Origin of the sequence: Pseudomonas triticifolii (genome assembly GCF_014358015.1) — a bacterium.
GTDB classification, from domain to species: domain Bacteria; phylum Pseudomonadota; class Gammaproteobacteria; order Pseudomonadales; family Pseudomonadaceae; genus Aquipseudomonas; species Aquipseudomonas triticifolii.
The window spans coordinates 690,089-804,294 of record NZ_JACONV010000001.1 but is presented as its reverse complement, the minus strand read 5'-3'; the positions used below and the strand labels follow the sequence as shown (position 1 = coordinate 804,294).

Genomic DNA, 114,206 nt, shown 5'->3' with positions numbered 1-114,206 from the left:
GCAGCCGCGTATTGATGATCGGCTCCGAATACGTCTATCCCTACGAAACCAATCGCCTGATGAGCGACCTGCTGTACGAGCGTGGCGGCCAGAAACTGGGTGAGTATTACCTGCCGCTTAAAAACGCCCGTCCCGAGGATTTCGCCAAACTGATGGTCAAGGCGCGGGAGCTGAAACCCTCGTTCATTTTCTCCACAGTGGTCGGTGAAACCATGGCCCATCTGTACCAGGCCTACGCCGATGCAGGCTTGGATCCGGCGGTCATGCCGATTGCCAGCGTGACCACCAGTGAAACCGACATACAGCAGATGGGTGTGCACCTGGGCACCGGACACATCTCGGCGGCCAGCTACTTCCAGTCAATCGACACGCCGCTCAATCGCCAGTGCATTGCCGAGTACCGGGAACGGTTCGGCCAGCATCAAGTGACCGATCGCTGCTGGGAAGCGGCGTATTTTCAAGTGCACCTGCTGGCCAAGGCCATCAGCCGTGCAGGCAGCACCGACGTAGACGCTGTGCTGCAGACCATGCGTGGTCTGGAGTTCGACGCACCTCAAGGACGAGTGAGAATCGATGAAAACAACCACCACACCTACCTGTACTCACGGATCGGACGCGCCAACGCCGACGGTCAGTTCGACATTCTTTACGAGAGCCAGAAGGCGCTCAAACCCGACCCCTACGCCATTGCGCCCGATTTCAGTGGCTGGTCCGGTCTGGCCGGGAGGCGTCCATGACTCTGCGAGCTGCGAAGAAACGCCTGCGCAACGACAGCGCAGTCGGCATCAAGGATCTGCGTGATATCAGCGTGCTGGTGATGCACCCGGATGACGAAGACGGTCGTAACCTGATCGCGCAATTGCAGCGCATCGGTTGCCAGGTGCGCGTGCAATGGCCGATCCCCGAACGCCTGCACAGTGAGGCCGATGTGATTGTGCTGGCGGTGTCGCCGGAAAGCCTGGCGACCAACACGCCCTGGCTGTTGCACAGCGCGACCCCACCGATCATCCCGGTGATCGCCTACGAAAACCCGATCATCGTTGAGGCGCTGGTGCAGCTAAACGCCTGCTCGGTGATTCCCTCACCGGTGCGATCCTTCGGGTTACTCACGGCCCTGACCATCACCCTGAGCCAGGCACGCAAGACCCGCGAACGTGAGAAACACGTCAAGCGCCTCGAAGGGCGCATGGCGGTCATGCGCACCGTGCAGCAGGCAAAAATCATTCTGATGGAAACCAAAGGGCTGTCGGAAATCGACGCTTACAACGCACTGCGTGATCAGGCCATGAGCAAGCGTGAACCAGTGGAGAAAATCGCCGAGGCCCTGGTCAAGGCGCACGAATTGTTTCAACAAGCCTGTTCCTGATTATCTCTGGAGTATCAGGTCCACCCCTGATCCTCTTCTGCGCGGACGTTTGCCATACGCCATTGACCGGCAGGTATGGAGCACCGCGTGGCGACCGGCATGGACAACGGCGTCCTCCGGAACGAGCTTGAGCCCTTGCACTCGGCACGGGCGGCTCCTACCGTCATCTGGAGAACATCATGTCCGTAAAACGCCCTGAAAAAGCCGACTTTCTGCTTGCTGCCCAAGACCATGGTTACGACCTGTCCGACAGCCAGATGCAGGCGTACCTGAACCTCGCCGATGAAACCCTGAACGCGTACGAAACCATCGACACCCTGTACGCCGCCCACGTTGCCCAGCCGACACCGCTGCGCGAGCACAGCAAGCCCTTGGAGAGCGAAAACCTGCACGCTGCCTGGTATGTGAAAACCCATATTGCCGGTGCTGCCGAGGGACCGCTGAAGGGCAAAACGGTGGTCATAAAAGATAACGTTTCGGTCGCAGGTGTGCCCATGGCCAACGGCTCGTTGAGCCTTGAAGGTTACGTGCCGTCCGAAGACGCCACGGTGGTCAAGCGCTTGCTGGCGGCCGGTGCGACGGTGGTCGGCAAATCCGTGTGCGAAGACCTGTGCTTCTCTGGTGCCAGCTTCACCGCCGCCAGCGGTGCTGTGAAGAACCCCTGGGACATGACCCGCAACGCGGGCGGTTCGTCCAGCGGCAGCGCCGTGCTGGTGTCGTTGGGCGAGGTCGACATGGCCATCGGTGGCGATCAGGGCGGGTCGATCCGCATGCCGTCGGCCTGGAGCGGCATCGTCGGCCACAAACCGACTTACAGCCTGGTGCCGTACACCGGAGCCTTTCCCATCGAACGCACCATCGACCACGTCGGCCCGATGGCCAACACGGTGCGTGACTGCGCGCTCATGCTGGACGTGATCGCCGGTGCCGACGGCCTGGATTCGCGCCAGAAAAATCCGCCAGCGGTCCATTGCCTCGCCACCCTGGATCAAGGCGTTGCCGGTTTGAAAATCGGCTTGCTGCGTGAAGGTTTTGCGATTCCCGGTATGTCCGAGCCGCAGGTGGATGCGTTGGTCAAAGCTGCCGTCGCCCAGCTGGAAGGCCTCGGTGCCATCGTCGGCGAAGCGAGCGCGCCCTGGCATTCAGGCGTGGCGCTGGATATGTGGAGCGTGATCGCCACCGACGGCGCTGCTTATCAGATGCTGCAAGGCAACGGCTACGGCATGAACGTGGATGGCTACTACGATCCGGACATCATGAGTTACTACGGCGCCAAACGCCGCGAACACGCCAACTCGCTGTCCCACAGCGTGCGTGCTGTGGCGCTGACCGGTCACTACAGCCTGAGGAACCTGCATGGAGCCAGTTACGCCAAGGCCCGCATGCTGGTGCCAGAACTCACGCGCCAATACGACGAGGCCTTCAAGTCATTCGACGTGCTGGTCATGCCGACCATGCCCTTCGTGGCTACGCCACTGACCACGCCAGACGCGTCCGTCGAGGAGTATGTGCACAGCGCCCTCAACATGCTTGCCAACACGGCACCGTTCGACCTCACCGGACACCCGGCGACGTCCATTCCTGCCGGGCTTGCCGAGGGGCTGCCTGTGGCGATGATGATCGTCGCGCCACGCTTTCAGGACGCGCTGGCGCTGCGTGTAGCGCAGGCTTACGAACAGATCAGGGGGGAGTTTCCCAAGCCGCCGCGTGCTTGAACGCATGCTTGAAACCGCTACGCGTCAGCCAAACGCCCGGATACGTCCGGGCGTTTCATACCAGGGGCCTCAGGCCGACAGGTAGTCGTCCACGGATTTGACCGTGGCGTAGCCGAACTCGAACGCGGCCATCATCGCCGCATGCACGTGAGCCGCAGGCACTCTCACGCCGTTGTAGGTCAGGTCCAGCGTCGCGCAGGCGTCATGCAGCACCGTCACCGGGTAACCCATATCCGCCGCCGCGCGCACCACGGCGTCGATGCACATGTGGCTCATTGCGCCGATCACCACGACTTCCTCGACACCAAACGTTTCCAGCTGCTGCTTGAGCCCGGTTTCCCGGAACGCGTTGATATGCTTTTTGACGATAACCGGCTCTTCGCCCTGCGGAGCAACCACTGTCTGGATCTCGGCCCCGTTTGAGCCCTTGCTGAAGATCCCGGCACCGTCAGCATCGGACTCATGGCGAACGTGGAAAACCGGAACGTCGTGACTTCTGGCGTGAGCGATCACCCGGACAGCATTGGCGACCGCCGCTTCAATGCCGGTCAACGGCAGTTTGCCGGTGGGCAAGTATTCGTTTTGCAGGTCGATGACGATAATGCCTTGCTTCATGAGCTGTCTCCAATCAGATGATGAACCGGACATTGGTTTACCAAGGACTCCATTGTTGCCAAACGCAGGACCCTTCAACAGTGGCCTGAATGACATAATCCGATAGAATCGGGCCAATCCAGCTTCAATCAGAGAGAGCCCCATGCCTTCCATGCGCGTTGCTGTTCTGGCCTTTGACGGCGTCAGCCTGTTTCACCTGTCCGTGCCCGGTATCGTGCTCGGCAGCGTCGAGTCCGCAGCGGGCGAGCCTGCCTACGAGGTCAGCTACTGCGCCGAGGTGCCGGGAATGGTGAGCTGCGATCAGGGCATAGGCATTGCCGTCACGCATGGGCTGGAGATGATCGAGTGCGCCGACGTCATCATCATTCCGGCCTGGGGCGATGACCTTGAACCTGCTTCTACATCGCTCGTGAAGGCGCTCCAACAGGCCAGTGCTCAAGGTAAATTGATTGTGGGGTTGTGCCTGGGCTCTTTCGCGCTGGGGGACGCTGGCCTGCTTGACGGCAGGGAAGCCACCACACACTGGGTGGCCCGCGAGGTATTTGCTCAGCGCTTTCCCAAGGCACGTTTTCGACCCGATGTGCTGTACGTCAGCGCGGACAACATCATGACCTCTGCCGGAACCATGGCTGCCGTCGATTGCTGCCTGCACCTGATACGTGAGCGTCACGGTGCCGATGCTGCAAACCGCACGGCGAGACTGCTCGTGACGCCCCCGCACAGGCTGGGTGGTCAGGCGCAGTACGTTGAAAACCCGGTCCCCCAATTGGCGACCGAAACCCATCTGTCCGACGTGTTGGCCTGGGCGCGCCTGAATCTGGGCAACGATCTGTCGCTGGATGTTCTGGCGCAAAAGTCGCGAATGAGCAGACGCACGTTCACGCGTCGCTTCAAGGAAGCGACCGGCAGTACGGTCTCCAACTGGCTGAACGCCGAGCGTGTGGCCAGAGCGCAGCAGTTACTGGAAACCACTGATCTGCCGATTGAGTGCATCGCAGATCAGTCAGGCTTTGGAACGCCGCTGTCGTTGCGACAACAGTTCAGCGCGCAGTTGGGTACCTCGCCCTCGGATTATCGACGGATGTTTTTTCGGGAGAAGGGTTCGGCGAACGTGAAGAAAGCGAGCAGTCAGTCGTAACCGTTCACTGTTGCGTTCAGTGATGACTAGCCGTTTTCGGCACACATTACCCAAACCCGACGCCACCGGAATGAAACTTGCCTCCCGTCACCCTTGTGACCTTGAAACGTACTAAGGACAAGGCCGATGAATAACAATAATGTGGCGATACAGGCTGCACCTCACCTGCAGCATTTCCAGACCTGTGACATCGACGAGCACAGCCGCAATCTGGGCGGCTGGCAGGTTCGGTATGATCAATTGACGCCCGGGGGCTTTGAGGGCGAACTGACGGAATTTCGTTCCGATTGGCTGCAACTGGTGCGCGACCGCTCTAATCAGGCCCTCACGAAGAGTGGCATGGCCTGGAAGGGCGCTATCATTTTCGCCTTGCCGTTGAGTGCGGCGGGGCCCGCGTTTTGCGCCGGGCATACGCTTCAAGCGCCGAGCATGATTGTGGCCCATGGCGAACATCTGCCAGAACTGAGCACGCCGCCGCAGCTGGACGCGATGGGTGTGGCGATCGAGGAGGGCGTTTTGGCACATGCGCTGGAACGTCAGGGCAGTCGTTTCGAAATTACCGATCTTCCCACCTGTTACCGTCTTGTCGGCTCGACGGTGCAGAAGAGGTTCGCTGCACTGTTCGATACGCTGTTGACCGGTGAGCAGGCGTGCATGGATAAACTTGAGCACGATTCGATCCGGCGCGGCATTCGTGATGCAGTGATGTTGCAGGTGCTCGAGCTGGTCGCACCTGATCAGGCGCCGCCTCTTAATCCCACGGCACGCAAAAGGATGGTTGATCGGGCGCGTGACTACGTGCTGGCGCATCTGGACGAGCCGCTGTCGATCCTGGATGTGTGCAATCACATCGGCACCAGCCGTCGCAAGCTTCAGTACTGTTTCCAGGAAACGCTGGGCATCAACCCGGTGGCCTACCTGCGCACCCAGCGACTCAACGCGGTCAGGCGCGAATTGCGCGAAAGCAGCCGGATCGAACACGTTCAGGTGGTGGCCGCGCGCTGGGGGTTCTGGCACTTGAGCCGGTTTTCCCGCGACTACCGGAGATTGTTCGGCGAAACGCCGTCGCAAACGTTGCAACGTACGCATCTTTGCTGAAAACGGATAACGACGTGACGTCGTAGCTCAATAGCATGCCCCCACCACCTTCGCGGTCAGGGGCATGCGATGAGTCATAACAATAATTACAAGATCAGACGTTTTACCTGCTTGACGCTCGGCTTGATGGGCCTTTGGGGCACTGTTCAGGCCACCGAAAACGGCGCACCGACCACCTCCTTTGGCGTCTACGACTTCGGCGCGGGCATCTCGCCTCCGTCTACCCCCGTGGGCACGCTAGGCATGCGGGTCGCGTTTTACTCAACCAATGTGCAGAGAGACCGCCAGGGCCATTCGCTGGACAACCGTTTTTCCCTGGACGTCTTGTCCATTGGCGTTGGGTACTTTCGTATGACCGATTACCGGATGCTGGGCGCGCGTTTTGGCTACGGCGTGGCGGTGCCTTTCTTTCAGATGGATGCTTCGTTTCGGGTTCAGACGCCGTCCGGTCCGCTGGACCTGAAAGCGGATCCGTTCAGGATGGCTGATATCTCGGTGTCACCGTTGATTCTTCAGTGGGATCTTTCTCCCCACCTGTTTGTGAACGCGCGCTTGCAGATTCAGGCACCTACTGGCGACTACGATAAGAATCGCCCGATCTCTCCGGGTTTGAACCACTGGACGGTTTCGCCCGCCTTCAACGCGACCTATATCACCGACAGCGGTTTTGAAGTGTCCAGCAGCTTTCAGACTGACTTCAACACGCGTAACCCTGCGACCGATTACCGGAGCGGCGTCGAGTACCGGCACGAATTTGCTGTAGGGCAGCATGCAGGCCCTTTCACGCTGGGCCTGGGCGGGTTCTATTACCGGCAGTTCTCCGATGACGACGCGCCCGGGCTGGAAAGCGGCAATCGGGCCCGGGTGGTCGCAGCGGGTCCTGCGATCAGTTACTTCAAACCCGGCATGCCCGCGGCGTGGTTTCACGTTTACAAGGAGTTTGGTGCGCGTAACCGCTCAGAGGGTTACACCGCGGCGTTACGCGTGGGCCACAGTTTCTAGAGGGATTGCCAAGAGTTTTTCAGCCTCAATCCCAACCATAAGGAACCTTCGCATGAAAGACATTCAGACGTTGTTGAACGACGAGGACGGTACCGGTCTGGCCGAGTGGGTGAGGCGGGGTGAGGTTCAGCCCATCGATTTGCTGGAAGGTGTGATCCAGCGCATCGAGCAGGTCGAGCCGCAGCTCAACGCCCTGGCCGAGCGGTTATATGACTCGGCGCGCGTTGCAGCTCGGGATATGAAAAAGGGCGACGGCGTTTTCGCGGGCGTGCCCACGCTCATCAAGGACCTTTTTTCGCCGGTCAACGGCGCTGTCATGAGCAATGGCTCGCTGTCGATGGGCGAGTTTCGCGCCACGTTTGACTCGGAGGGTGTCAGTCGTTTAAGGCGCGCCGGTTGCGTGTTTGCCGGGACCACGACTGCACCGGAGTTCGGCACGTCCTATTCCACCGAGTCCACGCGTTTCGGCGCGACCTGTAACCCGTGGAACCTCGAGCACAGTGCTGGCGGTTCCAGTGGCGGTGCTGCGGCACTTGTCGCAGCGCGGGTGGTGCCCTTTGCCCATGGCAACGACGGCGGCGGCTCGTTAAGGGTGCCTGCGTCGTGCTGTGGCGTGTTCGGTTTCAAGCCCAGTCGGGGCCTGATGCCTTCTGGTCCGATGGTGGGCGAGGGCTGGGCGGGCATGAGCACCGCACACGCGATCACCCTGTCGGTGCGCGACAGCGCCGCCTTACTGGATGCCACGGCGGGTGCGGACCTGGGTGCGCCCTACGCGGCGCCTGTTCAGGCCACCTCCTATGTCAGCGCTGTGCAGCGTGACCCCAAACCCCTGCGCATTGCGTTGGTCGAACAGTCAGGCACCTGGCCAACCTCGGTCGAGAGTCTTGCCGCCGTGAGCGAGGCGGCGCAGTTGTGCGACTCCCTGGGGCATCGGGTCGAGCGGGTCAGTCTGCCTGTGGTGTTGCCCGAGTTTCTGGACCATGTGTTCACCATCATCGGTGCCAACACACGCAACCATGTCGACCTGCTGGGACGTATGAGAGGCTTCGATGTTCAGGAGGCTGAACTGGAGGCGCGCACACGCATTATCCTGCGCGACAAAGGCAACGTCAGTGGCGCGCAGTACACTGCCGCCGTCGAATGGATTCATGCCTTGGGTCGGCAGCTGGCGATATTCATGCAGGATTACGATGTGATTCTGTCGCCGGTGCTGACACGTGAGCCGGTGCGCATTGGCGAACTTGTGGTTGCAGATGTCAGCATGAGCCTGGATGAAATGATCGAACGTTCTCACAGGTATTCGCCTTTTGCGGCGTTGTTCAATGCCAGCGGGCAACCGGCGATGTCGGTGCCGCTCTCCTGGGGGGCAACAGGCTTGCCCATGGGCGCGCATTTTGCCGGACGGTTCGGCGAAGAAAGCCTGCTGCTGGCGCTCGCCGCGCAACTGGAGCGCGCACAGCCCTGGCGTGGACGTGTGCCGTTGGTCAACGCGCTTTTTGGATAACAGCGCGGTGCCTTGCGCGACAAAGGACATCGAAGCGGAAGGTTTCGCGCCTCAACGCCCGTGAGTGTTGCGCTCACGGCGCTGCCGGTTGAAGCAGCGGATTCAACAGGCAGCCGCCTGACTGAAACTTGGAACGTGCAGCGGTATCAGCGAACCTGTCTGTTGATGAGCGCAGGGCATGGTCCACAGCATCAGTCCGGTTGGTAGCAGGATAAAAAATAATCCGCACGCTCATGATCCGACCTGTGCAACCGCGCGTATGCAGAGGTTGGTTTTTTTCAGGTACTGATCTTGTCACGCTCGGGAGGCACATGGATCCGCGTCTGGCAGGCCTTTCTTTCCTGCTCACCCTTACCTGGGCCGCAACCGTAGGCCTGGTCATGTGGTTGTTTTCCTGATTTACGTTGTCGCAATCTTTGGATCTTCGGTAGTGGCGAACCAATGGCACTTCGAGCAGTCTGTATAAATTGTTCAAGGCTTGATGCTTGGCCAGGTCTTTGAACACTGCGCGACGGCCCTATCGGGCAAATTGATAAATACGATTACCGGATTGGCCCTGCAGGCAGCAAGGTCTTACGCATCGGGGAACGTTCTGCAGGGTTGAGCAAACGCCGATGTGTCATCACTATTTCCACTGCTGTTTTACCTTCAGAGCACCACTCCATGTTGACCACCATTGAAAGCACCCCTAATGAAATAACCGAGGTGCAGCTGGACCTGCGCTCGCTGATGACGGCCATCGACCGGTCGCAGGCGATGATCGAGTTCGATCTCGAAGGCAATATTCTGCACGCCAACACCAATTTTCTGGACTGCGTCGGATATCGTCTCGATGAGATACAAGGGCGGCACCATCGCATTTTCTGCACCCCCGACCATGCTTCCAGCCTTGAATATGCAACGTTCTGGAAAAAGCTGGGCGGGGGCGCTTTCGACGAAGGCCAGTACAAGCGATTGGGCAAGGGCGGCAAGGAAATCTGGCTGCAGGCCACCTACAATCCGGTGCTCGACGAACAGGGCAATCCGTTCAAGGTCGTGAAGTTCGCGACCGACGTTACTCACCAGCGCAAGACCAATGCCGAATACGAAGGCAAGGTGGCCGCCATCGAGCGCTCTCAGGCGGTGATCGAGTTCGATCTGAACGGCCGGGTACTCAACGCCAACGAAAACTTTTTGTCGATTCTGGGTTATCGCCTGGACGAAGTGCAGGGCCAGCACCACAGAATGTTTTGTGATGACGAGTACCTCAACAGCCCGGCCTATCGTGCGTTCTGGGCCAAGCTTGAGCGTGGCGAATACGACTCGGGCGAATACAAACGTGTCGGAAAAAACGGCCGCGAGCTGTGGATCAGCGCCACCTACAACCCCATCCTTGACCCGGATGGCCGTCCTTATAAGGTCGTCAAGTTCGCCAATGACGTGACTGAAAGTCGCGCACGCCAAGCCGAACAGGCCGGCAAGGTGACCGCTATCGAGCGGTCTCAGGCCGTGATCGAATTCGACCTGACCGGCAAGGTGCTGACCGCCAACCGCAATTTCTTGAACGTGTTCGGTTATGACCTCGAGGAGATCGTCGGCGAGCATCACCGCATGTTCTGTTCCGAGGAATTCATCGCCAGCCATGCCTATCGCGAATTGTGGGACAAGCTGGGTCGTGGCGAGTACGACGCCAGTGAATACAAACGCAAGCGCAAGGATGGCAAGGAAATCTGGATTCAGGCCACCTACAACCCGATCTTTGATGCTCAGGGCAAGGCATACAAAATCGTCAAGTTCGCCCTGGACGTGACCGAGGCCAAAGAAAGCAGTGTCGAGGATAAGGGTAAGGTCACGGCGATCGACCGTGCCCAGGCGGTGATCGAGTTCGATATGGCCGGTAACATCCTCACCGCCAACCCCAACTTCCTGAAAGCGATGGGTTACGGCATGCAGGAACTCAAGGGTCAGCATCACCGCATTTTCTGTGAAGAAGAATACGTGCGCAGCACGACCTATCGCGAGTTCTGGCACGGCCTGGGGCAGGGCGAGTTCTTCTCCGGGCGTTTCATGCGCATGAGCAAATATGGCCAGCGCATCTGGATTCAGGCCACCTATAACCCGATCTTCGACCACGAAGGTAAGCCTTTCAAGGTCGTCAAGTTTGCCATCGACATCACCCGTCAGGTCGAAATCGAGCAGGCCATCGAGGCCAAGACCGTGGCGATGGGTGAGTCGGTCAAGTCGCTGATGAACGCCATCGCCTACGTGGCACAAAGCACCGACACCGCCACCGAGCTGGCCAGACTCACGCGTGATCAGGCCAGCCGTGGTTCGCATACGCTGGGTAAAGCGTCCGAAGCCATGGGCATGATTGCCAAGTCCGCCGAAGGCATTCAGGACATCGTTCAGGTCATCAGCGAGATCGCCAGCCAGACCAACATGCTGGCGTTCAACGCGGCCATTGAAGCAGCACGTGCCGGCGAGCATGGTCTGGGCTTTTCGGTTGTGGCCGATGAGGTGCGCAAGCTGGCTGAAAAATCGTCGCGGGCCACCAAGGAAATCAACAAGCTGATTCTGGAAACGGTCAGCCGGATCGAGTCGGGTAACGAGATTTCCCTCAGCGCAGGCGAAGCGTTCGAGCACATCGTCGAAGGTGTCATGCAGACCACTCAGGCGATTGACGGGATTAACACCGCCACCGAGAAACAGCGTGTGTCTGCCCAGGAAGTCGAGGCACTGATCGTCGAATTGCACAAAGCCAATGCCAATGGCAGCACCGAGACGCTGGACAGGATGTCTCTCGGACAACCTGCATGAGCGGCATGAACGCTTATGGTGTGGTGCAGATCAACGGCACCTATCTGGCTGTCGTCGCGGACGCGCTGATGGAGGCCGTGCACTGGCCGACTGATCTGCAACCGCATCCGCTCACGCAGGGTGCGTTGCTGGGCGTGTTCACGTTGCGTGGCAAACCCTTACCGTTGGTGGATCTGCGCGGTCAGCTTGCCAGCGGTGCCGACCATTCGGCACCCACGGCGCTGGTTGCCATCCTCAAGTTCGGCGGCGGGTTTCTGGGGCTTGCGATCGATGCGGTGTGCGACATCCTTAAGGCGAGTGACTCGCAGTTCTGCTCGATAGGGCCTGGAGGCACCGGCACCGGATTGTTGCCGGAGTTGCTGTTGGGCAGCGAAGAGTCACGCATGATCTACAAGCTCGACCTGCAGGTGCTGGCCAACCTGCCGGGCGTGATGTTCGCGGCTGATCAGCACGCGCAGTTGCTCAAGGAGCAAGCGCAGGCGGCCAAGCGGCGTCTGCTGCATTACCTGGTGTTCGAATGCGACGGTCGCCATTTCTGCATTGATGCCAGCGTAGTCACCGAACTGGTGGACGGGCCTGAGATCAGTGCGTCGGATTTTGGCAGTGACTGTTGCTTTGGCGTGACCTCGGTGCGCGGCACGAAGGTTCCGGCGCTCAACCTCTCTGAAGTGCTGGGGCTGGATCATAAGCGGCAACCTTCAAAGCCCCAACTGTTGCTCCTGACCACACCGGAGGGACGGGTATGCGGGTTCGGTTACGACCGCATGGTTGCGATCCACCGGCAGGACCCGGACAGTCTGTTGGCAGTGCCTGGCTATGGGTTACCTCATCCGCAGTTGTTTGCTGGCGTGATGAACCTGCAGGAGGGTGAGCAAGCCTTGCTGCTCAATCACCCGGCGTTGCTGCAACGGCCTGAGGTCAGCAGCTATACCAAGGTCTATCAGCACGACGTGCAGCCGGCGCAAGCTTCGCATGATGTGACCAAGGCCATGCTGCGACATGCCTGCCTGCTGTTCGATGCACCTACCCGTTTCGTGGCACCGTTAAGTCAGATTGTCGAAATCCTTGCCGTGCCTCGGCAACTGATCGGCATGGCTCAGCCATCCACTCATCTGCTGGGGCAGTTCAACCTGCGCGGTGAGCAGGTGCCGTTGATCTGCCTGAGCAGCCTGCTTGGGGAAACGCCTGCGGAGCCGACTGAAGCCTCCCGCGTGTTGATTGTGCGCGGCGAGCGTCTCTGCTTTGGTTTTACGGTGAGTCGTGTCGACGCTATCGATGCGTTCAATCAGTTTGATCCGGCAATGCTGGATCAGGGCTGGCAGAACACGCTGGGCAGGGATATTTCGGTCAACGACCGGGCGCGCTCACTGGTCAGTGTCGGCAGTTCTGAACGCACCTTGCGTCTGACGCTGCTGGATCTGCAGGGCGTCGCCAGGCAGTTGGAGCGCAGCGTCGATCAGCGTGCAGTGGCCTGATGTGTGGTGAATCAATCTGAACCGAATGCGGCACACGTGGCCTTATATGAACAGCCACGAGTGGAGCATCTGACGATGACCGAGAAGAAAGACGAAAAGAAACCGGAACCTCGCGACGACGTGCCTGCGCACTCGACGCCTGAGGAAAAGGAACGCCTCAAGGATTTCAACAAGGATGGCATTCCGCCCGGAGCCTGCTGAAACCGGTCTTCACCCAAGCGCCCGGCCTGTCATCACAGGTCGGGCGTTTGGCATTCACAGGTGTGTGATGATCATTTTCCGGCGGCGAAATCGTGCAGGACACTGCCTTCCATTCGATAGCGCACCCACTCGTCCTGAGGCGCTGCGCCGATGGCTTCATAGAACTTGATGGCCGGTTCGTTCCAGTCCAGCACGCTCCACTCCAGGCGGCCACAGTCGTTGGCCACCGCTTCGCGCGCGATGTGGCGCAACAGTGCGCGCCCGGCACCGACGCTGCGGTGTTCTGGCGTGATGTAGAGGTCTTCCAGGTACACGCCGTTGCGCCCCAGCCAGGTGGAATAGCTATAGAAATACACCGCGTAACCGATGGGCTTATCGTCGTACAGGCACATCAATGCCTTGGCGGGCGCGTCGTCGGCAAACAGGGAACGCTGAATGTCCTCTGCGCTGGCCTTGACCTCATGACCGGCACGCTCATAGATCGCAAGTTCGGTGATAAAGGCCAGAATCTGATCGGCGTCGGCAGCAGTGGCGGGACGAATGTCGAGGGACACAAAGACTCTCCTTGGATGATGGACGCGGCATGATAGCCGTAGGGTCCTGCAATCCGGTAGTCAGGCGTCACGCAACAGGTCGTTGGCGTTGAGCAATTGCCAGGCGATATGCGGGTTTGCTTCCAGTGCCCGCCGAATGGCTGCTGGAATGGACTGGCGAGTCTTGCGGCATACCCCGGCCTTTTGCTCGACGGCAATATGGATACCGCGCATGGTTCGAACCTCGTTGAAGCCAGGCATGACCTCTACACGCACGCCCAGTTGTTCGGCGATCTTGTGCAGGACGTGCTCCAGATCGCTCAGGCTGGTGATGGCTTCCAGCCGTTCGAGCAGGCGCTTTTCCTGATCCCGGGTCAGCAGCAGAATCCGCCGGTCTGCATCGGGCGCGTCCAACTGGTCCCGCTCACAATCGCAGACGCCAGGTGGACAAGGGTTTCGTGTGGGTGGCGATGCATTCATGGCACCCAGCATAGCCATTGCGTGAGGCGTCTGACCATAGGTGTTTCAGGTCATTTATCGGGGTGCTCACACTATTTTTCTTCAGCGGGTCATAGGGTGTTTGAGGGTAGGGGGCTGGGTCTGGGCGGCAATCCTGCGATAAATGCGGCCGGCGATTTTTCTGATACATCGCGCGAGCCTTATCGCCGGCAAGCCGCCTCCCACAATTCTGTGTTTGCTACGAGACAGCGCAGCCCTGAAAAGGCGGCGGTCTCTCAGTAGGAATTGCATTCGGCCAGCGGCTCGCTCGTTGCGTGGGAATGCCCTTCAGGACGCTCAGCGTCCGTCCGGGATTCTGCGCAAGTTGCCAGCCCTGATGTAACGTGTGCAACGATCGATCAGATCAGTGCGGCCACTTCATCTCGCCCTTGATCACTTTGGCACTCATCTCCAGCGAGCTCGGCTCGGCCAGTTGCGGCCAGGTTTTTTGCATGGCGTCGATCAGCGCAGCGGAGTCCTTGGCCTTGGTGGCGTTCTCGTCGAAGGACTTGAGGTAGTCGGCGGTGAACGTCACGGCTTTGGTGCCTTCGGGCACCTGACCCAGGTAATGGCCCGGGATCACCGTCGTCGGTTTCAGCGCCTGGATGCCCTCAAGTGTCGCCAGCCAGTCCCTGCGGGATTTCGGCGTCTGCGTGTCGGCGATCCAGACATGAATGCCACTGGACACCACGACACCCCCGACAACAGTCTTGAGCGATGGAATCCACACGTAGCTACGCTCTGGCGTCGGGCCTTCCAGGCCTTTGATCTGCAGCGGCTGGCCTTCCAGCGTCAGATGATCACCCTTCAAGACTTCAGGCAGCACCAGTCTGGCAGGGGCATTGTCTTTGAGGATCGGCCCCCAGTACGCCAGCTTGCCCTGCATCGAGGCCTTGATGGCTTTGACGGTCGGCGCGCTGGCGACGATCTTCGCGTCAGGGAACGCGGCCTGAATCACGTCAAGGCCAAAATAGTAGTCCGGGTCGCTGTGGCTGATGTAGACGGTGGTGAGCTTCTTGCCACTGGCCTTGATCTTCTGCACCAGCGCTTGAGCGTCGTTGCGCTGGAACTGAGCGTCGATCAGCACGGCGTCGTGCTGGCCCGTGATCACTTCGGAAGAAACCGGGAAGATAGCGTTTTCAGCCGGGTTGTAGACGTCGATCTTCAGTGGGTCGGCGGCCTGTGCGGCCAGCGGAAAGAGTGTGGCGAAGGAGAGGGCCAGCAGGGAACTGCGCAACATGGGAATGACCTTTTCAAGTAGCAGAACAGAAGTGTCTTTATCTTAAGTTGCTTGAAGTGAAACAAAAGCCTCATTATTGGCAACTATCAGTTGCTTTAATCGGACGAATCATGGATCGCATCATGGCGGCGCGGGTTTTCATAGCCATCAACGAGCGAGGCAGCCTGATCGCGGCGGCTGAATCGCTGGATATGTCTCGGGCGATGGTCACGCGTTATCTGGCACAGATGGAAACCTGGGCGGGCGCGCGTTTGCTGCATCGAACGACCCGCAAACTCGGTCTGACGGCGCCCGGCCAGGTGACGCTGGCACGCTGTCAGCAACTGCTGGAACTGGCCGACGCCATGCCGCTGGCGGCCGACACGCAAGTGGACGAACCGCGTGGCATGTTGCGCATCGCCTGTTCCCAGTCGCTGGGGCAGACCGTATTGGCACCGGCGGTAACGGCCTATTTGCAACGCTATCCCGGCACCTCGGTGGATCTGCTGCTTGGCAATCAGGCCGTGGATCTTGTCAGCGAGCGTATCGATCTGGCGATTCGGATCACCAATCAACTGGACCCCAATCTCATCGCCCGGCCGTTGGGAATGTGCGAGTCGATCATGTGTGCATCGCCCGCTTATCTGGCTGCGCATGGCACACCGTCCCGGCCGCAGGAGTTGAGCAGCCACAACTGCCTGACCTATTCGTACTTCGGCAAAAGCCTCTGGGAATTTGTCATCGCGCAACAGCCGTTGAGTGTGCCGGTGGGTGGCAATCTCAGCGCCAATGATTCGGTGGTCTTGCTGGAAGCCGCAGTGGCCGGGGCGGGCATTACCCTGCAACCGGCGTATTCAGCCGCGCCATTGCTGGCCAATGGGAAGCTTGTCGCCCTGATGCCCGATTACTCGCCTCGCTCACTGGGCATGCACGGGATCTACACGTCGCGTCATCATCAGTCAGCGACGCTGCGCACCATGCTGGACTTTCTGGCGCAATGGTTTGGCGGGGAGGTTTTGTTGCGCAGGTAGGTCAGCAAGGCCTTTTACTGTGGGGATGTCTGTGTCCGTGCTGCCTTGGGACAAAAACTGGGCAGAGGGAGGCGTTGCCTCGGCAGGTCACGCGGTCGTGGGAGCGGACTTGTCCGCGAATGCCACGTTTCACACGCCACATCTCGACGGGATGTACCGGCCTCCACGCGGGCAGGCTGACCACGACGTTGCGCGTCACAGAGGGTATGGAGTGCGGATTCAGTGAGCCGAGTGCCTGGCTCAGGTCACCTTTGCGCCCTTACGGCGCCCTACTTTGAGGGACCAAAGTAGGCAAAGTCCCAAGCTCCGGTTCCGGCCCCGGCTTCGCCGGGGTTCCTTCGTCCTGACACTGATTCGGGGGTCGCCGCAAATGGGCCATCCATGGCCCAGTGCGGCTCAATCGGCATCCCTGCCGATTGCCCCCCGAATCAGCGCCAGAACTCAGCCTTCACCCGCGTCGCGATCAGCGGTGTCTCCACTGACGCGTAAAAAAGCGTGTCAGTGCTGCTGCGTTATTTGGAAAGTCAGAAGACTCACTTGAGCACGCCTGACTGGATAACGATGAAACCCGTGGGAGCGGACTTGTCCGCGAATGCAGTAGCCAAGCCACTGCATTTTTCCGGATGTACATGAAAAAACGCGCTCCCTCAGCAGGTCACGCGTTGGCCTTGGGATCGCGTTCTTCCAGAAACCCCAGCCATCAAGTCTTGAACTTGCGCACCAGTGCATCCAGCTCGTTGGACAGCGACGCCAGGCTGCTGGAGTCGGCGCGGGCCGAGTCCGACAGGTGTGCGATCAGTTGCGCATCGCCATGGATCTGGCTGATGTGCCGGTTGATGTCTTCGGCCACTTGGTGCTGCTCTTCGGCGGCCGTCGCGATCTGGGTGTTCATGTCGCGGATCACGTCCACCGATTCGCGAATCTGCCCGAAGCTGCTGCGTGCCTGACCGATCTTGGTGACGGAATCCTGGGACACGTCCAGGCTTGCGTTCATCTGTTGCGCCACTGATTTGGTGCGTTTGGCCAGATTGCCCAGCAAGCCATCGATCTCGGCGGTGGAGTCGGCCGTACGTTTGGCCAGCGCCCGGACTTCATCCGCCACCACGGCAAACCCGCGACCCTGCTCGCCGGCTCGCGCGGCTTCAATGGCGGCGTTGAGCGCCAGCAGGTTGGTCTGTTCGGCAATCGAGCGAATGGTGGCCAGAATCGACTGAATATCGACGCTGTCCTTCTCCAGTTGGGTGACGTCCTTGGCCGAGCGGGCGATTTCCTCACTCAACTGATCCACACTACGGACCGCATCGTCGATCTGGCGCTGGCCTTCACGGGCCTGCTGTTGGCCGCTGTCGGCCGAGTCCGCCGCCTGGCTGCAGGAACGGGCGACTTCGTTGGAGGTTGCGACCATTTCATGGAACGCCGTGGACACCATGTCCACCGCTTCGCGCTGACGGTCCGCTGCTTCGGCCATGTCATTGGAGACACGGGTGGAGCTTTGAGACGCCTCGAGAATCTTGTGTGCGGCCTGGCCGATGTGCTGGATCAGGCTGCGAATCGCGGTCAGAAACTTGTTGAACCAGCCCGCCAGTTGTGCGGTTTCATCGTTTCCGCGCACGGTCAGATCGTGGGTCAGGTCGCCTTCGCCTTCCGCGATACCTTCAAGACCGGTCGATACGCTGTGAATCGGACGCACGATGACGCTGGCGAACCTCGCACCGACGATGGCGAACACCAGCGCCAGTACGGCGGCGATGACACCGATCAGCCAGGTCAGGCGTGTGGCAGAGGCCATCACTTCTTCCTGCTTGATCAGGCCGATGAAGTTCCAGCCCAGTTGCTCGGACGGATAGACGTTGGCCATATAGCGCTCGCCATTGAGCGTGACTTCGACCAGACCATTGCTGGTCTTGGCCAGCTCGGCAAACCCTTCGCCCTGTTCACCCAGCTTCTTGAAGTTGTGTTCCGGTTGTTTAGGATCGACCAGTACGTTGCCGTTCTTTTCCATCAGGATCAGATAGCCGCTATCGCCGAGCTTGATCTGCTTGACGATGTTGGTCAGCTGCTTGAGCGACACATCGATGTTGACCACGCCGCCGGGGTTGCCGAGCTTGTTGGGAATCGCGCGAATGGTGCTGACCAGCACCGCATCGTCGGCGGCCCAGTAGTAGGCGTCGCTGCGCACGGTCTTGCCGACATTGGCCATCGCCGTCTTGTACCAGGGGCGAACACGCGGATCGTAGTTGCTCATCCTCGGGTCTTCCGGCGTCATGACATAACTGCCATTGATCAGGCCGTAGGACACGTAGGAGTAAGCCGGGTGCGCCTTGGCGATGCTGGCGAAGAATTCGGTCGCCTGCCTGTCGTTTTCCGACTGAGGCGTCGCCGCCGCGCCCATATAGTTTCTGAAATCGTCACCTGCGCCCGCAACCAGCGGATGCGCCGCAATGTAATTGACGTTTTGGGTGATGCCGTCGAAAAACAGCTGCATGGCGTTGTCGACCTGACGAATTTCGCGTGCGCTGCTGTTCACGAAGTCATTGGTCGCCTCATCGCGCAGGTTGACGACGACAACTGTCGCCACCACCAGAATAGGCAGGCACGCAATGACTGCAAATGCCCAGGTCAATTTCTGTTTGATGTTCATGTGAGCTCCGGAGTGTCCATTACTGCCGTGTGTTGGGCGCTGCATTTAGGCATGCAGTCTGTCGAACCAAGTCATCACCTGGAGCGCTGTCTTATGGTCTTCCACCAGAACGTCGGCATCGGAATGAGATCCTTTAGCGCTGATGGCGCGATCAGAAATTTCTGTCGTTTCTGGATCACGGCCTATAACCAAGGTCATTGCTGATGCGTTCGCTGCAGGCCAGCAACAGGTCCTGAAATCGTGCTCGCGCATCCTCAGGGTCCATAATGGCATCCGGACCTGACAGATTGATGGCTGCGATGACGTTTCCGGCGTGGTCCTTGATGGATGTGGCGATGGCTGTTGAATAATCCGAGCGGTGCAGCACCCAGCCGCGCTCACGGTCCTGCTCGATCATTGCCTGAAGCTCAGGCAGTGTGCGAGGCGCCGGGGCAGGGTAGTCGTCCAGCCGCAGGTGCTGATACAGACTGCCCAGCCCGGCGGCGTCCAGCGCGGTCAGTAACATGCGGCCCATCGCCGTGCAGTGGCAGGCGATACGGGTGCCGACGGGCACGTTCACCGAAAGACGCTGCGCAGCGAAGGCCCGGTAGAGGTACAGGCTGTCGGTCTGCTCGCGAATGCTCAGGTGGCAGGACAGTGAAGACTGATCGCGAAGCCGGTTCAGATGCGGCATCGCCACTTCGACGATGTCGCGGCTGGCCAGGTAGCTGAAGCCATCACTGATCACCCGCGCACCCAACTCGTACTGGGTGCCGTTCTTGTTCAGGTAACCCGTGGCGGTCAGAGTGAACAGAATCCGGTACACGGCCGAACTGCTGACCCCCAGGCGCTCGGCGATTTCGTGAATTCCGAGTGAGCGGGTCCGGGCTGAAAACATGCCCAGCACGCTCAACCCGCGTGCCAGGGCGGGGACGATGTAGTCGGTGTCTTTTTCAGTCGTGTCAGTCATGGATAGCTTCACACTGGCTCATGTTCGTTTTAGTCCCCGCCGGACGAAACACAGAATGTGTGGGCGGCGGATTCAGCCAGCCACCCTTGTTTTGTGGTCCTCTTTTCGAGCTCGTTGTGCAGCGACGAACACAGCGCGTCACAACGATTTCAAACACTCACCCCATCAAACTCCGTCATCGCATCCAGCAGCGCATCCTTGAAGTACGCCTGTGACGCCCGATCAAACAGGATCTGGAAACACGGCACCGATTGCGCGCCGAGGTTGATCACAATCACATTGATACGCGCTGCCGAGGTCTGAGCCACCGCGCCCGGCGGGAACGCGTGTACGCGAAGGTCCACGCCGCACAGTTTTGCCATGACCTCGCTGATGCACACGCCGCTCAGTTGCAGCCAGGCGTGGCTGTCCTGGCGTGGCAGCAGGTAGTTGGCAGCGTGGTCCAGCTCCCAGCGGGCTTCCTCGTCGGCGATTCGCTGGCCTTGATCCTGCGGGCTGCCCAGCAGCAGGTATTCGGTCTGTGACAGGCGCGCAACGTGGCTGCCGTTTACCTGAGTCACGGCCCGATTGGGCGCGTCGGGCAGGGTGAAGCCACGTGCGGTCAGGTAACCGGCGCTGTCTGCGCCGCGAAAACCGACACGAGGCAGGTCAGTCATGTCCTCAAGCGTACACAATGGCATCGGGTCGAGTCCGACAGCGCGTTCTGCAATAAGAAGGGTCATGGTTCAGAGCTCCTGGCGCTGATTTTCAGGGTCGAAGAAGGGCAGTTTCACAACGGTGGCCTGGACCACCACGCCGTCTTCAACGCGGATCGGAATCTGCTGGCCGGGCGTGCTCTGGTCGAACGCGGCGTAGGCCAGACCAATGATTTTGCCCAGTGTCTGCGAATACTCGCAGGAGGTGACGTTGCCGCTGATGTCCGGCCCTTTGAGCACCAGATGGCCTTCGAGCGGCAGCGGGCTGGCCTTGGGCAGCGTGAAACCCACCAGTTTGCGTTTCTGTGGCTGGGCTTCGAGGATGTCCACCGAGCGGCGGCCGACGAAGAAGGGTTTGGTGCGGCTGACCGCCCAGCCCATGTCGATCTCGGCCGGGTGAGTCATGCCATCGGTGTCTTGACTGATGATCACGTGGCCTTTTTCCAGGCGCAGCAAACGCTGGGTTTCGACGCCGAACGGGCGTATGTCGAACGCACGGCCCGCTTCGATCAACGCGTCCCATAGTGTGAGCCCATGCCGCGCCGGCACGTGGATTTCGTAACCCAGTTCACCGACAAAACCGACCCGCAGCAGACGTGCTTTGATGCCCGCGACCGTGCCTTGACGTACCCCCAGATAAGGAAAACCTTCAGGTGACAAATCCAGATCGCCGCATACCTGTTCCAACACTTTGCGCGAGTCGGGCCCGGCCACGTTGACCGCGCAGATCGCCGCCGTGACGTTGGTGATGTCCACGTTGAGGCGCCACTGGGCGTTCCACTTGAGCATCTGTTGATAGATGCGATCCACGCCGCTGGTGGTGGCGGTCACGTAGAAATGCTGTTCGGCAAAGCGCGCGCACACGCCATCGTCGATCACCACCCCCTGTTCGTTGGTCATCAGGGCGTAACGCGAACGACCGATCGGCTGCTTGAGAAACGCGAAGGTGTACAGACGGTTGAGCAGCTCGGCGGCGTCAGGCCCACGGATGTCCAGCCCGCCCAGCGTCGACACGTCGATGATCCCGACCTTGCCACGTACATGCGCCGCTTCTTCCTGCATGCACACATCACGTTGCGACGGCTTGCCGTAGAACGCCGGGCGTTGCCAGATACCGGCGGGCATCATTTTCGCACCCGCTTCAAGGTGTCGGCGATGCATGGGAGTCTGCCGATACGGGTCGAAGGCGCGGCCTGCAACGTGGGCCAGCTTTTCGGCCTCGAACGGCGGACGCGCCGTGGTCACGCCGGTTTCGCTGATGCTGCGCTGGGTCGAGGCGGCGACCAGGCGTGCCGTCGGCAGGGCTGAGTGGCGACCCTGAGAAGGGCCCATGCCGACCGTGGAGTAACGCTTGACCAGTTGAATATCGCGGTAGCCGATCCGGGTGGCGTTGACGATATCGCGCACTTGCAGGTCTTCATCGAAATCGACGAAGTCCTTGCCCTTGGGGTGCGGAAAGATCGGCCAGGCAAAATTGACACGCGCTTCGCTGCGCAGCGGTTGCAGGGTGCCGCTGAAGGCCAGCCCCAGCGCTGTGACCACGTCGGCGGCGGCGCGAGTCGCGTCGGCCAGCACATTGTCCAGTGCATGGCAGCCGTTGACGGAACCGGCGATGCTCAGGTTCTGCGGCAGGCCACTCAAGGCAAACTCGGCCTGGGTGTCGTCGTAGTCGAGTTTGCCGCCTGCCTGACACAGCAATTGGTAGGCAGGCATGTAACCGCCGGACATGCACAACACGTCGCACTCGACCGTCAGACCGCTGCTCGCCACCTGTCCCTGTCCGGTAATCTTGCGCAGGTCCGCGCCGCTGACGTGGCGCATGCCTTTTTCGTGCAGCGCTTCGAACACCGTCGTGCTCATGTGACAGGTGATGCCGCGTTGTTCGACGGCATTGTGCAACGCCCGGTCGGACGCGTGGGTGCGCATGTCGACAACGGCGGCGACCTCCACGCCCTGATCGTGCAGGTCAAGCGCCGCAAGGTAGCCATCGTCGTTGCCGGTCAGTACCACCGCGCGCTTGCCGGGTTTGACCGCGTAAAGCTTCATCAGACGCTGCACGGCGCTGGTGAGCATTACGCCGGGCAGGTCGTTGTTGCGAAAGATCACCGGCTGGTCGAACGAGCCGCTGCACACCAGGCACTGCGTGGCACGCACCTTGTACAGGCGCTTGCCCTGAATCACCGGCAGGTAATTGTCGGTGAACCAGGCGTTGCAGGTCGCTTGCTTGAGCACGCGGATGTTGGCGTGACCCTCCACGGCCTCGACCAGATCACGGCGGACCTGTTCGGCACGCAGGCCTTCGAGGTCGAAGCGGGCGTAAGTCAGCGAACCGCCGAGGATCGATTGTTGTTCGATCAGCAGCACCCGGGCACCAGCGTTGGCAGCGATCAGTGCAGCCTGCAGGCCAGCAGGCCCTGCGCCAACGATGGCCAGATCCGTGAACAGGTAGGCCTTGTCGTAATACTCCGGCTGGAATTTCAGGTCGAGCACACCCAGACCGGCTTTCTTGCGAATGATCGGCTCCCAGACTTTCCACATGCCCTTGGGCTTGTAAAACGAGCGGTAATAGAAGCCGACCGGCATGAATCTGGAAAACTTGCCCAGGTACGCGTCCTTGTCGTTATCCAGCGAGCCGTTGAAGTTCTGTCCGCTGGCTTGAAGGCCTTGTTGCAGCGCGAAGGTGTCGGCCAGCACATTGGGTTCGTGGGGCAACTGGATCAGGCTGTTGGCGTCTTGCCCTGCCATCGTCAGTGGGCCGCGTGGACGGTGATACTTGAACGAGCGCGAGAGCAGAAAACGACCGTTGGCCAGCAGTGCACTGGCTATGCTGTCGCCTTGCAGGCCCTGATAGGTCTTGCCGTCGAAACTGAACGTGAGTGGCTGGTTGCGATCGATCAGCAAACCCATGGGCGCGGGCAGGCGGGCGGGGGTGTTCATCCTGCGATCTCCTTGGAAGGCATGGGGGCGAAGTCGACGCGGGCGGTGAAGACCTCGCGTGGGTCGAAGGTGCGGATGATCTGGTCGCTGCCGGTGTGGCGCTCGGCCAGAAACCAGTAGCTGGACGGGTTGTGCATCCACCATTCACGCACCACGCCCAGTGTGTCTTCGCTGTTGAACACGTAGTCGGCCCACTCGGCGTCGCTGCAGGTCTGCGGGTCCGGCATGTGCTTGAACTCGCCGCCGTAGGTGAACTCGCTGATATTGCGCGGCCCGTTAAGCGGGCAGGTCATGATTTTCATGTAATGCTCCTTACCGATAACGGGTCAGTGGCTGGCTGCAGTTGCGCCCATTTCGTTGACTTGCTGGAAGGTCGAAAAACGTTCAAGGGCGAAAGGCTTGATCAGTTCCGGAACCTTGCCGCCGCTGGCGACCAGTTCGGCCATGGTCTTGCCGCAAATGGGCGTCGCTTTGAAACCCCAGGTGCCCCAGCCTGCGTCCAGGTAATAATTCTTCACCGGCGAAAGGCCCATGATCGGGCTGTAGTCCGGTGTCATGTCGGTGATCCCGGCCCACTGGCGCATCAGCTTGGCGTTGGCCAGAAACGGAAACATCTCGATGGCGTGGGCCAGCAGGCTTTCCTTCAGGTCCAGCGTGGAGCGGGTGTTGAACAGCGGGTACGGATCCGAGCCGCCACCGAAGACCACCTCGCCACGGCTGGTCTGTTGCACGTAGCAATGCAGCGCAGAAGAGCTGACCAACGGATCGAGGAACGGCTTGAACGGCTGGGTGACCATCGCCTGCAGCGGGAAGGTCTGGATGGGCGAGCGAATGCCAGCCTTTTTCATCATCTGCGAACTCATGCCGGCGACCGCCTGCACGGCGCAGCCGCACTGGATGGTGCCGCGATTGGTCTTTACCGCGGTGATGGTGCCGTTCTCGATCACCAGTTCCTGAACTTCAGTGAGCTGATGGATCTCCACGCCGCGCTTGGCCGCCTGTTTGGCATAGCCCCAGGCAACGGCGTCATGCCGGGCTGTACCGCCGTCGATGTGCCACAGACCAGCGAGCACCGGCAGATGGCCGGGATCAAGGTTGAGGCTGGGCACCAGCTCACGAATCTGCTGGCGGTCGATCATCTCGGTGCGCCCGCCAAAGTGTTTGTTGACCTCGGCACGCTGTCGGAACGAACGCACCGTCGCGTCGGTGTGCGCCAGGGTCAACTGGCCACGCTCGGAATACATGATGTTGAAATCGAATTCGTTGGACAGGCCCTGAAACATCTTCACCGACTCGGCGTAGAACCGGACGCCTTCGCTGGTCAGGTAGTTGGAGCGGATCACGGCGGTGTTGCGCGCCGTGTTGCCGCCGCCCAGATAACCTTTTTCCAGCACCGCAATGTTGGTGATGCCATGGTATCTAGACAGATAGTAGGCAGTAGCGAGGCCATGACCGCCGCCGCCAATGATCACCACGTCGTAGGCCTTCTTCAGTTCCTTGGGCGCGGGCAGGTCCACGTCCACCGGGTATTCCGGGCTGAGCCCGTATTTCAGTAGATTGAAAGGCATACGGCCTCCGATTGGCTGCGTTGCGCCTGGGACTGCTGACGGGCAGCGGTCACGGTGTTTTTCATGAGAAAAGCGATGGTCATCGGGCCGACGCCGCCTGGCACCGGTGTGATGGCCGAGGCCACGTTGCGAGCGCTGTCCAAATCCACGTCGCCCACCAGTCGGCTGCGCCCCTGATCCTGAATCCGGTTAATGCCGACATCGATCACCACAGCGCCGGGCTTGAGCCAGCTGGCGTCGATCATGCGCGGCCGGCCGACGGCAGCGACCACGATGTCCGCCAGTTGGCACAAGGCTTTGGCGTCCTGGCTGCGCGAGTGCAGTACTGTTACCGAGCAATGAGCCTGAAGGAGGAGGGCGGCCATCGGTTTGCCGACGATGTTGGAGCGACCGATCACCACCGCATGTTTACCTGTCAGGTCGCCGCAGGTTTCCTGTAACAGGTACATGCAGCCGCTCGGTGTGCAGGGCGTCAGCACATCGCGACCCTGGCTGAGGCCGCCGACGTTTTCACTGTGAAAACCATCGACATCCTTGGCGGGGTCGATGGCCTGTAAGGCGCTGGTTTCTTCTATATGAGCCGGCAAGGGCAATTGCAGCAGAATGCCGTTCACGCCCGGGTCGGCATTGAGTCCGGCAATCACTGCCAGCAAACGAGCCTGCGAGCTGTCGGCAGGCAAGCGGTGCTCCAGCGAGCGGATCCCCACTTCCTCGGCGCGCAGCATCTTGTTGCGCACGTAGACTTCGCTGGCCGGGTCGTCGCCCACCAGAATGACTGCCAGTGCCGGGGAGATACCTTCAGCCTTTAGGCGTTGCACCTCGTCGCGTACCTGTTGCAGCACCTTGCTGGCTGCGGTCTTGCCATCAATGAGTCGGGCATGGTTCATCGGAAAATCACCGTTCGGTCAGTGTTGAGGAACACCCGATGTTCCAGGTGATATTTCACGGCGCGCGACAGAGCGATGGTCTCGGTGTTGCGGCCCGCTGCGACCAGGTCGTCCGGCAGGTAAACGTGATCGACGCGCTGCACTTCCTGCTCGATGATCGGGCCTTCATCCAGGTCGCTGGTGACGTAATGGGCAGTGGCGCCGATCAGCTTTACGCCCCGTTCGTACGCTTGGTGATACGGCTTGGCGCCCTTGAAGCCGGGCAAAAACGAGTGGTGAATATTGATCGCCCGGCCCGAGAGCTGGCGGCACAGATCATCCGACAGAATCTGCATGTAGCGCGCCAGCACCACCAGCTCGGTGCCGGTCTCGTCGACCACTTTCATCAGTGCCGCTTCCTGTTCGGCCTTGGTGTCCTTGGTTACGGGCAGGTAGATGAAACGAATCCCTTCACGCTCGGCCATCGGCCGCAGGTCCAGGTGGTTGGACACGATGGCGGTGATGGTCATGTCCATCTCGCCCTTGTGGTAGCGATAGAGCAGGTCTGTCAGGCAATGATCGAACTTGCTGACCATCAACAGCACCCGCATCGGCTGGCGCGTATCGTGCAGCTCCCACTGCATGGCGAAATCGCTGGCCACGGCATCGAATCCGGCCTTGAGCTGCTGAATGTCGCCTGTGTGCCCATCATTGAAGCGAAACACCGCACGCATAAAAAACGTGCCGCTGAACTCGTCGTCAAACTGCGCCATTTCACCGATGTAGCACTGGTTGCCCGCCAGGTATGAAGTGACCGCCGCTACAATGCCGGAGGTCGCCGGGCAACTGATCTTCAGAATGAAATGGTTCTTCTCGTGTTGCATGGTCAGTCCTCTGGAAGGTGGCTGCAGCTCGATGGGGCAACATATTCAGGGATGAAAACTGTTTTGATAGATGAATAAAAATTCCTATCAGGAATTAAATATTCGTGAAGGCTGTTTTATAGGCGAAAGGAAATGCAGCGTCCAGAGGTTTCTGGAAACTTTATTGATTGAGGGGAATATTTCCGTGTGGGCTCTAGGTGATCGTGTTCACGCTCTGCTTCGGAACTCGGCCCTGGACGCTCAGCGTCTCATTCGGGTCTGCCCCGGCAGGTATTCAGTGCGTAGACACGGACGCAGATCGTCCTGTGAGGCGGTCCCAGGCAGGCGCGTGGGACCTATCGGATGGATGTGACGGGCAGAGCTTACTCCCCCGGCGCCCCATAGTTCATGATCGACAGCAAGCGGATCGGCACCTGCACCAATTGCTCCGGCCCATGGGGAATGTCGCCGTCGAAGGTCAGGCTGTCGCCCGCCTGCATGGGGTAAAGCTGATTTCCGTGGCGGTAGATCAACTCGCCTTCCAGCAGATGCAAAAACTCGGTGCCTGGGTGGGAGAAGGTCGGAAACTCTTCACTGGCATCGTCCATCGTCACCATGTATGCCTCGAAACTTTTCTTCGGCCCTCGGGTGTGATTCAGCAAGTGATATGTATGGCCTTTCTCGGTGCCGCGCCTGACCACTTCCAGCCCTTCGTCGGCCTTGACCAGCAGCGCGCTACCGCCTTGTTGGTCGTACTGGCTGAACAGTTTGGACATGGGCATGCCCAGCACGTCACACAGTCGGCTGAGATTATCCAGGCTGGTCGAGACCTGGGCGTTCTCGATCTTGCTGAGCATGCCCTGGCTGATCCCGGCAATCCGCGCTACGTCGGCCAGTTTCAGCTCCTGCGCCTGACGCTGACGTTTGATCTGAATGCCCAGGTATTGCTCAAGCTTCAGCTTGGGAGGCGTTTCATTCGGCTTGTTCATAGAGTCTGTCATCAGGTTTGCACGGTTTCCGCTCGTTAATTTTTATTTCGCACTGGGAATGTGCATGTCAGCCAAATAATCAGCAGATTATTCCCGGAGAGAAAACGAGTTTCCCATATAAACAGCAGAATTTCCCCTCCCTGACGGATTCAACGCCTGGCATACCAAACTGGCAAGCGCTTTGCATTCCTAAAGAGAAATTAACTTTCCTTTGCGGAATATAGTAAGCGGACAGTTAAACAACGATTCCTACCTGAAACGTTTTGCCCATGCCAGGAGACAAGTCTCATGTTGCCACCCGAAACACAGCGTCTGATCGAACAGCACGGCATCAAGTACGTGCTGGCTCAGTTCGTGGACATTCATGGCTCGTCGAAGACCAAATCAGTGCCGGTCACGGGGCTGGAAATGGTTGCCGAAGACGGTGCCGGTTTCGCCGGGTTTGCCATTTGCGGTATGGGCATGGAGCCACATGGTCCCGACTTCATGGCCAAGGGCGATCTGTCTTCGCTGACGCCGGTGCCTTGGCAGCCCGGTTACGGTCGGGTGGTGTGCATTGGGCATGTGGACGGCAAGCCTTGGCCTTATGACAGCCGTTTCGTGCTGCAGCAACAGGTCGAACGCCTGACCCAGCGCGGCTGGACTCTTAACACCGGCCTTGAACCCGAGTTCAGTCTGTTCAAGCGCGATGCCGCGGGCAGCCTGCAAATGGTCGATGCCAGTGACAACCTCGACAAGCCTTGCTACGACTACAAAGGCCTGTCGCGCTCCCGTGAATTTCTCGAACGCCTGACCGAAGCGCTGCAGCCAGTCGGTTTCGACATCTACCAGATCGATCACGAAGACGCCAACGGCCAGTTCGAGATCAACTACACCTACAGCGACGCGATGGAGTCGGCGGATCGCTTTACCTTCTTCCGCATGGCAGCAGGCGAGATCGCCAACGACATGGGCATGATCTGCTCGTTCATGCCCAAACCCGATCCCAAGCGCGCTGGCAACGGCATGCACTTTCACCTGTCGATCGGCAGCGCCAGCAACAAGAATCTGTTCCACGACGCCAGCGACCCCAGCGGTATGGGGCTGTCAAAGATGGCCTATCACTTCGCTGCCGGCTTGTTGGCGCATGGTCCTGCGCTCTGCGCGTTCGCCGCGCCCACAGTCAACTCCTACAAAAGGCTGGTGGTTGGCAATTCGTTGTCAGGCGCGACCTGGGCGCCAGCGTTCATCGCCTTTGGTGCCAACAACCGTTCAGCGATGGTGCGGGTCCCTTATGGCCGTCTGGAATTCCGTCTGCCGGACGCCGGTTGCAACCCGTATCTGGTCAGCGCCGCGATCATCGCCGCAGGCCTGGACGGAATCGACCGCCAGCTGGAAATCGACCACGTCTGCAACGAGAACCTCTACAAGCTGAGCCTTGAAGAGATCGCCGCCCGTGGCATCAAGACCTTGCCGCAATCGCTCAAGGAAGCCTGCGACGCGCTGGAATCCGATCCGTTGTTCGCCGAAGTGCTCGGTAACGAGATCGTCGGCGAGTTCGTGCGCCTCAAGCGCATGGAATGGGTGGAATACAGCCGCCATGTCAGCGATTGGGAAGTGAAGCGCTACATCGAATTCTTCTGATCCAGCGGATCGTCACGCAACCGTTTTTGACGTCTTGCCGCTGGGCGGGACGTCTCTGCCCAGGAGTTGAGTCATGTGTGGAATCGTAGGGCTTTACCTGAAAAATCCGGCGCTGGAATCGCAGCTCGGCCAGTTGTTCGAACCGATGCTCGAAGCCATGACCGATCGCGGTCCTGACAGCGCCGGGTTCGCCATTTACGGCGATGAAGTGGCCGATGGCTGGATCAAGCTGACCTTGCAGGCAACCACTGAGGCGTACGACTTCAAGGCGCTGATTGCCGAGATTGAAAGCACGCTGAACCTGCCACTGGACTGGTTTCAGAACGCCAGCGCGGTGGTCCTCAAGATTCAGGCCGAAGAAGCACCGGTGCGTGCCTTGTTGGCGCAACTCGCGCCGACCGTGCGCATCATGAGCGCCGGACAAAGCATCGAGATCCTCAAGGGCATGGGTCTGCCAAGGGAGATTTCCCAACGCTTCGGGCTCAGTTCGATGAAGGGCAGTCACATCATCGGCCACACCCGCATGGCCACCGAAAGCGCCGTGACCATGGAAGGCAGCCATCCGTTTTCCACCGGGGCTGATCTGTGTCTGGTTCACAACGGCTCGCTGTCCAATCACTTCCGTCTGCGTCAGAACCTGCGCCGCGAAGGCATTCATTTCGAAACAGACAACGACACTGAAGTGGCCGCCGGTTACCTGGCCTGGCGTCTGCAACAGGGCGACAGCCTCAAGCAGGCGCTCGATAAATCCCTGGAGGACCTCGACGGTTTCTTCACCTTTGCCATCGGCACCCGCAATGGTTTTGCGGTGATTCGCGATCCGATTGCCTGCAAACCGGCGATCCTCGCCGAGACCGACGATTACGTCGCCATGGCCTCGGAGTATCAGGCGCTGTCCAGCCTGCCGGGGATCGAGAACGCCAGGGTCTGGGAACCTGTCCCGGCCACCATGTACATCTGGGAACGCGAGTCGGCCTAAGGAGCACGCATATGAAAACCATCGATCTGTCCAACGCCACTGTGCGTGACCTCAATCAGGCCCTGCACGATCAGGTGAAAGCACTGGAAGACCGCGAGTGGGTGGTGACTCACCCTGACGGCGCTCATAACCTGGCGGTCGGCGTCAATGAAGCCATTTCCATCGATATTCAGGGCCATGCGGGCTACTACTGCGCGGGCATGAACCAGAAAGCCTCAATCACCGTGCATGGCAATGTCGGCGTCGGCTGCGCGGAAAACATGATGTCCGGCGCGGTTCGGGTAAAAGGCAGCGCCTCTCAGGCGGCGGGTGCCACGGCCCACGGCGGACTGCTGGTGATCGAAGGCGACGCCGGTGCCCGCTGCGGGATCTCCATGAAAGGCATCGACATTGTGGTCGGCGGCAGCATTGGCCACATGAGTTGCTTCATGGGCCAGGCCGGACGACTGGTGGTCTGTGGCGACGCAGGCGATGCGCTGGGCGACTCGCTCTATGAAACCCGGATCTATGTCAAAGGCACCGTCGAGTCGCTGGGCTCGGACTGCATTGCCAAGGAGATGCGCGAAGAGCACCTGCAGGAATTGCAGGAACTGCTCAACCGCGCAGGCTTCAACGAGAGGGCGACGGATTTCAAACGTTATGGCTCGGCCCGTCAGCTGTACAACTTCAAAGTCGACAACGCCTCCGCGTACTGATCCAGGAGCAAGACCATGAGCGATTCCACCTCTCCCAAAGCCCCGGTCCTGCGCGAGTCGGCCACGTTTGATCGCCTGACCATTCAGGAAATCCAGCGCGCCGCCGAAACCGGCATCTATGATATTCGCGGCGGCGGCACCAAGCGCAAACTGCCGCACTTCGATGACCTGCTGTTGCTGGGTGCCAGCGTATCCCGATATCCGTTGGAAGGTTATCGCGAGAAGTGCGGCACCGACGTGGTGCTCGGCAACCGTTTCGCCAAGAAGCCGCTGTACCTGAAAATTCCGGTGACGATTGCGGGCATGAGCTTCGGTGCGTTGTCGGCCAACGCGAAGGAAGCCCTTGGTCGCGGCGCAACCATCGCTGGCACCAGCACCACCACCGGTGATGGCGGCATGACGCCCGAAGAACGCGGCCAGTCCCAGCACCTGGTCTATCAGTACCTGCCGTCGCGCTACGGCATGAACCCGGATGACCTGCGCAAGGCCGACGCCATCGAAATCGTGCTGGGGCAGGGCGCCAAGCCAGGTGGCGGCGGCATGCTGCTGGGCATGAAAGTCACCGAGCGAGTCGCGGGCATGCGCACTTTGCCGGTGGGCGTCGATCAACGCTCGGCGTGTCGGCATCCCGACTGGACCGGCCCGGACGATCTGGCGATCAAGATTGCCGAGATTCGTGAAATCACGGACTGGGAAAAGCCGATCTACGTAAAGATCGGGGCCAGCCGTCCGTACTACGACGTCAAGCTGGCGGTGAAGGCAGGTGCCGACGTGATCGTGCTCGACGGCATGCAGGGCGGTACTGCGGCGACTCAGGAAGTGTTCATCGAACACGTGGGTATCCCGATCCTGCCCGCCATTCCGCAAGCGGTTCAGGCGCTGCAAGAGATGGGCATGCACCGCAAGGTGCAGTTGATTGTCTCCGGTGGCATTCGTAATGGTGCCGACGTGGCCAAGGCCATGGCGCTGGGGGCCGATGCGGTGGCGATTGGCACAGCGGCGCTGATCGCGCTGGGCGACAACCATCCGCGTCTGGATGAAGAATTGAAGAAGATCGGTTCGGCAGCGGGCTTCTACGACGACTGGCAGAACGGTCGCGACCCGGCAGGCATCACCACACAAGACCCGGAGCTGTCCAAACGCCTCGACCCGGTGGAGGGCGGTCGTCGTCTGGCCAACTACCTGCGTGTGCTGGTGCTGGAAGCCCAGACCATGGCCCGCGCCTGCGGCAAGTCGCACCTGCATAACCTTGATCCTGAAGACCTGGTCGCGCTGACCGTTGAATCCGCAGCCATGGCCCGCGTGCCACTGGCGGGCACCTCGTGGATTCCAGGGGCTGGCAGCGGGTATTGACCGGCTGATGATCGCGTCCATCTGAATGCGTACCCGTGGGAGGCGGCTTGCCGGCGATGGCGTCAGTTCAGTCACAGACAGGTCGCTTAAGCGAGCGCGTCGCCTGCAAGCCGCCCCCCACAGCCCGTTGGTTGCAGCAAGATATGACGCTCTGCTTGGCCTCTGCGCTGCGCATTCAAGACCGCGCGCGGAGCGGGAGGAACGAGTGGTGAGTCACTCATAAGAGGCCACAAAGGCCCGTTGTTCCAGATACATACCTTTGTTTGCTGCCCGGCACTTTCCATTCATTTGCGGGAGCTTTGAACATGGTCAATCGTCTACTCGGCAAACCCCTTTTGGCATCACTTGCACTTGGCATATTTGCCCCGCTGGCACAGGCGGCAGAAACCCCCGTCCTCAATACCGGCAGCACCGCCTGGATGATCACCGCCGCGGTACTGGTGCTGTTCATGTGCCTTCCGGGTCTGGCGTTGTTCTACGGCGGGTTGGTGCGCGCCAAGAACATGCTGTCACTGTTCACCCAGTGTTTCGGCATCGCTGGAGTGGTGGGCGTGCTGTGGGTGATGTACGGCTACAGCATGGTGGTGGATACCAGCAACATGGTCGAAGGCCAGGTGACCTTCAACAGTTTCGTGGGCGGTCTGAGCCGTGCGTTTCTGGCGGGCATGACGCCAGACAGTCTCGTCGGCGATATCCCGGAAGGCGTGTTCGTGACCTTCCAGATGACCTTCGCCATCATCACACCGGCGCTGATTGCCGGTGCCTTCGCAGAGCGCATGAAATTCTCGGCCGCGCTGCTGTTCATGGCGCTGTGGTTCACCTTTGTCTATGCGCCAGTGGCGCACATGGTCTGGGGCGGGGCGGGGGCGCTGATGCATAACTGGGGCGTACTGGATTTCGCAGGCGGCACTGCCGTACATATCAATGCAGGCGTCGCGGCGTTGGCGGCCTGTCTGGTGTTGGGCAAGCGCAAGGGTTATCAGAACGCACCGATGCCCGCCCACAACCTGAGCCTGACCATGGCTGGCGCAGCCATGCTCTGGGTCGGCTGGTTCGGTTTCAATATTGGCTCCGGCGGTGGCCTGAGCGGCACGTCCGGCATCGTCATGCTCAACACCCAGGTGGGTGCCTGCGCCGGGATTCTCGGCTGGATGTTCACCGAGTGGTTCAAGGTCGGCAAACCAAGTGCGTTGGGTCTGGCCAGCGGCGCGTTGGCAGGTCTGGTGGGGATCACGCCTGCATGCGCTTATGTTGGCGTTGGTGGCGCACTGGCGATTGGCGTTTTGTGCGGGGTGTTTTGCTATCTGAGCGTCACGGTATTGAAGAAACGTCTGGGCTATGACGACAGCCTCGACGTGTTCGGCCTGCACGGCATCGGCGGCATGATCGGTGCGGTTCTGACCGGGGTGTTTTGCGTGCCTTCAATGGGTGGCCTGGTGCCGGACGTGAGCATGGGTGCGCAGGTTATTGCGCAGATCAAAGGCGTGTTGTTCACCACGGTCTATTGCTTCGGGGTCAGTTGGGTGATCCTCAAGGTGGTCAAGGCGCTCGTTGGCTTGCGAGCCCACGAGACGGTCGAAGAGCGGGGCTTGATCTGTCCGAGCACAACGAGCGCGCTTATAACCATTGAGGTGATGTACGTTGGTGGTGGGAGGCCCACCACTTCTTCGATTTAGCGCTGTCACGCAGCAAGCACCGGACTGTGGGAGGTGGCTTGCCGGCGATCTGCCGGGAACCGGCAGCAAAACCTGCGCAAGTGGTGCGTCAGATGCATTCAAAGGGCTGCTGCGCAGCCCATCGCTGCCGTCGTAACCTTCGAGAGCTCCCACGCCCTCCGGGCAGAAGCAGATTCAGCGCTTCGTCAACAGTCCGGTGTCTGCTGCGAGACAGCGCCGTATCGGCGAGACTTTACCGAAACGCTGGCACCACGTGCTTGATGAACAGTTCCAGCGACTTCTTCTTTTCGGCGTGCGGCAGGCTGTTGTCGCACCAGAAGCTGAACTCGTCGACACCCAGTTCCTGGTAATACTTGATGCGCGGGATGATCTCTTCCGGGGTGCCGATCATCGCAGTCTTGTGCAGGCTGTCGAGGGTGAATTCCGGGCGTTCGGCGAACTTCTCTTCAGGGCTCGGCGCCAGGAAACCGTTGACCGGCGTCTGCTTGTTACCAAACCAGGCATCGAAGGTGCGATAGAACTTCGAGATGGCTCTGGCACCGACTTTCCAGCCTTCAGGATCATCCTCGGCATGGACATGGGTGTGACGCAGTACCATCAATTGCGGGCGCGGCACGCCCGGGTTGTTGGCCAGTGCGGTCTCGAATTTGTTCTTCAGGTCCACAACTTCCTCGTCGCCCTTCATCAGCGGTGTGACCATCACGTTACAGCCGTTGGCCACCGCGAAGTTGTGTGAGTCCGGGTCGCGGGCGGCAATCCACATCGGCGGGGTGTTGATGGGCTTGGGCACACAGGTAGACGTGGGGAATTTCCAGATATCGCCGTCGTGGGCATAGTCGCCTTGCCATAGCGCGCGCACCACCGGAACCATCTCCCGCAGCGCCTTGCCCCCTTCGGACGCAGGCATGCCGCCTGCCATGCGGTCGAACTCGACCTGATAGGCGCCGCGTGCCAGGCCCACTTCCATGCGCCCGTTACTGATGACGTCCAGCAACGCACATTCGCCAGCGACCCGCAGGGGATGCCAGAACGGCGCGATGATGGTGCCTGCGCCCAAGTGAATGGTGTCGGTTCTGGCCGCCAGATACGCCAGCAATGGCATGGGGCTTGGCGAGATGGTGTATTCCATCGCGTGATGCTCGCCGATCCAGACTGTGCTGAAACCGCCTTTTTCGGCCATCAGCGTCAGTTCGGTCAGGTCTTCGAAGAGCTGGCGGTGACTGACAGTTTCGTCCCAGCGTTCCATGTGCACGAACAGCGAAAATTTCATGACGCTTACCTCGATCGGACCAGGGTGCGTAGGTGGCAGCACCCGTATTTTCAAATGTGTGGGAAGAACCAGTGCACGTCAGATGAGAGCGGGCAGGGTGCTCATCTTGCCTCGGCAGTACACCATCGGGTCGACGGGCTCTTGGGGCTGAATCAGGTTCTTGATCGCGCCGACCATGATCGCGTGATCACCGCCCTCGTACTCGCGCCACAATTCGCACTCGATGATTGCCGTGGCGTTGTTCAGCAGGGGATTGCCCAACTCGCTCAATGTCCACTCGATGCCTTGCGCCTTGAGCTTGCCTTTGCGGGCGAACGCGTAGGCTTCTTCCTGCTGGCCGCCGGAGAGCAGGTGAATGGCGAAGCGTTTGCTTTTGATCAGCGTGGCGTACGAGTCGGAGCTGTAGTTGGGGCAGAACAGGACCAGCGGCGGGTCCATGGACAGGGAGCTGAACGCGCTGGCAGTCAGGCCGACAACTTCGCCATTCTCATCCAGCGTGGTGATAACGGTGACACCCGATGGAAAGGAGCCCATGACGTTCTTGTAGTCAGTTGCGTCGATCATTTGCTACCTCTGCTCGGTGTGCCGACAGCGACAATTATTGTCTGTCTGATGGTATACCGTAATATTCGCGGTGCAAGTGTTTTTTGTCGATCAGACGCGCAGACAGCTACGCAGCGCTTCCTGTGAAGCGCTGCGTTGGATTGTTCTGTCGAAGGTGGGTATGACGCTCAGCAGAGATGGGTTTTCAACCTGAGTGGACGTGTTCACGAAGACTGACTTTCGGACAAATCACTTTGCCTGAATGTACCGCCCCTTCATGGACGAGTCCGCCACTGACTGATGAGGGGGGAGCCGCTTAACTGCAGGCTTCGGTCTGAATGTATTCGGAGGTAGAGTCGCGAATCACCGGGCCCATGCCGCTGACGGCGTTAGCGCTTCCCATGATCTCCAGCGTTGCGCCGGTGCCCACCAGGTTGACCGTATGGTTGGTGCAGTTATAGACGCGTTTGGAGTAGATCACGCCCAACAGGCTCTCGCGGCGGGTCACCACTACCCGATTTGTCGGAGCGCCGCTCTTCTCCACAAGCTCGTGCTGCCCGGTGGGGTCGTGTGGAACCACAATATGTTTACCATCGGCACCGTGTTTACCATCGGCGTGTGCGGACACGGCGGGGATCATGAACAACAAAAACCAGGCATGAAATTTCATCGGTGCTCCTGCAGATGAACAAGGCTTCATTGGATCCAAACGTACGTCGATGCACGCCGCTTGGATAGCCCGTGACCATGCCTTCTGTCGGGTTTGCAGCGGGTTCCTGACGGGTGGTAATCCATGCTCGCCGTCTGTCGTCAACACGCGTTTTTTAGTGGGCAGAATTGTTTTTCTGCCGATGTATTGGCGTGATTATGCCGATGTCTTTCTTGACATCAGGCAAATGCCTGAGTCACCAGCGCAGCGACCACCACATAGCGCAAGCCCTTGGCCAGCGTGACGATCAGCACAAAGCGCCAAAGCGGTTCTCGCAGGGCGCCTGCGATCACTGTCAGCGGATCACCGATGATGGGTATCCAGCTCAGCAGCAGCGACCAGTAGCCGTACTTCAGGTAAAAGCCCTGAGCTTTTTCCAGCTGCGCTTCGCTGGCCGGAAACCAGCGTTTGTGGCGAAAGCGCAGGATGGAGCGGCCGAGGAGCCAGTTGAGGACAGAGCCCAGTACGTTGCCGACTGTTGCGACCCACAGCAGTACCGCGGCCGGATAGGCTTTGCTGATCAGCATTGCGGCCAGCACGGTTTCCGATTGCATGGGCAGCAGCGTCGCTGCACCCAATGCCGCCATGAACAGACCGAAGTAGCTTGAGAGTTCGAACATCGACAGATGCCTTGTGCATGCGGGACCTTCGTGAGTGAAGGCGCCGCATTGTGTTGCAGGTGGCAGGCTCCCACAAGAACACGCACTGTTTCCTGCACAACACCGGTTCGACACCTTGGCGGTCCGTCGACAGCGACTCGTCTCACCCAGGCTGATTAACTTATTGATATTTAATGAAATAACAGGCTGGCACGGTTGCTGCTCCGTCACTGTGCATCAAGCCCGCTCGATTCTTGCGCTCGGGACCCTGAAGCCGGAGGAGTAACGATATGAGTCAAACCCCTATCAAATTTGCGTACTGGGTACCCAACGTCAGCGGTGGCCTGGTGGTGAGCACGATCGAACAGCGCACCAGCTGGACCATCGACTACAACAGAAAACTGGCGCAGATTGCCGAGAAATCAGGCTTTGAATACGCATTGACGCAGATTCGCTTCACGGCCGGTTACGGGGCCGAATACCAGCACGAGTCAGTCGCGTTCAGTCATGCGCTGCTGGCCGCCACCGATAAGCTCAAAGTCATCGCCGCGATTCTGCCAGGGCCCTGGACGCCTTCCGTGGCGGCCAAACAACTGGCGACCATCGATCAGCTCACTGCCGGACGCGTGGCAGTCAACATTGTCAGTGGCTGGTTCAAGGGCGAGTTCACCGCCATCGGTGAGCCCTGGCTTGAGCACGACGAGCGTTATCGCCGTTCGGAGGAGTTCATCCGCGCGCTCAAAGGTATCTGGACCACAGATAATTTTACGTTCAAAGGCGATTTCTATCGGTTTCACGACTACACCCTCAAGCCCAAGCCAATCCAGCGTCCGCACCCGGAAATCTTCCAGGGCGGCAGTTCCAGAGCGGCAAGGGACATGGCGGCCCGCGTGTCAGACTGGTATTTCACCAACGGCAATACCGTGGAAGGCATCAAGGCTCAGGTCGATGACATCCGTGCCAAGGCCGCCGCCAACGGGCATTCGGTGAAGATCGGTGTCAACGCGTTCATCATTGCCAGGGACACGGAGGAGGAGGCACACGCCGTGTTGGCCGAAATCGTCGACAAGGCCGACCCGGAAGCGGTCAATGCCTTTGGTGATGCGGCGAAACAGGCTGGCAAGGCGAGCCCGGAGGGCGAGGGCAACTGGGCCAAGTCCACCTTTCAGGACCTGGTGCAATATAACGATGGCTTCAAGACCAACCTGATCGGCACGCCTGCGCAGATCGCCCAGCGCATCGTGCAGCTCAAGGCCGTCGGCGTTGATCTGGTGTTGTCCGCATTCCTGCACTTCCAGGAAGAAGTCGCCTATTTCGGCGAGCATGTACTGCCTTTGGTTCGTGAGCTGGAAGCCGCTTCCGCGCACGCCGCTGTGCAAAGCCCCGCAGTAGCCTGATCCGTTCAAGCACCCTCGCTACATACCCGCCCCATTGCCGTGAGCCATCGCGCTCACGGCCCTTCGAAAAAAAATCCTGAACATGTGATCCAATGTGCGCACTTGTGCGTATGTTGCCCCCTGTTTGCTGCTCGATTGGACTGCTCGATTGGACTTGGTCATTCGCCAGGTGCAGCGTCGGGCGTCGAAGCTCACGACCATTGATGCCGATACAGGAATATCGATGTATCTGAACATTCATGCCCAGGTATCGTGCGAATCCGTTGCGCGAGCTCTCATTCGTTACGGAGGCAGGCTTTGAAACGCGATCTCAGGCTTGCCTCATGGCTGATTTGTACAACCTGTACCTGTGTTGTGCTGCTCATGGTCTGGCAAACCTGGACTGCGCGCCAGAAAACCTTTGAAAACATCCGGACCAACAGCGCAAACCTGGCGAGCGCGCTAAGCACCTACACCGACGGTATTTTCAAACAGAGCGAGGTCATGCTGCTCGGCTTGACCGAGCGCGTTGAAAAGGACGGCACGGGGCCTGCGCAGATCGAACGCCTGAGGTCGGTCATTGCACGTGCAATGGGAACGCTACCGCAGATCAGCAGTGTGTCGCTTTATGACGCCGACGGTAACTGCATCTTTTCGACCAATGGGAACGCCATTGGTATCAACAGCGCACAGCGCGAATATTTCCAGCATCACGCCGATAGCACCAGTCGTGCCACCTTCGTCGGGCCTACGATTCGCAGTCGCGCGACGGGCGAGTGGGTCATCTCGGTCAGCCGGCGCATTGATAATCGGGACTCAAGCTTCGCGGGTCTGATCGTCGCGACTATCGGTATCGATCATCTGCTTAAATTCTATTCCAACATTCAGATTGGAGACTCAGGTGTCATCAGCCTGACCACATCGAAAGGGCAGGTGCACGTGCGCTATCCCTATCGCGAAGGAGACGTCGGCCGCGACTTGTCCTCGACACCTATCTTCAACCTGTACCCTGACCAGCGATCCGGAACCACCGAGTTCGTTTCCCGGCTGGACGGGGTGCCTCGTTTCTACGCTTTTCAGCGCAGCGATGCCTACCCGCTGGTGACGGTGGTCGCGCTGGGTCAGCAGGAGGCCATGCACGCCTGGATGGTGCAGGCCAAACAGTCGCTGTTACTGGTGCTGGTGCTGCTCGTGCTGGTAGTCGGTCTTGGTGTTCGCCTGATCGTCCATATTCACAGCCGCATTCGTGTTGAAGACGAATTGCGTGTTTCCCAGGCGACCCTGATCGAACTCAACCAGCATCTTCAACTCATTGCATCCGAAGACAAGTTGACCGGGCTTGCCAACCGCAGGCGCTTCGATCAGTTCATCGAGATCGAATTCAAACGTGCCCGACGCGAGCGCAACATGCTGTCGTTGATCCTGCTCGACGCGGACCATTTCAAGCGCTACAACGACCACTTTGGCCATTTGGCCGGGGATGAGTGCCTGGTTGCGATCAGCCGGCTCGTCGAGCAGTGCATTCGTCGTCCGGGCGACATTGCCGCCCGCTATGGTGGCGAGGAGATCGCTGTGGTGCTGCCCAATACCGATGAAGCCAGCGCCCGTCGGGTGGCTGAAGGCATTCTGGAAAAACTGCAAGACAGCCGAATCGAACACCCGGCGAGCCCTTTCGGGATCGTGACCGTCAGCCTGGGGGTGGCGACATTTTTCGGCACCGATCGGCAACTGGACCCGCGCGGGCTGATCCAGCTGGCCGACCGCGCGCTCTATGCCGCCAAGTCGCAGGGGCGTAATCGAGTCTGCGTGGCTTCTGAAGTTTTCACTGATACGGTGCCCGCGTGGACGCAGGCGCAACACCTTGCAGCGGACGCAGCGGCGACGGATCACTCGCCAGACGCGCAGAACTGAATTGAACGGTTAGGCGGCCTGCGCCGTTTTGTCGCACCCGCTGTGCAGCCCATGACAGCGCGGCTCGCCCGTCTGCACGTTTTTTGTAACAGCATTCGCGGTGTTCGCCAGCAGCCTTGAGTGGTAAATTCGCCACCATGAATTTCGTCCGAACTCACCGCTCGCTTATCGCCTGGATGCTGTACGGCTTCGTCCTGTTCAATGGCGTGGCGTGTGGATTCGGCCACGGACAAATGCTGTCGGTGCTTTCGTCGGCATCGGCATCGGCATCGGCAAACGACATCTGCGGTGATGGCGGCGCTTCATCACCTGCAATGGACAAAAGTACCCACGCACAGGTCATGCAACTGGCCGCCTTCGATTGCGCCTTTGCCGGCAAGCTGACCCTTGCGCTGCTGTTCTTCATCGGTCTGGGCTGGCTGTCGCGCATTCTCAATATCCGGTTGCGCATCCCGCAAGGGTTGATTCGCCAGGCCCCTCGTCACGCCTCGCCCGGCTGCATCGCGCAGGCACCTTGAGCCTGCGCGCCTATGCTCATCGGTTGTGACAAGGCATAGCGGCACGCCTGCCTTGTCTGTTTACGGGAACGGTTGCTGGATTAATGCCGGCGGCCGCGCCTTATCCTTCAAAGGACGTAATACATGATGCAGAATTTCACCCGCCGCGAAGTGGTCTCGGGCCTCTCGCTGCTCAGCCTTGGCCTGCTGGCCGGTTGTGGCAACTCCAATGCTCTGCCATTCAAGCATGGCAAGGACATGAGCAACGAAATCGTCGGCCGCAATTTCAGGCTCAAGGACTCGAAGGGCGAGGTCAAGACACTGTCGAGCTTTCGCGGCCTGATGCCGATGGTCTTTTTCGGCTTCACCCAATGCCCGGCTGTTTGCCCCACAGCGCTGGCCCGTGCGGCGCAAATCAGAAAGCTGATGGGCGAGGATGGCAAGACCTTTCAGGTGGTGTTCATCACCCTGGACCCGGAGCGCGATACGCCAGAGGTTATCGACGCGTATGTAAAAGCCTTCGATCCGACCTTCGTCGCGCTGTCCGGCACGCTTGAAGAAACCGCTGCCACGGCGAAAGAGTTCGGTGTGTTCTTCGAAAAGGTCCCGCTCGGCGATACCTATACGATCTCCCACACGGCCACCAGTTATGTCTACGACACCCGTGGCGTGCTGCGCCTGGGGCTTTCACACAAGCTGACTGCCCAGCAATGCACCGAAGATTTGCTCACTTTGATGGAAGTATGTTGATGAATACGCTGATTCGTAACGCCGTAAAACCCATGCTGTTGGCCGTTTCGTTGCTGGGCCTGAGCGCTCAGGCGTTTGCCCAGACGCAGGTCGATGATGCCTGGGTGCGCGCCACCGTGCCGGGACAACCTGCCACCGGCGCCTTCATGCGTATCACCAGCAGCGAGGACAGCAAGCTGGTCGATGTCGCTTCGCCGGTCGCCAAAACCGTTCAGATCCATCAGATGAGCATGAAAAACGACGTGATGAACATGCAGCAAGTGCCTTCGATCGACCTGCCAGCGGGCAAGTCAGTGGTGCTGGACGCCAACGGCTATCACGTCATGTTCATGGGGCTCGCGGCGCAGGTCAAAGAAGGCGATCAAGTGCCGTTGACCCTGACGGTGGAAAACGCCAAGGGTGTGAAGGAGTCGATCAAGGTAACGGCAGTGGCCAGATCCCTGACAACCAATGAACACAGTGGCCATGGCGACCACAGCGGTCACTGACAACTACCGGCTGAGCGGCCATCTCAGCCTGACCGTCCAGGTGTAAGGTAAGCGGGCATCACGACTATTTTCTCTTTTTACCGGAGGTGAATATGAGTGCTCCCATGCTTTCCAAAACCCAGATCAATGGCTATCAGCTGATCTGCGTCAACCGTGGACCCTGGACGGTCTGCACACCCAAAGACCGACTCGCTTCATTCAATACCCGGCAGGAAGCCCTGGCCTATGCCGCTTCCCTGCCTGTTCGTGAATGGGGCAAGTCGCGTCCGTCCTGATGGCTAAGGTCTGTGTTGCATACACGCCCTAAAAGCCTGTTTTTGCAGGCGCGCCAGGCCGCAACTAACGATTAGGCGGTATCGACTGATATCGCGTTGTCCTTCATCGCCAGCCATTCGCTTTCCACGCTTTGGCGGCTGTCGCGAGACAGCGTAGCGTCGAGCACGCGCCTGGGGTTCAACAGCCTTGCAGGGGCTTGGCATCCTGGAAGAAGTCGTCTTGCCACGATACGGGTTTGTTCTTGTTTGCGCCGACGCGGTACAGGAGTTCGGCCAACCGGTAGGTGTTCCTGGGCGTGATGGTGAACTGGAATTCGGGCTGGTCGATGAGCTATTCGTCGAGAAGAAAATCTTTCCGCATGCCGTCAAGGTCGCCGAGCTGGTTGATCGGCAGGCGTTTGCGAAGGATCGCGATATCACGTCGCGATGATGCGAGGCGCCTTGGGTTGGTGTAGTGTGCGCACCCAAAACAAGGGGCGCACACATGCAAGACCTGCTGAACGAAATCCTCGATGAAGTTAGACCCTTGCTCGGTCAGGGCAAAGTCGCCGACTACATTCCGGCGCTCGGTGAGGTAAGACCCGATCAATTGGGCATCGCGGTGTACGGCAATGACGGTCAGATGTTCAGCGCCGGGGATGCCGAGACACGGTTTTCGATCCAGAGCATTTCCAAGGTCTTCAGCCTGGTGCAGGCCATCGGGCATTCCGGTGAGGACATCTGGCAGCGCCTCGGCCACGAGCCTTCAGGTCAGCCGTTCAACTCACTGGTGCAGCTGGAGTTCGAGCGGGGCAGGCCGCGCAACCCGTTCATCAATGCCGGTGCGCTGGTGATCTGCGACATCAATCAGGCGCGCTTCGCCGCGCCGTCGTTGTCGATGCGCGACTTTGTGCGGCGCCTGTGTGGCAACCCTTCGATCACCTCTGATTCCAAAGTGGCTGAATCCGAATATCAGCACCGTTCGCGCAACGCCGCAGCGGCGTACCTCATGAAGTCGTTCGACAACTTCCACGGTGATGTGGAAGACGTGCTGCGCAGTTACTTCCATCATTGCGCCCTGAGCATGAGCTGCATCGACCTGGCCCGTGCTTTCGGCTTTCTGGCCAATCAGGGTTTCTGCACCCACAGTGGCGAGCAGATTCTCAGCGCGCGGCAGGCCACTCAATTGAACTCGATCATGGCCACCAGTGGCCTGTATGACGAGGCGGGCAACTTTGCCTACCGTGTTGGTCTGCCGGGCAAGAGCGGCGTGGGCGGCGGCATCGTCGCGGTCGTGCCAGAGCGGTTTTCGGTCTGCGTCTGGTCCCCGGAGTTGAACGCGGCAGGCAATTCGCTTGTCGGTATGGCTGCACTGGAAAAACTCAGTGCGAGGATCGACTGGTCAGTGTTTTAACCTTGAACACTGATGCCCACCTCTGAAGCATCGCCAGCGGAGTCATGGATTGAAACGACGTTTGTTCAAGTCGCTCACGATGAGCGTCGCGCTGATGTTACTGGCCGCGTGCGGCACTCAGCGCCCCCAGGAACCGGAGCTGACGCCCGAGCAGGCGCGGGCACGTATTCTGCGCCTGATGCCGGCCACGGTCAGTGATCGCCAGGCGTGGGCCACGGATATCCATGCAGCCTTCGCCGCGCAGAAAATCCCCCTCACCACCGAAAACGTGTGTTCCGTGCTGGCTGTGACCGAGCAGGAGTCTACCTACTCGGTTGATCCGGCAGTGCCGAACATGGGCCGCATCGCGCGCGCCGAGATCGACCGCCGTGCGGCGCGGCTGCACATTCCCAATGCCTTGATCGCGACCGCACTGCGCGTCCGCTCGCCGGATGGAAAAACCTACGGCAAGCGCCTCGATGCCGCCCGCACAGAGAAGGAACTGAGCGCGATCTTCGATGACTTCATCGGTATGGTGCCGTTGGGTCAGGCGCTGTTCGGCACCTTCAATCCGGTCAAGACCGGTGGTCCGATGCAGGTCAGCATCGCCTTCGCGGAAAAGCGTGCCGAGGACTATCCCTACACGGTTGATGGCTCGATCCGACGCGAGGTCTTCACCCGACGGGGCGGCATGTACTTCGGCATTGCGCACCTGTTGGGTTACCCGGTGAGTTATGACAAATCGCTGTATCGCTTCGCCGACTTCAACGCTGGCTGGTACGCAAGCCGCAATGCGGCCTTTCAGGCTGCCGTCAGTCAGGCGACCGGAATCGACCTGGCGCTGGATGGCGACCTGATTCGCTTCGACTCCACCTCGCCGGGTTCCACCGAGTTGGCCGTTCGGACCCTGGGTGATCGTCTGGGCATGAACAAATCGCAGATATGGAGCCAGCTCAAGCAGGGCGACACGTTCGAGTTCGAAGACACCGCGCTGTACCGCAAGGTCTTCGCGATGGCCGACCGGGCGGCGGGCAAGCCACTGCCTCGCGCGATTTTGCCGGGCATCACGCTGAAGAGCCCGAAGATCACTCGCAAACTGACCACCGCCTGGTTCGCCGAGCGTGTGGATGACCGGCGTGAGCGTTGCGTGCAGCGTGCTCCGGCGGGGCTGTGACACTGAGCGCTCAGGACGCTCTTTGTCTGACTCAACTGCGTATCCGCTTCACCGTCATTTCATCCAGCTCGCCATCGAAAAAGGTGTTCAGCACCGCCTGGAAAATCGTCCGGTCGGGCGCTGCGAGCGTGAACAGGGTCATGCTCGACTGCAGCTTCATGTCGTCCGGTGAACTGAATATTTGCCGAGCCGTACGCGCTACCTGGGGGGCGATGAGCCGGGCGCACTGTTCAAGGCGGGATCCGAGCAGTGGGTGTTGCAGGTAGGCCCGGGCTTCATCAAGGCTGCTGATGGCGTAGCGTTGGGCCATGTCGCTGCGGCCCAGTCCACGGATTTGCGGGAACACGAACCACATCCAGTGGCTGCGTTTCTTCCCGGCTTCAAGCTCCGCCAGTACGTGTGCGAACATGGGTTGCTGAGCATCAACAAAGCGTTGCAGGTTGTGAGCATCGTTCATGATGGGCCTCCTGTTTTTTAGCGAGCCAGCGTCTGCGGCCGTATGATGGCCGACCTTTGCGGGGTTGGTTCCGTATCCAGAGTTCTTTTACGTATGCCGGTTTTCAAGCGTTTTTTGTCTTTCATGCAGCAGGCCTTGCGCGCGATGCAACTGGTCTGGACCACCTCCCGGTGGCTGTCACTGGGGTTGATCCTCGCCACACTGGTGGCTGGCCTGTTGCCTGCGCTGGCCGCCTGGCTGGGCCAGCGCATTGTGGATGCCGTGGTCAGTGCCATGCAATTGCATGCCAGCACCGGAGAGGCTCCCCTTTGGCCGGTGCTGCGCTACGTGCTTTACGAGGCGGGCGTGCTGGCATTACTCGCCGCTGCCCAGCGCGGCCTGTCGGTGCAGCAGGCATTGTTGCGCGTATTGCTGGGGCAAAAGGTCAACACCTTGATTCTGGAGAAGGCGCAGACCCTGTCGTTGATGCAGTTCGAAGACTCGGAGTTCTACGACAAACTGGTACGCGTTCGTCGCGAAGCCTCGACACGGCCGCTGGCGCTGGTCACCAAGTCGCTGGGTCTGCTGCAGAACCTCATCTCGCTGATCAGCTTTGCTGTGCTGCTGGTGCATTTCTCGCCTTGGGCGCTGGCGATCCTGGTGCTGGGCGCGTTGCCAGTGTTCTTTGCCGAGGCGCACTTTTCCGGCGATGCATTCCGGCTGTTCACCCGCCGCGCCCCGGAAACCCGGCGGCAGAATTACATCGAAACGCTGCTTTCCCATGAGGGCTATATCAAAGAGGTCAAGCTGTTCGGCTTTGCGCCGCTGCTGCTCAAACGCTATCGCGAGACCTTCGAACGGCTTTACGCCGAAGACCGCCGCCTGACCGTGCGCCGCGACGGCTGGGGATTTCTGCTGGGTTTGCTGGGCACTGCGGCGTTCTATCTGGCTTACGCGTGGGTAGTCGTCGATGCCGTGCACGGCCGCATCACGCTCGGCCAGATGACCATGTACCTGGTGCTGTTCAAGCAGGGTCAGGCAGCCGTGAGCAGCAGCCTTAGCGCGATCAGTGGCCTGTACGAGGATGGCCTCTACCTGTCGGACCTTTATGTCTACCTGGCCCAGCCGGTCATCGTGCCGACCGGAAGCCTGGCTCACGGCGCACTGCCAGGTGACGGCCTGCGTTTCGAAGACGTGAGCTTCACCTATCCCGGCACCAGCCGTCCGGCGCTGGAACACATCGACCTGCACCTGGCACCGGGCCGCAGCGTCGCACTGGTCGGCGAGAACGGTTCGGGGAAGACCACCCTGATCAAGCTGCTGACCCGGCTCTACAGGCCCGATCATGGCCGCATCCTGCTCGACGGCAGTGATCTTCAGGAATGGGACGAAGAGGCGTTGCGTACCCGAATCGGCGTGATCTTTCAGGATTTCATTCGCTACCAGTTTCTGGTCGGCGAAAACCTCGGAGTTGGCGACACTGAAGCGTTTCATGACGAAGCACGCTGGCGCGAAGCCGCCGCTCAGGGCATGGCCGCGCCATTCATCGAGCAGCTCGACAAGGGTTATGAAACACAACTGGGACGCTGGTTCGCGGGTGGCCAGGAGCTGTCCGGCGGCCAATGGCAAAAGATCGCGCTGTCGCGTGCCTACATGCGCCGTGACGCCGACATCCTGATTCTCGACGAGCCGACTGCCGCGCTGGATGCGGGGGCGGAAGCGGCAGTGTTCGACCATTTTCGCGAGTACGCCAAAGGCCGCATGACGCTGCTGATTTCCCATCGTTTTTCCAGCGTGCGCAATGCCGAACACATTGTGGTGCTGGAGCATGGGCGGGTGCTCGAACGTGGCAGTCACGACAGCCTGATCGAGGCGGGAGGGCGCTACGCCGCGCTTTTCGACCTCCAGGCTCAGGGTTATCGCTAGATGAAAACTGTCATCAAAAGCAACAAAAGTCCTTGCAGTGCGTCACCTGTCGGCGTTTTATAGGGTTCGTTTTTTATGGCGCCCCTGTGCGCTTTCCTATCTACCGGATGGAGTGATCAATGCAATTTCGTTCATTGGGCAAGACTGATCTGTCGGTCAGCGCCATCACGCTGGGCACCATGACCTGGGGCGAGCAGAACACGCAGGACGAGGCCTTCGAGCAGATTCGTATGGCCAAAGAGGCCGGGGTCAATTTCCTCGACACCGCGGAGATGTACCCGGTGCCGCCGCGTGGCGAAACCTATACCAAGACCGAAAGCATCATTGGCGAATACTTCAAGAAGTACGGCGATCGCAGTGACTGGGTACTGGCCAGCAAGGTCGTAGGTCCCGGCCGCATGGAACACATCCGCGATGGCAATCCACGTCTGGATCGCCACAACATCACCACCGCGCTGGATGCTAGCCTCAAGCGCCTTAACACCGACTATCTGGACCTGTACCAACTGCACTGGCCGGATCGCAAGACCAACTTCTTCGGTGTTTTGGGCTACACCCACGACCCTGACGACGTTGCCGTGGAAATCGAAGAAACGCTTTCGGTGCTGGGCGATCTGGTCAAGGCGGGCAAGATTCGTCATTTCGGCCTGTCCAACGAAACGCCGTGGGGCACCCAGCGCTTCCTGCATCTGGCCGAAAAGCTGGACCTGCCGCGGGCTGTGTCGATCCAGAACCCGTACAACCTGCTCAATCGCACCTTCGAAGTCGGCCTGGCGGAAATCGCCATTCGCGAGCAGATCGGTCTGTTGGCCTACTCGCCGCTGGCGTTCGGTGTGCTGGCTGGCAAATACCTGAACGGCGCACGTCCGGCGGATGGTCGCCTGACCCTGTTTGAACGCTTCCAGCGTTACAACAACCCGCAAGCCGTCAGCGCTACGGCCCGCTACGTGGCGCTGGCCCGTGAGCACGGTCTTGACCCTTCGCAGATGGCGCTGGCGTATGTCACCAGCCGGCCTTTCGTGACCAGCAACATCATTGGCGCTACCAGGCTGGATCAACTCGCGGTCAACCTGGCGAGCATTGATGTCACGCTGTCGGACGAAGTGATTGCCGGCATCGAAGCCATCCATATTTCGCAACCTAACCCGGCGCCGTAAGCCGAACGCCACTGAACTAACTTTCAGCCTCGCGAGTCAGCATCTAACGCATGCTCTAGCAGACTTCGAGGCTGAAATCCGATGCACATCTCTCTCAAGCAACAAGTCGCACTCGTGACCGGCGCCAGTTCCGGTCTTGGCGCCGCAGCAGCGCGCGCGCTGGCAGACGCCGGCGCGGCGGTGGTCATCAATTACCATTCCAAGGCGGAACCGGCCGAGAAACTGGCGGACGAGATTCGTGCGGCGGGTGGACAAGCCGTCGCCATCGGTGCTGATGTGTCCAAGGAAGACGAAGTCGAACGGATGTTCGCCCAGACCATCGAGCAGTTCGGGGCGCTGGACATTTTGTTCGCCAACTCGGGCCTGCAAAAGGATGCCGCGTTCGTCGACATGAGTCTTGAGGACTGGAACACGGTGATCAACGTCAACCTCACCGGCCAGTTCCTGTGCGCGCGCGCGGCCGTGCGCCAGTTCATCCGCCAGGGCATGCGTGACCACGTGTCACGGGCGATGGGCAAGATCATTCACATGAGTTCGGTGCACCAGGTCATTCCATGGGCCGGACATGTCAATTACGCGGCCTCCAAGGGGGGCGTCGACCTGCTCATGCGCAGCATTGCGCAGGAAGTGGGCGAGCAGAAAATTCGCGTCAACAGCGTTGCACCCGGCGCGATTCGTACGCCGATCAATGCCGATGCCAGGCAAGGCGATGCTGAAAGCAAGATGCTCGAACTCATCCCCTATGGCCGCATCGGTGAACCCGAAGACGTTGCCAACGCAGTGGTCTGGCTGGCGTCTGATGCCTCGGATTACGTCCACGGCACGACCCTGTTCATCGACGGAGGGATGACCCTTTATCCGGAGTTTCGTGGCAATGGCTGATTTCCCGGAAGAAGCACAGAACCCGATCGAGAACCACGGCATCATCGGCGACATGCGCAGTGCCGCCCTGATTGCCGATACCGGCAGCATCGATTTTTGTTGCTGGCCGGACTTCGACAGCCCGTCAATCTTTACCGCGTTGCTGGACACCACCGACGCAGGAATTTTCCAATTGGCGCCGGATTTGCCTGACGCGCGTCGATTGCAGATCTACCTGCCGGACACCAACGTGCTGCAGACCCGCTGGATATCGGAAGAGGCGGTCGTGGAGGTCACGGACCTGATGCCCATTGGCGAAGACAAGGACGATTTGCCGCGCATTGTGCGTCGGGTTCAGGTGCGCTTCGGCAAGGCCACGATACGCATGCGCTGCAAGGTGCGTATGGATTACAGCCGTGTCGAGACCACCGCGCACCTGGAAGGCAGTGACGTGTGCTTTCAGGCCACGGGTCAGCCAGGCATGCGCCTGTCCGCGACAACCCCTTTGCAGGTGGAGCAGCACGCGGCACTGGCCGAGTTCCAGATGGAGAAGGGGCAGATCATCGAGTTCATCCTCGGCGGTGTGGATGATCCGCATGTCGCGGCCGGCAGATGCTCACGGTATTTCGACGACACCCTCGCATTCTGGCGACGTTGGGCCGGCCAGTCCCTGTACCACGGGCGCTGGCGCGAGACGGTTATGCGCTCGGCGCTGGCACTCAAACTGCTAACTTCGCGCAAGCACGGCGGCATCATCGCCGCAGCCACCTTCGGTTTGCCGGAAACGCCCGGTGGCGAGCGTAACTGGGATTACCGCTACACCTGGATCCGTGATGCGTCATTTACGGTGTATGCCTTCATGCGTCTGGGTTACACCGATGAGGCCAATGCGTTCATGGGCTGGATGCGCGGTCGTCTGGATGATTGCTGCGAGGGCACTGAAAAGATGGGCATTCTCTACGCCCTCGACGGCCGCGAAAAGCTGCCTGAAGAACACCTTGATCATTTGGCCGGCTATGGTGGCGCGCTGCCCGTGCGGATCGGCAACGAAGCGTACGAACAGACACAACTGGATATCTACGGCGAGCTGATGGACGCCGTTTACCTGGCCAACAAGTACGGCGATGCGATTTCCCATGACGGCTGGAAGCACGTGGTGCGTCAGGTGGATTACGTGTGCGAGCACTGGGATGACCGTGACGTGGGTATCTGGGAAATGCGCGGCGGTGATCAGCATTTCCTGCACTCCAGGCTGATGTGCTGGGTGGCGCTGGACAGGGCGCTGCGTCTGGCGTTCAAGCGCTCGCTGTCGGGTCCTTTCGAGCGCTGGACCAAGGTACGTGAGCAGATTCACGACGACATCTGGGGCAACTTCTGGAACGAAGAGCTGGGGCATTTCGTGCAGTACAAAGGCAGCCGCAACCTGGACGCCTCGATGCTGCTGATGCCGCTGGTACGTTTTGTCGGGGCCAGCGATCCCAAGTGGCTGGCGACGCTGGACGCCATCGAGCGCACGCTGGTACGCGACGGCATGGTGTTCCGTTATCGCAATGACGACGATCACGACGATGGTCTGGAAGGTGAAGAGGGCGCATTTGTCGCGTGCTCGTTCTGGTACGTCGAATGCCTGGCCCGCGCCGGGCGGGTCGGGCAGGCGCATCTGGAATTCGAGCAACTGCTGCGTTACGCCAACCCGCTGGGTCTGTACGCCGAGGAGTTCGACGCCCACGCCCATCATCTGGGCAATACGCCACAGGCGTTGAGTCATCTGGCGCTGATCAGCGCGGCCACCTTTCTGGACCGCAAACTGAGTGGCGGTCAAGCGCTCTGGCAGCCCTGAGTCGACCTGCACGGGGGATTTGCGTTACTTGGCATGTAATGCAAATCCCACCGACTTGTATTCCAGTGCGTAATCGTCCGCAATCATCGCGCAATAACTCAGGCGTGCCAGATAGACGCCTGGATTGCCGATATAGGGGCGGATGTCGACGTTATCCCCGCACATGGCCAGCTTGCGACCGCGCAACACACCCATCGCCTGCCCGGAGCGAATCGCGCCCATGGGCGTCCAGTCAGCGATGATCAGCGCCCCCTCAGGCACCAATTGCTCGTAGGCCTTCACGAACTGTTCGGCAGAGCGGTCGGGCAGGTAGGGCACCATGAAATAGTGGATGTCATCGCGAAACGGAAGTTTCTCCTTGTGGGTGGGCAGATTGACCACGCCGCTGGCATACAGCGAGTACGCCAGCATGATCACCAGCGGCGACGTCAGCACCGAGACGTTCAGCAGCGCAGTGCCTGTCCGATTGTGCGGCAGCAGCGCAGGCAGCTGAATCATGCCGATTATGCTCAGCATGGCGATGCCCGGCAGGAAGAAGGTGAAGCGATCAGTGACGTTGTAGGAAATCGCGAAGACCAGATTCAACAGCGCTGCACTCCACAGCAGGCGCAACCGGCTGTCTGCGGGAAATAACAGCAGCCCTGCAACCTGTGGGCCGATCAACGACAGCAACAGCAGCACCACCGAGTTCTTCTCGTGCCACAAGTCGTCGAATCGAAACAGGCTGCCTTCCCACTCTGGGCCTGCGAGGGTCGTCGAGGCACCCGTCAGGTAACGCCGAACGATGTCGATCAGCCCCATTCCCGCGTTCAGGTCGTTGGACACTGCCACGGCGGCAGTTGCGAAGCCGAGGATGAAACCGGGCACCGTCATCAGCATTCGCGCCTTGTGCTGGTACAGCAACTGGATGTAAAGCGGCAGCATCACGATGAAGGTCAGTTGATGGATCGAGGCGCTCAGCCCGGTCAGCACGCCGATGACGAACAGTTTTTTCAAAGGCGTCAGACGCGGGCTGGCACTGAATTGCACCGCATAGCCCGCCACCACGAACAAGGTGTGCAGCAGATAGACCTCGGCCTTGGTTGACACCCAGAACACCGCGTGGGCCAGTATTGTGGCCGTGGCGGCCAGCAACGCCTGACGCGGCGTAGCACCGACGCGGGTTGCCAGTTGGTAGATGATCCACGCCAGTGGCAGCAACAGCAGCGAGTTCATCAGGCTGAGCACCTGCGAGCCGAACACTATGTAAAACAGCGTGCTGAAGAAGTGAAAAAACGGATGATCCAGCGGCCCGAGTGACTGGCTGAAATACTCACCGGTGGTGGCCTCGGCCAGGAACATGCCGTTGTCCATCCACTGGATCGGGCCGCTGGACGCAATGAAGCTGGCCACAATGGCGGCACACAGCAACAGCAGGGCAATCGTGATTGAAGGTCGAGCATGGGATGAAGTCATTTAGAAGCTCCTCCTTGAGGCGAGTGGTCTTGTCCGATGGCATCGCCTCATCGGGCTGGATGTTCCATCGACGTCGAGTCCTTGAACCGGCTGAGCATGACTGCGCCGATGGCGACCGCAAACCACAGGGTCGCAAGACGAATCAGAATGGTCGCGGCAATTGCGTCGGCAGCGGGCATGCCCTTGAACATCAGCAGCCCGATCATCACCGCTTCGGCACCGCCCAGCCCGCCGGGCATGAAACTCAGTGCACCGGCCAGCATCGCGAGTGCGTAAGTGAACACCGCGAACGTCAGTGGAATCTCTGCGCCCATCCAGCCAAGCACCCAGTGAAACGCAAGCGCCTCGGCGCTCCAGGCGATCAGGCTGAGCAGGCTGGCGCCCAACAGCACATTCCAGCGATGGCAGTGACGAGCAGCCAGCAACACATCGAGCAGGTGCTTGAGCAGCGTCGGCAGCCGAGAGGTCGCGTGCGCGATCGTTCCCCGCAATCCTTCCAGCAAGCGACGTTGCGACAGGGTCAGCAATCCCGACATCACCAGCGCCAGACCTACAGCAATCATCGGTTGCGCAGGTGGGTACCAAAACAGCCCGAACAACGTCAGCAGCGCAATCGCCAGCAGGTCGGACAGCCGCTCGCTGACAAACGCCGCAAAACTCTGCGGGTAAGGTACGCCCAGCGGCTTGAGCAATACGCCGCGCAGCGCTTCTCCTGCCTTGCCCGGTGTGGTGGTCAAGGCAAAGCCTGCCAGGTACGCAGGCAGGCTGTCGCGCCACGCCAGCGGATGGCCGAGCACTTGCAGATAAAGTTGCCAGCGCAGGAAGCGCAGCCCGTAATTCACCGTCGACATCAGCAGCGCAAGTACGATGCCGATGGTGCCGACTCTTGCTGTAGCCTGCGCCACCTCGTGCCAGCCGCCCCACAGACAGAACGCCAGGTAGCCCAGCGCCGAGCCGATGACTGACAGCACCACGGCCCGGTAGCGCCACCCGGACAGCCACGGCGTGCCCGTCACAGGTTGAGCCTCTTGAACAACGGCTGTGGAATCGAGCGGATCGCCAGCATGATCCACGCCCAGAACCCCGGCGCGTACAGGCTGGTGGACTGACGGGCAATGCCGTTGACGATCCGTTCGGCGACCTGCTCGGGCTGGGCGAGCAATGCCGCGGGCAGCGACAGGCCTTGTGTCATCGGCGTGTCGACAAAGCCGGGCTTGATGGTCAGCACGTGCACGCCCAGCTTGAACAGCCGCGCCTGCAAGCCCTCGCAAAAGGTCGACACCGCAGCCTTCGCCGAGCCGTACAGGTAGTTGGAAGGCCGGCCCCGTTCACCGGCGACCGATGAGATGACCGCCAGCGTGCCGCACCGCTGAACCTCGAAATGCTGAGCGAGCAGTGTCAGCAACGCGATCACCGACGCGCTGTTGGTGATGAACTCCTGCAGTGCCAGCCCGACATCCTGCTCGCAGGCGCGTTGATCCGGCAGGGTGCCATGAGCGATCAACACGACGTCGATCTGACCGAGGGTCTTGAGACAGTCGGCCAGCATGGCGGGGTGCTCGGCGAAATGCGTGGCGTCCATTTCATACAGCGTGACGGTCTTGGCGCCGCGCCCCTTGAGATCGGCCGCCGTGACCTGCAGCTTGTCGGCACTGCGCGCCACCAGAAAGAATTCACAGCCTTGTGCGGCCCATAGACGAGCGCAGGCGTGGGCGATGGCCGAGGTGGCTCCGATGATCAGAATTCGTTTCATGGCAGGATTCGTTTCCAGAAGCGGGACATCAGGGAAGGGTCGCGCAGGGCTTCCAGTCTCTCCCAGGCCGGGTAGGCCTGGCGGAAATCGCTCCCGTTCATGTGGGCGTCCTTGGCCGGGTACAGACGTCCGCCGGCCTCGTGGACAATGGCGTCCAGACGCGGGAACAACGACCCGGCAAGGTCGCGGTGTTGCGGAAAGTCCAGCGCCAGCGAAGTGCCCGGCATCGGGAACGACAGCAGGCCGGGCGAGGCAATGTCACCACAGCGCTTGAGCACCGCCAGAAATGAACCCTGACCGGATTCGGCGATGACATCGAGCAGCGCCTGCATGGCGTCCTGCGCGCAGTCTTCAGGTATCACGCACTGGTATTGCTGAAAGCCCTTGCGCCCATAAATCCGGTTCCAGTGCAGTACTCGGTCGAGCGGATAGAAAAACGGCTCGTAGGTGCTGCGCCGTGGCGTAGGCCGTGCCGGGTGGGCGTGCCAGTACAGCGAGTTGAACAGGCGCAGCGACAGGTTGTTGATCAGCGACAGCGGCGGGGTGAGGGGCACACTCAGTTTGCTGCGCCGCTCGACCTCAAACGAGCCGAAGCGCGCATGGTCGCCGACGATGTACACACCACGCCCGCTATGGCTGCCTCGCGCCAGACAGTCGATCCAGGCCACGCTGTATTCGTGCTGATGGTCCAGCTCCCGCGACAGCGAAAAGAACTCGCCGAGGTTGGCGAAGCGCACCACAGTGCTGTCGATCTGGCTGGCACGAATCGGCATCAACTGCAGATCGGCCCAGTGAATGACCCCGGTCAGCCCCAGCCCGCCGATGCTGGCCGCATACAGCAACGGGTTCTCGGCCGGGCAGCAGATCAACGGCTGCTCGCGGTGACGTATCAGGCCGAAGCGTGGTACATGGCAGCCAAAGGTGCCGCGCAGGTGATGATTTTTGCCGTGTACGTCATTGGCGATTGCGCCGCCTACCGTGACGAATTGTGTGCCCGGCGTCACCGGCAGAAACCAGCCCTGCGGGATGGCAGCGGCGAGTACCTGCGCGAGGGTCATGCCCGCTTCGACGCGCACCACGCCGGTGGTCCAGTTGGCCGCGATAAAACGGTCCAGCCGGTGCATGTGCAGCACATGCCCGCTGCTGGCCAGGCAACTGTCGCCGTAGCTGCGGCCATTGCCGAAGGGCAGGCTGCTTTCATGAAGGGCAAGTGTGGTGTCCAGATGCTGTGGGAGATCATCGATCCACGAGCATTCATGGCCCTGCTGCGCGATCAGGGGATACCGACCCCACGGATAGAGAGGCGCCGTCATGCGGCAATCCAGAACACCAGGAGGAACAGCGCGCCGACCCCCTGACTGATGCGGTCGCGTATGGCGAATACGACCGGATCATCATTCATCAAACCGCGATGGGTGAGCATCCACAGCCGGGTGATCCAGAACAGCAGCAACGGGCACGCCAGCCAGATGACATGCGGGTGTTGATACAGCACCACAGTGGCCCCTTCGTGTATGTACAGCGCCAGAACCATCACGGCGAGGTTGCCGGACGACGCACCCAGCGAGGCGATCATGTCCAGGTCGCTGGGGTAATAGCCGCGACCGCGTGCCTTGCCTTCGACCTCACGCACCCGCGCTTCGCGCAACTCGGCGTAGCGTTTGACCAGCGCCAGACTCAGGAACAGGAACATCGAGAACGCCAGAATCCAGAACGTGAGTGGCAGATGAAAGGCCGCTGCACCGGCCAGAATGCGTGTGGTGTAGAGCATGGCCAGTACAATGACGTCCACGGCCATGTGCCGCTTGAGGTACAGCGAATACACCAGCGTCAACACGTAGTACGCCCCCAGCACCGCTGAAAACTGCCACGGCAGAAACCACGCTGCTCCTCCGAAAGCCAGCAGCAACAAGGTCGGTACCGCGATCAGTCCCGACGTGATTGGTAGGCGGCCACTGGCGAACGGCCGATTGCGTTTGCTGCGATGGTGCCGGTCGTCCGCCAGGTCCAGCAGGTCGTTGAGTACATAGACGCTCGATGCACAGAGGCCGAAGAGCAAAAACGCCAGCAGGCCGTCGATCCACTGTTCAGGCTGCTGGATCTGATGCGCCGCCAGCAGCGGCACGAAGATCAGCGCGTTCTTGAGCCACTGATGCAGGCGCAGCGCCTTGCGCCAGTCCTTGAGGCTCGACGCGTTGGCATTCATGACCTGCTCGACATTGCCGTGCGCCTGCGCCTGGCGTTCGACGCCTGTATGCGGGTTGGCGACGATGGCCTTGCGTGCGACGGTCCAGATGCACAGGTCGTCTGAAGAGTTGCCGATGTAGTCGAAACCGCCCTGACCGTAGTGGCTGATCAGCAGATCACGTTTGCGATGGGCCGAGAGATTGACCTCACCGTCCGAGGCCCACACCTGATCGAACAGATTCAGGTGCGTTGCAATGCGATTAGCCAGGGTTTCATGAGCGGCGGTGGCGAGAACGATCAGCCGGCCCGTGCTGCGTTGCGCCTCAATGTAACTGAGCACCTGCGGGTCATAGGGCAGAAGCGCAATATCGACCGTGCTGGCCAATGCCAGGCCCTGTTTCAGCGCGGCCTTGCCCTTTAACAGCCACAGCAGCAGTTTGAAGACCTGCAGCGGATGTTGCCGCACGAACGCCATGGCCGTTTCAAACAGCAAGTCTGAACGCAACAGCGTGCCATCCAGGTCAACGACCAAGGGTGGATGGACTTCGAGAATTCTTCCCTGAATGCCAGACATGGACAGTGGCTCCTGTGAAAGTGAGCGCACTATGGAACGAAAATGGACAACCGCCACTTCAATAAAATTAAACACAGTGGATTTAATTGCCGTCTGTATGGCGTCAGAAAAGACCGGGATAATAAAGCGGCCGACCGTTAATACTATTGTTTCATTCAAGTAACACATTCACGGTCTGGAGCAGCGATATGTTCGATACGGCAGGCGCTGGATATTGACTGGCGACACGGAGTTATTGGTCTTTAATAAGTACTGGTCTTCCACTGTCGCCGAAGTGTGTGCGTCACGACGTTGAAACAGGGATGATGATGTCCACGACAGGAGTCATAATGACACCCTTTTTGCCGTTGTCCGGGAGTCAAGATGACCCATCCACTGCTACGCGCGCTGGTACCGCTGGTTGCCGATCTGTCACGCGAACTGCCCGACGAGGAGCGTTATCGGCGGTTGCTGCAGGCGCTGCGGCAATGGCTGCATTGCGACGCTGCGGCGCTGCTCAGGCTCGACGACGATGTGCTGATCCCGCTCGCCGTGGATGGATTAAGCCCCGATACGCTGGGGCGACGCTTCAAGGTCGACGAGCATCCGCGTTTCAAGGCGTTGCTGGAAAGCCAGGTGCCGGTGCGCTTTTCCTACGATTGCCCGCTGCCTGATCCCTATGACGGCCTCGTCGAAGGGCACGGCCCTCTGGAAGTTCATGATTGCGTGGGCTGCGTGCTGTATTTCCAGGAGCGGCCGTGGGGGCTTATGACCCTCGACTCGCTGGACCCGTCCAGCTTCGGCAAGGTCGATCTGGATAACCTGCAGGCGTTCGCCAGTCTCGCCGCAGCCACAGTCATGGCCAGCGAGCGCATCCAGCATCTGGCACGCGGGTTCGAGGATCAGCGACAACTGGCGGAAGTCTACAAACGTGCAGCCGGTGGACGAGCGCCGCGGGAGCTGATTGGCCAGAGTGCTGTGCTGGAACGTCTGCAGCAGGAAATCCAGTTGGTCGCCAACAGCCCGCTGACCGTTCTGGTCACCGGCGAAACCGGTGTCGGCAAGGAGCTTGTCGCCGAGGCCATCCACTTGCATTCCCCCAGGGCGCACAAGCCGCTGATCAGCCTTAACTGTGCGGCGCTGCCGGAAACACTGGTTGAGAGCGAGCTGTTCGGGCATGTCAAAGGCGCGTTCTCCGGTGCCGTCAATGGCCGCAGCGGCAAGTTCGAGCTGGCGGACGGCGGCACGCTGTTTCTGGACGAAGTGGGCGAACTGCCGCTTACCGTGCAGTCCAAGTTGCTGCGCGTATTGCAGAGCGGCCAGTTGCAGCGGGTGGGCTCCGATCACGAACATCGGGTGGATGTCAGGATCATCGCGGCCACCAATCGCAATCTGGCTGAGGAAGTGCGCTCTGGCCGGTTTCGCGCCGACCTTTATCATCGTTTGAGTGTGTACCCATTGCAGGTGCCGGCACTGCGCGAGCGTGGCCGTGACGTGCTGTTGCTGGCCGGCTACTTTCTGGAGGAAAACCGGCTGCGCATGGGCTTGCGCAGCCTGCGCCTGAACGCCGATGCGCAGCGAATGCTGCTGGCGTATGCCTGGCCTGGCAATGTCAGGGAACTGGAGCACCTGATCAGTCGCGCGGTGCTCAAGGCGCTTTCGGCCCATGCGCAAAGGCCGCGTATTCTGACCATCGAGCCCCAGGCATTGGACCTTGATGAACCTCTCGACAGTGCCTTGTCAGCGCAGGTGGCGCTGGACTGTCCGCCGTTGATTCAGGGCCAGGGACTCAAAGCGGCTGTGGATGCCTATCAACGGGCGTTGATTGCCGAGGCGCTTGACCGACATCAGGGACGTTGGGTGGACGTAGCCCGCGAGTTGTCGGTCGATAGAGCCAATCTCAATAGACTGTCGAAGCGATTGGGCATCCGCTGATGGCGTCGGTCGGTGTTCATTGGTCGCCGATACCTGAGAAAGAGTGAATTTTTTCATGACAACTTGGGTCACCTATTACTCAAGCCACCACTGAAAAAGGATCAGGCTTTCAATGGCACTGCCCAAACACTTTCGCATTGATTATCTTTTGAATGGCTCTTTCAAGAGTTTCTATATACGAACCGAACATATGGATACGGTCGAGGCCTGGCACTACGCAAGTGTCGATGCAGGCCTGGCGCGCATCCCCAAGTATCGTCTGGAAAAGGTGCCGCGCGTCACCAAACCTTACGCGGAACACTTCGGCATCAGTAATGTGGAATGGGCTCAGGCGTGAGCCCATCCCCGCGCTGTTTCAACGATGAGCAATGTTTTCCAGCGCCAGATTTCGCGTGCGTGGCCCAAAGCCTGCGATGGTCACGATGACGATCAGCATGCTGCTGACGATGAATGCCAGCACGCCGGGCGTGCCGAAATGCTCCAGAAAGATGCCGATCAGCAAGCTGCTGAATACCGTCGACAGTCGACTGAACGAGTAACAAAAGCCGACCGCGCGAGCCCGGATATTGGTGGGGAACAGCTCGCCCTGATAAGAGTGATAGCTGAAACTCAACCAGGCGTTACAGAACGTGATCATGACCCCGCAGACAATCAGCCCCACTGCGCTGGTCTGAAAAGCGAACAGCGTGCCGAAGATCATCGAGCCCAAGGCTGATCCTACGATCTGCCATTTGTTTTCAAACCGATTGGCAAACTTCACGAACAACAACGGACCCAACGGGTATGCCAGTGTGATCACGAAGGCGTAGGCCAGACTGTGGGTCACGCTCACGCCCTGGCCGGAAAGCAGCGCCGGCAGCCAGTTGCCAAAACCGAAGAACCCGATGGCCTGGAAGATATGGAAGGCAATCAGCATCAAGGCGCGACGACGGTAAGGCGGTTGCCAGATGTCGGCAAAGCGACCCTTGCCCTCGACCACTACATGCGCCAGTTCGGGTTCGTCCAGCGGCTTTTTATGGTCCTTCAGGCAGCGTGCCTCCAGCTCGTCCACCACCTGCTCGGCTTCCTTGAAGCGCGCCTGTTGTGCCAGCCAGCGTGGCGATTCCGGCAACGCTGAACGCAGCCACCAGATGAACAGGGCAAACACCGCGCTGCTGATGACCACCCAACGCCAGCCCGAATAACCGAACGGCGCTTGTGGCACCAGCCACCATGACATCAGGGCAACGGTGGGTACCGACAGAAACTGAATGAAAAAGGCGAAAGCGAACGCCGCGCTGCGCATGCGTTTGGGCACCAGTTCCGACAGGTAGGCATCAATGGTGACCAACTCGACACCCAGGCCGATGCCGACCAGGAAGCGCATGCCGATCACGCCCATCGCGGAGGTCTGCAGGCCCATCATTACCGTGGCCACGGTGTACCAGATCAGCGCGAAAGTGAAAATCGCGCGACGCCCGAAGCGATCGGCAATCGGGCTGAGCAGGCTGGCACCAAAGAACAGCCCCAGAAAGGTTGCCGAGGCGAACGCTGCCTGATCGGAGAAGCCGAACAGCCCCTGACTGCCGGTGGCAAAAATCCCGTCGCGGATTAGTCCGGGGCTGATGTAGGCGGTCTGGAACAGATCGTAGAGTTCGAAAAAACCGCCGATGGACAGCAGCGCGACCAGTTTCCAGATCGTCGCCACGGCGGGCAGGCGGTCGATGCGCGCCGAGATCAATGCGGCGCGATGGGCGTCCGTAAGGGTGTCAGTGGCCAGGGTCGAGGAGGGCATGCTGAGGCTGTCCAAAGGAGGAGGATCGGACATATTACGCGTTTTACATTTGGTAATACTTGCAGAATAAGGCGATTTTAAGGCTATAAAAGACGTTTTATTGCTTTAAAATTACTTTAAATAGTTATTTGTGTAGCGAGTATGACGATTTCTTTAAGATTCCCGTTGTCATGTAATCGACACCGAATGAATGATTAACGACCTATAAAAAGCGATATCCAGAGCGTTTACGGGCGTCGATGTATCAGAATGTGTCGCGAAACTTTAGGATAAGTGCTTCGCTTTCTGCCTCATCGGGTTCCCGTGACGTACAAACTGCCTACCACCGCAACGGCGCCGTTCTGTCCCTCGGCAACGACCGACAGTGTCGCCATTCCGCCCAATGCGTCAGTGCTGCGCAAGATGATGTTGTTCGTGGGTCCCGGCTTGCTGGTCTCCATTGGCTACATGGACCCTGGCAACTGGGCGACGGCCATCGAGGCAGGATCGCGTTTCGGTTATGCGCTGCTGTTCGTGGTGGTGCTGGCGAGTCTGTCGGGGATGGTGCTGCAGAATCTGTGCTCGCGTCTGGGTATCGCCACTGGGCGTGACCTGGCGCAATTGTCGGCTGCGCGCTACAGCCGTAATGTCGCCAAAGAGCAATGGGTGCTGGCCGAGTTGTCGATCATTGCCACCGACCTGGCCGAGGTGCTGGGCGCGGCGTTGGCGTTTCACCTGCTGTTGGGCGTCTCGATTACCACGGGTGTGGCACTGACGGCGTTCGACACCTTGATCGTGCTGGCCTTGCAGGGTGCCAACTTCCGTCGTCTGGAAGCCATTGTGCTGGGGCTGATCGCAACCATCGCGGCCTGCTTTGCCGTCGAGCTGATCCTGATCAAGCCATTCTGGCCGGACGTTGCAGCCGGTCTCAAACCCAGCTGGGACGTGCTCAGCAGTCAGGAGCCGCTGTACATCGCCATCGGCATTCTGGGCGCTACGGTCATGCCACATAACCTCTATCTGCACTCCTCGGTGGTGCAGACCCGGGTCAACGGTTCTGACCTGGCGAGCAAGGCCACGGCCATTCGGTTCGCGCGCCTGGACACGATCGGCTCGCTCAGCCTCGCGCTGCTGATCAACGCGGCCATTTTGATTCTCGCAGCGGCTGCCTTTCACAAGACCGGTCACACCGACGTGGTGGAGATTCAGGACGCCTACCATTTGCTTGACCCGTTGGTGGGCGGCGCACTAGCCAGCGTGCTGTTCGGTGTGGCCTTGCTGGCAGCGGGGCAGAGCTCGACCTTTACCGGCACTATTGCAGGCCAGGTCGTGCTTGAAGGCTTTTTGCAGGCGAAGATCCCTTGCTGGCAGCGACGTTTGATCACGCGTGCGCTGGCATTGATCCCGGCGCTGATCGGTGTGATCTGGCTGGGCGACAGCTCGGTCGGGCAGATGCTGGTGCTCAGTCAGGTGGTACTGAGCCTGCAGTTGCCGTTTGCACTGTGGCCGCTCATTCGCTTCACCAGTGACAAATCTTTAATGGGCCCGTTCGTTAACGGCCGCGTGGTGCAAATCGCGGCCTGGGGCCTGTTTGGCTTGATCTCGGCCGCCAACCTGACGCTGCTGTGGTTCTGGGTAAGCTGAACTTAGGTATTGCTGCACGGCTCTCACTCCTGACAACAGGTCTGCCGTGAAGGAATCCGGAAATGACGACCCTCCAGACCCCTGACAAAGGGCAGGTATTCGAGACTGACTTGCCTGCCCGGCTGGATCGATTGCCCTGGGGGCGTTTCCACACCCTGCTGGTGGTGGCGCTGGGGATTACCTGGCTGCTCGACGGGCTTGAAGTTACCCTGGCCGGCTCTGTCGCGGGCGCGCTTAAAGCCAGCCCGACGTTGAGCATGAGCAATGCCGACATCGGTCTGGCGGGCGCGGCTTACATTGCCGGCGCGGTGTTGGGCGCGTTGTTTTTCGGTTGGCTGACCGATCGTCTCGGGCGACGCAAATTGTTCTTCATCACCCTGGCGCTCTACATCTGCGCCACCTTCGCGACGGCATTTTCGTTCAACGTCTGGAGCTTCATGCTGTTTCGGTTTCTGACCGGCATGGGCATCGGCGGCGAATACACGGCCATCAACTCGACCATTCAGGAGTTCACGCCTGCGCGCTACCGCGGCTGGGTAGACCTGACTATTAATGGCACTTTCTGGCTGGGCGCGGCGCTCGGTGCGGTGGGTTCAATCGTGTTGCTGGACCCCGACCTTGTGGGCGCTGAACTGGGCTGGCGGCTGTGCTTCGGCATCGGCGCGGTGCTGGGTCTGTTCATTTTGCTGATGCGCCTGTGGCTGCCGGAAAGTCCGCGCTGGCTGATGATTCACGGTCGCTCGGATGAAGCGCGCAAGATCGTCGAGCAAATCGAAGCCAGCATGCAGCAACGAGGGCACGTGCTGCCCGCCGTGAAAGGCAAGCCGCTGCGCCTGCACGCCCGCGACCACACACCGATTGGCGAGATTTTCCATACGCTGTTCGTGTCGTTGCGCCAACGCTCGCTGGTAGGCCTGACGCTCCTGACCGCGCAGGCATTTTTCTACAACGCAATCTTCTTCACCTACGCGTTGGTGCTTACTGATTTCTATGACGTACCGGCCGAACAGGTGGGCTGGTATGTGCTGCCGCTGGCACTGGGTAACTTCTGCGGGCCGCTGCTGTTGGGGCGGCTGTTCGATGTGGTCGGTCGGCGCGTCATGATCAGCCTGACCTACGGACTTTCAGGTGTTCTGCTGGCGATCAGTAGCTATCTGTTCCAGCAAGGTCTGCTGGACGTGACCCAGCAAGCCATCGCCTGGATGGTGATTTTTTTCTTCGCGTCGGCCGCTGCCAGCTCGGCTTACCTGACGGTCGCCGAAACCTTTCCGCTGGAAATTCGTGCGCTGGCCATCGCCGTGTTCTATGCGTTCGGTACAGGGCTGGGCGGAATAATCGGCCCGACGCTGTTTGGTGAGTTGATCGAGACCCATGATCGCAGCAATGTGCTGATCGGTTATCTCATCGGGGCCGGGTTGATGCTGTTGGCGGCGTTCGTGCAGTCAATCTGGGGCGCGGCGGCGGAGCGCAAGTCGCTGGAGGAGGTGGCGCGACCGTTGTCGCAGGCCAGGGATGATTAGCTGTTGAACACGCCGCGCAGATCCTGCACCGACGCCGTGAGTCCCTGAATCTGCTCGCTGACGGCACGGGCTTCAGTCGAACGCGAGTGGGTCTGCAAGTAAGCGAGATGACCTGCCATGTTGCGCGACACGCGCTCGAGGTCGTCAGCGGTACGCTGCACATAGGCCTGAATGTCTTTGAGTTGCTCTATTTGCACCGGTGCATTCCTGTTGATCGCATCCGAGCGCACTGAGTGAAGAGGTTTCACAAGCCAGTCATTATTCTATCGGCGGTAATGGCGTTTTGCTTTAGGGCGATCGCCAACTATATGTTCAAGCCTGGTCGTCGTCCTGATCGTCCTGTTCCGAGTAGGAGTCGAGTAACTCGGCCAGCGCCAGGGTGCGATCCAGGCCGGTCAGGCTGGACATGATTTCGGCCACTGCCTGAGTGGCCGCGACCCTGGCGGCTTCGCGTTCGGCATCAGTGTTATTGGGCGTGGCATCCTGCGCCGCTTCAATAATCGACTGCTCAAAGGTATTCATGTTGCTCGCTCTTGAGGGCTGAGCTTGCTGTGATACAGATAATGACCGATTGTTTCAAGACCAATCAGTCGCCTTCATAAGGGAAGTCCTGCAAGGTCTGGGTCAGGGCGACGTCCTGCGGCCCTTGCAGGTCGTCCAGCGCCCAGCAGCCATTAGGGTTTTTGACCATTCGCATGCGTGACGTCTGAGTGGCGGCCGGTTGCTGTGGCGCATCCTTGTAGCCCAATAGGTAGGTCATTTCGACAACCGCCTGCTTGTCCGCATTCGACACCGTTGTCCACTCGATGGGCTTTTGCACGTCGCCGTCCTGAGCATCGGTCCAGGGGTTGGCGCCGATGGCACATTGGTCGCCACCCGGACCCTGGCACGTCCAGTCTCTTTTCAGCAGGCTCAGCAACGGTTTTGACAGGTAGTCCGCCGCGCCTTTGCCATTGATATAAAAATCCTGATGTTTCTCATAGATCCATCGGGCTGTATCGACCGGCGTCGCGGCCGGGCAGGCAGCCTGTACGGTGGACGAGAGCAGGCAAGCAAGGGCGATTGCAATAGGTCGGGACATGTAACGAAGCTCGCAATGGAAGGGGGCGATGATTGCACCGTGATGACATCGCATTTGTAGTCCACGCGATCAAAAAAGCAATCGTTTTGTGTAGGGCAGCGCAGGCTGTGCGTAAGGGGCGAACGCAGAAGGGTAATTTTCTTCAATACGCCGGTCGTCCCGCCTCATTACCTTCACCGGGTCTTTCTGATCGCGGTCGAGGTTTTTCATGAGTCTGTTCATTTCCATGGCAGCGTTTGCGCTGGCATCGTCCATCACGCCAGGGCCGGTCAATATCGTGGCACTGAGTACCGGCGCACGTTACGGGTTCTGGCCCGGCATGCGTCATGTGCTGGGTGCGACACTGGGGTTCACGCTGTTGCTGGTGCTGATCGGTTTTGGCCTGCACGAAACCCTGCGCCAATGGCCTTCTCTGACCCGGATCATTCAGTGGGCAGGTGTGGCCTTTCTGCTCTACATGGCGGTGCGATTGGCGATGGACGACGGCCAGTTGAGCTTTTCACAGACCGGGCGTGCCCCATCGATGCTGCACGGCGCGATTATGCAATGGCTCAACCCGAAGGCCTGGCTGGCCTCGATAGCAGGCATGGGTGTGTTCGTGGGCAATGGCGAGGCGCTACTGATCGGCCAGTTTGCGGCGATCTATTTCGTTGTCTGCTATGCCTCGCTCGGCTGCTGGGCCTACGCGGGCAGCTTTCTGAGTCACTACCTGCGCAGCGCCAGAGGCGTGCGCGTGTTCAATCGGCTGATGGCGGTTTTGCTGGCGGGGTGTGCGCTGTACCTGGTCATCTGAAACGACGTCTCAGAAACGGTACTGCCCGGGCGTGGCCGCCAGGTGTTTCTTGAATTCGCGCTGAAAATGCGCCTGATCGGCAAAGCCGGTTTCCTGCGCCACGTCAACGATCAGTCGCCCCTCACGTAACCGGGTGCGTGCATGCTGAATGCGCCGGTTGAGCAGGTAGGCGTGGGGCGTCATGTGGTAGCGCTGTTCGAACGAGCGAATCAGGTAGGACGCTGACAGATTCGCCGCGTCGCAGATATCGGCCAGCTTGATGGCCTGGGTGAAATGCTCGTTGATGTACTCGGCAGCGCGCGCCACTTTGGGTGATGGCTTGTCGGGCACTGAAATCTGCTCGCCCAGCGTCTTCTGCATGAGGGTAAAGAAAGACACTGCGGTGCAGTGCTTCTGCAAGGTATCGGACTGCACATCGACGAGCGTCCGGTATAGCCCCGTCAATGCGCCGAACAGCGCAGGGTCGCGGCTGTGGGTGGGTGCAAGCGGTTGAAACGCAGCATCGCTTTCATGCTGGATCGCCCCCAGCCAGTCACTGTCGACGTAGAGCATCAGGTACGACCACGGCTGGTCCTGGATCGGGTTGCAGGCGTGAACATCACCCGGATTCATCAGCACGACGGTGCCTGCTGACACACGCTGCGCAGTCTTTTCGTGCAGGTAAGTGCTTTGCCCGTGCGTGATCGCGCCAATGGAAAAGATGTCGTGGGAATGGCGTGCGTAACACACCTTGCGGCCGTCCTGAACCGAGCGCGCTTCTATAAAAGGCAGGTGTTCGTCTCGCCAGAAGAACGGCGTGCTGTCTGACGGGGTGAGGGGAGGGTTGGCCATGCTGAAGTCCCTTCTGGCGTGATGTGACCTGTGCTGCGCCGAGGGTAGCCTATTGTGGCTGAGCCGTGTCGTTGAACAGATGAAGCGGGAGCGCCGTTTGACGCTCCCTCATACTGACTTACTTCTTGATCGGTACGATGTCGACGATCTGTCCGTTGACCTTCTGGAAACGCACGTACTTGTCGTTGATCTGCACCCACTCGCTTTCCTTGGCAGGTGCTTCCAGACCTTTGCTCTTCCAGTCCTTGATGCTGGAGTCGCTGCGGCGATACTTCTCAGGCACGCGCGAACCCAGTTCAAGCTCATGAGTGTTGTCTTTGGACTCAGCCACTTTCGGTTCCGGCGCATCCGCTGCGTGAACGGGCAGGGTGGCGACCGAGAAACAGCCGAGCAAGGTCATGCAGGCGATCAACGATTTGCTTTTCATATGAAGACTCCCAGTCTTGTCGTAATGCGATGGCTAATGCCTTTCGTACTGGATGGGACCTTCAAGGGTGAAAATCATTCGATCGGGTTTGCCTGCATCAGCCTTTCAGGGCTGCGGTGATGGTGACGGGCAGTGGCGTAGTGGGGCGGCCGATCAGGCGGCTCAACTGGCGAGTGTCATCGAACAGCGCGCCTTTGGAGGCTGCGGTGTCTGAGTCCGCGAACAGATGCGCGTAAACGGCGGGCAAACCTGCCTGCAGCAGCGCGGCTTCGAACTCCGCTTGTGGCATGTCCACATAGGGAATGGTTTTGCCGATTTGCCTGGAGATTTCTGCGGCAAAGTCCGACAGGGTGTACGCGTCATCACCTGCCAATTCATAAACACGCCCTGACTGGTCTTCTTCCGCAGTCAGCACAGCCGCTGCGGCCTGAGCATAATCAAGACGCGCGGCCGAGCTGATGCGGCCTTGGCCCACGCTGCCAATGAAGGCGTCATGTGCCAGTGCGCCTGGAATGGAGGCGGCGTAGTTCTCGGTGTACCAGCCATTGCGCAGCAAGGTGAAGGGTATGCCGCTGGCGCGCAGGTAGGCTTCGGTTTCAACATGCTCATCGGCCAGCCCCAGCGCCGAGCTGTCCGCATGCAGAATACTGGTGTAGGCAAGCAGTTTGACGCCGGCCTGTCTGGCGGCATCAATCACGGCCTTATGCTGGGGATAGCGCTGGCCTATCTCATTCGAGGAAATCAGCAGCACTTTGTCGGCACCGGCGAAAGCACTGTCCAGGGTTGCGGGTTGTGAATAGTCGGCCTTGCGGATCTGCACGCCCAGTGCCGCGAGGTCAGCGGCCTTTTCCGGGCTGCGCACCGCTGCAACGATCTGCGTCGCAGGAACGGTTTCGAGCAGCTTTTCAATGACGAGGCGACCCAGTTGGCCGTTGGCAGCAGTGACGACGATCATGACAGTGTCCTTGTATTCGGTTGAAAGAACGGTGAGCATAGCCATAGTGCTTACCTTTCGTAAGTACGTACAAAAAGGTAAGTGCCATGCCCGATTCATCTTCTCCCATGCCGATCAGCGATGGCGAGTCCATGCTGACGAACATTCGCCAGGGGCAGGTGCTGGCCAGTGATTGCCCGTCCAGAGTGATCCTTAACCACGTATGTGGGCGGTGGGGCGTGCTGGTGCTGATCGTGTTGCGCGGTGGCATGCACCGGTTCAGTGAGGTGCGGCGCAAGATTGGCGGTGTCAGCGAAAAGATGCTCGCCCAAACGTTGCAGCACCTGGAGCAGGACGGCTTTGTGCACCGCAAGGCTCTGCCCGTGGTGCCGCCGCATGTCGAGTATCGGCTGACAGCCATGGGTGAGGAGGTTGCGTTGCAGGTAGAGACGCTGGCGCTGTGGATAGAGACGCGCCTGCCGGACATCATGCGTGCCCGCGAAGCGTCGCAGGTGCTGCGGACAGAGGCTGAGAATGAACCCGTATGAGCGTTTACTGACAGATTCTTCATCCGGTGTTTGCCGGGTCGAGCCCCCTGCAATCATCACTTCTTGGTATGGTGCGCGCCGAAATATTTATTTACATGTTGGCTGTGTCGTTACTTTTACCGAGAAGCTGTAGAAATGCCCGAACCGATTCCTCTTAAAGACCACGAGAAAGAGACGCGGCTGGTCAACCAGCGACTGATCGCCTGCGCCATCCTGGTCGCCGTGCTGGCTGCCTGCCTGATAGCACGGATGTATTTCCTGCAAGTCACTGAATTCGATTACCACTCGACCATTTCCGAAAACAATCGGGTGCACGTGCTGCCGATCCCGCCGGAGCGGGGTTTGATTTACGACCGCAATGGCGAAGTTCTGGCCGACAACCGCCCCAGTTTCAACCTGACCCTGACCCGCGAGCGCGCCGGTGACTGGCACAAGGTCATCGACGAGTTGATGACGCTGCTGGCCTTGCCCGACGAAGACCGCATTCTGTTCGACAAGGAGTTGAAGCAGGTTCGGCATCCTTTCGAGCCCGCAACGTTGCTGTATGAGCTGACCGAAGAGCAAATCGCGATTCTGGCCGTCAACCAGTACCTGCTGCCAGGGGTGGATGTCGCGGCGCAGTTCGTTCGTCATTACCCGCTGGGCGATCACTTTGCCCATTCGATCGGCTACGTCGGGCGTATCAACGAGAAAGAAGCCTCGCAACTGGACAACGAATATCGCGGCACACAATCGATCGGCAAGACCGGTATCGAGCGGTTCTACGAGTCCGAACTACATGGCCATGTGGGCTATGAAGAAGTCGAAACCAACGCGCAGGGGCGTGTATTGCGGGTTCTGAAACACACCGACCCGGTACCCGGCAAGAACATCACCCTGAGCCTTGACGTGCACCTGCAAGAAGCCGCCGAAAAGGCCTTGGGTGATCGTCGCGGTTCTATCGTGGCGCTGGACCCGGAAACCGGGGAAGTGCTGGCGATGGTCAGCAAACCGAGCTTCGACCCCAACCTGTTCGTGACCGGTATCAGTTTCAAACAGTACGCCGCCTTACGTGATTCCATCGACCGTCCGCTGTTCAACCGCGTGCTGCGCGGGCTGTATGCGCCGGGCTCGACGGTCAAGCCGGAAGTGGCGATTGCCGGCCTGGACAGCGGCGTGGTCAACGCCTCGACCAAGGTCTTCGACCCCGGCTATTTCCAGCTGCCGGACTTCGATCACAAGTACCGCAACTGGAACCACAGCGGCGACGGCTGGGTGGACATGGACACCGCGATCATGCGGTCCAACGACACGTATTTCTACACGCTTGCGCACAAGCTGGGCATCGACCGTCTGCACGACTACATGACCATGTTCGGCATCGGCCAGAAAGTCTCGCTGGACATGTTCGAAGAGTCGGCAGGGCTGATGCCGTCTCGTGAGTGGAAGCGCGCCACGCGCCGTCAGGCCTGGTTTCCCGGCGAAACGGTCATTCTCGGCATCGGTCAGGGCTACATGCAGGTCACGCCGCTGCAACTGGCCCAGGCGACCTCGCTGATTGCCAGCAAAGGTGTCTGGCATCGACCGCATCTGGCGATGGAAGTCGGTCACGTCGCACCTGTGGATGAGCACCCGATGCCCAACATCGTGCTGCATGACCCGCGTGAGTGGGATCAGGTCAATGAAGGCATGCAGATGGTCATGCATGATCCTCGCGGCATCGCCCGGGATGCCGCCAAAGGCGCGCAGTACCGCATCGCGGGCAAGAGCGGTACTGCACAGGTGGTCGCGATCAAGCAGGGCGAGCGTTACAACCGCCTGAAGACGCTGGAGCGTAACCGGGACAACGCCCTGTTCGTCGGCTTCGCCCCCGCAGAGCACCCGAAGATAGTGGTGTCGGTCACCATTGAGAATGGCGAGGCGGGCGGCCGTGTGGCAGGCCCCGTCGTTCGTGAAGTCCTTGATGCCTGGTTGCTGGACAGCGATGGCAAACTCAAGCCGGAATATGCTGTGCCGAGCAAGCCTGCGGGCAATCCGCACGCCTGATCGTACCCATTGCGTTTGAGCATGAATGCATACCCCGTGGGAGGCGGCTTGCCGGCGATGGTGTCAGTTCAGTCACTGATAGGTCGCTTCTGACAAAGCCTCGCCGGCAAGCCGCCTCCCACAGTTCGTTGGCTGCAGCAAGGCGTGTGTAAAACGATGAACGCTGCGCGTCACAAATGGCACAGACTGCTTATCCCGTTAACCGCGCACTCGGCTTCATAGGTCTTTGGCCTGCCAATCTGAACACCCCTCAGTTTCCCGGAACTGTCGAGAACGCATCGGGTCGACCACAACAGGCGTAGCAGAGCGCTGCGCATGTTTCTTCCCGTAAGGAAGCCGAACCCCTTTGCCTCGACAAGGAACCCCGCATGTCCAAGACCATTGCCGATCATCTTGCGCAAACCCTCGCAGCGGCAGGTGTTTCTCACATCTGGGGCGTTTCCGGTGACAGCCTCAACGGCCTGACCGACAGCCTGGAACGCACCGACTCGATTCGCTGGATGCACACCCGTCATGAAGAAGTCGCCGCGTTCGCCGCAGGTGCCCAGGCTGCGAGCAGTGGCAAGCTGGCGGTGTGCGCCGGCAGTTGCGGTCCGGGCAATTTGCACCTGATCAATGGCCTGTACGACTGTCACCGCAATCGCGTACCGGTGCTCGCCATCGCCGCGCATATTCCGTCCTCGGAAATCGGTCTGGACTACTTCCAGGAAACCCACCCGCAGGAACTGTTCAAGGAGTGCAGCCACTTCGTCGAACTGGTCAGCAACCCCGAGCAATTCCCTCGCGTGCTGGAGCGTGCAATGCGCGCCGCGATCAGCCAGAAGGGCGTGGCGGTGATCGTGTTGCCTGGCGACGTTGCGCTCAGTGCCGCGCCGGACGTTCCGGCCAAATGGGTCGAGCCCACACCGCCGACTGTGGTTCCGGCTGAAAACGATCTGCAAGCGATGGTCGAACTGCTCAACGAATCCAAAGCCACGACCCTGCTGTGCGGTGCTGGTTGCGCGGGTGCTCACGAGCAAATCGTGGCGCTGGCCGAAAAGCTCGGCGCGCCCATCGTGCACGCCCTGCGCGGCAAACAGCACGTCGAGTACGACAACCCGTTCGACGTGGGCATGACCGGCCTGATCGGCTTCAGCTCCGGCTACCACGCCATGCTGTCCTGCGACACACTGGTGATCCTGGGCAGCAGCTTCCCGTACCGTAATTTCTACCCCGAGAAAGCCAAGGTCATCCAGATCGACCTGGACCCGACCCAACTCGGCCGTCGCACACCTGTGACGCTGGGGCTGACCGGCGGTGTGCGTGAAACCCTCGATGCGCTGTTGCCAAAACTCAAGCCGCACTCGGACCGCCGCTTTCTCGACAAGGCCCTCAAGCACTACGCCAAGGCCCGCGAAGAGCTGGACGAACTGGCCACACCAACGCCTGCGGACACGCCGATCCATCCGCAATACCTCACGCGCCTGATCGACGAGCAGGCCGACGTTGACGCCATCTTCACCGTCGACGTTGGCACGCCCACGCTCTGGGCGGCGCGTTACCTGCACATGAACGGGCAGCGCAGTCTGTTGGGCTCGTTCAACCACGGCTCGATGGCCAACGCGCTGCCGCAGGCGCTGGGCGCCAAGGCCGAACACCCGGATCGACAAGTGGTTGCGCTGTGCGGCGACGGCGGCCTGTCGATGCTGATGGGCGACCTGTTGAGCATTCGTCAGTTGAACCTGCCGATCAAAATGGTCGTGTTCAACAACAGTTCGCTGGGCTTCGTCGACATGGAAATGAAAGCCGCTGGCTACGTGCCCCACGGCACCGATTTCCATGAGACCAACTTCGCCGGTGTTGCGCTGGGTGCCGGTATCCTCGGCCTGCGTGTACAAAGCGCCGAAGAACTGCCCGCCGCCTTGCGCAAGGCCTTCGACCATCCCGGCCCGGTGCTGATCGACGTGGTGACCGCCAAGCAGGAACTGGGCATTCCGCCGAAAATCAAACTCGCCCAGGCTAAAGGCTTCAGCCTGTACATGATGCGCGCCGTGTTCAGCGGCCGTGGCAGCGAAGTGCTGGAACTGGCCAAGACCAACCTGCGTTAATCACACGAGGGCAGGGGCTCAGCAGGCCGGTCGGCGGGGTGATTCACCCCGTCATTGGTGGGCACCGGCCCCAGGTCGAACGGGTTTACGCCGTCCAGACAGGCGACGTTATAGCCGTATTCATGCGGATTCGAGCGTCGCCGGTGGTGGGTATAGACCCCGCACCGGCCACAGAAATAATGCTCGGCCGTGCGGCTGTTGAACTGATACAACTTGAGCACACTCTGCCCGTGAATCACGCGAACACCGTCTTGCGCCACCGTCGCAACGATGGCACCCCGACGCCGACATAACGAACAGTCGCAGCGTCTTGGGTCTACGATACCGTCCGGCAAATCCAGCTCCAGCACGACTGCGCCGCAATGGCAGGACGCGAGATGGGCCGGTTTTATTCCGGTCGGTCCGACTGTTTTGATCATGGGGGCTTCCTCCTTGTCGTTTGTTCAGGTTAACGCCTGAGGGGAAGGGTTGCCCAATCCAGTGGTCGCTTGGTGCGGAACATTCATTGGCGGGCGTGATAAGGCTTTGCGGTACTGTTAGATATCGAATTGCTATGTAAGCCGCACAAGGATGTCCATGCGCCAGTCACGAAAACACTAATACACTGTCGACCAAGGCCCGAAGCGTCCTGGCAGGTCACGCCAGGCAGCGCCCGAGAGGATCCTATGCAGTGCCAAACGATCGTCACTGCGTGGGTGACCTATGTTCTGCTCTAAAGAAATCAGATCCTTGATCAGTTCTCACGATGGGTCGAAGAGTTCGTAACGCTTTGCCATGCGGGCCTCCCGCCAATTATGACGGCAATTCTACCCGCACCGACTTTTTGTACAAAACCCGTTGAGCTTACGATTAACAAGTTGTATGTGGCCAGTTGATATCATTGTAGGCGGGAAATCAATGATGAAATATTTTTTTTTTTGTGTGGCGCGTGTCCGGTTCGTGAGCTAGTTTCTGTATGTCTTATAAAGTTCAAAAAAAATTGTAACGCACGTGTGAAAGCTGGTTGCCCGATACATCTATAGAGCGAGTCGAAGAATAGGGAAGGCAAGGCAATTACCTATCGGTAGGTAATCAGGTGAGCCTTGTGTGGGCAATAGAAAGCGTTTGGAGGTTTTGCGCAGTGTCGAATGTTTTTTCATGGCATTCGCCTGAGGTCTGGATTTTTCATGTGTCCGGAAATTATTGTGCAGTAGGGGTTGTGACATTTTTAGGGAGGGCAGTCAGATGCCGCATTTAGATCCTGGGAGGATAAGCCTGAAGTGCTAACGCCGCGAGATAACTGCTATTTTAGCGGGTTGAAGTGTGGGTGAAAAAAAAGTTATTTATCGGGGTTTATCTCAGAGGTGATATGGGCCCTGTAGGTGTGTGTGATGGTTTTTTATCGGTCGTGAGTGGTGTAAATAAATTTGGTTAGTGGTCAGGGAGATGTATATGCGCCTGCATTCGATTCGCGTCCAAATGATATCGCCAATAGCTCTTCTGGCAGTGATAATTGCAGGGTTTTTGTTATTAATGATATTTATGAGTCGGGTCCAGCAGGAAGCGATGCGTCGTCAAGCAGAAAACTATTTTGAGGCCGTTTCGGTGGTCTTAAATGCAGATCGAGATATTTACCAGGCTCTGATAGCCCAAGAGCGGTTGATGAGTGGAGATGGTAATGCCACCGAGAACCAGAAGGATTTTGATACGAACGCGCAACAGGTATTTGATCGCTTTGGTAGTTTTCGACGGTTTCTCGCAGAGGAGCCTCAGCTGATAGAGCCTTTTGGTAATTTTGATCAGCTTTATAAGGAATGGCTGGATGCCAGCAAGTCATTGAATTCGTCCTTTAAAACAGGAAAAGTCTTATCTGAAGCCTTGCAGAAACAGGATGAGAGATTCCAGGAAATTCGCGATATGCTTGATGACGCGGGGGAGCGCTTACGTCAGCATACGCAATATAAGAGTACGCAGCCGAATAATGGGGTCGATCTTCAACAGTATGTTGAGGCCCTGTCCGAGGTGCTCAACGCTGACCGCGATATTTACCAGGCCAGGCTTTCCCTGCAAAAAATGGCAGCAGGCTCTGGCTCGACTGTCGAAAATCGAGCTTTTTTTGAGGAGAATGTTCAACAGGCTTTACAGCGCTTCCATAATTACCGGAGCTACCTCATACGCGAGCCAGAGCTCACTAAACCTTACGACCATTTCGATACTTTGTTCGGTGAGTGGATCGTAAAGAGTCGCGCTATTCTTGAATCGTCAAACTCCAAGAGCCAAGGCGTACTTCCTCAAGCAAAAGTGACTGCGGACGAACGGTTCAAGGCTATCAGGGATGTACTGGACAAGGCAGGTGAGACTGTTAACGTACACGCCCGCGAACAGAAAGAGGACGTTAAAGAAAGAGTCTCAACGTATGAGAAAATTGCGATCGCTGTGATCGCGATCGCTTTTTTGCTAGCCTTGGTCGTCGGTTATTACGTCCCTTTGATAATTACACGCAATGTGCAAAATATTACACGTCGTATACGAGAGATTGCAGAAGGAGATGGTGATTTAACGCTTCGTATCAATTCAAAATCCCGAGATGAGCTAGGTGATCTTTCTAGGGAATTTGATTCCTTTGTAGAGCACTTGCGCGAGATCATGAGTGCTATACAAAAGCAGTCCGTCATGTTGGGAGGCATGACAGGTCAACTCAATACGGTATCAGAAGAGGCTGGCCGCATAAGTGAGCAGATGGTCAGTTCTTCAAACTCAATGGTCAGTACTGGCAATGATATGAGCAGTTCTAATCAGCAGATGGCCGGTTTAGCTAAGGGCACGGCTGCCGAAGCTAACCTCTCCAGCCAACTGACCTACCAGGGGAAAAATGCGGTAAACATCTCCAACCAAGCGATTGAACGACTCGTCGTTGATATTGAACTCGCCTTGAAAAGCTCAACCGATCTGGAGCAGAGTTCAGCGGCAATTGTCTCGATTTTAGAGGTGATCCGAAAAATTGCTGAGCAAACCAATCTGCTGGCTCTTAATGCTGCTATCGAAGCGGCGCGAGCAGGCGAGCAAGGTAGAGGCTTCGCGGTCGTTGCTGACGAGGTCCGTATGCTTGCAACTCGCACGCAGGACAGTACACGGGAGATTGAAACAATGATAGAACGGCTTAAGATGAGCGTGTCCGAGTCAACAGCTGCTATTCGTAATAGTCGTAATAATGCTGATACCACGGTCGCCCAAATAAATCAGGTTACTGAGATTTTTGACACTCTGAGTGCGTCCTTTGATAAGGTTCAGCATATGGCAACCCAAACAGCGCTTACGACTGATGAACAAGCGCAAGCCTCACTTAATATCAGTGAAAATATAAATTTATTGAAAGAGCAAACCGACGGTGTCAGTAGGATGTCAGACGAAGTTCAGGGACAGGCTAAAAAAATAACAGTGCTCTATCAAGAACTAAGAGTCCAGGTCGAGAGCTTCAAGGTCTGAATAAGGCGCTAGGCTCTGTACGACATCCCCGAACGCCGCCATTAACGCCAGGAGGCTTCGATGGCGAAGCGGTATGAGCATCCCGACGCAGCCTTGGATCTTGTTGGCGATCTTTTCACCGGAACCCGGCGCAGGGGACGTCCGCGAGTCGATGATCGCCTGATGCTCAAGCGCGTGGCCATCCGCTTGAACGAACAAGGCTTGGTCAAGCTGTAAACCTGGATGATTGATTTCACTGCTGTTCGCGCAACCTGAGCCTCATCAGACGCCGGGAAAAAAGGGGATCGAAAGAACCGCAAGACCATGCGCTCGGTCGCAGCCGGGGCGGCCTGACCACCAAGATTCACATGCTGTTTGACGCCTATGGCGTGCCTTTACGTTTTCTGCTTTCTGGCGGGCAAGCTCGCGACGAGTTTTGCGGCAATGGTCTCATTGGCCTGTGCCATGAGGTGTTTGCAACAATTGGTGAGATTTCGGTCGGGGTCAGTTACACCGTCGATCTGTGTCCGCCCCACGAACACCCTATTTCAAGGCAATAAGCTAACGCATGATGCTGTGTTCCCGTCTTTTTCCAGGAGCCAGCACCATGATGCGACCCGACGCCAAAGTCGAAAAAGTCTACCTATACCCCAAGCCTGTGGACTTCCGAAAATCCATTGACGGTTTGGCCGCCTTGGTCGAACTGGATATTAAAGTCGCCGTGTTTGACCCCGTGCTTTTTGTCTTTTTGAGTCGCCACCGTAATCGAGTGAAAATCCTCTACTGGGGGTGCAGCGGCTTTTGCCTTTGGCTCAAGCGTCTGGAGTCCGAAAGATTCAAAACATCACCCGATGAAGTCGACGAAGCCATCGTGTTGACGGTTCAGGAACTGAACTGGTTACTGGATGGTTTTGATCTCTGGCGTAACCGTCCGCACAAGGTTTTGACTCAACGATTTGTTGCCTGACGGGTATAATCCAGGGCATGAAATTGATGCCCGAAGACCTCCCTGACGACCCTGTGTTGCTCAAGCAGATGCTGCTTGATGCGCAGCAAGTCAAAGAAGCCTACGCCACTCATATCGTTGATATAAAAGAACAGATCAAGCTGTTGCGTGACCGTATATTTGGTCGTAAATCCAAGCAAACCATTGAACCCAACAATCCATAATTGGCCTTGTTCAACGAGCCTGAAAGCTAACCCATGCCCGTCGTCGGCGACGCCGACGAAGAGGTTGTCGCTCCGACTCCACGCCGTGGCAAGCGCAAGCCGCTATCGGCTGATCTGCCGCTCATCGAAGTCATCCACGAACTGACCTTTGCCTGCGGTTGCTGCAAACATGTGATCAGCGAAGAAACCAGCGAATAGCTGGGTATCGTGCCGACGCCAATCCGCGTCATCAAACATATCCGAAAGGTCTATGTTTGCCGTGGTCATGAAACGGCTCCGGTTATCGCTGACAAACCTGCTCAGTTGATCGAAAAGAGCATAGCCAACCCGAGTGTATTGGCCATGCTGCTGATCACGAAGTACGTCGATGGCCTGCCGCTGCATCGTTTCGAAAGGGCATTGAGTCGACATGGCATCAATATCCCGCGCCAAGCCTTGGCGTGATGGGTGCTCCAGCGCAGCGAACACGTTCAGCAGTCGCTGAACGTGTTGGAGGGTGTTATTTTGTTCGATGGTGATGGCAGAGTTGGCTCTAAGTTTGTCGAGTCACGTTAAGTTAAACCTGCTTTCAACAGGCGACTCAATCACCGTTTATTGAAAACTAACCTGTGCCACTCAGCACACCCATACAATCCTCCCGCTCCACATTCGTGCCTACTGACGTCAAAGCCTCGCCTCGCAGGCACCTTGATCATCAGCCATGGAACCTCTCTCATGAATCGCAACGACCTGCGCCGCGTCGACCTCAATTTGCTGGTGATTTTTGAAGCGTTGATGTTCGAGCGCAATCTCACGCGTGTGGCAGAAAAACTGTTCATCGGCCAGCCCGCGGTCAGTGCAGCGCTTGGGCGGTTGCGTGATTTGTTTGATGACCAGTTGCTGCTGCGCAACGGGCGGGCGATGGAGCCTACGGTTCGTGCGCTGGCGATTCTCAAGGAGATTCGGCCGGCGCTGGACACCATTTCCGGGGCGGTGAGTCGGGCCAAGGAGTTTGACCCCTCGACCAGCAGTGATGTGTTTCGCATCGGCCTGTCTGACGATGCGGAGTTTGGTTTGCTGCCGCCGCTGCTCTCGCGTCTGCGGGAGGAGGCGCCGGGCATCATTGTGGTGATTCGTCGGGCCAACTACCTGTTGCTGCCTGCACTGCTAGCCTCTGGGGAGATTTCGGTCGGGGTCAGTTACACCGTCGATCTGCCGGCCAATGCCAAGCGCAAGAAGTTGCGCGACATCGGTTGCAAGGTGATCCGGGGCGACGCGCGACCAGAGCCGTTGACGCTGGACGAGTACTGCGAGCGGCAGCACGCGATGGTGTCGTTCTCCGGCGATCTGAGCGGCAATATCGATCTGGACCTGGCGCGGGTCGGACGGGCGCGCAAGGTCGTGTTGGCGGTACCCCAGTTCAATGGCTTGCGAGCGCTGCTGGCTGGCACCGAGTTGATCGCCACGGTGCCGGACTATGCGGCGTGTGCGCTGATCGAAGGCTGTCAGTTGCGTGCCGAGGAGCCGCCGTTTCCGATCGTGCCCGCCGAGTTGTCGATGGTCTGGAGCGGGGTGCATGACAACGATCCTGCCGAGCGCTGGTTGCGTGGCCGGATTGCCGAGTACATGTCCGGTCCGCTGGACATCAAGACGCCGCAGTAAGGCAGGCAAAAACAAAGACAGCACATACGTTCAATTTCTGACGCTGGTTTGACGGCAGTATCGTCGACACCCTGAGCCGTACGGATTCGACTGGCCACGGCCCGATATCTACTCACGTCACTGGAGCCACTGGCCATGTCCGATTCCGTTCGTCTCGACACCGAAGCTCATGTTATCGGCAGTGCGGTCTTCAATGAAGTCGTCACCCTGGTCATCAAGCATCGGGTCAAGACCGGGCAGGAAAGTGCCTACGAGAGCTGGTTGCGTCGCATCGTGACCATTGCCAGCGGCAAGCCCGGCCATCTGGGTGTGGATGTGATCCGTGCGAAGGAAGGCGGGTTGCAGATGTTCACCAGCGTGCTGCGCTTTCATTCGACGCAGGCCATGCAGGACTGGCTGGACTCAGATGAGCGCAAAAAGCTGGTGCAGGAAGCAGAGCCTATGCTTGCCGATGGCGATCAGACCCTGGTCAACCCGCACAATGAGTTCTGGTTCACGCCGACCAGCGAAGAAGGCAGTCCGCCGCCACGCTGGAAGCAGGCGTGCGTCTCGTTCATGGTCATCCTGCCCCTTACGCTGTTCGTTCCCCTGTTCTGGGGGCCGATTTTTGCCCGTATCCCCTGGCTTTCCAGCTACTTCGTCAGCACCGCGCTGGTGACTGTGACCATCGTTCTGCTGGTGGTCTACCTGATGATGCCTGCCGCAACGCGTCTGATGGCGCCGTGGCTGAACGCGTCCGCGAAAAAATCACAGGGAGGGTGATCCGATGACAGATGACAAAACCGATCTGCAACGACGCCGCTTTCTTGCCAAGAGCTCACTGCTGAGCGCGGCTGCGGCGATCCTGCCTTCTCTGTCTTTCTCCGGCCTGGCCGGTGCTTCTCAATCTTCCGCCAAAGGTGTAGCGATGAATGCCGAACTGATTCTGTTCAATGGTCAATTCCATACGGTTGACCGTGAAAAGCCCAAGGCCAGCGCTGTGGCGATCAGTGGTGGCCGGTTTGTCGCGGTGGGCAGTGATGCAGACGTCATGGCCTTGCGCGGCAGTGCGACACAGGTGATCGACCTCAAGCAGCGCACGGTGATTCCGGGTCTCAATGACTCTCACCTGCACCTGATTCGTGGGGGGCTGAACTACAACCTCGAATTGCGCTGGGAGGGTGTGCCTTCGCTGGCCGACGCGCTGCGCATGCTCAAGGATCAGGCTGATCGCACGCCGACCCCGCAATGGGTGCGTGTAGTGGGCGGCTGGAACGAATTCCAGTTTGCCGAAAAACGCATGCCGACCCTGGAAGAGCTCAATCAGGCCGCACCTGACACGCCGGTGTTCGTGCTGCATTTGTACGACCGCGCCTTGCTCAACCGTGCCGCTTTGCGCGTGGCAGGCTATACCCGTGACACACCGAACCCGCCGGGCGGCGAGATCGTTCGTGATTCGCAGGGCAACCCGACCGGCATGCTGGTGGCCAAGCCCAACGCGATGATTCTGTATTCGACGTTGGCCAAGGGGCCGAAGCTGCCGTTGGAATATCAGGTCAACTCGACGCGGCAGTTCATGCGTGAACTCAACCGCCTGGGCCTGACCAGCGCCATCGACGCCGGTGGCGGCTTCCAGAACTATCCCGATGACTACGCGGTGATTGAACAGTTGGCGCGGGAAAAACAGCTGACCGTGCGTATCGCCTACAACCTGTTCACCCAGAAGCCCAAGGAGGAGCTGGCCGACTTCAAGAACTGGACCAGCACCGTCACGCTGCACCAGGGTGACGACTTTCTGCGGCATAACGGGGCAGGGGAGATGTTGACCTTTTCGGCCGCCGACTTCGAGGATTTCCTCGAGCCTCGTCCGGATCTGCCGCCTGGCATGGAAGGTGATCTGGAGCCTGTCGTGCGACACCTGGTCGAGCATCGCTGGCCGTTCCGCCTGCACGCCACCTACGATGAATCCATCAGCCGCATGCTGGACGTGTTCGAGAAGGTCAACCGCGACATTCCGTTCAATGGCCTGCCGTGGTTCTTCGACCATTGCGAAACCATCACGCCGAAGAACATCGAACGCGTTCGTGCGCTGGGCGGCGGGATTGCGATCCAGGACCGTATGGCGTTTCAGGGTGAGTATTTCGTGGAGCGTTATGGCGCCAAGGCCGCCGAGATGACGCCACCGATCAAGCGCATGTTGTCCGAAGGCGTGCCGGTGGGCGCAGGTACCGACGCCACGCGAGTGTCCAGCTACAACCCTTGGACCTCGCTTTACTGGATGGTCAGCGGCCGCACGGTTGGCGGTCTGGAACTCTATCCCGAAGGGCTGCCACGCGAGACCGCGCTGGAACTGTTCACCCACGGCAGTGCCTGGTTCTCGTCCGAGCAGGGCAAGAAAGGCCAGATCAAGGTCGGGCAACTGGCGGATGTTGTGGCACTTTCGGCGGATTACTTCAGCGTCGAGCCTGAAGCCATCAAGTGGATCGAATCGGTGCTGACGGTCGTCGACGGCAAGGTTGTGTACGGCAGCGGCGACTTCGAAACCCTGGCGCCACCCAGCCTGCCGGTACTGCCGGACTGGTCGCCGGTGGCCAGGGTTCCAGGCCATTGGCGTCCGGCCTCGCCGATGCTCGCCCAGGTACATCAGTGCAGCGGCCCTTGCGCCGTTCACGTCCACAGCCATGAACGGGCGCGGCTTTCCAGTGCGCCGGTCAGCGACTTCCAGGGTTTCTGGGGCGCGTTCGGCTGCTCCTGCTTCGCCTTCTGACCCAATTACCCAGGACTGCACGGGGCCGTTGCGCCCTGTGCCATTAGCGACAACCCTAATAGGAGTCAATCATGAGCACTGCAACCCCTTACAACCGTTTGAACAAAGACGATGCCGCGGTTCTGCTGGTCGATCATCAGACCGGCCTGATTTCACTGGTGCAGGACTTTTCTCCCAATGAGTTCAAGAACAACGTGTTGGCACTGGGCGACCTGGCCAAGTTCTTTGGTCTGCCTACCATCCTGACCACTAGTTTTGAAAACGGTCCCAACGGTCCGCTGGTGCCTGAACTCAAGGAAATGTTCCCGGACGCGCCTTACATTCCGCGCCCCGGCCAGATCAATGCATGGGACAACGAGGATTTCGTCGCAGCGGTCAAGGCGACTGGCCGCAAACAGCTGATCATCGCGGGCGTGGTGACGGACGTTTGCGTTGCATTCCCGACCTTGTGCGCACTGGCTGAAGGTTTCGAAGTGTTTGTGGTGACCGATGCGTCGGGCACGTTCAATGAGACTGTTCAGAAGGCAGCCTGGGCGCGCATGAGCGCGGCCGGTGCGCAATTGGTCAACTGGTTCTCGGTGGCCTGCGAGCTGCAGGTTGACTGGCGCAATGACATGGAAGGCCTGGCCAACCTGCTGTCTCAGCGTATTCCGAACTACCGCAACCTGATGAACAGCTACAGCGCTTTTACCGCTCGTTAACCCTCATCCATAACCCCCGCGCATCAATGGCGCAGTGACCAAACGGTCACTGCGCCTTATTTTCGTTCTTGTCGGACAATTATGTAGTGCATTAAAAATATCACTACATAATGATTGACGCCCCCGGTTTCCTTTTGCATTATGCAGCTGTCTCCCTGATCGGGAGCACCGCAAAGATGTATTGAACAGGCTCGGCAAGCCGTCGAGATGTTCCCGGATGTAGGCTGCCCACAAGGCAGATTGATGAAGCTGACCTGGCATGATCGTCGAAACAGGCGAGAAGCTGGCGAAACATCCTCAAGATGCTTGTGGTGGATCATAAATGATCGTCAGGTCTTTGGGTTTCGCGACTTCTTCTCTCTTCGATGACGCTGCCATGTAGCGGCTTTGCATCAAGGCTACCTGCATTTCCTTGAGGGCTGGATCTGCATTCGACGAACACATCATCGTGTTTCGTGCATGAATCGTCTGGCACATGAACTTGATGTATCAACCATTGAACTGCTTACGAGCGAAGGAGCATCAACATGAACATGAATCAGCAGCCGAATATTGATGAACTGGCTCGTCTGTTTGCCGCCCGCAAAGACACACTTGATAACCATATTGCATGGATTGCCGATTCCGGCGAAGTGCATGTAGACCCTATGACTCCGCACACGCACGACGATGATTTCCGCGAGGCTCATCCTGAGCTGCGCGCCGCGCTGGGCATGTTCCGCCGAGGCCTGGGCTACGTTGGCAAGAAGGCCGCCGCCGATCGTGCCTACATGGAAAGCACGCTGCAGGCGCTCAAGACCGAATGGCATAACAGTCGCCGTCAAGCACACAGTCGAGTCGCTTGATGCGGTCGAGTCGTTAGTACACAGGTTTCAATAACGTCTTTTGGCCGGTTGGAAAGTCTGCCTCCATGTCAACATGCAGGCAGACTTTTTACGGTCCGGCTTTTTTAAAGGATGTTTGGTTATATATAATCAATTATCCAGGCGTGGCGACTTTAAATAGTGTGTCTACGCTGTCAGTGTGTACGCGTTGTTTATTATCGACGTTGACAGGTATTCACCATCGTCAGCTCTCGCTGCATTTGGGGTTACCTGTTGTCTGATGACCGAGTGCACATTGAATCTCTTAAGAGGGCGCTAATTGGAGGATTTGTAACAGTTTCGATAACGTTACGGTGCGGACTGTTTCAAAACTGAAAAAAAGATTGTCGTATTGTTGTACAAAGCGATTTGACTGGTATAGATTTTTACCACTGAGTCAGCGCGTATGGCGCTGTTTTTGCCGGTTTCGGTATAGACCACACCGCTGGCTCACCTCATTTACATACACCCGTTGGCGCCCACACCGACGGGATCTGCCCGAGGCTGACAATGGTTGTGCCGAGATGGTTGTTGGTCCTGCTGCTGATCAGCGGTGGTGCTCATGCCAGCTGGCGTGAAGCACTGCCTGACGCGCAGGTCGTAGGATCCGGCGAGCTTACGTTGTTCGGATTTCGAATCTATTCAGCCAGGCTGTTCAGCCCTGCGAAACCCTTCAATGTCGATGCGCCAATGGCGCTTGAACTCACCTATCACCGTGCCATCGACCGGGAAGATCTGGTCGATGCCAGCATTGATGAAATCAAGCGTATCTCAGGTTCGGCTGTTACTGCCGAACAGCTCAAGACGTGGCGCCAGCAGATGGACCAGTCATTTGTCGACGTGCAGCCCGGCATGAAAATCACGGGCGTTTATGTACCGGGACGCGAAGCGCGATTTTATGTGGGGGAGAAACTGCAGCATGTCGTGCCTGACAGCGCCTTCGCCAAGGCATTCTTTCTGATCTGGCTTGATCCTAAAACCCGTAATCCGGAGCTCAGGGAACGTTTGCTGGGCAAGGCGGAATCTTGAAAATTCATGGAGGGCTCATGCTCAGAAAGTGGTTGTTACTGCTCTGTCTCGGATCGCTTCTCGCGGGCTGTGGTGGCGTTCCCGTTAGCCATTACAGTCAGGAAACGCCGAAACTCGACCTTCGTGAGTACTTCACCGGTCGCGTTGAAGCCTGGGGTATGTTCCAAAAGCGCTCGGGCGAAGTCACCAAACGCTTTCACGTGATCATCAACGGCCGCAGCGAGGGTGAAGTGCTGGTGATGCATGAGGCGTTCAGCTACAGCGACGGCACCCAGCAGGTTCGCGAATGGCGCTTGCGCCCGGACGGACCGGGTCGCTGGACGGGCACAGCCGGTGATGTGGTCGGCGTGGCCACAGGAGAGGTCTCAGGCAACAGTTTTCACTGGCGTTATGTGCTGAGACTGCCGGTGGACGGCACTGAGTATGACGTCAGCCTGGACGACTGGATGTACCTGATCGACAAGCAAACCATGGCCAACCGTTCATCCATGACCAAGCTGGGTGTCGAGGTCGGGCAGGTCACCCTGTTTTTCCGCAAGCAGGACGCTGCGAAATAGTGAAAGACCGGCGTCAGCCGCCGGTCATGTTCATGAAGCGCACCACCTGCACACCATCATCATGGGTGAAGTTGTGGCTCCAGGGCTTGATCTGCATGGCGTCGATGATCGCCTTTTCCAGTTTGTGCGGCTCACCGGGATTGGCTCGCAGTACAGACTTGAGGTCTACCGAGTGCTCGTTGCCCAGGCACAGCAGCAAGCGGCCTTCGACCGTCAGGCGAACCCGGTTGCAGGTGCTGCAGAAGTTGTGACTGTGCGGCGAGATAAAACCGATACGAATCCCGGGTGCTTCAGCCAGCCGCCAGTAACGTGACGGGCCTTGCGTGGAATCGGTGGAAGGTACGAGCGTGTAGCGCTCGGCAATGCGCTCGCGAACCTGATCGCTGGAGCAGAACGATTCAGCACGGCTGTGCTCGCTGATGACGCCCAGCGGCATCTCTTCAATGAACGACACATCCAGATTGCGATCAATCGCGAAGGCCAGCAGGTCGTTGACCTCATGATCGTTGCGGCCCTGCATCACCACGCAGTTGAGCTTGGTATGAGTGAAACCTGCTGCATTGGCGGCGTCGATACCGGCGATGACTTTGTTCAGGTCGCCGGTGCGGGTCAATTCACGAAAACGGGCCGGGTCCAGGCTGTCGAGGCTGATGTTCAGACGCGTGACGCCTGCGTTGAAAAGCGGCGCAGCCAGCTTGTCCAGTTGCGAGCCATTGGTGGTCATGCACAGTTCGCGAAGGCCGGGCAGGGCAGCGATTCGCTCACACAGGCCCACGACACCGGCGCGCACCAGCGGCTCGCCACCGGTCAGACGAATCTTGCGCGTTCCCAGCGCCACGAAACGCTCGGCAACCTGCAGGATCTCTTCAAGCGAAAGAATCTGTTGACGAGGCAGAAACGTCATCTCTTCGGCCATGCAATACACGCAACGGAAATCGCACCGGTCGGTTACCGACATGCGCAGATAGTCGACTTTGCGGGCAAAGCGGTCCATCAGGACGGGTTCTGACATTTCACCTTCTTACTTGATCGATCAATGAATGGCTTGCCCGATTTGGACGCCGACGCACTGAAGGAGTTTGATTTATTAAGCATCACATTGCAGACCCATAGTAGCGACAGGTCACGGCGATTGCACTGGCTTCATGCCATCCACGCTACCGAGTCGAAATGCCGCAGTCCAATCGCTTGTTCCAATGGTCTCATCGACTTGCTCTATGGCAGTACGCGCTGCCGTTATTCTGGAGCGGTATTGGCCCGGGAACTGCGCTCATAGCGCTCCAGCAGCGGCTGGATACTGATGCCATGCACCAGAATGCTGAGTGCGACGACCGACAGTGTCATGCCAATCACGAGATGACCGATGTCGTCGGACAGTCCGTGGGAGAGTGCAAAACACAAGTAATACAGGCTGCCGATACCGCGTATGCCGAACCAGCCCACCAGCGCCTTTTGGCTATTGTTGAGCAGCCGTTTGCTGATCAGAAACCATACGCTCACTGGCCGAATGACGCAGAACAGCGCCAGCCCCAAACCGATGGCGCGCCAGTCCCAATAAACCGCCAAAGCTGCGCCCAGCAGCGTGATCAGCAGCACTTCCATGGCCCGCTCGACCAGGCTGCCAAACGCCAGCATATCGCCCATCATGACACCGGCGGCGAGCTGCGAATCGCTGAGATCTTTGGCCTCGACCACTGTGCCTTTTTCAAGCGAAGCGGTCATGTGGCCGAGCACGGGTTGCGCAACGTGTTCGGAAGGTAATTCGGAACGGGTGACGCGTGCTTCCGCCTGACGCAGACCGACGCCTGCGGCGAATACCGAGAGAAACCCGAACGCATCCACGCTTTGCGCCACCACGTAGGACAGCGCGATCAGCGCCAGCGCCAGGTAGTCATTGGGCGAGGACGTGCTGTCGGCATTTCTGATCCGCAGGAAGATCATCAGATGCCCGACGCCCCGGCCCATGCCGTAACCAATCAGCAGACCGGCGGGCACCGCCCAGATCAGATGCTTGATAAACCACAACTGCAGCCAGTCTGTGGTGGTCTCTCCAGAACTCAGGTACAGCAGCGCGAAGAGCACAAAGGGGAACGCCGTTCCGTCGTTTAGCCCGGCTTCGCCGGACAGGCCGAAGCGCAGACGGTCCTGATCCTGTGCATTGTTCACCTGCACCATTCCCGCCAGCACCGGATCTGTCGGCGAAAGCATAGCGCCCAGCAGCAATGCGATTCCCCACGTCAGGCCGAACAGGTAGTGGGCGGCGATGGAGACGCCTGCAATTGATGCCAGCATCACCGGCCCTGCCAGCCAATAGGCGGTATGCCAGGCTTTGCAGTGCAGTGGCAGGCGCAACTTGATGCCTGTACTGAACAACGAAAACAGCACCGCAGCTTCGGTCAGGCGTTCGAGCCATTCATAGGACTCTTTGAAGTCCAGATCCAGCACACCTAGTCCCATCGGACCAATGCCAAAGCCAAAAGCCAGGCACAACGCCGACGTGGTGACCGGCATCCAGCGCAGGTAGGAAGACGTCAATGCCAATAGCATCAACAGCGCGCCGAGCACGCTCATGCAAATGATGAAACTCATAGTGGGGAAGTCGCCGTGAAAGCGCCTTGAAAAGAGGGCGTTACTTTGGGACTGCCGTTAGGGGAAATAAGTTGAAATAATTTGTTAATCAATCGATGGACGTACTGCTCGCTGATCGTTCTCGTGTTCCGCGCACATCGTTATGCGCAAATCTTGCTGCAACCAACGAACTGTGGGAGGCGGCTTGCCGGCGATGGTGTCAGCTCAACCGCTGATGGTTCGCTTCAGAAAAAGCATCGCCGGCAAGCCGCCTCCCACGAGGTATGCATTCAGTCAGACACTCTCGTTTTAGCCCTGTTTTGAGTGTCTTCCGGGCTGAGCGCGACCAGTGTAGAGACAGGCTCATCATGCTGCGTCAGTCGAGACTACCGCTCGATACTGCGACTCCAGCGTGCATTCCACTCCGGACGAATCTGGTTCACCTGGTCCCAATCGATAGTCACAGCGGTTTCCAGGTACGTGTTCATCGCCTCGACCTGACTGCGGGTCTTGTCAGTGGTCGGGGTTTTCGGGTTGGACGGGATCTGATCGCCGAATTCCAGCGCCGGGGCCTGTGCTTCTGGCGTCAGCAGATAAGCCGCAAGCTTTTGCGCCAGCTCAGGCTGGGTGTTGTGGGCGATGGCGCATTCGGCCACGTTCAATACTACGGCACCTTCCTTGGGCGCGGCGTACTCCACTGGCACACCCTTGATCTTCAAGGCGGTCACCTGAGTAGGCGTCAGCGGGAACAGCGCGGCTTCGTCGGTCTGCACCATCTCGGAAATCTTCGCCGAGCTTGCGATGTATTCCAGCACGTTCGGGCCGACGGTTTTCGGCCACGCCTTGAAGCCTGGCTCGACGTCCTTCTCGCTGCCGCCCTGAATGCGGTTGAACATCAAGAAGCCATGCAGGCCGAAGGTCGATGAAGCCAGCGACTGAAACACTACTTTGTCTTTAAAACGCTTGTCCGCCAGGTCCATCCAGGAGGTCGGTGCAGCCCAGCCTTTTTCCTTGAACATGCGCGTGTTGTAAGCCAGCCCCGTGACACCAAGGCTGACGGCTGCTGCCTGCTCCTTGATATTTGCCTTGGCCGGCAGATCACTCAACGCCGCACTGGGCTGCAGGGTGTCGCACAGGCCCATGGAAATCGCCCGATACATGATGCCGTCGTCAAGGAACATGACATGCATCTGCGGGTTGTCCTTGCTGGCCTGAACCTTGGCCAGGATATCGGCTGATGTGCCGGGCACGATGACGACTTTCACGTTATTGGCCTTCTCGAAGGCAGGCAGCACCTGATCGGCGTATAGGCGCTCCATCGTTCCGCCGTTCATGCCCAGGTAGAGCGTGGTCTCGGCGCTGGCAGGCATGGACGTGAGCAAGGCCGCCAGGGGCAGGCAAGACAGACCGGTGAGGGCGACACGTTTGGCAATGTTCATAAAGGCGACCTTCCTCTGTGCAATGGGATGACGTTCGAAACGGGTTCAGGGACAGTGCGGGGTGTGACGATCAGGTTTGAGTCTGTGAGCAAATCGGGTTGTTCGGCCCGGAATCTGCCGATTGAAAACGCGTCCAGCGGTATCGACGAACGACCGGCGCAGACCCACTCGGCCAGCGCTTCGCCTGCCGCCGGACCGATCTGAAATCCCGCGCCTGCAAAACCAAAGCCGTGCAGCAGGCCCGGTTGGGTCAGGCTGGGGCCCAGCACAGGTTCACGATCCGGCAGATACCCCTCGGTGCCGCTCCAGGTGCGGATGGCCTGAGCGCCTTTGAGCGGCGGATACAGTTCGACAGCGTGGCGCAGGATGTCGAGCACAGCGGCCTGACCCGGTCGCGCGCGCGCCGGATCGAGCGCAAAGCCCTGGCCGCCGCCCAGTACGCAGTTGCCTCGCGCCACCTGGCGGGCGTAAATGCCGCCACCTTCGACGCCCGTGCTGACGTCCATGAACATCGGCAATGGCTCGGTCACTAGCATGGCCGGGTGGCCGGAATACATGGGCACTGGTTCGTTGAACTGCGCCGCCAGTTGCCCGGCCCAGGCACCGGCGCAGTTGAGCAGCCATGGCGCGCGCAGTTTCAAGCCATTAGCGGTTTCGACGATGAAAGCACCTCCGTCATGGCTGACCTGCGTCACCTGCGCCTGCTCGAAGACCTGAGCGCCGGCCAGACATGCGGCGCGAGCGAAAGCGGGCGACACCAGACGCGGGTTGGCGTGTCCGTCATCGGCGCACAGCGAGGCCCCGACCGCGACATCGCCGGCCCAAGGGAACCGTGCGCGCAATTGAGCGCGATCCAGTAACTGCAAGTCCAGCCCGAAGCCCTGGCTGGCCTGCGCATAGGCTCGCAGCGCATCCATGTCCTGCTCGCTGCGAGCGAGTTTCAGGTGCCCGGAGCGCTGGTATTCGCCATCAATGCCGATCAGGTCTGCCAGGTTGCCCCAGATCTGATGCGCACGTTGAGACAGTGGCAACTGCGAAAGTGGGCGACCCTGACGTCGGACGCCGCCGTAGTTCACGCCGCTGGAGTGTGAACCGCAGAAGTCGCGTTCCAGCAGGGCGACGCGCTTTCCTTTACGGGCCAGCACCAGCGCCGCCGAGGCCCCGACAATGCCGCCGCCGATGATCAGTGCGTCGGTCTCGATGAGCGTACTCATGGCTGCGTCTCCACGCCGAACGGAATCGGCTTGATTGGCGATTGCCCGCGCAGACGACCGACCTGCTGCACCGGGCGACCGCTCTCACAGGCGACCAGCTCGGCCGCGGCCAGACCGCACATCCGACCCTGACAGCGTCCCATGCCGACCCGGCACATGGCCTTGACGCGATTCATTTCCCAATGGCCGTCCTGAACTGTGCGGCGAATATCGCCTGCACTGACTTCCTCGCAGCGGCAGATCAGCGTTTCGTCGGGCACGAGGGTCGCCCAGTCGTCCGGGAACGGGAAAGCGGTTTCCAGTCCATGACGAAAGCGCTCGATGCGCTTGAGCTGTACGTTCAGGCTGCCGACACGGTGCTCATCCACCTGACGACCGCCGTCCTGCAACAGGCTCAACGCCGCCAGCTCGCCAGCCATTTCGGCCGCATCTGCACCCATGATTCCGGCCCCGTCGCCCGCCAGATATACCTGCGCCACGCTGCTACGCCCGGCCTCGTCGCGAACCGGCAGCCAGGCGCGGTTCAGAGGGCTCCAGTCAAAGGCGCAGCCGATCAGATCGGCGAGTTGGGTTTCGCTGCGCAGGGCATGGGCGAAGGCCACGGCGTCGCAGTCCAGATTTTTGTTCTGGCCATTGCGCTTCCAGCTCACGCCCGCGACCCGTTGCTCACCGTCGATACGCGTCAGGTGCGCGCCTTGATGCACCGGGATGCCATGTGCTGTCAGCCAGGCGCGGTAATACAGGCCCTTGGCCAGGGTTACGGGTTGGCCGAGCAGGGCGGGAAGGGCGCGGCACTGTGCGGAAAACGGTGCGCTGTCCAGCACCGCCAACACCTTGGCACCGGCCTTGGCGTATTGATAAGCGACCAGATACAGCAACGGCCCGCTGCCGCAGAACACCACACGCTCACCAATGGCGCAGCCCTGATATTTAAGAGCGATCTGCGCCGCGCCGAGGCTGTACACGCCGGGCAGGGTCCACCCGGGTACAGGCAGAATCCGGTCGGTCGCGCCTGTGGCCACGATCAGGTGCGTGTAATCGACATGTCCGCAACGGCCATCCTGCAAGGTGTCGAGACGTCCCTCTTCAGCACTCCAGACCAGCGTCCGGGGCCGATAGTCGATGCTGCTGGTCAATGCATCCAGCGTCTGATGGACAGCGACAGCCTTGTTTGCTTCCAGGCCGTAGAGGTCTTTCGGCAAGCGCTTGAAGTTTTCAGGCTGGCGACGGTAGATCTGTCCGCCGCCGCGCAGGCCCTCGTCGATCAGACACGCCTTGATGCCATGAGCCAGGAGCGTCTGCGCAGCCCGGATGCCTGCAGGCCCTGCGCCGATGATGACAACCTTATCGTTGCTCACGATTGCGGTTCCTCGGAAAAACGGCGTCCCGGTTCACGGCTGACTGTCTGGCCAGCCTCCAGAAGCGTCGAGCAGGCACGCACCCGCTGACCATCGCCCAGACGAACCCAGCAATCCTGGCACGCGCCCATCATGCAGAAGCCTGCACGCGGCTCTGCGCTGAAGTCGCTGCCGCGCAAGTGATCACTGGCCGTGAGGACTGCTGTCAGCAATGTATCGCCGAGCAGACCTGTGGCTGGCTGTCCATCGAGCGTAAAGCGCAAGGCCGGACGTTCCTGTTCGGCGAGTCGTTTAAGCAGTGCCATTAATATGCTCCAGCCCCGTAATCAGTGTTTGCCAACCAGCACGCGGTCCAGCCCATAGACGCGGTCGAGCAGGATCATGGTGGCTGCCGTAAGGGCAATGACCAGCGCCGACACAGCCGCCATCATCGGGTCGATGGATTCGGTGGCGTAGACGTACATGCGCACTGGCAGGGTCTGTGTGGCGGGGGAGGTGACGAAGATCGACAGGGTCACCTCGTCGAAACTGTTGATGAACGCCAGCAGCCAGCCGCCCGCAACGCCCGGCAGAATCATCGGCAGGGTGATCTGGCGAAACAGCGTGAAGCGGCTGGCACCGAGCGATTCGGCAGCGTGTTCGGCACTGCGATCAATACCAATGGCCGCCGCCAGCACCAGCCGCAATACGTAAGGCGTGATCACCAGCACGTGAGCGAAGATCAACCACGTGAAGCTGCCGTTGACGCCCATCAAGGCGAACAGACGCAGCATTGCGACACCCAGCACCAGGTGCGGAATGATGATCGGTGACAGAAACAGGGCGTTGAAGAAGTTGCGTCCCGGAAAAGTGTGCCGGGTGATTGCCAGGGCTGCGGGCACTGCAATCAGGGTCGCCAGCGTGGCCGAGATAAAGGCCAGTATCAGGCTGTTATAGAACGAATCGATGAAGTCCGCCCGTTCGAACACCGCCTTGAACCAACGCAGTGAGAAGTCTGTGGTGGGCAGGCTCAGGGTGTTTTCCGGGGTGAACGCCACCAGGCAGACGACCACCAGCGGCGCCATCATGAACACCACGACCAACGCATGAAACGACAGGGCCAGAGGACCGTTCTTGGACATGAATCATTCCCCCAGGGATTTCTTGTAGCGGCCTTCAATCATGCGGTTCCACGACAGCATCACCAGCAGGTTCACCAGCAGCAGTGCCACGGCCAGCGTCGCGCCCATGGGCCAGTTGAGTTCCGACAGGTACTGGTCGTAGATCACCGTCGCGACCATTTTCAGGCGTCTTCCGCCCAGCAGGCCGGGAATGGCAAACGAGCTGGCGGCGAGACCAAAGACGATCAGCGAACCGGACAGCACACCGGGCATGACCTGCGGCAACACGATCAGGCGCATCACTTTGGCCTGACTGGCGCCCAGCGAAAGCGCGGCCTGCTCGGCTGTCGGGTCAAGCTTCTGCAGCGAGGTCCAGACCGGAATGATCATGAACGGCAACATGACGTGGACCAGCGCGATGATCACCGCGAACGGCGTATACAGCAGTTTGACAGGCCGTCCGCCCATGGCCTGGATGCCCTGATTGATCAGCCCGTCTGCGCCCAGCAACAGGCTCCAGCCAAACGCCCGGACCACCACCGAAATCAGCAGCGGGGTGAGGATCAGAATCAGGAAGATCGAACGCCACGGCGTGCCCATGCGGCTCAGGATGTAGGCCTCGGGCACGCCGATCACCACGCAGAGCAGGGTCACGAGCGCGCTGATCCAGAAGGTGCGCAGAAAAATTTCGTAGAAGTAGCTGTCGGTCAGTACCGCACCGTAGTTGTCCAGCGTGTAGCTGTCGCTTTTGACGCCGACCTGATAGTCGAACACGTTGAACGACAGCAACAGCGTCAGGCCCAGTGGCAACACCAGCAAGCCTATGTAAAGCGCGAGCGCAGGCGCTGACAGCCAGTAACCGCGCCTGCCCTGACGCATTTGGGTCATCAGGCTCATGCGTGCACCTCGTCGGCGGCCAGTACGCGCAGCAGCTCGGACGACCAGTCCAGCCCGACGGCTGCGCCTTTTTCCAGTGGCGCCTGACCGTCATTGCGGCGCACGACCGTCAATTCACCGACGCCGGTCTGAATGCTGTACAGCCATTGGCTGCCGAGAAAATAACGGGTGACGACGCGCCCTGACAGACGTCCGCAGCCCGGCGCCACCAGATCAATCTTTTCCGGCCGCAGGCTGAGGGTTAGCGTGCCTTCACCCGGCAACTGGCGTATTTGTGGTGCGCCGCTGCTGTCCAGATCGCCCTGCAACAGGTTGGCCTTGCCCACGAAACCGGAAATGAAGCGCGTGCGTGGGTGCTCGTAGAGTGTGTAGGGTTCGTCGATCTGGGTGATACGCCCGGCCTGCATGACCACCACCCGATCGCTGATCGACAACGCTTCGGCCTGGTCATGAGTAACCATCAGTGTGGTGATGCCCACTTCGTTCTGGATACGGCGAATCTCGAACTGCATTTCTTCGCGCAGATTGGCGTCCAGGTTGGACAGCGGTTCGTCAAGCAGCAGCACCGGCGGCTCGATCACCAATGCCCGCGCCAGTGCCACACGCTGACGCTGTCCTCCGGACAATTCGCGCGGGTAGCGCTCGGCATGTTGATCGAGGCGCACCAGCTTCAAGACCTTGCTGACCCTGTTCTGTAGCTCGGCAGTTGGCACTTTGCGCATGCGCAGGCCGAACGCCACGTTGTCGGCGACCGTCATGTGCGGGAACAGCGCGTAACTCTGAAAGACTACGCCCAGGCCACGGCTGCTGGGTTTGGCGTGAGTAATGTCTCGCCCGTCGAGCACGATGCGTCCGTCACTGACGTCGACGAAGCCTGCGATCATCTGCAAGGTGGTGGTTTTACCGCAACCGGACGGGCCCAGCAGCGAGACGAACTCGCCCTTGTCCACATTCAGGTTGGTCGCGACAACGGCGTCTATCGAGCCGTAGCGTTTGGAGAGACCTTCGAGCTGCAGAAATGCCATGCCTGCTTCCACCTTTTATGCATGCGCGCCGAGGCACGCGTTTGTCATGGGCAGATGCGAAGTGAAGTCATGCAGCTATGGACGTTGGTGCTCGATCTGGGTCGGCTACCGGTGATTGTTCAAATCGCCCCTGTGGACTGAGAGTAGGACGAAGGCTAGGATGCACTCAATGGGCAATTTCACTGAGCAACATCTTTTTTCGTATTAATTCATCAGGTGGAATTTATTATGATTAATAACATACAGGATTCCACTGATCGGAATAGTGAGCCAAAGGATGTCGGCGTCGGTGCGGTCTCGCGGCTGTTCGCGGTGCTGCGTTGTCTGGGCGAGTGCGACGAGGGCGGTGAGCGGGTCACTCAACTGGCGCAGCGCGTCGGTCTGTCTCAGCCCACCACACATCGCCTGCTACGCAGCCTGATGGACGAGGGCATGGTCGAGCAGGATCTACTCAGCAAACGCTATCGACTGAGCATCGAGTTCTTCGCCTTGGCCGCCAAGGCAGGCAACACGGGCAATCTGCGCGATCTGGTCAGGCCCAGTCTGTTACGCCTGTCCGCATCGCTTGGGGATTCACTGTTTTTGCTGGCGCGCAGTGGCTTTGACGCGATCTGCCTGGATCGCAGTGAAGGGCCTTATCCGATTCGCACCTTTACCGGCGATATCGGCGGACGCGTTGCGCTGGGTGTGGGGCAGGGCAGTCTGGCGATTCTGGCCTTCCTGCCCGAAGACGAGCGCGAAACGGTGATCGCCTACAACCTGCCCAGACTCAAGGACTTCCATCTGTATGACGAAGTCTTTCTGCGCTCGGAAGTCGAGAACGTGAGGCGTCTCGGTTATGCAGCGCGTAACACGGGCGCATTGCCTGGCATGGCTGGTCTTGCGGTACCGATTCTGGACCGCAATGGCCGTGCGGTGGCGGCGCTCAGTGTGGCGACCATCAGCGACCGTCTGGGCCCGGATCGCCTGCTGACCGTCGTAGAACTGCTCAAGCGTGAGGCAGCGGCAGTCAGTGCCCGGATCAACCCGTTCGACCCCTCCCTTAGACGGCCAAGCCAGGTGTTCGGGCAGGTGGAGTAGCACGGAAAAAGAGCCGGGTGGTTATCCACTGCGCGACGTCTGTTGCTCTGGCAGCCCCGTCCATAGCGCATCAAGATGCTTGAAACCCCAGTATCTTGCGCATTCGCGGCCGACGATCCGCTCAGGTTCGTCGGCCATCGACAGGTCGATCAGCCTCTGCTCGATAGGTACTTTGCGCTGCGCCGAGAAGAACACCCTGACCTTGGGCGTGAGCAGGGAAGTCGGGTTCTGCTCCACCACGACGCCGAGGTTGCCGCTTTGCAGGCGAACCAGTGAGCCGACCGGATAAATGCCGACACATTTGACGAAGGCATGGAAGACTTTCTCGTCAAACGCCCCGACCCACCCGGCCATCCGGCCAATCGACTCGGCCGGGCCCTGACGGCGCTGGTGCGGGCGCTCTGAGGTCATTGCGTCATACACATCGCAGATCGCACCCATGCGGGCAAACAGGCTGATCTGCGAGCCCGCCAGTTTATCCGGGTAGCCGGAGCCATCGTAACGTTCGTGGTGATGCAGACAGACATCGAGTATCCGTTCACTGAACTGGTTATTGAGGCCCAACAGCCTGGCACCGTTGGCAGGATGGCTGCGTATGACGGCCAGTTCTTCTTCGCTCAGTGTGCCCGTTTTGCTAAGAATGGCGTTGGGGATGTCGAGTTTGCCGATGTCCAGCAGCAGACCCGCCATCCCGGCTTCACGCACCAGCTTGTCGGGCAACGCCAGTTGACGGGCCAGGCCAATCATCAGGGCGCATACCGCCAGAGAATGCAGGTAAGTGTATTCGTCAGCACCCTTCAGGCGCGCCATGCCCAGTAAGGCGTCGGGATGGCGGGACAGTGAGTCCGAGACCTCGGCGACCAGATCGCGGATCTCAGCAACCTCGGCAATCCGGCCCATGCGCACGTCAGTGATCAGGCGCGTCACCACAGCTTTGGCGCGGCGGCACAATGCTAGCGCACTCTGGACTTCTTCAGACAGTGGCACAGGCCCTTGCGGCACCTGGGGTCGCGGGTGCGCCGTTTGCTCGGGTGCGAGCAGCACGCTGCGGCTCAGGTCTATCGAAATCCAGCCGACGCCGGTCTCTCGGATACGCTGCAGATCGCCTTCGTGCCTGAGCAGAAAGCTCTTGCTCAGAAAATGCTGCTGCGCCTGTAGATCGCACAATTCATGGACGTACATGCCGAGGCGAAGCTCGGTCATTGGAATACGTTTCAGCACAAAAACCACCCATCATGACGGGATTGGGATGGGCAGAACCGTCGTTCCCTGAATGTTCCGGCCCGCCGGTCAAACGGAAAATCTGGACACCAGTCGATTCAGATCCACGGCAAGCCTGGACAGCTCCTGACTGGCTGTCGAGGTCTGGCTGGCGGCGGAGGAACTCAGTACGGAAAGATCACGAATGCTCACCAGGTTTTCATCCACCGACCGCGCAACATGGGCCTGCTGTTCCGAGGCCGTGGCAATCATCAGGTTGCGCTCGTTGATCTGGGTGATCGACGTGGTTATTTCCTTGATCGCCACGCCAGCCTGCTGGGCGATCAACAATGTGGCGTCGGTTTCTTCGTTGCTCTGTTTCATAGACTGGACGGCGTCGGTCGAATCCTTCTGAATGCTCTGAATCATCTGCTCGATTTCCTGAGTCGAGGTCTGGGTGCGATGGGCCAGCGCCCGGACTTCGTCGGCCACCACGGCAAAACCGCGACCCTGCTCCCCGGCACGGGCCGCCTCGATGGCTGCGTTGAGTGCCAGCAGGTTGGTCTGTTCGGCAATGGCGCGGATGACGTCTACAACCTTGGCAATGTTTTGCGCCTGATGGGCCAGGCCCTCCACCTCAGTGCCAGTACGATCGACCGTAGCACTGAGCTTTTCGAGTGCGCCAATGGTCTGGTTCACGCAGTCCTGACCGGTTTGCGCAGAGCGCTCGGACGTCTGGGTAGAGGCCGATGCCGCGACTGCATTTCGTGCGACTTCCTCAATGGCTGCGGTCATCTGATTGACCGCCGTGGCGGCCTGTTCGGTTTCCATCGTCTGGCGCTGAATACCGCGTGTGGATTCTTGTGTAATGGCGTTCATTTCCTCGGCGGCAGACGCCAACCGACCGGACGACTCGGAAATATGCTGGATCGTGCTCTTGAGGCTCGCCTGCATGGCCGCCGTTGCTGTTTGCAGTTCGGTCAGTTCGTCGCGGCCGTTGATGGCAACAGTGGTGCGCAAGTCTCCCTCAGCAATCTTTTGCGTGGACGCCAGCAAGGCCTTTACAGGCAGAGTAATGCTGCGAATAAACAGCATGGCAACAATCACGGTAATGATAACGGCCAGCACGATTAACGCGATGGTCATCGTCAGCCCCATTTTAAAGTCTTGATCCGCGACTTGACCCGATTGTTCGGCGCCTTTCATATTCACTTCGATCAGCGCTTCGATAGAACTTTGCAGCGCCTTGGCTTGCGGGCTGGTGGTGTCACGGATAAATGCGAATAATTCGCTGTTGGATTTAACTTTACTCAGTTCAATCAACTCATCAATCTTGCCCGTGTACGCCTGTGCGTCATTTTTAACTTGTCGATACGCCTGTTCTTCTCCCGGGCTTGAGACCATCGGTGCATAAAGGTCGGTCGCGCTCAGCAAGTTTTTCTTGAGGCCGTTCAACTTGTTGACGGACGCGGCGGACTGCCTGTCTTCGTCCATGACGAAGCGTCGTGCATCGAGCCTATACACCAAGCCTGCAGACTCGATACGACCGGCCTGCCTGACACTGGGCAGCCAGTCGTGCTGTAGTTGAGTGACTGAATCGTAAATGCCATTCATCTTATGCACCGCGACCCCGCCCAGGCCTGCAAGCAGAAGACAAACAACGCCGAAACTGAAAAGTGCCCTGAGGCGTAGACCGATATTTCTTATTGTCATTATTGGATCCCCTTTATTCGTCACGCTACGGCAATGGGGTGTGTAAATGATGACGTGACGAGTATTACTTTAGCGGCGTGTAGATAAAAAACTATAGGGGCGGAAAAATATTTCGCGAAGTTGCGAGGATCCCCCGCCTCAATATCCGGCCACTTAAGAATAGTCAGACTTTTGTGCCCGGTTATTGTGTGTATAAGTTGAAGTATTGACGCCGGTTTTCAGTTGTTTAAAACGATCGATTCAATGCTGTTCGCTGATATTGAATCGATCACCTTGCACTCAGGCCCAGCCGGAACGGCTCAAACCTTCAGCCTTGAAGACCAGTGCCTTAAGTCCGCCCTCGGGATGGGCGTCCGGGAATTCAGGCGGGTTGTCCAGGCGCTGCTCGTAGCGCAGGCAGGGCGCTTCGGTTGCTGTGTGTTTGATCAGAAAGTCAGCGCCGAGCGCCGGATCGTTCATGCAGGCCAGTACCATGCCGTCTTCCTCCAGCAATTCCGGCAGGCGTCGCAGGACGCGCTGGTAATCCTTGTCGAGCATGAAGCTGCCTCTCTGGAAGGAGGGCGGGTCGACGATGATCAAGTCGTAAGGACCGGAGCGCGTGACCTTGGCCCAGGATTTGAACAGGTCGTGGCCCAGAAAGGTCACGCGGCTCAAGTCATGCTCATTAAGGCGATGGTTTTCGCGCCCACGATTGAGTGCCCCGCGCGCCATGTCCAGATTCACCACGTGGTCGGCACCACCGGCAATGGCGGCAACTGAAAAGCCGCAGGTGTAGGCGAACAGATTGAGAATGCGCTTGCCGCTGGCCTGTGCCTGCACCCATTCGCGACCGTAACGCATGTCGAGAAACAGACCGCTGTTCTGCTTCTTGCCGAAATCGACCTTATAGCGAAGGCCATTTTCGGTGATGACCCATTCTTCAATCAGGTCGCCGGTCAGCCATTGGGTGGTGCTTTGTGGCAGATAGCGATGTTGCAACAACAGGGTGTGAGCGGCGCTGTGCTGCCATTGTGGCGTGTCGATCAGTTCCATCAGCAGCCTTTGTAGGTCTGCCAGTTCGGATTCCTGCGGTTCCTTGAACAGCGATACCAGTACCATCCCTTGCATCCAGTCGACCGTGATCTGCTCCAGGCCCGGCCATACGCGGCCACGGCCATGAAACAGCCGGCGGGTTTCGGTCGGGACATTGCTCAAGGCATCGAGCAGGTGCTTTTGCAGGGTAGTGAGCGCTTCGGCATTCATGAGCAGGGTCGGTCAGGAAAAAGGCGCGTATGGTAAACCTATTTGTGTCGCTGCGAACGCGTGTGATGGGGCGGTGTTGAGCGTGTTCTGTCAGCGTGGCATGTAAGAACGCTGCCACTGATGAGGAATGGCCAGCGATACAACACCCAGCACGGCGGCGAGGGCACCACTGATCAGCAGCGCGCTCAAGCCCAGCTGACGTTCGATGAGCGCGCCGATGACCGCACCCAGAAACATGCCGATCCATGGAATCAATTGAGTCTGCCAGCCGTGTCTGCGTTCACCCAGCAACCAGCGCCCCAGACCTCGTCCGAACCGCGACAGCGCGCCGGTCACGTAGGTCAGGCCGACGGACTGGCCGTTGACCTCTTCAACAGCGGCATTGAGCATGCCCATGGCCAGGATCGCCCAGACCAGTGCCAGCAGATTCTTTTCCATCGGCCAGGCGGCGGCCGCGCACAGCAGGGTCGCCACACTGAGCAGCAGTGGCAGAGCCCGATGCTTGCCGAGTCGTGCAAGAACAACACCCAGCACGTTGCCTGCGATGAAGACCACTATGGCCAGGGTCAGGCGAGCGGTCGTACCCATGTCACCTTCGCCCATCGCTACCGCGAGCCGAGTGGTGTTGCCGCTCATGAACGAGACAAAGTCTCCCGTTGCCATGAAACCGATAGCGTCGGTCATGCCTGCCAGCACCGAGAGACTGGCGGCCAGTGTCATGCCGATCCGGTCGCGTCGCCTCTGCAAGGCCAGGTATCGAGTGCGGGCTGGGGTATAGGCTGGTGGCATTGATCGCTCTCTCTGAAGCGCTAAGTCGGATAGAACTTCCTGACGCAGGTGTCAGACGTTCATAGCGGCTTCGCGCGCACAATCCTCTTGGCCCTGACCTCGTCGGCATAGGCCTTGAGCTGATCGGCATCGCTGTAAAGGCGATTGACCATCTGCAAAATCGAGGTGACGTCGACCTCTTTCATCTGGGAGGCGAGTTTGAGAATTTCTTCTGCGGTGTTTTCAAGGTTGGTGGCCGTGCCCTTGAGGTGCTTTTTCAGCTCTTGGGTCGACTTGTTGAGCGCCATGAGGTGTCCTGTAAGCAGTCGTTGAATTCCATACCCCGAGCATGGCTTTTTCTGTCGGCACAAGCAATCCGGCATCGCGACTTGTGCAGATGTACCTCAACAAAAAACTTAAGGATTAAGCCCGTACCGACACAGCCCGGGCCTGTTTAATGGGGTGCGCTAGATCTGAAGGCCATACGTGGCACGTTCCACGGAGCTCAGAACCCGCTTGATCCTGAGCCACTCCAGCCGTGCCCGCGCATAGCGCTCGTCCGCTTCTTTTCGGGTCGCTGAAAACTCGGCCCATAGTTGCGGTGACAACGTGTCTCTGCGCAGCAGCGAGTAAGCACGCTCATTGAGCGCATCCGCTTCGAAGAACAAGGCATTGGTTCGCGTGACGGCCTGATTCCATGTCAGGCCGGTAAGGTCTTTGAACTTGTCGTCAATCATGCTGAGCTCCCTTTTGACCCTAAGGGGCTGGCGGCTGTCAGCGTAGTGGCCCCTTGCAGCGGGTTTTCCTGCGAAACCCGGGATCGTTTCCGATCAGGACGACTGCTCGCTCATGTGCGACGTCCACGAACAGGGATGCTTGCATCAAAAGGTCCGGCGTTGAACCCGCAATCAGTGCCGGACGATGAGCGGTCTGGCAGCAGTGCTGCGATTATCAAGGTCTGTAGCACCTTCAATCGTCGCGGGTCAGAACCTCCAACAGCTCTATCTCAAAGCTCAAATCAGCGCCAGGCTGAATATGGGCGCCCATTTTCCGGTCGCCATACGCCAGATGAGCCGGCACGAACAGTTTGCGCCGTCCGCCTGCTTTCATGCCCATCAAACCCTGATCCCAGCCTTTGATGACCCGCCCGGTGCCGATCACGCACTGGAAAGGCTTGCCGCGCTCATGCGAGGAATCGAATACCGTGCCATCTTGCAGCGTCCCGGTGTAATGGGTGGTGATCAAGGCACCCTTGACCACCGCCTTGCCATCGCCAAGGTGCAGGTCAGTGATCTGTAGTTCATTGCTCATTGGCTGGCGCTCCATTGAAAGTGCGGCGTGCTTTCTCGCAGAAAAAGTGATCCCTGACAAGCGAGCAGAAATGCAAACGGGGAAGCGCTGGCTTCCCCGTTCGGTCGATCTGGCAAGGATGCTCAAAGATTCTGCGAGCTGACGACCATGGCCTGAGCGATATTTTCTTTCTGTTCCTGGGTAAAGCCGTCCCAGACATTGACCTTCGCGTAATAACCCAGACCGGCCAGGCAGTAGAGGCTCAGGGTCAGGATGATGAACACCGAAACGAAGGTCCAGCGTCCCTCATCGTTCTCACGGGTAAAGTCGCGTGAGTCGCCGCTGTGCGAACCGCGAGACAGCAGGCCGGAAGACAGGCGCTTGAACCATTGGAACAGGTGGACAACAACAATACGCAGCATGGGGAATGATCCTCAAATGTCAGAAAACGGTTCGACCGAGACGCGACCGTGCGCGTCTGATACAAAAGCTGAAAACGAAAAAAGCCCGTCTATGACGGGCTTTCTTTTTATGATTCTGGTCAGGTGTGAGTCGGGTTCGACAGCAGCAGGTGTCTGCTTTTCGATTCCGCGCATCAATGACGTTATGGCAACATTTTAAAACAAATTGATGATCGTCAGCTACCGTGAATCCTGCGTCCTCAGACAACTGGTCATGAATCCGGGTGCGACAAAACGTCGCCTGGCATGGCGGCGGCGATGGCGCTCAAGCAATTGCCGGTCAAGTCTTGTAATACTTATTCGGCGCGCTAAACCAATCTGTGTATTGTACGATCATCGCCCGCATTCAATTTCAGGACAGTATGAACACCCTCCAGGAACCTCCGAGTTGTTTCCCTTCTTCAGCCATTGGCTGGCCAGTGACCTGTTATTCATATGGCGCACTTCCCTGTCTTTCCAGCGCTTCGCCCCTTCGCTTGCCTCGTGTCGTTGCTGATGAATATTCGACAGGTGCGGTCGTGTCTGCTCGTCACCTTCTTCAAGTTTTAGAGGCTGAATAATTCCCATGGAATGGATTGCTGATCCCACGGCATGGCTTGGCCTGCTGACGCTTATTGTTCTGGAACTGGTACTGGGTATCGATAACCTGGTGTTCATCGCCATTCTGGCCGACAAACTTCCGCCCGAGCAGCGCGACAGGGCGCGGGTGATCGGCCTGTCGCTGGCGCTGATCATGCGACTTGGCCTGCTGGCCAGTATTTCCTGGATGGTGACACTGACCGAGCCTCTTTTCGAAGTGTTCGGCAAGACGTTCTCTGGTCGCGACCTGATCATGTTGTTCGGTGGTATTTTCCTGCTGTTCAAAGCCACGATGGAATTGCACGAGCGACTTGAAGGGCATGTGAGCCAAAAAGCGGCCAATGCAGGCTATGCGCTGTTCTGGCCCATCGTGGCGCAGATCGTCGTACTCGATGCAGTGTTCTCGCTGGACGCAGTGATCACAGCCGTAGGCATGGTCGAGCACCTGTCGGTGATGATGATCGCCGTTATCTTCTCCATTGGTCTGATGCTGATTGCCAGCAAACCGCTGACCAAATTCGTCAACAGTCGTCCCACAGTCATCATGCTGTGCCTGGGCTTTTTGATGATGATCGGCTTCAGCCTGACTGCGGAAGGCCTGGGTTTCCACATTCCAAAAGGCTATCTGTATGCGGCCATCGGCTTCTCGATCCTGATCGAAGTCTTCAATCAGATCGCCCGCAAGCGCAGCAAGAAGTCCAACCATGGTCATCTTCCCCATCGCGAGCGGGCTGCCCATGCCGTCATGCGTTTGCTGGGCGGTCGCCGGTTGGAGTCCGGAGATGTCGACGAGGAAATCATCGACATGATGGAAGGCGAAAGTACCGGGCCGGTGTTCCACCGCCGTGAGCGCGTGATGATCAGCGGCGTCCTGCAACTCGCAGAACGTCCGATTCGTACGGTCATGACGCCACGCGCGGAGATCGACTACATCGACCTCAGCGACGACGCTGACAAGATCCGCCTGAAACTGATGCACTCTTCGTACTCGCGTCTGCCGTTGATTGGCGAAGGTGGTATCGATGAGCCGTTGGGCTTCGTGCATAAGAAGGAGTTGCTCAAGGAGCTGTTGTCCGGCAACGAGCCTGACCTGAGGCTGCTGTCACGCAAGGCCATCAACCTGCTTGAGAACTTCACGATCCTCAATGCACTGGAGCAGATGCGCAAGGAGTCGACCCACATTGCGTTCGTGGTCAACGAGTTCGGTGATTTCATCGGCGTGTTGAGCATGACCGACATCCTGGAATCGATTGCCGGCCAGTTGCCTGACGCCAGTGAGGTAGAAGGTCCGGACATCGTGGCGCAGGGTGATGATTTCATCGTGTCGGGTGCCTTGAACCTGAGCCTGATCCGCGAACGCACGGGCTTTCAAGCCCAGGCCACCGACGACTACCAGACGCTGGCCGGCCTGGTCATGAGTCTGCTGGACCGCTTGCCGACGGCGGGCGACAACCTCAAGTGGCAGGGTTGGGACCTTAAAGTAGTGGGCGTTGAAGAGCGTCGCGTGACCCGTGTGCTTTTGCAACGGCAGCCCGAGGCGAGCGCGGGTAAATAACAACATGCAGTGACAACGAAAACGGGCCGAGAGGCCCGTTTTTCGTGGGGTTGCGGTTGGTCGTCCGATCGCAGTCAAGGTGTTGCGAGAGTGGTCTATTCTGGATTAATCCCGTGGCTTCAACGCGCAGTCAGCCACTCCATGAAACGGAGACTGCCATGACTGCTGCGTTCATCTTCAATCCCAACCTGACTTACGATGTCATCTCCACTCGCAAGCGCTACCCGGTCTGGCGTATTCGTGAGCGCAAGGTCTATGCGTATCTGGAGCACGATCCGCGTCGAGACTGGAGCGGCGAAATAGGCACATTGAGTCTTGGAACGCCGCAGCGCCTGGTCGACCATGATGGACAGACCATCGCTTACATCGTGGGTGCAGAAGTGCGAGATACCAGGGGGCATCGGTTCTCACTGACTGAGGTCAAGGAGTGACAGGCTGATCGGTTCAAAGAATCACACAGGGCTAAAGGCCCCCTGCAATAGGAATGTCAGGGAGCCTGCTGCAAGGGCAAGGGGATTACCTGCGACGTGGACGTGAAACCACGGACTCGATGTTCTTGCGCCCGATCAACATGGATTGCGCAGGTTGGCGGGTGTCACCTTCGTCAGCCTTGGGCGCATGGCCCAGCCATTTGAACATCACCAGGCAGTCCACCAGACCCAGCCGGGCATGCCGATAGGCCTTGGGCAGGCGTCCTACAGTGTCGAACCCAAGCTTGGTCCAGAGCGCCACGGCGACTTCATTGGACGCGACCACAGAGTTGAACTGCATGGCTTGAAAACCACTGTCGCGCGCCAGTTGCTGCGAATGCTCGCACATCAACCGCGCCACCCCTCGGCCACGCGCCGCGTCGGTCACCATGTAACCACAGTTGCAGACATGATCACCCGGACCTGCAGCATTCGCCTTCAGGTAGTAGCTGCCCAGCAACTGACCTTCTTCCTCCGCAACCAGCGTGTGCAGGGGCAGCGTCATCCAGATCTCACGGGCCTGCTCAAACGTCAATGTTGGGTCATAGGCGTAGGTTTCCTGCGCCATTGCGACAGACTGGAAGGTAGGCCAGAAGCGGTCGAAGTCTTCTGGGGTCATGGTGCGGATCTGGATCATGGGGGACCTTAGGTCGAGGCTCACGGGTACTGTTTTGTGCTGATGAGCACCTTATTCGTTGGATGAGGAGGGCGCAAGCAGGCTGGATGAAACGCCTCGTCGGGGCGCGCAGAGCCTTTTTTTAAAGCGTCTCTGACGGTTGCGGTTTCGCTGGCGCGGGGGGCTGCCTGGGACTTCCACGTTGCTGGGAGTGGCAATACGAGTAGGGGCGGAGTGTGTCATCACGCTCGTGTTTTGTGCGGCAAAAGCTCGTAGAGGCTATCGGCCCTTGCGAGTCGATAGCCGTCAGTCACATTCAGGCCGAGAGCGGGCTGCCCCAATCGTCAGAGCCCGAAGTGCTGGCTTTTTCATGGGTCCAGGTGATCTTGCGATAAGCAAAATGTACGTCTTCAAGGTGAGTGAATTGCGACGTGGCCGAGTCCTGGCAGTTGTACATGTAATCCTTGATCTCGACGATGATCGCCTTCTCCAGCAGCGTCGTGTAGTAGTGCTCCTGCTTGCCTTCGCTTGAGGTGCGGTACCACATGATCTCGACCGAGCTCAGTTGTTCGCCGGAGGTGAGCGCCTGTTGGAGTAATGGCGATGACTTATCGAAGATTTTGGTAATGCACAGAGGTGCATGAACGCGTTGTCCGGTGGGCTGGCCTGATTGCGGATCCCGAGGAATCGTTATCATATGGCTGAAGGCCTGTACCATGGCCTGATCGGTATGTCCTTCCTGATAAATACTACCTACAGACTCTTGAGTAAAAGCATTCAGGGTTAAAACGCCACGCGTTTCGCTAGTAATCGTTATGTAAGCAGGTGTTGCCATTAGATAAGCTCCTTATAATACGGAATATCCAGCCTGTTCTGTCTTGCTGGTTATCGAGTATTAACAAGAACCGTGCCATTTGATGAATAACCCGATGGCAAGGCCTTGTGGCGAGTCAAATCAGTATTTTCGTGATCCTGCAGACTACTGAGGGTTTGTAGTTGCGCAGCTTTTTGCACAGGAGGAAGAATATTTGCGCAGTGCTTGCAAAGGTCAGTGTTCATTAAGTGTCAGTAACTCAGGCCAAGTGCGCAGCGCTTGAGCGTGTGTAGATAGTTGCGCATGTTGCCAGGTGATATGCAGGCAATTGTGGGTAAGTGGTTCGGGTGAGGGTGAATGCTTGTGGTTCGTTTGAGGTCCTACAATATTTCTGTTCTGCGCTGTAGGAAATTTCTGAAAAAATAGTATGCGCGTTTGAGTGGCTTGTTAAAGGTGGAGCTTATAGTTAATGTTTAACCCGTCAACAGTATTCAGCGTTAAACACCTATCGATTGGCGATAAGGATAGCAGTGGGGTGGCACATGGACAGACTCTCTGCTCTTTATCTTCGTATTGCCCAGGCGCCCATATCCAGCCTTTCTTACGCAGGTAATGATGTTCGCTATTCGACTGATTTTGAAGTGTTGGACGGTCATCTTAAGGGTGAGCAATCAATGCACGGGTCTGGGCACGTTGACTGGGACAAGGTTCGCGAGGTCAGTGAAAAGATTCTGCGCGAACAGTCCAGGGATCTTCGTGTTGCATGCTGGTTAGTCTGGGCGCTCTATAAATGCGAGGCGTTTCCAGGCTTATTGGCTGGAATGGAATTGTTACTTCATTTATGTGAAAACCATTGGTCCGTTTTGTACCCGATCAAGCCGAGAACACGCACAGCAGCCTTTGCGTGGCTGGTGCCCCGACTCGAAAAGGTGCTTGTAGAAGAGGTGTCTGTAAAAAAGCAGCTGTCGCTGTTTGAGAAACTATCAGCGCATCTTGAGGCTTTAGATAATCTATTGGGGCTTCATTTCGGGGAAGCGTCGCCTTTGCTTCTGCCGCTGCGCAGGCGACTGGACCGTATGCTAAAGCTTGCGTCTCAAGACGACAGCAAGCCCATGGCAATGGTTGCGCAGGTCAAGCAAGCCGCCACTCAGCTTTTCAGTCCTGCCCCCGTGGGCAGCGATAAAGAGGCTCGCAAAGCGCTCGGCACTCAACAGGAACTTGCCCAATCGCTATGTGCCTGGTGGTTGCGGCAGAAGGCGACCGATCCACGTGCGTTGCGCCTCAATCGCACGCTACTGTGGCTGGGGATCGATTCCATGCCGGAGTGCAATTCCCAGCGGATAACGGTATTGCGCGGCTTGCCTGCTGACAGACTGGATGAGTACAGAGGGCGTTTTGAACAGGGTAAATACGCCGATCTGATAGTGGACATTGAAATGAGCATCGCCCGTTCGCCGTTTTGGTTCGACGGCCAACGTATGGTCTGGGCGTGTTTTGAAGCACTTCAAGCCCAGGGTGCTATGTATGAAGTTGAGATCCAGTTTGCGCTGTTCTTGCAGCGGGTTTCAGGCATCGCTGACCTGCATTTTTACGACGGGCAACCGTTTGCTGATGAGGCCACGCAGAGCTGGATTGCGACTCATGTAATGCCCCATGTTATTCCCGTGCAGCCTGAGCGCTCTTCGGGTAATGCGGGAGTGGGGCCCGCTTGGGACGTCGTGTTGGATGAAGTCGTCCAGGCACTGCCGAAAACCGGCTTCAAAGATGCCGCTCAAGTATTGATGCAGCACCTGAAAGAGGCACGCAGTGAACGTGACCGTTTTTATTGGCAATTTGCTGTCGCCCGGCTCTGTTGTCGAGCAAAGAAATACGAACTCGCCAGGGTTCACCTGGAACTGCTGGATCAGCAACTTCAGAAGCAAGGGCTTGAGCACTGGGAGTTCGAAGCCTTTCTGGAGATTTCGCAACGTTTATACAGTTGCTACGAACTGCTTCCCCCGACTCAAGAGACTCGGGTAAGTAAGGAGTCGATATACCGACGATTGTGTCAGTACGATTTTGAGTCGCTACTGAGTAAGTCATAACGCCTGCACAGGCAAGGAGAGAAACCATGGCCAAAGAAGGCTCTGTCGCGCCTAAAGAACGGATAAACGTCACGTTCAAACCTGCTACCGGCGACGCCCAGGAAGAGATTGAATTGCCTCTGAAGTTGTTGGTGTTGGGGGATTTTGTTCAGCGGGTCGATGAGCGAAAGCTTGAAGACCGCAAGTCGATCAGCATCGACAAGAACAATTTCGATGAGGTGCTGGCCAAACAGGAGTTGCAACTGTCATTGAGCGTGCCGAATCGCTTGCAGGTCGAGGGCGACGCCACGGAACTTGCGGTGGATATCAAAGTGAGTTCCATGAGTGACTTCAATCCCGCCAGCCTGGTCGAGCAAGTTCCGGAACTGAAAAAGCTCATGGAGTTAAGAGACGCCTTGATGGCTCTTAAAGGGCCGTTAGGCAATGCTCCGGCCTTTCGCAAGGCGATTGAAAGTGTACTCACCGATGAAGCATCCCGCCATCGAGTGCTCGAAGAACTAGGTGTCGAGGCAATGCAAGCATGAAACGTTTGAACGGCCAGGAGGCACAGCCATGAATACCAATGTTGCGCAGAAAAACACGGCCGAACAGACAGAGTTCGGCATTCTTGATCAGATCATCGCTGAAACCAGGATGTCTCCCGGGGACGAAGCCTACGCGATAGCGAAACGCGGCGTGGCGGCGTTTATCGAAGAGTTGCTCAAACCTCAGAACAGCGCCGAGCCGGTCAAAAAGGCACTGGTTGACCGGATGATCACCGAGATCGATGTCAAGCTCAGTCGTCAGGTGGATGAAATTCTGCACCACCTCGAATTCCAGGCGCTGGAATCGTCATGGCGCGGATTGAAGTTGCTGATCGATCGAACGGATTTTCGAGAGAATATAAAGATCGAGATGCTGAATGTGTCCAAGCAGGACTTGCTGGACGACTTCGAGGACTCGCCTGAGGTGTTCCAGTCTGGCCTCTACAAGCATGTTTATACCGCGGAGTACGGGCAGTTCGGTGGCAATCCGGTAGGGGCAATCATTGCCAACTACTATTTTTCCGCCAGTTCGCCTGACGTCAAGACCATGCAGTATGTCTCGAGCGTGGCATGCATGGCACACGCACCATTCGTCGCAGCAGCCGGGCCGCAGTTTTTTGGGCTTGAGCAGTTCACCGGTCTGCCTGATCTCAAAGACCTGAGGGATCATTTCGAAGGTCCGCAGTTTGCCAAGTGGCAGAGTTTCCGTCAGCAGGAAGATGCCCGATATTTTGCGCTGACGGTGCCTCGTTTTCTGCTTCGCAGCCCCTACGATCCTGAGGAAAATCCGGTCAAGACGTTCGCCTACAGAGAGAATGTTGCCAATGAGCACGAGCATTATCTGTGGGGTAACACGGCGTATGCGTTTGCGACACGTTTTACTGACAGTTTTGCCAGGTTTCGCTGGTGCCCCAACATTATAGGCCCGCAAAGCGGCGGGGCCGTTGAAGACCTGCCGCTGCATCATTTCGATAGCATGGGCGAGATCGAAACCAAGATACCTACCGAGGTTCTGGTCTCCGACCGCCGCGAGTACGAGTTGGCGGAAGAGGGGTTTATTGCGTTGACCATGCGCAAGGGGAGCGACAACGCAGCATTCTTCTCGGCAAGTTCTGTGCAAAAACCCAAGTTCTTTGGAAACAGTCCAGAGGGCAAGACGGCCGAACTCAACTATAAGTTGGGTACCCAACTGCCCTACATGATGATTGTCAATCGACTGGCTCACTACATCAAAGTGCTGCAACGCGAGCAGATCGGCTCATGGAAAGAGCGGACGGATCTTGAGCTTCAACTCAACAAATGGATACGTCAATACGTGGCCGATCAGGAAAACCCGGGAGCCGAGGTTCGTGGCCGACGTCCGTTGCGTGCAGCGCATATCACCGTCAGTGATGTCGAGGGTGATCCGGGCTGGTATCGCGTCGGACTTAACGTGCGTCCGCACTTCAAATACATGGGGGCCTCGTTCACGCTTTCTCTGGTCGGAAAGATGAATAAGGAATGACCTGCGGCGCCAGTTTGTTCGAGCGACTGGGCAATACCGCTGACACTCGAACCGGGTTGAGTCGTGAAGCGCGCCTGATGGCTTCGGTGGCGGCGCATCTTTCAAGAATGCTAAGCACTCGTGCAGGCAGCGTCCACATGCTGCCTGATTACGGCCTTCCAGACGTGAACGATATGCGCCTCAGTCTTCACGACACCCTGCGGCACGCTCAGAAGTCGATTGAACACTTCATTGGTACTTATGAACCACGCCTCAGCAATGTCCGGGTCGTTGCAGAACCTGATCATGACAATGTGTTGATGTTTATGTTCTCCATCAAGGCGTTTCTTGAAGTCGATGGCGCTAATAAGGAAGTGGTGTTTTACGGCGCTCTGGATGGCCGTGGCTCCGTCAACGTGAGGAGTCACTGAATGTCTGCCCGCGAGCAGCGCGTGTATTCGTTAATACGGACGTCGTGCTGCTTGCACCTTTTAAACCACAGCATGTACCCACTTCAAAACAGGTAAACGAACGTTGTCTTTCAATGACTACTATCAGGATGAGCTCTCGGCGTTGCGTCACCTTGGGCGTCGTTTCTCCGAGCGTAATCCTGCGTTGGCACCTTTTCTGGGTCAAACAGGGCGTGACCCGGATGTCGAGCGATTACTCGAAGGGTTCGCATTCCTGACAGGGCGGCTGCGTCAGAAGCTGGATGACGAACTGCCCGAGTTGACGCACTCCTTGATGCAGTTGCTATGGCCCAACTACATGCGGCCGTTGCCATCGGTGAGCATGCTTCAGTTCGAGCCATTGCTGCGGCCCGGGCCTGCGGTGCTGGTCGAACGTTCGACCCCCGTCGAGAGTGAGCCGGTCAACGGTGTGGTCTGCCAGTTTCGCACCTGCTTTGCGACTGAAGTATTGCCGCTCGTGCTCAAAGACCTGAGTTGTTCTCCGACCAGTGATGGCGTGACGCTGAAGCTGCATCTGGAAATGAGCTGCGATGGTCATGTAGGTGATCTGCAATTGACCCGACTGAGGCTGCACTTTGCAGGTGATCGTCATATCAGCCAGGCGTTGTACCTTGGGCTGATGCGTAAATTGCAAGGGATTACCTTGAGTTTGCTGGATGCCGAGGGTCGTCTGCTTGTTGGTCATGACGGACAGCCCATCGAGTTTCAGATTCCGGTCAGCGAAGTTTCTCCGGTTGGCTTCGCTGAAGAAGAGGCATTGATACCTTACCCCTTCAATACCTTTCGGGGTTATCGCTACCTGCAGGAGTATTTTTTCTTCCAGGAAAAATTCATGTTTGTCGACGTGAAGGGATTGGGTGTTCTCAATGCGGTGCCTGAAGCGCTTTTAAAAAACGCGCGCGGATTACAGATGGCTTTCACGATCAAGGGTGCGGATATTCAACGCCTGCGTCCTACGCTGGATCATGTAAGGCTTTACTGCACGCCTGTGGTGAATCTATTTGAACAGGACGCCTTGCCTATTCTCGTCGACGGTAAACGGGACGAGTATCTCCTCATGCCGTCCAGAGACAGCGTTGACAGTTGCGGCGTGTATTCGGTTGACAAAGTAACGGGCTGGCAATCAGGCGGTCTGGGGTATCAGGAATATGTCGTGTTCGAGTCGTTTGAACATGATCCGGTCGCCGACGTGAAGGCCAACACGCCTTTTTACAGTGTCCGCCAGCGTCCGTCCCTGCAGTACGAGGGACTGGACACTTACTTGAGTTTCGATCTTCGCGGTGCCGAGTATCAGGAAGCGATTTCCATCAGACTGACCTGCACGAACCATAACCTTCCCTTGCAGATTAAAGTCGGCGGTATTTCCAGGGCGTGTGATGGGACACCGGATGCTCTTCGGTTCAAAAATATCATGCCCGCCACCCCCAGTTATCCGCCTCCGATCAATCGGGATTTCCTGTGGCGGGTCATCAGCAACATGTCGCTCAACTACTTGTCGCTGGCCAACATTGATGCGTTGAAAGTCATTCTGGAAACCTACGACCTGCCGCGTCATTACGATCAGCAGTCCGAGAAAACCAGTCGGCATCTGCTCAACGGGCTCGAGTCGATCAGCCACCAACCTGTCGATCGGTTGTACAAAGGCCTTCCGGTACGTGGCGTCAGGACAGCGCTGGTGATCAATCCCGATGGCTATGTGGGGGAGGGCACGCTCTTCCTGTTTGCTTCGGTACTCAATGAGTTTTTTGCGCTGTATGCCAGCCTCAATTCATTTCATGAACTGCATGTAAAAAGTACTCACGGAGATCGTTACGAATGGACACCGCGTATGGGACTCCAGCCGCTGCTTTAGTTGCGTTGGGGCGCACGATCCGCGAGTACTCGATCTATCAGGCCATTCCGCTGATTTTGAATGTACTGCGTCAATTACACCCTGCGGCCGACGATGAGGGCCTGCATGCGTTTCTGGAACTGCAGGCAAATCCGAGCCTGGGTTTCCCCGGAAGCGATATCGAAGGGCTTGAGCTTTTCGAAGAGCGTGGGCTCGTCCACGTTCGGCTGCGCCTTAACGTTATCAGCCTGTGTGGATCCGGTTCGCCGTTGCCTGCCTTTTACAGTGAGCAGGCGCTGGATGATGGAAGCCGTTGTAATGCGACCCGGGATTTTCTCGACCTTTTTCACCACCGTCTTCAGAAGCTCATGCTGCCTGTCTGGCGCAAGTACCGTTATCGCGCTGTTTTTACCAAAGGTGCAAAGGACCCGTTTTCGGAGCATTTGTTTGCGTTGATCGGGTTGGGTGGCGAACGGATCAGAGGGACTCGCGAACTCAACTGGAAGCGACTGCTTCCCTACCTGGGGTTGCTCAGTCTGCGTGCCCACTCTGCTGCGCTGATCGAGTCTGTTCTTCGCTATTACTTCAAGCATGCAGACCTGTTTATCGAACAGTGTACGCAGCGTCAGGTGTCCATCAGTCCGGGACAGCTCAATTCGTTGGGCTGTCTCAATAACCGGCTGGGGCATGACGTGGTGCTGGGCGAGCGTGTTCGTGATCGAAGCGGCAAGTTTCGTATTCACATCAAACAACTGTGCTGGGAGCGCTTCCACGAGTTTCTTCCCATCGGGCCAGGGCATCAACCGCTGAAGGCGTTGGTGCGTTTCACCCAGCGCGACTTTCTCGCCTACGACCTCTCTCTGGCATTGCGTCGTGAGGAGATCAGGGAACTGCGTATCGGCGAGCAGAACACCTGCCGTCTCGGCTGGACCAGTTGGTTGGGGTGCGAGCGGGCGGACGGTGTTGTCACGCTCGGCCAGTCTATTCATTAAGGACAGATATTCATGATCAACGTAGATCTGCAACAACTGGTCAACGCACTGGATGCGCACACTCGGCAAGATCTGGAGAGTTGCGCGGGGCGATGTGTAGCCAGAGGCGGCAGCAAAATTCTTGTGGAGGACCTGTTACTGGCCCTGCTGGAGCGTCCTGAAAGTCTTCTCGCGCGTGCGCTGCTGGACGCAGGTGCCGAGTCCGCGCACCTGGCTGCTACGCTGCAGCCCGCGATCGAACACAGTGCATCCAGCAATCCTGTGTTCGCGACAGAGTTGATTCAGTGGCTTCAAGACGCACTGCTGGTGGCCAATCTTGAACTGCGCCAGAACCACATCGAACAGGCAGCGCTCATTCTGGCGTTGTTGCGCAATCCGATGCGGTACGCAGGCGCTCGCTATCACCGGCTGTTGAGCATGATCAATGCCGATCGTTTGCGCGATTTCGCACTGGACGATCAGGCGGGTCCAGATGTTCGGCCATTGAAAGACATAGGCGAGTCCTGGCTCAAACGCTTCACTCATAACCTGACTCAACAGGCACGCG

103 protein-coding genes and 11 pseudogenes (2 of these 114 running past the window's edge) are annotated in these 114,206 nt (G+C 58.7%); 59 read left to right on the top strand and 55 right to left on the bottom strand.

What is annotated here, in order from left to right; all coding sequences use genetic code 11:
• The 3 genes from H8S56_RS03425 to H8S56_RS03415 form a co-directional block, all read left to right on the top strand.
• A protein-coding gene (locus tag H8S56_RS03425) for a transporter substrate-binding domain-containing protein (protein ID WP_024696087.1) crosses the window boundary here: on the top strand, window positions 1-737 show its 3' portion. Its footprint begins 412 nt before the window's first position; the window shows 737 of its 1,149 coding nt (coding positions 413-1,149); its start codon lies off the left edge, out of view; it ends in the stop codon at window positions 735-737.
• Window positions 734-1,366: an ANTAR domain-containing response regulator gene (locus H8S56_RS03420; protein ID WP_024696086.1), complete on the top strand. Its 633-nt coding sequence runs from the start codon at window positions 734-736 to the stop codon at window positions 1,364-1,366. The genes H8S56_RS03425 and H8S56_RS03420 overlap by 4 nt, the downstream gene beginning before the upstream one ends.
• Window positions 1,367-1,545: 179 nt before the next feature.
• Window positions 1,546-3,081 (top strand): amidase, encoded by a 1,536-nt coding sequence (locus H8S56_RS03415; protein WP_187517871.1) that lies wholly within the window; start codon window positions 1,546-1,548, stop codon window positions 3,079-3,081.
• 69 nt (window positions 3,082-3,150) lie between these two features.
• Here H8S56_RS03415 and H8S56_RS03410 read toward each other — a convergent pair whose 3' ends face one another.
• Complete coding sequence (locus H8S56_RS03410; RefSeq protein WP_187517870.1) at window positions 3,151-3,696, bottom strand: cysteine hydrolase family protein; 546 nt, start codon at window positions 3,694-3,696, stop codon at window positions 3,151-3,153.
• Window positions 3,697-3,838: 142 nt separating this feature from the next.
• On the opposite strand from H8S56_RS03410, the gene H8S56_RS03405 reads away from it, so the two are divergent.
• The 8 genes and pseudogenes from H8S56_RS03405 to H8S56_RS24625 all read left to right on the top strand — a co-directional run bounded on the left by H8S56_RS03405 (window position 3,839) and on the right by H8S56_RS24625 (window position 12,910).
• The gene (locus tag H8S56_RS03405) at window positions 3,839-4,834 is read left to right on the top strand and encodes a GlxA family transcriptional regulator (protein WP_187517869.1); all 996 of its coding nucleotides are present in this window, start codon (window positions 3,839-3,841) and stop codon (window positions 4,832-4,834) included.
• Window positions 4,835-4,960: 126 nt separating this feature from the next.
• Window positions 4,961-5,932: a helix-turn-helix domain-containing protein gene (locus H8S56_RS03400; protein ID WP_187517868.1), complete on the top strand. Its 972-nt coding sequence runs from the start codon at window positions 4,961-4,963 to the stop codon at window positions 5,930-5,932.
• A gap of 69 nt (window positions 5,933-6,001) precedes the next feature.
• The gene (locus H8S56_RS03395; protein ID WP_187517867.1) at window positions 6,002-6,934 is read left to right on the top strand and encodes a SphA family protein; all 933 of its coding nucleotides are present in this window, start codon (window positions 6,002-6,004) and stop codon (window positions 6,932-6,934) included.
• A 52-nt stretch (window positions 6,935-6,986) separates the two neighbouring features.
• Window positions 6,987-8,438 carry an amidase gene (locus tag H8S56_RS03390; RefSeq protein ID WP_187517866.1) on the top strand — a complete coding sequence of 484 codons (1,452 nt, stop codon included), beginning with the start codon at window positions 6,987-6,989 and terminating at the stop codon, window positions 8,436-8,438.
• A gap of 663 nt (window positions 8,439-9,101) precedes the next feature.
• Window positions 9,102-10,607, top strand: a pseudogene (locus H8S56_RS03385) (PAS domain S-box protein); the annotation flags it as partial.
• Window positions 10,608-10,640: 33 nt separating this feature from the next.
• The gene (locus tag H8S56_RS24810) at window positions 10,641-11,234 is read left to right on the top strand and encodes a methyl-accepting chemotaxis protein (protein WP_408003771.1); all 594 of its coding nucleotides are present in this window, start codon (window positions 10,641-10,643) and stop codon (window positions 11,232-11,234) included.
• Window positions 11,231-12,709: a chemotaxis protein CheW gene (locus H8S56_RS03380; RefSeq protein ID WP_187517864.1), complete on the top strand. Its 1,479-nt coding sequence runs from the start codon at window positions 11,231-11,233 to the stop codon at window positions 12,707-12,709. Before H8S56_RS24810 ends, H8S56_RS03380 begins: the two co-directional genes overlap by 4 nt.
• A gap of 75 nt (window positions 12,710-12,784) precedes the next feature.
• Window positions 12,785-12,910, top strand: coding sequence for a hypothetical protein (locus H8S56_RS24625; protein ID WP_073162229.1), 126 nt, complete (start codon window positions 12,785-12,787; stop codon window positions 12,908-12,910).
• A gap of 71 nt (window positions 12,911-12,981) precedes the next feature.
• Here H8S56_RS24625 and H8S56_RS03375 read toward each other — a convergent pair whose 3' ends face one another.
• The 3 genes from H8S56_RS03375 to H8S56_RS03365 form a co-directional block, all read right to left on the bottom strand.
• On the bottom strand, window positions 12,982-13,464 hold the full coding sequence (locus tag H8S56_RS03375) for a GNAT family N-acetyltransferase (RefSeq protein WP_024696081.1): 483 nt from the start codon (window positions 13,462-13,464) through the stop codon (window positions 12,982-12,984).
• Window positions 13,465-13,524: 60 nt separating this feature from the next.
• Window positions 13,525-13,923, bottom strand: coding sequence for a hypothetical protein (locus tag H8S56_RS03370; protein ID WP_187518007.1), 399 nt, complete (start codon window positions 13,921-13,923; stop codon window positions 13,525-13,527).
• Between the two features lie 382 nt (window positions 13,924-14,305).
• Window positions 14,306-15,181 (bottom strand): MBL fold metallo-hydrolase, encoded by an 876-nt coding sequence (locus H8S56_RS03365; protein WP_187517863.1) that lies wholly within the window; start codon window positions 15,179-15,181, stop codon window positions 14,306-14,308.
• A gap of 110 nt (window positions 15,182-15,291) precedes the next feature.
• On the opposite strand from H8S56_RS03365, the gene H8S56_RS03360 reads away from it, so the two are divergent.
• Window positions 15,292-16,191 carry a LysR family transcriptional regulator gene (locus tag H8S56_RS03360; RefSeq protein ID WP_214653913.1) on the top strand — a complete coding sequence of 300 codons (900 nt, stop codon included), beginning with the start codon at window positions 15,292-15,294 and terminating at the stop codon, window positions 16,189-16,191.
• 700 nt (window positions 16,192-16,891) lie between these two features.
• Here the strand turns inward: H8S56_RS03360 and H8S56_RS24805 are convergent.
• The 10 genes and pseudogenes from H8S56_RS24805 to H8S56_RS03315 all read right to left on the bottom strand — a co-directional run.
• A pseudogene (locus H8S56_RS24805) lies at window positions 16,892-17,491 on the bottom strand (methyl-accepting chemotaxis protein); the annotation flags it as partial.
• 258 nt (window positions 17,492-17,749) lie between these two features.
• A pseudogene (locus H8S56_RS24800) lies at window positions 17,750-18,676 on the bottom strand (HAMP domain-containing protein); the annotation flags it as partial.
• 331 nt (window positions 18,677-19,007) lie between these two features.
• Entirely contained in the window at window positions 19,008-19,781 is a 774-nt protein-coding gene (locus tag H8S56_RS03350) for an IclR family transcriptional regulator (RefSeq protein WP_187517860.1), read from the bottom strand.
• A gap of 149 nt (window positions 19,782-19,930) precedes the next feature.
• Window positions 19,931-20,503: a sarcosine oxidase subunit gamma gene (locus H8S56_RS03345; protein WP_187517859.1), complete on the bottom strand. Its 573-nt coding sequence runs from the start codon at window positions 20,501-20,503 to the stop codon at window positions 19,931-19,933.
• A 3-nt stretch (window positions 20,504-20,506) separates the two neighbouring features.
• A complete protein-coding gene (locus H8S56_RS03340) occupies window positions 20,507-23,413 on the bottom strand; it encodes a 2Fe-2S iron-sulfur cluster-binding protein (protein ID WP_187517858.1) in 2,907 nt (968 codons plus the stop codon).
• Window positions 23,410-23,715, bottom strand: coding sequence for a sarcosine oxidase subunit delta (locus tag H8S56_RS03335; protein WP_024685138.1), 306 nt, complete (start codon window positions 23,713-23,715; stop codon window positions 23,410-23,412). The genes H8S56_RS03340 and H8S56_RS03335 overlap by 4 nt, the downstream gene beginning before the upstream one ends.
• A gap of 24 nt (window positions 23,716-23,739) precedes the next feature.
• Window positions 23,740-24,981 carry an FAD-dependent oxidoreductase gene (locus H8S56_RS03330; protein WP_122669235.1) on the bottom strand — a complete coding sequence of 414 codons (1,242 nt, stop codon included), beginning with the start codon at window positions 24,979-24,981 and terminating at the stop codon, window positions 23,740-23,742.
• A complete protein-coding gene (folD, locus tag H8S56_RS03325) occupies window positions 24,963-25,868 on the bottom strand; it encodes a bifunctional methylenetetrahydrofolate dehydrogenase/methenyltetrahydrofolate cyclohydrolase FolD (RefSeq protein ID WP_187517857.1) in 906 nt (301 codons plus the stop codon). The genes H8S56_RS03330 and folD overlap by 19 nt, the downstream gene beginning before the upstream one ends.
• Window positions 25,865-26,731 carry a formyltetrahydrofolate deformylase gene (gene purU / locus H8S56_RS03320; RefSeq protein ID WP_024685135.1) on the bottom strand — a complete coding sequence of 289 codons (867 nt, stop codon included), beginning with the start codon at window positions 26,729-26,731 and terminating at the stop codon, window positions 25,865-25,867. Before purU ends, folD begins: the two co-directional genes overlap by 4 nt.
• Before the next feature lie 362 nt (window positions 26,732-27,093).
• Window positions 27,094-27,699 carry a helix-turn-helix domain-containing protein gene (locus H8S56_RS03315; RefSeq protein WP_024685134.1) on the bottom strand — a complete coding sequence of 202 codons (606 nt, stop codon included), beginning with the start codon at window positions 27,697-27,699 and terminating at the stop codon, window positions 27,094-27,096.
• Between the two features lie 288 nt (window positions 27,700-27,987).
• Between H8S56_RS03315 and glnT the strand changes: the two genes are divergently transcribed.
• From glnT to H8S56_RS03290, 5 genes and pseudogenes are all read left to right on the top strand, one after another.
• Window positions 27,988-29,322: a type III glutamate--ammonia ligase gene (gene glnT, locus H8S56_RS03310; RefSeq protein ID WP_187517856.1), complete on the top strand. Its 1,335-nt coding sequence runs from the start codon at window positions 27,988-27,990 to the stop codon at window positions 29,320-29,322.
• 73 nt (window positions 29,323-29,395) lie between these two features.
• Complete coding sequence (locus H8S56_RS03305; RefSeq protein ID WP_024685132.1) at window positions 29,396-30,301, top strand: class II glutamine amidotransferase; 906 nt, start codon at window positions 29,396-29,398, stop codon at window positions 30,299-30,301.
• Window positions 30,302-30,312: 11 nt separating this feature from the next.
• Complete coding sequence (locus H8S56_RS03300; RefSeq protein ID WP_187517855.1) at window positions 30,313-30,996, top strand: GltB/FmdC/FwdC-like GXGXG domain-containing protein; 684 nt, start codon at window positions 30,313-30,315, stop codon at window positions 30,994-30,996.
• Window positions 30,997-31,011: 15 nt separating this feature from the next.
• On the top strand, window positions 31,012-32,349 hold the full coding sequence (locus H8S56_RS03295; protein WP_187517854.1) for an FMN-binding glutamate synthase family protein: 1,338 nt from the start codon (window positions 31,012-31,014) through the stop codon (window positions 32,347-32,349).
• 305 nt (window positions 32,350-32,654) lie between these two features.
• Window positions 32,655-33,979 (top strand): annotated as a pseudogene (locus H8S56_RS03290) (ammonium transporter).
• 278 nt (window positions 33,980-34,257) lie between these two features.
• On the opposite strand, the gene H8S56_RS03285 reads toward H8S56_RS03290, so the two are convergent.
• The 4 genes from H8S56_RS03285 to H8S56_RS03270 form a co-directional block, all read right to left on the bottom strand.
• Window positions 34,258-35,295, bottom strand: coding sequence for an LLM class flavin-dependent oxidoreductase (locus H8S56_RS03285; RefSeq protein WP_187517853.1), 1,038 nt, complete (start codon window positions 35,293-35,295; stop codon window positions 34,258-34,260).
• 78 nt (window positions 35,296-35,373) lie between these two features.
• Window positions 35,374-35,859 (bottom strand): flavin reductase family protein, encoded by a 486-nt coding sequence (locus H8S56_RS03280; protein ID WP_024687160.1) that lies wholly within the window; start codon window positions 35,857-35,859, stop codon window positions 35,374-35,376.
• Window positions 35,860-36,154: 295 nt separating this feature from the next.
• Window positions 36,155-36,508, bottom strand: a complete 354-nt coding sequence (locus H8S56_RS03275) for a hypothetical protein (RefSeq protein ID WP_187517852.1) — start codon at window positions 36,506-36,508, stop codon at window positions 36,155-36,157.
• Between the two features lie 218 nt (window positions 36,509-36,726).
• The gene (locus H8S56_RS03270) at window positions 36,727-37,167 is read right to left on the bottom strand and encodes a YqaA family protein (RefSeq protein WP_187517851.1); all 441 of its coding nucleotides are present in this window, start codon (window positions 37,165-37,167) and stop codon (window positions 36,727-36,729) included.
• A gap of 269 nt (window positions 37,168-37,436) precedes the next feature.
• Here H8S56_RS03270 and sfnG point away from each other — a divergent pair, with 269 nt between their 5' ends.
• The 6 genes from sfnG (at window position 37,437) to H8S56_RS03240 (ending at window position 42,443) form a co-directional block, all read left to right on the top strand.
• Window positions 37,437-38,543, top strand: coding sequence for a dimethylsulfone monooxygenase SfnG (gene sfnG / locus H8S56_RS03265; protein WP_024687163.1), 1,107 nt, complete (start codon window positions 37,437-37,439; stop codon window positions 38,541-38,543).
• A 297-nt stretch (window positions 38,544-38,840) separates the two neighbouring features.
• Window positions 38,841-40,433 (top strand): sensor domain-containing diguanylate cyclase, encoded by a 1,593-nt coding sequence (locus tag H8S56_RS03260; protein ID WP_187517850.1) that lies wholly within the window; start codon window positions 38,841-38,843, stop codon window positions 40,431-40,433.
• A 137-nt stretch (window positions 40,434-40,570) separates the two neighbouring features.
• Entirely contained in the window at window positions 40,571-40,951 is a 381-nt protein-coding gene (locus H8S56_RS03255) for a hypothetical protein (RefSeq protein ID WP_024687165.1), read from the top strand.
• A 123-nt stretch (window positions 40,952-41,074) separates the two neighbouring features.
• Window positions 41,075-41,680: an SCO family protein gene (locus H8S56_RS03250; protein WP_187517849.1), complete on the top strand. Its 606-nt coding sequence runs from the start codon at window positions 41,075-41,077 to the stop codon at window positions 41,678-41,680.
• Window positions 41,674-42,168, top strand: coding sequence for a copper chaperone PCu(A)C (locus H8S56_RS03245; RefSeq protein ID WP_024687167.1), 495 nt, complete (start codon window positions 41,674-41,676; stop codon window positions 42,166-42,168). The genes H8S56_RS03250 and H8S56_RS03245 overlap by 7 nt, the downstream gene beginning before the upstream one ends.
• Before the next feature lie 92 nt (window positions 42,169-42,260).
• Window positions 42,261-42,443, top strand: coding sequence for a hypothetical protein (locus H8S56_RS03240; protein WP_024687168.1), 183 nt, complete (start codon window positions 42,261-42,263; stop codon window positions 42,441-42,443).
• A 178-nt stretch (window positions 42,444-42,621) separates the two neighbouring features.
• On the opposite strand, the pseudogene H8S56_RS03235 reads toward H8S56_RS03240, so the two are convergent.
• Window positions 42,622-42,774 (bottom strand): annotated as a pseudogene (locus H8S56_RS03235) (ABC transporter substrate-binding protein); the annotation flags it as partial.
• A gap of 153 nt (window positions 42,775-42,927) precedes the next feature.
• Between H8S56_RS03235 and glsB the strand changes: the two are divergent.
• Entirely contained in the window at window positions 42,928-43,836 is a 909-nt protein-coding gene (gene glsB, locus H8S56_RS03230) for a glutaminase B (protein WP_024687177.1), read from the top strand.
• Window positions 43,837-43,915: 79 nt separating this feature from the next.
• Window positions 43,916-44,989 (top strand): DUF1615 domain-containing protein, encoded by a 1,074-nt coding sequence (locus H8S56_RS03225; RefSeq protein ID WP_024687178.1) that lies wholly within the window; start codon window positions 43,916-43,918, stop codon window positions 44,987-44,989.
• Between the two features lie 31 nt (window positions 44,990-45,020).
• Here the strand turns inward: H8S56_RS03225 and H8S56_RS03220 are convergent, their stop codons facing one another.
• Window positions 45,021-45,446, bottom strand: a complete 426-nt coding sequence (locus H8S56_RS03220; protein WP_187517848.1) for a DUF1810 domain-containing protein — start codon at window positions 45,444-45,446, stop codon at window positions 45,021-45,023.
• A gap of 93 nt (window positions 45,447-45,539) precedes the next feature.
• On the opposite strand from H8S56_RS03220, the gene H8S56_RS03215 reads away from it, so the two are divergent.
• From H8S56_RS03215 to H8S56_RS03200, 4 genes are all read left to right on the top strand, one after another.
• On the top strand, window positions 45,540-47,351 hold the full coding sequence (locus H8S56_RS03215; RefSeq protein ID WP_187517847.1) for an ABC transporter ATP-binding protein: 1,812 nt from the start codon (window positions 45,540-45,542) through the stop codon (window positions 47,349-47,351).
• A 119-nt stretch (window positions 47,352-47,470) separates the two neighbouring features.
• Window positions 47,471-48,508 (top strand): NADP(H)-dependent aldo-keto reductase, encoded by a 1,038-nt coding sequence (locus tag H8S56_RS03210; RefSeq protein ID WP_187517846.1) that lies wholly within the window; start codon window positions 47,471-47,473, stop codon window positions 48,506-48,508.
• 81 nt (window positions 48,509-48,589) lie between these two features.
• Window positions 48,590-49,390, top strand: coding sequence for a glucose 1-dehydrogenase (locus H8S56_RS03205; RefSeq protein WP_024687182.1), 801 nt, complete (start codon window positions 48,590-48,592; stop codon window positions 49,388-49,390).
• Window positions 49,383-51,209, top strand: coding sequence for a glycoside hydrolase family 15 protein (locus H8S56_RS03200; RefSeq protein WP_187517845.1), 1,827 nt, complete (start codon window positions 49,383-49,385; stop codon window positions 51,207-51,209). The genes H8S56_RS03205 and H8S56_RS03200 overlap by 8 nt, the downstream gene beginning before the upstream one ends.
• 24 nt (window positions 51,210-51,233) lie before the next feature.
• Here the strand turns inward: H8S56_RS03200 and H8S56_RS03195 are convergent, their stop codons facing one another.
• The 5 genes from H8S56_RS03195 to H8S56_RS03175 are packed head-to-tail and all read right to left on the bottom strand — an operon-like array spanning window position 51,234 to window position 57,178.
• On the bottom strand, window positions 51,234-52,664 hold the full coding sequence (locus H8S56_RS03195) for a DUF2723 domain-containing protein (RefSeq protein WP_187517844.1): 1,431 nt from the start codon (window positions 52,662-52,664) through the stop codon (window positions 51,234-51,236).
• Between the two features lie 47 nt (window positions 52,665-52,711).
• Window positions 52,712-53,680, bottom strand: coding sequence for a lysylphosphatidylglycerol synthase transmembrane domain-containing protein (locus H8S56_RS03190; RefSeq protein WP_187517843.1), 969 nt, complete (start codon window positions 53,678-53,680; stop codon window positions 52,712-52,714).
• A complete protein-coding gene (locus H8S56_RS03185) occupies window positions 53,677-54,417 on the bottom strand; it encodes an SDR family oxidoreductase (protein ID WP_187517842.1) in 741 nt (246 codons plus the stop codon). Before H8S56_RS03185 ends, H8S56_RS03190 begins: the two co-directional genes overlap by 4 nt.
• Window positions 54,414-55,730 (bottom strand): FAD-binding oxidoreductase, encoded by a 1,317-nt coding sequence (locus H8S56_RS03180; protein WP_187517841.1) that lies wholly within the window; start codon window positions 55,728-55,730, stop codon window positions 54,414-54,416. Before H8S56_RS03180 ends, H8S56_RS03185 begins: the two co-directional genes overlap by 4 nt.
• Window positions 55,727-57,178, bottom strand: coding sequence for a UbiA family prenyltransferase (locus H8S56_RS03175; protein WP_187517840.1), 1,452 nt, complete (start codon window positions 57,176-57,178; stop codon window positions 55,727-55,729). Before H8S56_RS03175 ends, H8S56_RS03180 begins: the two co-directional genes overlap by 4 nt.
• A 363-nt stretch (window positions 57,179-57,541) precedes the next feature.
• On the opposite strand from H8S56_RS03175, the gene norR reads away from it, so the two are divergent.
• Window positions 57,542-59,092, top strand: coding sequence for a nitric oxide reductase transcriptional regulator NorR (norR, locus tag H8S56_RS03170; RefSeq protein ID WP_024687189.1), 1,551 nt, complete (start codon window positions 57,542-57,544; stop codon window positions 59,090-59,092).
• Between the two features lie 112 nt (window positions 59,093-59,204).
• Window positions 59,205-59,429: a DUF6555 family protein gene (locus tag H8S56_RS03165; protein ID WP_024687190.1), complete on the top strand. Its 225-nt coding sequence runs from the start codon at window positions 59,205-59,207 to the stop codon at window positions 59,427-59,429.
• 18 nt (window positions 59,430-59,447) lie between these two features.
• Here the strand turns inward: H8S56_RS03165 and H8S56_RS03160 are convergent, their stop codons facing one another.
• Window positions 59,448-60,866, bottom strand: a complete 1,419-nt coding sequence (locus H8S56_RS03160; protein ID WP_187517839.1) for an MFS transporter — start codon at window positions 60,864-60,866, stop codon at window positions 59,448-59,450.
• A gap of 315 nt (window positions 60,867-61,181) precedes the next feature.
• On the opposite strand from H8S56_RS03160, the gene H8S56_RS03155 reads away from it, so the two are divergent.
• Together H8S56_RS03155 and H8S56_RS03150 are read left to right on the top strand one after the other, a co-directional pair.
• A complete protein-coding gene (locus H8S56_RS03155) occupies window positions 61,182-62,489 on the top strand; it encodes an Nramp family divalent metal transporter (protein ID WP_187518006.1) in 1,308 nt (435 codons plus the stop codon).
• A gap of 62 nt (window positions 62,490-62,551) precedes the next feature.
• Window positions 62,552-64,009 carry an MFS transporter gene (locus tag H8S56_RS03150; RefSeq protein WP_187517838.1) on the top strand — a complete coding sequence of 486 codons (1,458 nt, stop codon included), beginning with the start codon at window positions 62,552-62,554 and terminating at the stop codon, window positions 64,007-64,009.
• Here H8S56_RS03150 and H8S56_RS03145 read toward each other — a convergent pair.
• The 4 genes from H8S56_RS03145 to H8S56_RS03130 all read right to left on the bottom strand — a co-directional run bounded on the left by H8S56_RS03145 (window position 64,006) and on the right by H8S56_RS03130 (window position 65,300).
• Window positions 64,006-64,206, bottom strand: coding sequence for a hypothetical protein (locus H8S56_RS03145; RefSeq protein ID WP_024687194.1), 201 nt, complete (start codon window positions 64,204-64,206; stop codon window positions 64,006-64,008). The two genes, H8S56_RS03150 and H8S56_RS03145, sit on opposite strands and share 4 nt — an antisense overlap.
• A 115-nt stretch (window positions 64,207-64,321) precedes the next feature.
• Window positions 64,322-64,531, bottom strand: coding sequence for a hypothetical protein (locus H8S56_RS03140; RefSeq protein WP_024687195.1), 210 nt, complete (start codon window positions 64,529-64,531; stop codon window positions 64,322-64,324).
• A gap of 64 nt (window positions 64,532-64,595) precedes the next feature.
• Window positions 64,596-65,090: a DUF3828 domain-containing protein gene (locus H8S56_RS03135; protein ID WP_187517837.1), complete on the bottom strand. Its 495-nt coding sequence runs from the start codon at window positions 65,088-65,090 to the stop codon at window positions 64,596-64,598.
• Between the two features lie 69 nt (window positions 65,091-65,159).
• Window positions 65,160-65,300, bottom strand: a complete 141-nt coding sequence (locus H8S56_RS03130) for a hypothetical protein (protein ID WP_187517836.1) — start codon at window positions 65,298-65,300, stop codon at window positions 65,160-65,162.
• On the opposite strand from H8S56_RS03130, the gene H8S56_RS03125 reads away from it, so the two are divergent.
• Window positions 65,299-65,883, top strand: a complete 585-nt coding sequence (locus H8S56_RS03125) for a LysE family translocator (protein WP_187517835.1) — start codon at window positions 65,299-65,301, stop codon at window positions 65,881-65,883. The genes H8S56_RS03130 and H8S56_RS03125 overlap by 2 nt on opposite strands.
• Before the next feature lie 9 nt (window positions 65,884-65,892).
• Here H8S56_RS03125 and H8S56_RS03120 read toward each other — a convergent pair whose 3' ends face one another.
• The 3 genes from H8S56_RS03120 to H8S56_RS03110 form a co-directional block, all read right to left on the bottom strand.
• Entirely contained in the window at window positions 65,893-66,714 is an 822-nt protein-coding gene (locus H8S56_RS03120; RefSeq protein WP_024695272.1) for a helix-turn-helix transcriptional regulator, read from the bottom strand.
• Between the two features lie 118 nt (window positions 66,715-66,832).
• Window positions 66,833-67,141, bottom strand: coding sequence for an RcnB family protein (locus tag H8S56_RS03115; RefSeq protein ID WP_024687199.1), 309 nt, complete (start codon window positions 67,139-67,141; stop codon window positions 66,833-66,835).
• Window positions 67,142-67,238: 97 nt separating this feature from the next.
• Window positions 67,239-68,096: an SDR family oxidoreductase gene (locus H8S56_RS03110; protein WP_187518005.1), complete on the bottom strand. Its 858-nt coding sequence runs from the start codon at window positions 68,094-68,096 to the stop codon at window positions 67,239-67,241.
• An 86-nt stretch (window positions 68,097-68,182) separates the two neighbouring features.
• Here H8S56_RS03110 and H8S56_RS03105 point away from each other — a divergent pair, with 86 nt between their 5' ends.
• From H8S56_RS03105 to poxB, 3 genes are all read left to right on the top strand, one after another.
• On the top strand, window positions 68,183-68,623 hold the full coding sequence (locus H8S56_RS03105; RefSeq protein ID WP_024687201.1) for a winged helix-turn-helix transcriptional regulator: 441 nt from the start codon (window positions 68,183-68,185) through the stop codon (window positions 68,621-68,623).
• A gap of 135 nt (window positions 68,624-68,758) precedes the next feature.
• A complete protein-coding gene (gene mrdA / locus H8S56_RS03100) occupies window positions 68,759-70,648 on the top strand; it encodes a penicillin-binding protein 2 (protein ID WP_187517834.1) in 1,890 nt (629 codons plus the stop codon).
• Between the two features lie 368 nt (window positions 70,649-71,016).
• Window positions 71,017-72,735 (top strand): ubiquinone-dependent pyruvate dehydrogenase, encoded by a 1,719-nt coding sequence (poxB, locus tag H8S56_RS03095; RefSeq protein ID WP_187517833.1) that lies wholly within the window; start codon window positions 71,017-71,019, stop codon window positions 72,733-72,735.
• Here poxB and H8S56_RS03090 read toward each other — a convergent pair.
• Together H8S56_RS03090 and H8S56_RS03085 are read right to left on the bottom strand one after the other, a co-directional pair.
• Window positions 72,732-73,154, bottom strand: coding sequence for a GFA family protein (locus H8S56_RS03090; RefSeq protein WP_187517832.1), 423 nt, complete (start codon window positions 73,152-73,154; stop codon window positions 72,732-72,734). The two genes, poxB and H8S56_RS03090, sit on opposite strands and share 4 nt — an antisense overlap.
• 180 nt (window positions 73,155-73,334) lie before the next feature.
• A pseudogene (locus H8S56_RS03085) lies at window positions 73,335-73,472 on the bottom strand (transposase); the annotation flags it as partial.
• Between the two features lie 688 nt (window positions 73,473-74,160).
• Here H8S56_RS03085 and H8S56_RS24795 point away from each other — a divergent pair.
• The 12 genes and pseudogenes from H8S56_RS24795 to H8S56_RS03025 form a co-directional block, all read left to right on the top strand.
• Window positions 74,161-75,345 (top strand): annotated as a pseudogene (locus H8S56_RS24795) (HAMP domain-containing protein); the annotation flags it as partial.
• A 348-nt stretch (window positions 75,346-75,693) separates the two neighbouring features.
• A pseudogene (locus tag H8S56_RS24790) lies at window positions 75,694-76,200 on the top strand (methyl-accepting chemotaxis protein); the annotation flags it as partial.
• A gap of 60 nt (window positions 76,201-76,260) precedes the next feature.
• A pseudogene (locus H8S56_RS24785) lies at window positions 76,261-76,610 on the top strand (IS5/IS1182 family transposase); the annotation flags it as partial.
• Between the two features lie 176 nt (window positions 76,611-76,786).
• Window positions 76,787-77,146 carry an IS66 family insertion sequence element accessory protein TnpB gene (gene tnpB / locus H8S56_RS03065; RefSeq protein ID WP_235986730.1) on the top strand — a complete coding sequence of 120 codons (360 nt, stop codon included), beginning with the start codon at window positions 76,787-76,789 and terminating at the stop codon, window positions 77,144-77,146.
• Between the two features lie 17 nt (window positions 77,147-77,163).
• A pseudogene (locus H8S56_RS03060) lies at window positions 77,164-77,856 on the top strand (transposase); the annotation flags it as partial.
• 207 nt (window positions 77,857-78,063) lie between these two features.
• Complete coding sequence (locus H8S56_RS03055) at window positions 78,064-78,990, top strand: LysR substrate-binding domain-containing protein (RefSeq protein ID WP_187517830.1); 927 nt, start codon at window positions 78,064-78,066, stop codon at window positions 78,988-78,990.
• A 135-nt stretch (window positions 78,991-79,125) separates the two neighbouring features.
• Window positions 79,126-79,752 (top strand): antibiotic biosynthesis monooxygenase, encoded by a 627-nt coding sequence (locus H8S56_RS03050; RefSeq protein ID WP_187517829.1) that lies wholly within the window; start codon window positions 79,126-79,128, stop codon window positions 79,750-79,752.
• Between the two features lie 145 nt (window positions 79,753-79,897).
• The gene (locus H8S56_RS03045; protein ID WP_187518003.1) at window positions 79,898-81,736 is read left to right on the top strand and encodes an amidohydrolase; all 1,839 of its coding nucleotides are present in this window, start codon (window positions 79,898-79,900) and stop codon (window positions 81,734-81,736) included.
• 71 nt (window positions 81,737-81,807) lie between these two features.
• Window positions 81,808-82,437 (top strand): isochorismate family cysteine hydrolase YcaC, encoded by a 630-nt coding sequence (gene ycaC / locus H8S56_RS03040; protein WP_024685652.1) that lies wholly within the window; start codon window positions 81,808-81,810, stop codon window positions 82,435-82,437.
• Window positions 82,438-82,964: 527 nt separating this feature from the next.
• Entirely contained in the window at window positions 82,965-83,282 is a 318-nt protein-coding gene (locus tag H8S56_RS03035) for a hypothetical protein (protein WP_024685653.1), read from the top strand.
• A gap of 528 nt (window positions 83,283-83,810) precedes the next feature.
• Window positions 83,811-84,329, top strand: a complete 519-nt coding sequence (locus H8S56_RS03030) for a chalcone isomerase family protein (protein ID WP_187517828.1) — start codon at window positions 83,811-83,813, stop codon at window positions 84,327-84,329.
• Window positions 84,330-84,346: 17 nt separating this feature from the next.
• On the top strand, window positions 84,347-84,886 hold the full coding sequence (locus H8S56_RS03025) for a DUF3833 domain-containing protein (protein WP_024685655.1): 540 nt from the start codon (window positions 84,347-84,349) through the stop codon (window positions 84,884-84,886).
• A 13-nt stretch (window positions 84,887-84,899) separates the two neighbouring features.
• Here the strand turns inward: H8S56_RS03025 and moaA are convergent, their stop codons facing one another.
• The 9 genes from moaA to H8S56_RS02980 all read right to left on the bottom strand — a co-directional run bounded on the left by moaA (window position 84,900) and on the right by H8S56_RS02980 (window position 94,487).
• On the bottom strand, window positions 84,900-85,898 hold the full coding sequence (gene moaA / locus H8S56_RS03020; RefSeq protein WP_024685656.1) for a GTP 3',8-cyclase MoaA: 999 nt from the start codon (window positions 85,896-85,898) through the stop codon (window positions 84,900-84,902).
• A gap of 224 nt (window positions 85,899-86,122) precedes the next feature.
• Entirely contained in the window at window positions 86,123-87,475 is a 1,353-nt protein-coding gene (locus H8S56_RS03015) for a cation:proton antiporter (protein ID WP_187517827.1), read from the bottom strand.
• Window positions 87,476-87,840: 365 nt separating this feature from the next.
• Window positions 87,841-88,893: an ABC transporter substrate-binding protein gene (locus H8S56_RS03010; RefSeq protein WP_187517826.1), complete on the bottom strand. Its 1,053-nt coding sequence runs from the start codon at window positions 88,891-88,893 to the stop codon at window positions 87,841-87,843.
• Window positions 88,890-90,107, bottom strand: a complete 1,218-nt coding sequence (locus H8S56_RS03005; protein WP_187517825.1) for an NAD(P)/FAD-dependent oxidoreductase — start codon at window positions 90,105-90,107, stop codon at window positions 88,890-88,892. The genes H8S56_RS03010 and H8S56_RS03005 overlap by 4 nt, the downstream gene beginning before the upstream one ends.
• Window positions 90,104-91,465: an FAD/NAD(P)-dependent oxidoreductase gene (locus H8S56_RS03000; protein ID WP_187517824.1), complete on the bottom strand. Its 1,362-nt coding sequence runs from the start codon at window positions 91,463-91,465 to the stop codon at window positions 90,104-90,106. Before H8S56_RS03000 ends, H8S56_RS03005 begins: the two co-directional genes overlap by 4 nt.
• On the bottom strand, window positions 91,462-91,770 hold the full coding sequence (locus H8S56_RS02995; RefSeq protein WP_024685661.1) for a (2Fe-2S)-binding protein: 309 nt from the start codon (window positions 91,768-91,770) through the stop codon (window positions 91,462-91,464). Before H8S56_RS02995 ends, H8S56_RS03000 begins: the two co-directional genes overlap by 4 nt.
• 21 nt (window positions 91,771-91,791) lie before the next feature.
• Window positions 91,792-92,586 (bottom strand): ABC transporter permease, encoded by a 795-nt coding sequence (locus H8S56_RS02990; protein ID WP_024685662.1) that lies wholly within the window; start codon window positions 92,584-92,586, stop codon window positions 91,792-91,794.
• Between the two features lie 3 nt (window positions 92,587-92,589).
• Entirely contained in the window at window positions 92,590-93,462 is an 873-nt protein-coding gene (locus H8S56_RS02985; RefSeq protein ID WP_187517823.1) for an ABC transporter permease, read from the bottom strand.
• A complete protein-coding gene (locus tag H8S56_RS02980; RefSeq protein WP_187517822.1) occupies window positions 93,459-94,487 on the bottom strand; it encodes an ABC transporter ATP-binding protein in 1,029 nt (342 codons plus the stop codon). The genes H8S56_RS02985 and H8S56_RS02980 overlap by 4 nt, the downstream gene beginning before the upstream one ends.
• 240 nt (window positions 94,488-94,727) lie before the next feature.
• Between H8S56_RS02980 and H8S56_RS02975 the strand changes: the two genes are divergently transcribed.
• Window positions 94,728-95,567 (top strand): IclR family transcriptional regulator, encoded by an 840-nt coding sequence (locus tag H8S56_RS02975; protein WP_187518002.1) that lies wholly within the window; start codon window positions 94,728-94,730, stop codon window positions 95,565-95,567.
• Window positions 95,568-95,588: 21 nt separating this feature from the next.
• Here H8S56_RS02975 and H8S56_RS02970 read toward each other — a convergent pair whose 3' ends face one another.
• From H8S56_RS02970 to H8S56_RS02935, 9 genes and pseudogenes are all read right to left on the bottom strand, one after another.
• Window positions 95,589-96,788 (bottom strand): HD-GYP domain-containing protein, encoded by a 1,200-nt coding sequence (locus H8S56_RS02970; RefSeq protein ID WP_187517821.1) that lies wholly within the window; start codon window positions 96,786-96,788, stop codon window positions 95,589-95,591.
• 69 nt (window positions 96,789-96,857) lie between these two features.
• Entirely contained in the window at window positions 96,858-97,562 is a 705-nt protein-coding gene (locus tag H8S56_RS24780; RefSeq protein ID WP_456239161.1) for a methyl-accepting chemotaxis protein, read from the bottom strand.
• Window positions 97,563-97,730: 168 nt separating this feature from the next.
• Window positions 97,731-98,480: pseudogene (locus H8S56_RS24775) on the bottom strand (MCP four helix bundle domain-containing protein); the annotation flags it as partial.
• Window positions 98,481-98,759: 279 nt separating this feature from the next.
• Window positions 98,760-99,722, bottom strand: coding sequence for a class I SAM-dependent methyltransferase (locus H8S56_RS02960; RefSeq protein ID WP_187517819.1), 963 nt, complete (start codon window positions 99,720-99,722; stop codon window positions 98,760-98,762).
• 90 nt (window positions 99,723-99,812) lie between these two features.
• Window positions 99,813-100,511, bottom strand: coding sequence for a YoaK family protein (locus tag H8S56_RS02955; protein WP_024695178.1), 699 nt, complete (start codon window positions 100,509-100,511; stop codon window positions 99,813-99,815).
• A 59-nt stretch (window positions 100,512-100,570) separates the two neighbouring features.
• Window positions 100,571-100,798, bottom strand: coding sequence for a hypothetical protein (locus H8S56_RS02950; RefSeq protein WP_024685670.1), 228 nt, complete (start codon window positions 100,796-100,798; stop codon window positions 100,571-100,573).
• Window positions 100,799-100,957: 159 nt separating this feature from the next.
• A complete protein-coding gene (locus H8S56_RS02945; RefSeq protein ID WP_187517818.1) occupies window positions 100,958-101,227 on the bottom strand; it encodes a hypothetical protein in 270 nt (89 codons plus the stop codon).
• A gap of 232 nt (window positions 101,228-101,459) precedes the next feature.
• The gene (locus H8S56_RS02940; RefSeq protein ID WP_024685672.1) at window positions 101,460-101,801 is read right to left on the bottom strand and encodes an FKBP-type peptidyl-prolyl cis-trans isomerase; all 342 of its coding nucleotides are present in this window, start codon (window positions 101,799-101,801) and stop codon (window positions 101,460-101,462) included.
• Window positions 101,802-101,923: 122 nt separating this feature from the next.
• Window positions 101,924-102,202 carry a hypothetical protein gene (locus tag H8S56_RS02935; protein WP_024685673.1) on the bottom strand — a complete coding sequence of 93 codons (279 nt, stop codon included), beginning with the start codon at window positions 102,200-102,202 and terminating at the stop codon, window positions 101,924-101,926.
• Between the two features lie 604 nt (window positions 102,203-102,806).
• Between H8S56_RS02935 and H8S56_RS02930 the strand changes: the two genes are divergently transcribed.
• Window positions 102,807-104,375 carry a TerC family protein gene (locus H8S56_RS02930; RefSeq protein WP_024685674.1) on the top strand — a complete coding sequence of 523 codons (1,569 nt, stop codon included), beginning with the start codon at window positions 102,807-102,809 and terminating at the stop codon, window positions 104,373-104,375.
• A gap of 158 nt (window positions 104,376-104,533) precedes the next feature.
• Window positions 104,534-104,806, top strand: a complete 273-nt coding sequence (locus H8S56_RS02925; RefSeq protein ID WP_024685675.1) for a hypothetical protein — start codon at window positions 104,534-104,536, stop codon at window positions 104,804-104,806.
• Window positions 104,807-104,891: 85 nt separating this feature from the next.
• On the opposite strand, the gene H8S56_RS02920 is transcribed toward H8S56_RS02925, so the two are convergent.
• Together H8S56_RS02920 and H8S56_RS02915 are read right to left on the bottom strand one after the other, a co-directional pair.
• Entirely contained in the window at window positions 104,892-105,482 is a 591-nt protein-coding gene (locus tag H8S56_RS02920) for a GNAT family N-acetyltransferase (RefSeq protein ID WP_024685676.1), read from the bottom strand.
• 295 nt (window positions 105,483-105,777) lie between these two features.
• On the bottom strand, window positions 105,778-106,296 hold the full coding sequence (locus tag H8S56_RS02915; protein WP_024685677.1) for an Hcp family type VI secretion system effector: 519 nt from the start codon (window positions 106,294-106,296) through the stop codon (window positions 105,778-105,780).
• 521 nt (window positions 106,297-106,817) lie between these two features.
• Here H8S56_RS02915 and tssA point away from each other — a divergent pair.
• The 7 genes from tssA to tssH form a co-directional block, all read left to right on the top strand.
• On the top strand, window positions 106,818-108,359 hold the full coding sequence (tssA, locus tag H8S56_RS02910) for a type VI secretion system protein TssA (protein WP_187517817.1): 1,542 nt from the start codon (window positions 106,818-106,820) through the stop codon (window positions 108,357-108,359).
• Between the two features lie 26 nt (window positions 108,360-108,385).
• The gene (gene tssB / locus H8S56_RS02905; protein ID WP_024685679.1) at window positions 108,386-108,883 is read left to right on the top strand and encodes a type VI secretion system contractile sheath small subunit; all 498 of its coding nucleotides are present in this window, start codon (window positions 108,386-108,388) and stop codon (window positions 108,881-108,883) included.
• Between the two features lie 28 nt (window positions 108,884-108,911).
• Window positions 108,912-110,387 (top strand): type VI secretion system contractile sheath large subunit, encoded by a 1,476-nt coding sequence (gene tssC / locus H8S56_RS02900; RefSeq protein WP_187517816.1) that lies wholly within the window; start codon window positions 108,912-108,914, stop codon window positions 110,385-110,387.
• Window positions 110,384-110,797 carry a type VI secretion system baseplate subunit TssE gene (tssE, locus tag H8S56_RS02895; protein ID WP_187517815.1) on the top strand — a complete coding sequence of 138 codons (414 nt, stop codon included), beginning with the start codon at window positions 110,384-110,386 and terminating at the stop codon, window positions 110,795-110,797. Before tssC ends, tssE begins: the two co-directional genes overlap by 4 nt.
• A 103-nt stretch (window positions 110,798-110,900) precedes the next feature.
• Complete coding sequence (gene tssF / locus H8S56_RS02890) at window positions 110,901-112,688, top strand: type VI secretion system baseplate subunit TssF (protein ID WP_187517814.1); 1,788 nt, start codon at window positions 110,901-110,903, stop codon at window positions 112,686-112,688.
• A complete protein-coding gene (gene tssG / locus H8S56_RS02885; protein WP_024695172.1) occupies window positions 112,652-113,659 on the top strand; it encodes a type VI secretion system baseplate subunit TssG in 1,008 nt (335 codons plus the stop codon). Before tssF ends, tssG begins: the two co-directional genes overlap by 37 nt.
• A 12-nt stretch (window positions 113,660-113,671) precedes the next feature.
• Window positions 113,672-114,206, top strand: the start of a protein-coding gene (tssH, locus tag H8S56_RS02880; RefSeq protein ID WP_187517813.1) for a type VI secretion system ATPase TssH. Its footprint extends 2,084 nt past the window's final position; the window shows 535 of its 2,619 coding nt (coding positions 1-535); it begins with the start codon at window positions 113,672-113,674; the stop codon falls past the right edge of the window.

Excerpts from the sequence above, each read along its gene's own strand:
- H8S56_RS03165 (WP_024687190.1), top strand. The coding sequence starts at position 59,205 with ATGGCACTGCCCAAACACTTTCGCATTGATTATCTTTTGAATGGCTCT.
- H8S56_RS03420 (WP_024696086.1), top strand. The coding sequence starts at position 734 with ATGACTCTGCGAGCTGCGAAGAAACGCCTGCGCAACGACAGCGCAGTC.
- H8S56_RS02925 (WP_024685675.1), top strand. The coding sequence starts at position 104,534 with ATGACTGCTGCGTTCATCTTCAATCCCAACCTGACTTACGATGTCATC.
- tssC (WP_187517816.1), top strand. The coding sequence starts at position 108,912 with ATGAATACCAATGTTGCGCAGAAAAACACGGCCGAACAGACAGAGTTC.
- H8S56_RS03220 (WP_187517848.1), bottom strand. The coding sequence starts at position 45,446 with ATGAACGATGCTCACAACCTGCAACGCTTTGTTGATGCTCAGCAACCC.
- tssE (WP_187517815.1), top strand. The coding sequence starts at position 110,384 with ATGACCTGCGGCGCCAGTTTGTTCGAGCGACTGGGCAATACCGCTGAC.
- H8S56_RS03090 (WP_187517832.1), bottom strand. The coding sequence starts at position 73,154 with ATGATCAAAACAGTCGGACCGACCGGAATAAAACCGGCCCATCTCGCG.
- tssA (WP_187517817.1), top strand. The coding sequence starts at position 106,818 with ATGGACAGACTCTCTGCTCTTTATCTTCGTATTGCCCAGGCGCCCATA.
- H8S56_RS03185 (WP_187517842.1), bottom strand. The coding sequence starts at position 54,417 with ATGAAACGAATTCTGATCATCGGAGCCACCTCGGCCATCGCCCACGCC.
- H8S56_RS03405 (WP_187517869.1), top strand. The coding sequence starts at position 3,839 with ATGCCTTCCATGCGCGTTGCTGTTCTGGCCTTTGACGGCGTCAGCCTG.
- H8S56_RS02950 (WP_024685670.1), bottom strand. The coding sequence starts at position 100,798 with ATGGCGCTCAACAAGTCGACCCAAGAGCTGAAAAAGCACCTCAAGGGC.
- H8S56_RS02990 (WP_024685662.1), bottom strand. The coding sequence starts at position 92,586 with ATGTCCAAGAACGGTCCTCTGGCCCTGTCGTTTCATGCGTTGGTCGTG.
- H8S56_RS03225 (WP_024687178.1), top strand. The coding sequence starts at position 43,916 with ATGAGCGTCGCGCTGATGTTACTGGCCGCGTGCGGCACTCAGCGCCCC.
- H8S56_RS03025 (WP_024685655.1), top strand. The coding sequence starts at position 84,347 with ATGCTCAGAAAGTGGTTGTTACTGCTCTGTCTCGGATCGCTTCTCGCG.
- H8S56_RS03195 (WP_187517844.1), bottom strand. The coding sequence starts at position 52,664 with ATGACTTCATCCCATGCTCGACCTTCAATCACGATTGCCCTGCTGTTG.
- glsB (WP_024687177.1), top strand. The coding sequence starts at position 42,928 with ATGCAAGACCTGCTGAACGAAATCCTCGATGAAGTTAGACCCTTGCTC.
- H8S56_RS02940 (WP_024685672.1), bottom strand. The coding sequence starts at position 101,801 with ATGAGCAATGAACTACAGATCACTGACCTGCACCTTGGCGATGGCAAG.
- H8S56_RS03120 (WP_024695272.1), bottom strand. The coding sequence starts at position 66,714 with ATGGCCAACCCTCCCCTCACCCCGTCAGACAGCACGCCGTTCTTCTGG.
- ycaC (WP_024685652.1), top strand. The coding sequence starts at position 81,808 with ATGAGCACTGCAACCCCTTACAACCGTTTGAACAAAGACGATGCCGCG.
- H8S56_RS03275 (WP_187517852.1), bottom strand. The coding sequence starts at position 36,508 with ATGAAATTTCATGCCTGGTTTTTGTTGTTCATGATCCCCGCCGTGTCC.
- H8S56_RS03335 (WP_024685138.1), bottom strand. The coding sequence starts at position 23,715 with ATGAAAATCATGACCTGCCCGCTTAACGGGCCGCGCAATATCAGCGAG.
- H8S56_RS03395 (WP_187517867.1), top strand. The coding sequence starts at position 6,002 with ATGAGTCATAACAATAATTACAAGATCAGACGTTTTACCTGCTTGACG.
- tssB (WP_024685679.1), top strand. The coding sequence starts at position 108,386 with ATGGCCAAAGAAGGCTCTGTCGCGCCTAAAGAACGGATAAACGTCACG.
- norR (WP_024687189.1), top strand. The coding sequence starts at position 57,542 with ATGACCCATCCACTGCTACGCGCGCTGGTACCGCTGGTTGCCGATCTG.
- H8S56_RS03210 (WP_187517846.1), top strand. The coding sequence starts at position 47,471 with ATGCAATTTCGTTCATTGGGCAAGACTGATCTGTCGGTCAGCGCCATC.
- H8S56_RS03415 (WP_187517871.1), top strand. The coding sequence starts at position 1,546 with ATGTCCGTAAAACGCCCTGAAAAAGCCGACTTTCTGCTTGCTGCCCAA.
- H8S56_RS02915 (WP_024685677.1), bottom strand. The coding sequence starts at position 106,296 with ATGGCAACACCTGCTTACATAACGATTACTAGCGAAACGCGTGGCGTT.
- H8S56_RS03055 (WP_187517830.1), top strand. The coding sequence starts at position 78,064 with ATGAATCGCAACGACCTGCGCCGCGTCGACCTCAATTTGCTGGTGATT.
- H8S56_RS03315 (WP_024685134.1), bottom strand. The coding sequence starts at position 27,699 with ATGAACAAGCCGAATGAAACGCCTCCCAAGCTGAAGCTTGAGCAATAC.
- H8S56_RS03330 (WP_122669235.1), bottom strand. The coding sequence starts at position 24,981 with ATGCCTTTCAATCTACTGAAATACGGGCTCAGCCCGGAATACCCGGTG.
- H8S56_RS03380 (WP_187517864.1), top strand. The coding sequence starts at position 11,231 with ATGAGCGGCATGAACGCTTATGGTGTGGTGCAGATCAACGGCACCTAT.
- H8S56_RS03030 (WP_187517828.1), top strand. The coding sequence starts at position 83,811 with ATGGTTGTGCCGAGATGGTTGTTGGTCCTGCTGCTGATCAGCGGTGGT.
- H8S56_RS03135 (WP_187517837.1), bottom strand. The coding sequence starts at position 65,090 with ATGTCCCGACCTATTGCAATCGCCCTTGCTTGCCTGCTCTCGTCCACC.
- H8S56_RS02985 (WP_187517823.1), bottom strand. The coding sequence starts at position 93,462 with ATGAGCCTGATGACCCAAATGCGTCAGGGCAGGCGCGGTTACTGGCTG.
- H8S56_RS03215 (WP_187517847.1), top strand. The coding sequence starts at position 45,540 with ATGCCGGTTTTCAAGCGTTTTTTGTCTTTCATGCAGCAGGCCTTGCGC.
- H8S56_RS03360 (WP_214653913.1), top strand. The coding sequence starts at position 15,292 with ATGGATCGCATCATGGCGGCGCGGGTTTTCATAGCCATCAACGAGCGA.
- H8S56_RS03200 (WP_187517845.1), top strand. The coding sequence starts at position 49,383 with ATGGCTGATTTCCCGGAAGAAGCACAGAACCCGATCGAGAACCACGGC.
- moaA (WP_024685656.1), bottom strand. The coding sequence starts at position 85,898 with ATGTCAGAACCCGTCCTGATGGACCGCTTTGCCCGCAAAGTCGACTAT.
- tnpB (WP_235986730.1), top strand. The coding sequence starts at position 76,787 with ATGATGCGACCCGACGCCAAAGTCGAAAAAGTCTACCTATACCCCAAG.
- H8S56_RS03110 (WP_187518005.1), bottom strand. The coding sequence starts at position 68,096 with ATGATCGTCGTCACTGCTGCCAACGGCCAACTGGGTCGCCTCGTCATT.
- H8S56_RS03280 (WP_024687160.1), bottom strand. The coding sequence starts at position 35,859 with ATGATCGACGCAACTGACTACAAGAACGTCATGGGCTCCTTTCCATCG.
- H8S56_RS03340 (WP_187517858.1), bottom strand. The coding sequence starts at position 23,413 with ATGAACACCCCCGCCCGCCTGCCCGCGCCCATGGGTTTGCTGATCGAT.
- H8S56_RS24810 (WP_408003771.1), top strand. The coding sequence starts at position 10,641 with ATGGGTGAGTCGGTCAAGTCGCTGATGAACGCCATCGCCTACGTGGCA.
- H8S56_RS02935 (WP_024685673.1), bottom strand. The coding sequence starts at position 102,202 with ATGCTGCGTATTGTTGTTGTCCACCTGTTCCAATGGTTCAAGCGCCTG.
- H8S56_RS02920 (WP_024685676.1), bottom strand. The coding sequence starts at position 105,482 with ATGATCCAGATCCGCACCATGACCCCAGAAGACTTCGACCGCTTCTGG.
- H8S56_RS02955 (WP_024695178.1), bottom strand. The coding sequence starts at position 100,511 with ATGCCACCAGCCTATACCCCAGCCCGCACTCGATACCTGGCCTTGCAG.
- H8S56_RS03180 (WP_187517841.1), bottom strand. The coding sequence starts at position 55,730 with ATGACGGCGCCTCTCTATCCGTGGGGTCGGTATCCCCTGATCGCGCAG.
- H8S56_RS02945 (WP_187517818.1), bottom strand. The coding sequence starts at position 101,227 with ATGATTGACGACAAGTTCAAAGACCTTACCGGCCTGACATGGAATCAG.
- H8S56_RS03010 (WP_187517826.1), bottom strand. The coding sequence starts at position 88,893 with ATGAACATTGCCAAACGTGTCGCCCTCACCGGTCTGTCTTGCCTGCCC.
- H8S56_RS03255 (WP_024687165.1), top strand. The coding sequence starts at position 40,571 with ATGAATTTCGTCCGAACTCACCGCTCGCTTATCGCCTGGATGCTGTAC.
- H8S56_RS03160 (WP_187517839.1), bottom strand. The coding sequence starts at position 60,866 with ATGCCCTCCTCGACCCTGGCCACTGACACCCTTACGGACGCCCATCGC.
- H8S56_RS03350 (WP_187517860.1), bottom strand. The coding sequence starts at position 19,781 with ATGACTGACACGACTGAAAAAGACACCGACTACATCGTCCCCGCCCTG.
- H8S56_RS03140 (WP_024687195.1), bottom strand. The coding sequence starts at position 64,531 with ATGAATACCTTTGAGCAGTCGATTATTGAAGCGGCGCAGGATGCCACG.
- H8S56_RS03285 (WP_187517853.1), bottom strand. The coding sequence starts at position 35,295 with ATGAAATTTTCGCTGTTCGTGCACATGGAACGCTGGGACGAAACTGTC.
- H8S56_RS03300 (WP_187517855.1), top strand. The coding sequence starts at position 30,313 with ATGAAAACCATCGATCTGTCCAACGCCACTGTGCGTGACCTCAATCAG.
- H8S56_RS02960 (WP_187517819.1), bottom strand. The coding sequence starts at position 99,722 with ATGAATGCCGAAGCGCTCACTACCCTGCAAAAGCACCTGCTCGATGCC.
- sfnG (WP_024687163.1), top strand. The coding sequence starts at position 37,437 with ATGAGTCAAACCCCTATCAAATTTGCGTACTGGGTACCCAACGTCAGC.
- H8S56_RS03305 (WP_024685132.1), top strand. The coding sequence starts at position 29,396 with ATGTGTGGAATCGTAGGGCTTTACCTGAAAAATCCGGCGCTGGAATCG.
- H8S56_RS03015 (WP_187517827.1), bottom strand. The coding sequence starts at position 87,475 with ATGAGTTTCATCATTTGCATGAGCGTGCTCGGCGCGCTGTTGATGCTA.
- H8S56_RS03115 (WP_024687199.1), bottom strand. The coding sequence starts at position 67,141 with ATGAAAAGCAAATCGTTGATCGCCTGCATGACCTTGCTCGGCTGTTTC.
- H8S56_RS03150 (WP_187517838.1), top strand. The coding sequence starts at position 62,552 with ATGACGACCCTCCAGACCCCTGACAAAGGGCAGGTATTCGAGACTGAC.
- H8S56_RS03130 (WP_187517836.1), bottom strand. The coding sequence starts at position 65,300 with ATGAAAAACCTCGACCGCGATCAGAAAGACCCGGTGAAGGTAATGAGG.
- H8S56_RS03050 (WP_187517829.1), top strand. The coding sequence starts at position 79,126 with ATGTCCGATTCCGTTCGTCTCGACACCGAAGCTCATGTTATCGGCAGT.
- tssG (WP_024695172.1), top strand. The coding sequence starts at position 112,652 with ATGGACACCGCGTATGGGACTCCAGCCGCTGCTTTAGTTGCGTTGGGG.
- mrdA (WP_187517834.1), top strand. The coding sequence starts at position 68,759 with ATGCCCGAACCGATTCCTCTTAAAGACCACGAGAAAGAGACGCGGCTG.
- H8S56_RS03410 (WP_187517870.1), bottom strand. The coding sequence starts at position 3,696 with ATGAAGCAAGGCATTATCGTCATCGACCTGCAAAACGAATACTTGCCC.
- H8S56_RS24780 (WP_456239161.1), bottom strand. The coding sequence starts at position 97,562 with ATGACCGCAGCCATTGAGGAAGTCGCACGAAATGCAGTCGCGGCATCG.
- H8S56_RS03345 (WP_187517859.1), bottom strand. The coding sequence starts at position 20,503 with ATGACCCTTCTTATTGCAGAACGCGCTGTCGGACTCGACCCGATGCCA.
- H8S56_RS03245 (WP_024687167.1), top strand. The coding sequence starts at position 41,674 with ATGTTGATGAATACGCTGATTCGTAACGCCGTAAAACCCATGCTGTTG.
- H8S56_RS03240 (WP_024687168.1), top strand. The coding sequence starts at position 42,261 with ATGAGTGCTCCCATGCTTTCCAAAACCCAGATCAATGGCTATCAGCTG.
- folD (WP_187517857.1), bottom strand. The coding sequence starts at position 25,868 with ATGAACCATGCCCGACTCATTGATGGCAAGACCGCAGCCAGCAAGGTG.
- H8S56_RS03250 (WP_187517849.1), top strand. The coding sequence starts at position 41,075 with ATGATGCAGAATTTCACCCGCCGCGAAGTGGTCTCGGGCCTCTCGCTG.
- H8S56_RS03005 (WP_187517825.1), bottom strand. The coding sequence starts at position 90,107 with ATGAGTACGCTCATCGAGACCGACGCACTGATCATCGGCGGCGGCATT.
- H8S56_RS03370 (WP_187518007.1), bottom strand. The coding sequence starts at position 13,923 with ATGAATGCATCGCCACCCACACGAAACCCTTGTCCACCTGGCGTCTGC.
- H8S56_RS03045 (WP_187518003.1), top strand. The coding sequence starts at position 79,898 with ATGAATGCCGAACTGATTCTGTTCAATGGTCAATTCCATACGGTTGAC.
- H8S56_RS03270 (WP_187517851.1), bottom strand. The coding sequence starts at position 37,167 with ATGTTCGAACTCTCAAGCTACTTCGGTCTGTTCATGGCGGCATTGGGT.
- H8S56_RS03105 (WP_024687201.1), top strand. The coding sequence starts at position 68,183 with ATGCCCGATTCATCTTCTCCCATGCCGATCAGCGATGGCGAGTCCATG.
- H8S56_RS03175 (WP_187517840.1), bottom strand. The coding sequence starts at position 57,178 with ATGTCTGGCATTCAGGGAAGAATTCTCGAAGTCCATCCACCCTTGGTC.
- glnT (WP_187517856.1), top strand. The coding sequence starts at position 27,988 with ATGTTGCCACCCGAAACACAGCGTCTGATCGAACAGCACGGCATCAAG.
- H8S56_RS24625 (WP_073162229.1), top strand. The coding sequence starts at position 12,785 with ATGACCGAGAAGAAAGACGAAAAGAAACCGGAACCTCGCGACGACGTG.
- H8S56_RS03205 (WP_024687182.1), top strand. The coding sequence starts at position 48,590 with ATGCACATCTCTCTCAAGCAACAAGTCGCACTCGTGACCGGCGCCAGT.
- H8S56_RS02980 (WP_187517822.1), bottom strand. The coding sequence starts at position 94,487 with ATGGCATTTCTGCAGCTCGAAGGTCTCTCCAAACGCTACGGCTCGATA.
- H8S56_RS03295 (WP_187517854.1), top strand. The coding sequence starts at position 31,012 with ATGAGCGATTCCACCTCTCCCAAAGCCCCGGTCCTGCGCGAGTCGGCC.
- H8S56_RS03035 (WP_024685653.1), top strand. The coding sequence starts at position 82,965 with ATGAACATGAATCAGCAGCCGAATATTGATGAACTGGCTCGTCTGTTT.
- H8S56_RS03400 (WP_187517868.1), top strand. The coding sequence starts at position 4,961 with ATGAATAACAATAATGTGGCGATACAGGCTGCACCTCACCTGCAGCAT.
- H8S56_RS02995 (WP_024685661.1), bottom strand. The coding sequence starts at position 91,770 with ATGGCACTGCTTAAACGACTCGCCGAACAGGAACGTCCGGCCTTGCGC.
- H8S56_RS03365 (WP_187517863.1), bottom strand. The coding sequence starts at position 15,181 with ATGTTGCGCAGTTCCCTGCTGGCCCTCTCCTTCGCCACACTCTTTCCG.
- H8S56_RS03125 (WP_187517835.1), top strand. The coding sequence starts at position 65,299 with ATGAGTCTGTTCATTTCCATGGCAGCGTTTGCGCTGGCATCGTCCATC.
- H8S56_RS03390 (WP_187517866.1), top strand. The coding sequence starts at position 6,987 with ATGAAAGACATTCAGACGTTGTTGAACGACGAGGACGGTACCGGTCTG.
- poxB (WP_187517833.1), top strand. The coding sequence starts at position 71,017 with ATGTCCAAGACCATTGCCGATCATCTTGCGCAAACCCTCGCAGCGGCA.
- purU (WP_024685135.1), bottom strand. The coding sequence starts at position 26,731 with ATGCAACACGAGAAGAACCATTTCATTCTGAAGATCAGTTGCCCGGCG.
- H8S56_RS02930 (WP_024685674.1), top strand. The coding sequence starts at position 102,807 with ATGGAATGGATTGCTGATCCCACGGCATGGCTTGGCCTGCTGACGCTT.